The organism is Halomicrococcus pelagicus (genome assembly GCF_051917725.1).
GTDB lineage: Archaea > Halobacteriota > Halobacteria > Halobacteriales > Haladaptataceae > Halomicrococcus.
The window spans coordinates 109,005-221,446 of the sequence record NZ_JBQBLX010000004.1 but is presented as its reverse complement, the minus strand read 5'-3'; the positions used below and the strand labels follow the sequence as shown (position 1 = coordinate 221,446).

Below are 112,442 nucleotides of genomic sequence, written 5' to 3'. Positions count from 1 at the left end.
GGGGTTCTTCCTCGACAGGAACGAACGGATGCTGGTGTCGTGGCCGAGCGGATACGAACTGGCCGAGGTGCGCCCGCCGGCCGACGCCCGCCGGAAGGACGCCGTCGTCTGGCGCGGGCCGGTCGACTTCGGTCCGCGCGAGCCGCGGATGGAGATGGCCAGGTCGACCGGATTCGCCCGCCACAGACTCGGAATCGCCCTCGTGCTCGTCGCGCTCACGACGGTCGTCGGTGGCTTCTGGGGGCTGTATCGGCGTCGCGGAACCACGCCGCTCCAGGCGGTGCGACGACTCGCCTCCGACGACGGACCGACCGACGACCCCGACCCGGAGCTGTTGAGCAACGAGGAACGGGTCGTCGACGTTCTCGAACGCCGCGGGGGGCGGGCGAAACAGCAGGCGGTCGTCGAGGAACTCGGCTGGACCGAGGCGAAGACCAGCCAGGTCGTCACGCGACTCCGGGAGGACGGAACGATAGAGAGTTTCCGGCTCGGACGGGAGAACGTGCTGTCGCTCGCGGACGATGGCGACTAACCCGCGCGAAACGGACGGTACAGCCAGCTTACTCGCCCGGACTATCGTCGGTGTATTTCATCGATGACGGCGTATCGACGGGCGATGCGACGAACACTGGTCCTCTGGTTCGTCGTCGGGGTCCTGCTCGCCGCCACGACGCCGACCACGGTCGCACAGGAGCGGTCCTGCGCGGAGTTACTGCGCGAGGGCACCGTCACGAGCGAACCGGGAGAGCAACTCGCCGACGTGGTCGGGGCACAGGAGTCGGCGGTCGAGACGCAGATAAACGACCGCTGGTTCGACGCCAGACTCGCCAACGCCACGACGGTCGAGGAACGGGCCGACATCGTCTCCGACGAGCGCGAACGCATCGAGGAACGGCTGGAGACGCTCGGGGACTGCCGTCGGCAACTGGGCGAACGACGGCGGAACGACGCCGTCGGCGAGGAGACGGTTCGACGGTGGCTGGACGGACTCGAGACGCGGAGCGCGGTGCTGCATCGGCGCGTCAACGAGACCGCCGTCGAGGCCGGGAGACTCCCCGCGACCGCGCGCGAAGAACACGACCTCACTCCCGAGGCCCTCACCGACCTCGAACGACGAATCGTCGAACTGCGCGAGTCGCTCGAAGAAACCGCCGGAACGACCACGCCCGGGTGACCCGGCCGCGTCGGTCCTCGTCCGGTCGTCGGACCGGCTTACTGGTCGAGTTCGAGCGTGACCGTCAGCGGCCCCTCCGTGGAGTCGAAGACGAGCGACCCGGAGTAGCGGTAGTCGTCGGTGCCGCGTCCGCCGACGGCACCGCTGACCGTCGTACCGTCGACGACGGAGTCGCCGCCGTCCGCGTTTGGTCCTTTCCTGACCCGTCCCGTCACCCGGAACCGGTAGCTGACGTCGTCGCCTTCCGCCTGTATCGTGATTCCGTTCGGCAGGGCCGGCTCCTTCGCTTTCTTCGTTCTCTTCGTCTCGACCCTCTTCCCGTCGACGACGACGTCGACGTCGCCTTTCAGCGTCTCGAAGGAGGTGACCTCCCCCGAGAACGCGAACTCGTCGATTTCCCCCCGGGTGTCTATCCGTCCGAGGACCGTCCGGTGGTTCCGTATCTCGTCCGACGCTCCCGCGCTCGGTCGCCTCGCCACTTCGCCGCTGACCGTGAACCTGTATCTGGCGGGCACGGTCAGTGCTTTCACGGTTATCGTTCGAGGCTTCGGGTGGCCGCTGACCTGACCCGGGAGCAGGCCCCCGGCGACCCCCGCGGCGGTCGTGCCCTTCAGGACGGTGCGTCTGCTGACCGCTCCGTCGGTCGCGTCGCGTTCCTCGTTGCGTTCGTCGGTCATTCCCATCCCCCGCCACGACTCCGACGGGCGAACCCGTCAACCCCGGTCATCGTCACCGTCGATAGCGTCGGGTTCAGCCGAATCAATCCCGCTTTCGAGCGGAAACGACCGATTTACGCGGACGTCCGGCGACCAATCGTCCGTTTTTCGACGCGCCCCGTCGACGGAGCGACGCCGCTCGGACGTCGCGTCGGACGCTACTCGGCGGACTCGCCCGCGGACCCGTCGGCGACCCGGTACTCGTCCAGCCACGGCGGCGCGGCGCGGTCCTTGCGCCACTCGAAGAGGTCGCGCTTCTCGTTGGCGTAGTATCGCCGGTAGGCGTCGACGTAGTCGTCGGCCGTCCACTCGCCGGTCACCTGCGGCGGGTCGCCGGGGGTGCCGGGCCAGTCGAGGGCGGCGACGCGTTCGCAGTCGAGTCCCAGGACGGTCTCCCACGAGCCGTGGCGGTCGTCCGGTTCGTGGTCCCAGCGGTACTGCCACTCCTCGTGGGCGCGGGCCGTGTACTCGTAGAGGTACCGCCAGTTCTCGTGTGCGCGTGCGGCCCACTGGGTGAGAGGATGGTCGGCGTGCGTGAAGTAGAGGTCCTCGCGTTCCGCCTCGTCGCCGTACCCCCGCAACTGGACGGCGGTCGTGAGCACCATCGAACACTCGAAGACGCTGCTGGTGACGTGGCTGTCCACGAGCCACCGGGCGGCCTGCGCGAGGTCGCGGTCCAGCCAGAACGCGTTGACCACGTTCGCCGGTTCGAACCGCGCCGGGTTAGGGTCGTCGGCCACCGGGGACGACGGTCACGCCCATCGGCCGGTCCGGACGAACTCGGGGGGCTCTCCCGCTCCGCTGTCCTCGTAGCCCAGGTTCCGGAGCGCGTACAGCGCGTCGGTACGGGAGTACGTCTCACGGTCCGTGACGGGGCGGCCGTCGGCGGTGTACTCCGCGGTGCGTGCGACCAGTTCGTCCAGCGCGAACCCGGCGTCCGACGTACCGGCGAGGTCGTCCAGCGCCCGCTCGACCGGCGCGTCCGCGCGGTCGTAGCCCGCTCGCTCGCGGGGCGGCAGCAGCCAGTAGACGTGGAGACGCTCGTCGCGACGGAGCCACTGTTCGACCCACGTCACCGCGTCGCTGAGCGTCCCGCTGCTGCTGGCGTCTCCTGGCCGGTATAGCTCCGGTACGACGAGCACGCGCATCGGTTCTCACCGCGTCCCCACCGAGTACGACGGAGAGCCGTTTGTATCTCCGGGCCGTCTTCGGGGTCCCGGTCGGCGAGCGCATCCTTCGTTCACATGTCAACCCGACGCTTCTCGCCGCTGGCGCGCGTCGGGACGACCATGCCAGACGACTCCGACCGCGTGGAACCGCCGGAACTCGACCCCGACGAGGTACTGTACGTCGACGACGACCGCTTCGCCGCGGACAACGTCGCCATCGTCACCGGCGCGGCCTCCGGCATCGGGCGCGCCACGGCGTTCGCGCTCGCCGCGAACGGCCTGACCGTGCTCGGGACCGACGTGGACGAGGCGGGTCTCGACGGGACCGCCGAGCGCGTCGCCGACTGCGACGTCGACGGGCGCGTGGCGACGGTCGCCGCCGACCTGACGGACGCCGACGAGATAGCGGCCGTCGTCGACGCCGCCGCGGACGAGGGGACGGTGAAGTACCTCGCGAACGTCGCCGGACTCCAGCACGTCGACCCCATCGAGGCGTTCCCGGCGGAGCGGTTCGACCGCCTCCAGGACGTGATGGTCCGCGCGCCGTTCCTGCTCGCGAAGGAGTGTCTCCCCCACATGCGGGCCAGCGAGGACGGGACGGGATGCGTCGGCAACATGGCCTCCGTCCACGGCCACTACGTCACCAGCGACAAGGTGGCGTACAACGTCGCGAAGTTCGGCATCCGGGGGCTCACGCAGTCCATCGCCGCCGAGGGCGACGGGAACGTCCGCTCGTTCTCGGTCAGCACGGGCTACGTGAAGACGCCGCTCGTGACGGACCAGATTCCGGACACGGCCGAGCAGCGCGGCATCTCGGTGGACGAGGTGGTCGAGGACGTGATGCTCGGGCAGTCCCGGGCGTCGGAGATGATGACGCCCCTGGAGGTCGGCAACCTCTTCGTCTTCGGCTTCTCGAAACACGCCGGCCACCTGAACGGCGGCGACCTCACCGTCGACGGAGGGATGACACTGACGTACGAGTGACCTACTCCTCCAGTTCGTCCAGCGCCTCGACGACGCGTTCTATCATCTTGCGCTGGCCGCGCCGGAGGTTCTTGGAGACGGCCGGCTTGGAGACGCCGAACTCGTCGGCGAGGGCGCCGAGCGTCGCCGACCGCGGACTCTGGAAGTAGCCGTCCGAGACGGCGGTTTCGAGGGTCTCGCGCTCCACGTCGGAGAGGTCGCGACAGCCCTCGATGAGCGTCATCGCCGCGCCCGCGTTCTGGACGAGCGACTGGAGGTCCGTGACGTCGGTCGACTCGCGGGAGACCACGTCGAACTCGTTGTTCCACTCCAGTTCCGAGAGGGCACCGTCGGCGGTGTCCTCGTGGTCGAAACCGACGTGCCACAGTTCGCTGCCGTCCTCGATGTAGAACGGGCCGGTGATGTAGCCGTCGTGGTCGCGGATGGCCCGCATCGCGTCGGTTTCGCCGATGGTCGTCCTGATGTGGGCGACGTCGTCCTGCTTGGAGAGCAGCGAGCAATCGCGCATGTTGTCGTGGTCCTGGAGCGACTGTAGCCCGGAATCGAGCTCCCCCCGGTCGTCGCCCTCGACCACCAGCCGAGTTTCCAGTTCCCGCGCCCCCCGGTCGAAGTCCCAGTGGATGGCCGAGTAGGTCACGCCGTGGTCGTCGGACGTGTCGATGAACGGGCAGTCGTACTGCTCCATGTCCATCGTGATGTCTATCATGGGTGCCCTGCCTTGCTAACGTGCTCCATACGTCAGCACTGTTAAAATAGTTTCTCTCTATCACGGCGAGCGTGCGAGTTTCGGGGCGTCACGTCATCACCAGCCGGACGATCACGGCGACGACGAACAGGCTGCCGAGCAGCCACAGTCCCGCGAGCACGGCGGTCGCGCTCCCGATTCCCCGGGAGCGGGCGGACTGGTAGGTCCCCCAGAAGACGTAGCCGCCGAACACGGCGGCGGTGACGAGACCGAGGGCAAGCCACACCCCCTGGCGGACCGGGCCCGTTGCGCCCCCGACGAGCACGACGGCGGCCGCCGCTCCTCCGAGCGCGAGCGCCAGGAATCCGACGAGCCACGCGACGGGGCTCCGGGCTGCGTCCGCGACCGCGTCGAAGCCGTCGCGGCGGTCCCGCGCAGCGCGGGCGGGACGCGCCGGACCGGCGACCCGCCAGTCGAACGAGCGAGCGAGCGCGACGACCACGCCGACGAGGACGAGGCCGAACACGACCGCGCTGGCGAGGTGACCGGGAGACGCCATACGTAACGTACTATCGTGAACGTCTTCGAGCATAAGCGTTTCTCTCGACCCGTCGAGAGAGTCCCGCACTGCCGAAATCCGACGAACGGGAGAACCTCAACCTTTACTCCCTCGGGTTCGGTTCGACACGTATGAAACTGCGCTGGGACGAGATAACACACGTCACGAAAGCCGACCCGGCGAAGGACCTCCCACCGGACCTCGGGGTCCTCGACCGGACGGACGCGGTGATGGTCGGAGGGTCCGACGGGGTCACGGCGGAGAACACGCTCGACACGATTCGGGCCATCAAGCGACGGTTCCCGGAGAAACCGGTGTTGCAGGAGCCGTACAGTTCGAGCCACGTCTCCACGGACACGATGGAAGCGGCGGACCACCTCGCCGTCCCCGCGGTCTACAACGGTGACAGGGAGCACTTCGTCGGGAAGCACGTGGACCTCTTCACCGAGGTCGGGAGCAAACCGGAGGAGGTGCTCGGAACCGGGCTACCCGTTCTCGGCGACCTCATCGCGTCGAAAGGCCTCGACGCCGTCTCGCGGATGACGAACGAAATCGTCGGCGAGGGATACGTCGTTCAGAACCCGGCGTCGACGGCAGCGGACGTCACGGGCGCCGACGAACCCTACACGGGCGAAGAGGTGGCGGGTGCTGCGCTGGCGACGGAGGCCTTCTACGGCTTTCCCGTGTTCTATCTCGAGTACTCGGGAACCTACGGCGGCCCCGACGACGTGGAGGCGGCGGCGACGCACCTCGACGACACGGTGCTCCTCTACGGTGGCGGTATCGACGGCGAACGCCGGACGCGGGAAATCTTGGACGCCGGTGCCGACGCTGTCGTCGTCGGAGACTGCTTCCACGACGACCCCGCGAGATTCCTGGAGACGATTCCCTCGTGACCGACGGTCCGGGCGTCCAACGGGCTATCGCGCGTCGACCGTCGCCGAGCGAATGCACGCTCGTTTCGCCCCGGCCTCCCGACGGAACGTGCTCCGGTAGCTGACCCGGGCCTTCAGGCCTGTTTCAGCTTCTGCTGGAACTTCTCGCGCACCTTCTCGACCTTCGGCGCGGCGTGCATCTGGCAGTACGCGTCGTTGGGATTCTTCTCGAAGTAGTCCTGGTGGTTCTCCTCCGCGCGGTAGAACGTCTCCAGCGGCTCGATTTCCGTCACCACGTCGTCGTCGTACTCCTCGTCTAACGCCTCGACGTACGCCTCGACCTGCTCGCGCTGGTCGTCGTCGTGGTAGAGGACGATGGAGCGGTACTGCGTGCCGACGTCCGGACCCTGGCGGTTGAGCTGGGTCGGGTCGTGGGTGGCGAAAAACACCTCCAGTAGCTCGTCGTAGGTGATGACCTCGGGGTCGTACTCGACCTGGACGACCTCCGCGTGGCCGGTGTCGCCCGAGCAGACCTGCCTGTAGGACGGGTTCTCGACGTGACCGCCGGCGTACCCCGAGGTGACGGACGCGACCCCGTCGAGTTCCTTCATCGCCGCTTCGGTACACCAGAAACAGCCGCCGCCGAACGTCGCGCTACGGGATGTCTCGCTCATACCCGTAGTTGGAGTCCGAGTCTCATGTATCTGACGAGCAGTCCGAGCCGTCACCGGAGGGACGCCGGCTATCCGGAGACCACCCGGTCCACGAGCGCGGGGAGGACGTCGGTCACGTCGCGCCGGAGGACGAACGCCGCGCGCTCGTCGAACGGCGTCGGGTCGAGGTTGACGACCGCCGTGGTCGCGCCGGAGCGCGACGCGATGCGGGGGAGCGACGCCGCCGGTTCGACCGTCAGCGACGACCCGACGGCGAGGAAGACGTCGGCGCGTTTCGCCCACAACCGGGCCATCGAGAGGTCCGTCTCGGGGAGGCGCTCGCCGAACAGCACCACGTCGGGCTTCAGCAGACCGTCGCAGTCGTCGGCGTCGCAGCGCGGCGGTCGTTCCTCACCCGCGCGCACCCGTTCGTGAACCGGTCCGGCGTCGAACCGCTCGCCGCAGGTTTCGCAGGCGACGCGGTCGGCGTTACCGTGGAGTTCGACGAGGTCGGCGGGGGTGCCGACGTGCAGACCGTCGGTGTTCTGCGTGACGACGGCGTCGAGGCGGCCGGCGGCGGCGAGGTCGTCGAGCGCCTCGTGAGCCGCGTTCGGCGCGATATCCTCGCCGAACATCGTCTCGTGGAGGTCGACACGGTCCGCCCAGAAGCCGGCGGGGTCGCTCCGGAAGCGGTCGTAGTGGAAGTTCTCGGGGTCGAACCGGTTCCAGACGCCCGACTCGCCGCGGAAATCCGGGACGCCCGAGGCGGTGCTGACGCCCGCGCCCGTGAACGCGACGACGGTGTCGGCGTCGCCGACGGCCGCCGCGAGTTCGGTCACGGTTTCGGTCGCGTCCATCACGTCCGAACGATGGCGGACACACCCCGTATAGCTGTCGTCCGGGACCGCCAACCGCGGCTCACGAGGCGCTCGACGAACCAGCAGTTATATGCAATTAGGGCCACTGGTGGACAGTGGAGTTTAACACAATGGCAACCGGTACGGTCGACTTCTTCAACGACAACGCAGGCTACGGTTTCATCGAGACGGACGAGATCGACGACGACGTGTTCTTCCACATGGAAGACGTCGGCGGCCCCGATCTCGAAGAGGGACAGGAAGTGGAGTTCGACATCGAGGAGTCCGAGAAGGGCCCACGAGCGGCGAACCTCGAACGGCTGTAAGAGGTCCTGAGAGGGCTTCAATCGTCGAACCGAGCCCACGGAGGACGTCTGGAACAGGGCGGCGAAAGCGAGGGCGGAAAGCCGCGCTTTTGGGATACACCCGACCGACACCGGCGGGTGGAGACCCGCCTCGGTGAGCGACGCCTCGGCGGCGTGGCGGCGGCCGCTTTCTCGCAGCCGACGGGGTTTTACCGTCGGCCCTCGACTCGTTACTAGTGAATTCTAACGAAGTTCGCCGAGAGTGGGCAGAACGGTCGGGAGAGTACTCTCCGGACTACTACGCCTACTACGGCCCGGACGAGAAGAGCGAACTCGTTCGCGTCTACTGTGACTCCTCCGTCGAACCCGACGCGGCCGTCCTGGAACTCGGCTGCAGCTCGGGTCGGCATCTCTCGCATCTCCTCGAACACGGCTACGAGAACCTGCACGGCATCGACGTGAACGAGGACGCCTTCGCCGTGATGGAGCGGACCTACCCCGACCTCGCCGAACGGGGAACCTTCTACCTCGACGCCATCGAGGACGTCGTCACGGAGTTCGACGACGGTCAGTTCGACGTCGTCTACTCCGTCGAGACGCTGCAACACATCCACCCGGACGACGAGTGGGTGTTCGGCGAACTGGCTCGCATCACCGACGACCTGCTCCTCACGGCGGAGGTCGAGGGAGACGACGAGTACGGGTCCGCCGACGAGTTCGGCGTGAACTACGTCAACGACGAGTTTCCGCTGTACTACCGGAACTGGCGGCACGTGTTCGAAGAGCAGGGGTTCACGGAGGTCGACAGCAAATCGCTCAAGCGAGACGTCCTCCGTGCGTTCCGACCGACGGCGGACTGACCGTCGGAAGGGTTGCCCAGCGGCAGTTTCGCCAGTGCTGTCACGTCCGCCGTCCCGTTTATCCCCTCGACGGCCGATGACTCACCCATGTCGACCCTACTCGCGGGCACCGACGCCCCGGAGACGAGCGAACGGCTCTGTGACTACCTCGAAACCCGGCTCTCGTCCGACGACGCCGTTCACGTCCTCAACTCGCTACCGGGCGGCAACGACGAGGAACTCGTCGAAGACGGCCGGGAGGCGCTGACGGTGTTCGAAGAGCGACTCGGCGACCGCGTCGCCGTCGAGACGTACCAGAACACCAGCGCGTCGGACCCGGCCCACGACCTGCTGACGCTCGGCGACGAGCACGGCGTCGACGAACTCGTCATCGGCCTGAGCCAGAAGCGAAGCCCGGCCCAGAAGGTCGTGTTCGGTAGCATCACCCAGTCGGTGCTCATGCAGACGAATCGCCCCGTCGTCGGCGTCCCGCTCCCGGACTGAATCGCCCCCGGTGCGGCGACCCCGTTGAACCTCCCGATTGATGATGCAACCCACGTTTTCAGACGCTGGGAACGGCCCCGGCGATTAAGAGGGGGGCACACCTACTCCGGGCCAACGGCCGCCCGCTGGCGACGACGATTACTGCACGTCGACGACCGACCGAACCGCGCTCCGAACGACGCTCTCCACGCATCCATGGACATCCTGCACCAAGCTCTCATCGGAACCGCTCTCGGAGTCCTCCTGCTCGGCGGTGTAGCGCTACTGAAACGCCCGCTCGACGCCCGACCGCGTTCGGACGTCGGGACGCCGTCCGACGGTGGTGAGCGGGTGGACGACTCGCGGACCTCCCCGGACCGTCGCACCGACGGCGGTGAACGAGTCGACGACTCACCATCCTCGTCGGACTCTCGGTCCGGCGAGAGCGAAGGAGCCGACGACTCCCAGTCCTCGTCGGAGTACCAGTCCGACGGCGGTTACGTCACCGACCAGGATGTGAGCTACGGGAAGCCGACGGGTCTCGTTCGCTGGCTGACCACCGTCGACCACCGTGACATCGGAAAGCTGTACCTCCTGCTCGGGACCGTCGCCTTCCTCTGGGGCGGCACCGACGCGATGATGATGCGGACGGAGCTCGTCACGTCGGACGTGAGCGTCTGGAACGCCGAGACGTACAACGCGCTCTTCACGATGCACGGCGTGACGATGCTCTTTTTCTTCGCCACGCCCGTTCTCTTCGGGTTCACCAACTACTTCCTCCCGATGCTGGTCGACGCGGACGACATGGCGTTCCCGCGACTGAACGCCATCGGATTCTGGCTGTTGCCGCCCTCGCTCCTGCTCGTTCGCGGCGGTCTGCTGACCGACGTGGTCGGCCACGTCGTCGAGGCGGTCGCCGGGGCCTCGCTCGCGGAACCGCTGTTCACGCTCGCGCCGCCCGCGACCGGGTGGACGTTCTACACGCCGATGTCGGGGGAGATGTCGAACCCCATGATCAGCATCGTCCTGCTCGGTCTGCATCTCTCCGGCGTCAGCACGACCATCGGCGCGGTGAACATCATCGCGACCATCTTCACGGGACGGGGCGACGACGTCGGCTGGCCCGACCTCGACATCTTCTCGTGGACGCTGCTCACGCAGGCCGGGCTCATCCTGTTCGCGTTCCCGCTGCTGGGCAGCGCGCTCGTCATGCTGCTGCTCGACCGCGTGTTCGGGACGACGTTCTTCGCGACAGAAGGCGGCGGTCCCATCCTCTGGCAGCACCTGTTCTGGTTCTTCGGCCACCCCGAGGTGTACATCCTCGTGCTACCGCCGATGGGACTGGTCAGTCTCATCCTGCCGCGGTTCTCCGGCCGGAAGCTGTTCGGGTTCAAGTTCGTCGTCTACTCCACGCTGGCCATCGGCGTCCTTTCGTTCGGCGTCTGGGCCCACCACATGTTCGCCACCGGCATCGACCCCCGGATTCGGGCGAGTTTCATGGCCGTCTCCATCGCCATCGCCGTGCCGAGCGCGGTCAAGGTGTTCAACTGGATATCGACGATGTGGAACGGACGGGTGCGCCTGGAGCCCCCGATGCTGTTCTGCGTCGGCGCCATCGCCACGTTCATCCCCGGCGGCGTGACCGGTATCTTCCTCGCCTCGATTCCCATCGACCTCATCGTTCACGACACCTACTACGTCGTCGGGCACTTCCACCTCATCATCATGGGACTCATCCCGTTCGGGGTGTTCGCGGGCGTCTACTACTGGTTCCCCATCCTGACGGGGCGGATGTTCGACAAGCGTCTCGCGAAGGTCCACTTCTGGCTCAGCTTCGTCGGCGTCGCGTTCACGTTCATGATACTGCTGGTCATCGGCATGCTCGGGCTGCCCCGGCGAGTCGCCTCGTACCCGGAGCAGTTCGAACTGCTCCAGCAGCTCGCGACCGGCGGCGCGATCGTCATCGCGCTCGGCCAGGCCGTGTTCGTCTGGAACATGCTCCAGTCCGCTCGCAAGGGCCCCCGCGTCACCGACGCCGACGTCTGGAACCTCAAGGAGGACGGCTTCTTCTCCCGCGAGTGGGAGCAGTTCGAGGACCGGCTGCGGTGAGTGCGACCTCGACCGTTTCGTCGAATCGCCGCTAGACGCCCGCGTCGGCGACCTCGTCGCTCGGCGAACGGTTCTCGCGCCCTGAGGAACGGCGAGAGGCCGGCGAACGGACGCGCCGCGGACGGAAGGAGGCCGGCGGGAGCGGGCGTGACGCCCGTCGGTTCGGACCGCGACCGTCCACCGACTCGACCGGAGGAGAGCGGACGCCGACGGGGAGACGGCGGCGTCACCCCACGAACCGTTCGTAGAAGACGCCCAGCGAGTAGCCGTAGGCGATGTGCGCTATCAGCGTGAAGACGATGTAGAGGACGACGAACGCGCCCGAGAGGTGGAGGCCGCTGGCGCCGAGCAGGAGGAAGCTCACCCAGAGGACGAGCGCGAAGAGGACGCCCCGCACCGCGACGTCCTCCACCGGAATCGACGACTGGACGGCGGCGAACAGCAGCGGCCAGAGCACTACCCCGGCCGTGACGAAGACGACCAGTCCCAGGGTGATTTGGTTCGGCATCCCGACGAACTCCGCGATGGCGGCGGGGACGCCGAGATTGAAGCGCGTCTGGGCCGACGCGATGACGAAGACGACCATCATCACGACGGTACTGACGATGCCGGCCTTGAGTACGCCGAGCGCGCGCACCACCTCGGGCGGCAGGCCGGACTCTTCCGTACCCACGCGTTGCTCTGCCATGTCGGCACCGACGCGACAGAGGAGTTTATAAGTACTCCTTGCACGGGCGGCGGGGGCGACTTTTTGTCCCCGGCGTCCATCCGGGCAGACATGACGAGTCCATTCGACGTGACCGTCCGCGTCGCGGAAGTCCTGCGCGCCGAACCGTTTCCGGAAGCGAACAAGCCCGAACTGGTCAAGCTCTGGCTCGACGTGGGCGACGAGGAACTCCAGTCGGCCGCCCAGCTCGGATACCGGCACGACCCCGACGAACTCGTCGGCCGGCAGGTGCTCTGTGTCACCGACCTCGGCACCGTCCCGATAGCGGGGTTCGAGAGCGAAGCGCTCACCGTCGGCGTACCGGACGAAAACGACCATCCCGTGCTCGTCGTCCCCGACGAGGAAGTCCCGCTCGGCGGCGAGCTCTACTGATTCGGCGAGTTCTCCCCTTGGCCTTTCTTCCGCGAGACGTAGCCCGCGATGCGGTTGCGAACGTTCTTCGAGTCGACGTTAGTCAGTTTCTCGACGCTCTCTTTGTTCTGCGTGAAGTCCTCGGTAAACGCTTCCGGGTAGCGTTCCAGCAGCAGGTTGCCGAGTTTCTTGACGTAGTCGGGGCTGACCGGCATGTGCCCCACTACGTCGCGGGAGGACAAAAGCGTGTGACCGCCCCGAGACCGTTCTCGGTAACGGGTGAACTCGACAGCGGAGAGCCGAACGCAGGGCGGTTCCGAGACGCCGAAGACGGTCCCGCGAGGCGAGCAGGACCGTCTTCCAGCGTCGGATAGACCTCGGGTGATGGCGCCAGAGGCGTTTCGGAGTGCCGCCACCTGGTTCGACGGAGGTCGGAGGCTTATACGTAACCGGCGGATGGCGTGTCACCCCGCGAGCGACGTGTCACGCCGTGCAACGTCTCCCGCGACGCGGGTCAGGCTTCGCCGTCGACCGGTTCGGCGTCCGCCCGAACGGACTCGTAGTGGTCTCTCGCCCACTCCCGGAGCGGCCGGTTCTCCCCGTCGAGCAGCGCCCGCAGACCGCCGTCGTCGTACGCGCCGACGAACACTCGCCGGTCGAAGAGGGCGAGGCCGACCGAGACGGCGTCGGCGACGAAGAGGGAGAAGTTCTCCGCGCGCCGCGCGCGGGCGAGGGCGTCCGGACACTCCGAGCGAGCGGTCTCCAGCGTCGCCGCGTCGACGACCAGTTCCATCTCCGTTCCCGACGCCACGAACCGCCGACTCGCCTCGTTGAACACCCCGCTCACGATGGGCGAGATGCCGAGGAACCGCTCGCTGTCGATTTCGGCCAGCGCGTCGGCGTAGTGGCTCAGCGGCGCGTGCGGGTTGCCGGCGGAGGCGGTGACGACGGTCGCATCGTCGACGGCGGCGACGGGAAGGTCCGTGGCCGCCTCGCCGAGATGGGTGAACAGCGGTCGATGTCCGTGGACCACGTCGACGGTGTCCAACAGCGACTCGTACTTGTCGAGCACGCGCCGGCCGACCGTGGTCAGGACGTAGCGCGGGCCGTCCTTGCGAACCCAGTCGCGTCCGACGAACCCGTCGAGGTTCCGGTGAACGGTCGAGCGAGAGAACGGGCCCTCGTCGGTCAGCGACGAGGGCCGTCGGGGGTCGTCGCGGAGAAGCCGCAACAGGGCGACCCGATTCGGTGACCCGGCGAGAAACTCCACGTGTTCGCGTGGCGGCATGTTCGGTCCGTCACGCGCCCGGAACCTAAAGTTCGGGGACTCAGAGCGCACCGCTCGTCTCCGCTTCGGCGACCGTCGGGTCGCCGAGGGGGTCGGCGGAGCAGTCCGCGAACACGCCCACCTCGCACTCGGCGGCGGCCGCGACGACGGGCGCGTCGTGACGGTCGGCCACGCTCCGGCCGCCGCCGACGTCGAGCGCCGTCCAGAAGGTCGCGTCGTCGGCGTTCGAGACGGCGCTCCGGAGCCGACGCCAGTCGCGGTCGTCGAGGTGTCGCTCCGCGAGGGACGGCGGGACGCCGACGCGGCGATACCGGACCCGGCGACGTCCCGGGGCGGCGTAGGCGAACTGGAACTCGTACCGGGCGACGCGTCGGTCGGCGAAGACCGGGTGGATGGCGTCGAGCACGCTGTCGACGGTGCTCCAGACGAGGCGGCGCGCCGGGTCGCCTTCGACGTCGAGCAGGACGGTCACGACGGGGACGAGGCCGTCGTCGGTCCCCCTGACGACCGCGACGGCGGGCGGTTCCGCCAGTTCGAGCGGGAGCGTGTGACCCCCGATTCGCTCGGTGGCGACGGTGGCGTCGTCGCCGGGGACGCGCCACGAGCGGACGGCCCAGCCACCGACGAGGAGGACGGCGGTCGAAAGCGCGAGAACCACGAGCGAGGGCATCTCACTCGGAACCAACACGTCACGTAACTTGAATCTTCGTGTGAAGGGGACGACGACAACGTCCGACCAGGCCGACCTCGTTTCGACCGTTACCGTCCGAGACGGCGGCCGACGGGAGTGCGCCTCGTCGCCAGCACCGGGACGGCACGCTCGGAGTCGCCGAACGGGCAAAATCTGACACGTCCTCCGGGTTTGATCGAGCCCTCCCACTTGAATCCCCTGCTCCTGCAACCGTACCCCTGAGGTACCGCTACGCGGAAGGGGGTGTCGATGGGACGCGTAAAACTCACGCTCGCGGCGGACGTGGACATGCAGATAGACCGACTCGTGGACGACGACCAGTTCGTCGACCGAGGGGAGGCCGTCGAGGAACTGCTGGAGATGGGTATCAAGGAGTACGGGCCGTCGAACGACACCACTCGGGACGATTTGGACTTCGCCGAGGAGATGATGGGCCCCGGCGACTCCGGTACCGGCATGGGCAGCGGTACCGGCATGGACGAGGGACACGGCCAGGACGATGGGCCTCGTCTCTAGGGGCCGGTCGGACGAAGGGCCGGCGTCGGACGCCTGAGCGGACGCCGGCCCCGGGGACGAACGATTGGGGTCGGACGGTCGGTCGAGACGGGGAGCGACGGCCGACGAGGGAGTCGTGAACCGGCGGTCAGGCGTCCCAGTAGATGCCGGAGGGTTCCTCGCGGTCCATCTCGGCGGCGGCCTCGACCTTCGCACGGTTGACGTCCTCGACGAGTTCCTTCGCCTCGCGCGTCCACGCCGCCAGGCCGCGTTCGAGGCGGCGACGGACAACCTCGACGTCTTTCGGCGAGTACACGTTGACGTAACCGCCCTGAGACAGCAGTCGCTGGCGCTTCTCCAGAACGCCTACCTCGACGAGATGGTTGACCTGTCGCGCGACCGTGCTGCGGTCGAGGTCGAGCGCCTCGGCGACGGCCGGAACCGTCGACTCGCCGTCGCGCATGAGACGGACGCAGATGTCCAGGCCGGTCCCGGAGATGCCGAACACGTTCCGCAGGAGCGACTGGAGGTCGGGTTCGCGCACCGGCGTCGCCGCCACCGTCGCCATCGGGCGGTCACAGCAGGTGTCCGGTTCCGGCGCGACGGTGCCGCAGTTCCGGCATTCGTACACCTCGGTCGTCGCGTCGCTCTCGCGCGTCCCGTCGTCGAGTTCGTCGTCCCGTCGGTCGTCGAACGATACCATACCACATCCCTAGTGATTCGCGACCATGAGCGTTTCCGTGGCGGCACGTTCGTCTGGCAATCGGCGGACGAGTCGTCGAACCGCGGTCCGCACACCGAGAGGGCGTCGGCCCGCCGCTATTCGTGGGCGAGCGAGAGAACGACCGCGGAACCGGACAGCACCGGTTCGTCCGTCTCCGCCCGGGTTTCGACCCGGAGGCGGTCGTCGCCGAGGTCCTCGACGACCTGGACGGTGGCCGTGACGGTCTCGCCGGGGAAGACCGGATTCTCGAAGGTGCTCTCCTGTGAGAGATAGACGACGTCGCCGTCGAGGCGGGCCAGCGCGGCGCTGACGACGCCGGCCGTGAGCGCGCCGTGGGCGACGCGACCGCCGAAGACGCCCTCGCTCGCGTACTCCTCGTCGGTGTGCAGCGGGTTCTCGTCGCCCGTCACGGACGCGAACTGGTCGACGGCCGCCGCCGTCACGTCGAGCGTCGCTCGTGCGGTGTCGTCGACGGATGCAACTGGCATACCCGTACTGGGCCGTCCGCGGGGATGAATCGGCGGGTTAACATGTGAATGAAGGGGTTGAATACGCGCTCGCCCGTCGCCACAGTCATGCCATACGCTGACAACGACGGCGTCTCGCTCTACTACGAGACGGACGGGCCGTCCGAGGCCGAGACCGTCGTCCTCGTGGAGGGACTGGGGTACGGCCGCTGGATGTGGCGCTGGCAGCGCGACCGCCTCGCCGAACGGTACCGCGTCGTGGTCTGGGACAACCGCGGGACGGGCGACTCCGACGCACCGCCGAGCGACGCTCGGCGAGCCTCGGAACGCAGTTCCGGGACCCTCGATGGCGCGTACACTATCGCGGAGATGGCCGGCGACCTCGACGCCGTGCTCGGCGCCGCGGGCGTCGACTCGGCCCACGTCGTCGGCGCGAGCATGGGCGGGATGATAGCCCAGCGGTACGCCATCGACTACGACCGCGCCGACTCCCTGGGGCTGTTCTGCACCTCGCCCGGGGGCGACGACGCGGTGCCGACGCCGCCGGAGACGAGAGAGCGGATGTTCGACGCGCCCGAGGAGTACGACGAGCGCGAGACCATCCGGTACAAGATGGCCCCCGCGATGACCGACGAGTTCGCCGAGCGGAACGACGACCTCCTCGCCGACATCGTCGACTGGCGGCTGGCGAGTGACGCCGACGAGGACGCCCGGGAAGCGCAGGCCGCGGGAGTCGCGGCGTTCGACGCCGGCGACCGCCTCGGAGATATCGAGGTGCCCGCCCTCGTCGCGCACGGCACCGCCGACCGCGTCCTGCCGTTCGAGAACGCCGAACTGCTGGACGAGCGCCTGCCGAGGAGCGAACTCGAACCGTTCGAAGGGGGGTCGCACCTCTTCTTCATCGAGCAGGCCGACGCGGTGAACGAGCGACTGCTCGCCTTCCTCGACGATGCCTGAACACAGCCAGCGCCCGTACGACTGGGTGGGCGCCTGGAGCGAGAAGCGGGCGCTGCTGTCGCCGGAGACCGTCGGACTGGTCGACGCGACGACGGGCCGGGAGTTCACCTACCGCGACCTCGACGAGCGCGCGAACCGCGCCGCCCGCCTCCTCCGCGACCGGGGCGTCGCGGACGGCGAGCGCGTCGCCGTCCTCTCGCGCAACCGCCCCGCGCTCGTCGACCTGTTCTTCGCCACCGCGAAGACCGGCGGCGTGCTGGCACCGCTCTCCCACCGCCTCGCTGCCGGCGAACTGGTCGAGATGCTGAACGACGTCGACCCCGAACTGCTGGTCGTCGAGGAGCCGTTCGCCGACCTCGCGCGGGACGTGCTCGACCGCGAGGAGCGCGCGTTCGACGCCGGCGTCCTGGCGCTCACCACCGAGAGCGACGCGGCGACCGACGGCGAGGCGACGTGGGGCGCCTACGCGGACGCGCTGCCCGACGACGACTCGTCGGTCGCGTCGGCGGCCACGTCGATGGACGACCCGCACCTGTTCCTGCACACCGGCGGGTCGACGGGCGTCCCGAAGGAGACGGTCCTCACGCACGGGTCGATCCTCTGGAACTCGTTCAACACCATCACGGCGTGGGGACTGCGCCCCGAGGACGTGACGCCGATGACGTTCCCGATGTTCCACACCGGCGGCTGGAACGTGCTCACGGTCCCCCTCTTCCACCTCGGCGCGACGGTCGTAGTCGCCCGCGAGACCGACCCCGGTCGCCTGCTCCGGACCGTCGAGGCGGAGGGTGCGACCGTGCTCGTCGCGGTGCCAGCCGTCCTGCGGATGCTGTGCCGGCACGACGACTGGGACGACGCCGACCTCTCGACGCTCCGGTTCGCCAAGAGCGGCGGCGGCCCCTGCCGGCAGTCCGTGATGGAGGCGTGGCGGTCGCGCGGCGTCGACCTCTCGCAGGGCTACGGCCTCACCGAGTGCGGTCCGAACAACTTCGCGATGCCCGACGGGTGGCCGGAGGAGAAGGCCGACAGCGTCGGCGTCCCCGCGATGCACGTCGACGCCCGCGTCGTCGACGACGACGGCACTGAACTCCCCGACGGCGAAATCGGCGAACTCGAACTCGCCTCCCCGCACGCCGCCGACCGCTACTGGCGGAATCCCGAGGAGACGCGGGAGACCTTCGGCGGCGAGGGCGACGCGGAGTGGGTGTCGACCGGCGACCTCGCGCGCCGCGACGTGGACGGGTACTACCACGTCGAGGGGCGCAAGAAGAACATGTTCGTCAGCGGCGGCGAGAACGTCTACCCCGCCGAGGTCGAGGACGCCGTCGCCGACCACCCGAAGGTCGAGGAGGTCGTCGTGGTCGGCGTCCCCGACGAGAAGTGGGGCACCGTCGGCAAGGCTGTCGTCCGGGGCGACGAGTCGCTGACGCTGGACGAACTGGCCGCGTTCCTCGACGGCCGACTGGCGCGGTTCAAGCGCCCGCGCCACCTGGCGTTCGTCGACGAACTGCCGACGAGCGGGCCGTCGAAGATAGACCGCGAGGCGGTGAAGGCGGCGTTCGGCGAGGAGTGAACGACCGCCGGGTCACAGTATCGAGTACGACGCCGCCACGGTCAGCGCGAGCGCGGCGAGCAGGCCGCCGAGCACCACGACCGTCACCGAGCGCGGTTCGGACCGGAGATGCTGGTAGTAGCCCGCGACGACGGCGGCCTTCGCAAACGACAGGGCGAGTATCGCCGCGAAGGCCGTCCAGTACGCGATTCCCGCCGACTCCACGAGCACCTGCGCGGTCGCCATCACGAACAGCGCCACGTAAATCGCGGTGTACAGTTTCGTGCTGGTCATGGTTACAGGATGTAGAAGAGGGGGAAGAGGAACAGCCAGACGATGTCGACGAAGTGCCAGTACAACCCGAAGTACTCCACCGGCCGCTCGTCGTCGAGGTACGCGCCGTTCCACGCGCGAACGAGGAGGTACAGCGATATCAGCAGGCCGACGACCACGTGCGCGCCGTGCAGCCCCGTCGTCAGGTAGAACGTCGAGGAGGCGACGTTCGTGCCCAGTTCCCAGCCGTGCGGGAACGCCTCGCTGTGGACGTGGAAGAGGTGCTGCCACTCCAGCGCCTTGTTGACGAGGAAGGCGACGCCGAGGCCGAACGTGGCCGCCAGCGCGGCGACGAGCCCCCGCCGGCTCTTCCGCTCGGCGGCGACCAGCGCCAGCACGACGGTGAAGCTACTCGTCAGCAGGAGGTAGGTGTTTATCAGCCCGGGGAGCGGGACGTGGGCCTCGGGGACGAGGGCGTGCCAGTCCCGCCAGCCGTGCGCGACCCGGATGAAGACGTAGGAGCCGACGAAGGCACCGAACAGCACCACGTCGGACGCGAGGAATATCCACACGCCGAGTTTCCCGTTCTCGATGCCGTCGAACGGCCAGCTCTCGCCGAACGGGCCGGTCGGCCCCTCGAACCGCTCGCGGGCCATCTCGACGAGCGAGTAGCCGCCGAGTGCGACCCCGAGAACGAGCGACGAGAGCGCGAGCAGGCCGCCGACGCCCGGCACCAGTTCCCCCCGTTCGAACCCCGAGAGACCGAGGAAGGTGAAGAACGCGGCGACGGAGATGGCGAACGGCCAGATGCTCGCGTGGTCCTCGCCGTTGTCGGCACCGCCCGCGGTCTCGCCGTGCGCGACGACGCCGCCGTCAGACCTGCGGTCCGACGAAGTTCGCGTCGCTTCGCTCCGCTCACCACCGCCAGACAGTTGGTCTGACGAGGCTCGCAGGCCATCTGCCTGCTCACCACCGCCAGACAGTTGGTCTGACGAGGCTCGCGTCGCTTCGCTCCGCTCACCACCGTCCGCCGCGCCGCGGCCGAACCGCAGCGACCCGCTGGAGAAACTGGGGGCGTCGGGGAAGTTCTCCAGCGGGGGCGGCGACGGCAGCGCCCACTCGGTCGTCGTCGAGTACGCCCAGGGGTTGTCGTCCGCCTGCTCGCCCGCGACGAGGCTCTTCGAGAGGTTGTAGAACATGACGAGGAAGGAGACGCCGAGGATGGCGGCTCCGACGGTGGCGAGGCGGTGTTCGGTGACGAACGCGGGGTCGTAGAAGAAGTCCCGGCGGGGCGTCTCCCACGCGAGGAACATCGGGAAGTACAGCAGGTTGAAGCCGACGAAGTACAGCGCGAAGTGGACCTTCCCGAGCGTGCGGTCGTACATCTTCCCGGTCATCTTCGGGAACCAGTAGTAGAGACCGCCGACGAGCGCGGTGACGCCGCCGACCATCACGTAGTGGAAGTGTGCGACCACCCAGTAGGTTCCCCGGAACTCGTAGTCCAGGACGACGGCCCCGAGGAACACGCCGGTGATGCCGCCGAGGATGAACAGCATCAGCGCGCCGAACGAGAACAGGAACGGCGTCGTGAACCGGACCCGACCCTTGATGAGGGTGTAGATGAGCGCGAACACCATCAGGTCGAAGGGGAGGGAGATGCCGATGGTGGTCACCATGAACAGCGTCTTTATCTGGAGGTTGATGCCGGTGAGGAACATGTGGTGCATCCAGACCGTGAAGCTCTGGAGCGCGACGAGCACCATCGCGGCGATGAACCACTTCCGGCCGACGATGCGCCGTCCGGTGAACGTCTGGAACGTCTCGGCCATCACGCCCAGCGCCGGGAAGAAGACGATGTACACCTCGGGGTGGCCGAAGAACCAGAACAGATGCGCCCACAGGAGCGACCCGCCGGCCTTCGCCGTGAAGTAGGTCGTCCCGAGCAGTCGGTCGGACGAGAGGATGACGAGCGCGGCCAAAAGCGCCGCGAACGCGAAGAGCATCATCCAGACGGTGAGCAGGATGGTCCACGAGAAGAGCGGAAGCCGGCGGAGGGTGAGTCCCTCGGCGCGCATCCGGTGCATCGTCGTCAGGAAGTTCACCGACGACACCGTGACGGAGGCGACGAACAGCACGAGCGCCAGCACCGCCGTCGACGCGCCGATCTGTGGCGTGTAGACGGGGACGTTCAGCGGCGCGTACATCGTCCATCCGCCGGCGAAGGTGCCGCCCTGGAAGAACGAGGCACCGAGCAGCAGTCCGGAGGCGAGGTACAGCCAGTACGACAGCGCGTTCAGTCGCGGGAAGGCGAGGTCTTTCGCACCGATCTGGAGCGGGACGACGTAGTTCGCGAACCCGAAGGCGAACGGCGAGAGGAACCAGAATACCATGATGAGGCCGTGGGCCGAGACGGTCTGGTTGTACGACATCGACGAGAGCAGGCCCGCCCCCGGCGACCAGAGCTGCAGGCGCACGAGCAGCGCGAGCACGCCGCCGAACGCGAGGAAGAACAGCGAGGTGACGACGTAGAGGATGCCGACGTCCTTGTGGTTCGTGGTGACCAGCCACCGCCGGACGGAACTCGTCGGCGGAAGTCCGTGTGCGTCCTCGCTCATGCTGCTCCCCCGCCGATGACGGCCGCCGTCCGCGCCGCCGGCGAACGCGCGTTCGTCGCGGTGTCGTTCGCGGACGCGTTCGCTGCGCCGTCGTTCGACGCGGACGCGTTCGTCTCACCGGCGTCGGTCGTCTCGTTCCCGGTGCTCTCGTACCACTCGCGGTACTCGTCGGGAGACATCACGACCACCTCGGCGGTCATGTAGGAGTGGCCCGCGCCGCAGAGTTCGAAGCAGCGCGCCTCGTAGGTGCCCGTCTCGTTCGCGTGGAACCACGTGTCCGTGTACCGGCCCGGGATGGCGTCGGTCTTCACCCGTAGCTCGGGGACCCCGAACGTGTGGAACACGTCGTCGGAGGTGACGTGCAACCGGACCGACCGGTCCGCCGGAACTCGCAGTTTCGACGCGGTGTGGCCGTTCGGATACTCGAACTGCCAGCCGAACTGGAACCCGGTCACCTCGACTTCGACCGCCGCCTCGTCCTCGCCCGGCGAGTCGGCCTCGACGTACAGCAGCGTGCCGTACGTCCAGGCGACCAGCGAGACGACGATGACGGTGCTCAGGCCGAACGAGAGGAATAGCTTCCGGCCGCCACCGCTGCCGGAGGGGAGTTCGCCGAGCTTCGGCGGGTCGAACTCGTCGCTCCGCTCGCCCTCGCCGTCCCGGTACTTGACGGCGTTGTACAGCATGTAGGAGACGACGACGACGCCAACGAGCGTTCCGAGCACGAGAAACACGTCGAATATCTGTTGAAAGACCGCCGTGCGAGTACCGCGAGGGACGATACCACCGCCCTTCCCGTGGAGGGGCGCGAGTGCGTCGAGGAGTCCCGGCATCGGACCACCTTTAACCTTAATGATTTTCCTAACACTTAGATATTTCGGAGCGTTCGGTCGTCGTTGCGCCCGGTTCGGGCGACGACTCGTCGCGTCCCCCGCGTTATTTGTACCCGCCCCGACAATCGCCGACGGATGTCGGCGGACCCGGAACCGGACGACGCTCGCCCGGACGACGGACGGGAGCGGCGCGGAACAGAATCGCGGGACACCCCCGACACGCGCGACGAGTTGCTGGAGCGGGCCGCCGCCTACGCCCGGACGGTCGACGTCGACGTGGACCTCGCCGCGGTCGACTGGGAGATATCCGACCGGGCGAAGCGCCGCGCGGGGGCCTGCGTCTACGACCCCGACACCGGCCGGGTGACGATACGGCTGACCTGGGACGCCTACCGGGCGTTCGGCTGGGCGGAGTTCGCCGGAACCGTCCGTCACGAACTCGTCCACGCCTGGGAGTTCCAGCGCTTCGGCGACTCGGGGCACGGCGACAGGTTCCGCCGGAAGGCGGCGGCGGTGGACGCGCCGCGTCACTGCCGGACGTTCGCCGAACCGCGTCTCAGACTCGACTGCACGGACTGTGCGTGGACGGCCGACCGCCACCGCGCCTCGAAGGCGGTCAGCCGGCCGTCGGAGCGCCGCTGTGGCGCCTGCGGGAGTCGATACCGCGTCGAACACGTCGCGACCGGACGGACGTGGCGCACGAGAGCGGGATATCTCGTCGCCCGCAGGCGACTCGGCGACGAGTGGTGAGCCCGGGGAGAGCAGACGTTCGGCCGTGACGGGCCGGCGATTCGACGGGCGAACCGGGATGGTCATCAGACTTATCCTGTCTCGGCGTCAATCCTGACCCATGACAGAGAACAGAGACCTCGAATCGGCCTTCGACGACTTCGACGGCGAACTGCCCGACTCGGTCGACGAGGCCGCGGTCGAGCGCATGCGGGCGGTCGCGACGATCCTCGACGAGAGCGTCCGGATTCCGGGCACGGAGTTCAAGGTCGGCGTCGACCCGCTTCTCGGCGCGCTCCCGGTCGCCGGCGACGTGATAAGCGCGGGGCTCTCGCTGTACATCGTCGTCGAGTCGGCGCGGCTCGGCGTCACGTTCACGACGCTACTGCGGATGCTCGCCAACGTCGCCGTCGACGTCGCGGTGGGCTCGGTGCCCTACGTCGGCGACCTCTTCGACGCCGTCTGGAAGGCCAACGTACGCAACTTCGAACTCGCGATGGAGGAACTCACGAAGCCCCCCGAGCGCCGCGGGTCCGACGACTTCGAGTCGCGCGACGTGGTCGAGATAGACGTCGAGTAACGACGTCAGCCGTCCGATTCCGCTCGCCCCGGGTCGTACTCGTCGAGCCACCCTCGCACGACGGTCCGGAGCACCCCGGTCGTGCTGCCGAGGTTCAGTATCTGGTATCCGTTCGCCGCTTTCTCGTTCACGTCGTCCATGCCGAAGCCAAGCCCACCCACCGGTACGCCCCGGTCGACGGCGGTCGCTCGAACCGTCTCGACCGCCTCCTGCACGTCCGGATGGTCCACGTCGCCGGGGTGACCGAGCGAGACGGAGAGGTCGAGCGGTCCGACGAAGACGAACCCCAGGTCCGGCACGTCGAGGATGTCGTCGAGTTCGTCGACCGCCTGCTGGTTCTCGACCGTCACCCCGACGAGCACCGTCTCGTCTTCGCGGTCCACGTAGTCGTCCGCGAGCCCCCACCGGCTCGCCCGGGGGTTGGCGAGGCCGCGGTGTCCGTCCTCACCGTCGTACCGGAAGCGCGTGGCCCGGACCGCCCGCCGGACTTCGTCGGCCGTGCGGACGCGCGAGAGGAAGACGTTCCTCACCCCCGCGTCGAGCGCCTTGCGAACGAGGGCGGGGTCGGACGCCGGCAGCCGAACCAGCAGTTCGACCCCGGCGAGTTCTCCCGCCCTGAGTAGTTCCCCCATCCGCTCGGCGTCCCACGGGCTCGGTCCGCCGTGCTCGAAGTCGAGCCAGACGAAGTCAACGCCCAGTTCGCCGAGCAGTTCGACGACCGTCGGGTCGTACGTGTCGTCGAGAACGCCGAGTACCGTCTCCCCCTCGTCGAGTCGCTTCCCCAGACCGGTCGTTCGCCGTACGTCCTCCATGGGCACCGTGCACCGCGGGCGTCGATAAGCATACTGGGCGTTCGAGTAGCGGGAGGACGCCCCGAGATGCGGCGACGCGACGGTCAGGTGTTCGACCGGAGGTCGTCCCCCGCGCGCTCGGGGTGTGCACCGGCCGTCTCGCGGTCCGATGCCGCGGCGTCGTCGTCCGCTTCGGCCGGAACCACGGCGTCGAGCGCGTCCGGGGCGTCGCATCTGACGGCGACGGAGACGCCGGCGACCAGGCCCGCGGCGGCCGCCAGCGCGGCCACGTTCGTCGAGAGAGCGTTCGACCCGAGAAGCGTCCACGACAGTCCGGCGACGAACAGAACGGCACCGACGCCGGCCAGCCCCTCGTTCAGCGACCGGTCGCGTATCGACCGTCCGACGAGCCAGGCCAGGACCGCGCTCGCGATCGCTTCGAGGGCGAACACCACGAGGAAGGTCCCGGCGAGGCGCGCGACGACGGAGGCCTCCGGCAGGTCCGCCGCGAACGCGACCCGCCCGGCGAGCGGGCCGACCGGGCCGGCGAGCGAGTCGACGGCGCTGACGAACGCGCGGAGCGCTGCCGCGAGCGAGTCGTCGAGGACGGCCAGAGCGCGTCCGAGGAGCGAAACTGCCGCGTCGAGCAGTGCAGACGCGAGTCGCCCCCAGCGCTCGTCGCCGGTCGCCCGGGAGAGGACGGCGAGCGCGACCAGCGGGACGCCGAGGGTCACGACGACGGACCTCGCGACGGAGTACGCGACGCCGCGTCGGCGGAGGCTCCGGAGCAGGACCGCGACGCCGGCGAGCAGGGGAACGAGGGCGAACGGCGCGTCGCTGACGACGGCGCTGGTGGCTTCGAACATCGCTCGGAATCGTTCCTCTAACTGTCCGAGAGGGTGGAGAAGGTTTCGACTCCGGGCGAGTGCGTTACCGAACCTCTGACGGTCACTGGACGACGCCACTCTCGCGCCGACCGAGTTAGAATATCTGTCGCGGGACGAACACGAGGAGAGCGAGAGCGAGGAAACCGATTCCCCAGTAGAACGACGGGTAGGGGAGGACGGTGAGTGCGAGCGTGAGAATTCCCGATGTGATGAGCGACCAGCCCACCGTAGTGCGATAGGTCACGGTGATACCTCTGTCGCCCGTCCGGATGAAGGCGCTGGCCACTCGCCCCGAGAACCGTTCAGTCGGGTTCGTAGACGAGGATGGTGTCGGTGCTTCGGACGACGACGAGGTACTCGTCGACGGTGAACCGGACTTCGACGTGGCTTCGCTTCTCCGGACTCGCCTCGACCATGTCGTCGAGAGCGTCCGTCTCGAGGTGTTCGTAGAGCGTGAGCGTCGTCTGGCCGGACATCGACTCGTCGACGTCAGTCAGAACGTCGACGACGCAGAGACTCGGCTTCTGTGCCGAATCCATCGTGGACGATGCTGCGAGTCGGTACCGGTCTGTCACGCTGGACGAGGACTGACCCGCGTCGCTTCCGAACCAGTCGGCAGTCTCGACGGCCATGGTCGCCATTGGCCACCCAAACCCTTGAGTAACGGTCCTTTACGGGCGTCCAAGCCGACGATGGAGAATCATGACAGCCTATATATAACTGTTAATATATTAATATAGGGTTATGAGAAGGGTGTGATGGTCCACGCCCGGTCGCAGTCGCGACCACCGGGTCGCCGTCGACCGCGCGAGGGCTATTCCGACGACGCGTCCACTTCCTTCCGTCCGGTGAACGTCTCCGGGTCGAGCCTGAAGTTACGGAACGTGAGTTCCTCGGGCGGTCGGTCGAACACGTCGACAAGCGGTATCCGGACGGCCCACATCCCCTGGACGGCGACCGACTCGTACGGTGCGTCCGTCACCTCCTCGAGTTCGCCGGTCGCGACGATGCTCCGCCAGCCGTCGTCCGTCTCGTCGAACGTGACGAACGCTATCGGGCGGTCGACGACGGCCTCCTTGTTGCTGTCGGGCGGGAACGAGAGACGGAAGTAGAAGTCACCGACGCCCTCGTGATAGCCGTACGACACCGGTATCGTGAACGGCGGTTCGCCGGTCTCCGTCGCGAACGAGATGACGCCCGTCCCACCGTTCCCCAGGAACGCGTCCCGTTCTGCCTCGCTCATCTGTACCCAGCGAAGGGACTCCATAGAACGGACACGTCTCGGTCACGGAAAAGTACATGTTCACATCCGTCAGTGGCGTTCGGCCGCTGATGGAGGTTCGCTTCCGCGCTGGTTCAACCGCTTTCGAAGCACAACGAGTCGGCGAAACGCTTCGGCAGGCGACGAGAGCGAGTCGGCGTTCGACCGGACTCGCGTCAGTCGTCCGATATCGCGGCGTCCACGTCGTCCGCACCGGTGGGACCGGGCGTCCCGCGGACGTCGCCGTCGCGCCACGTCCCGCGGCCGAACCAGAGCCACGCGATGACGGCACCGGCGACGTTCGAGACGGCGAACGCTATCCAGATACCGCGCACGCCGAAGAGATACTGCGAGGCGACCCAGGCGACCGGCAGTCGGATGCCGGCGAGCGTGACGATGGAGATGGCCGCCGCGACGAGCGTCTTGCCTGCGCCGCGGAAGCCGCCGGTGAACGCCCGCATGATGCCGATGAAGCCGAACGAGAGCGCGACGTACCGGAGGAAGACGCTCCCCACCTCGAGCACGTCGGCGTCGTCGGTGAACACACCGACGATGGGCGAGGGGAAGAGGAAGATGAAGAGGCCGACGGCCGCGAGGATGACGAACAGCGCCTTCGCGGCGAGGTAGTTCGCCTCGGCGGCGCGGTCGTAGTTGCCCGCGCCGATGTTCTGCCCGGTCATCGTCTCGACGCCGCGGGCGACGGCGATGGCCGGCAGGAAGATGACCGAGAAGACGCGCGTGCCGATGCCGAACGCGGCGACGACGGTCGTCGGGAACAGCCCGACGATTATCATGAGCAGGTTGATAGAGAGCGCTCGCCCGGTCCCCTCGACGCTCGCGGGGACGCCGATGCGGAGTATCTTCCGCAGATAGGCGAGGTCCGGCACCATGTCACGGGGACGAATCTGGATGCCGCGACGACCGGAGAGCATGATGGCGACGCCGACGACCATCGCGAGCGCGCGGGAGATGACCGTCGCGATGGCCGCGCCCTCGATGCCGAGTTCGGGGAAGGCGACGGTGCCGACGGCGGGGGCGTTCCGGACGACGGTCCAGCCGTTGATGAGGAAGGGGTCGAGGACGACGTTGACGACGACCGTCCCGAACATGACGAACATCGGCGTGAGGGTGTCGCCGGCCCCGCGCATGAGGGAGATGAAGACGAAGAAGCCGAACATGAAGGGGAGTCCCAGCGCTATCACCTGCATGTAGGCCGTCGCACCCGGCAGCACGTCGGGAGACGCGCCGAGGAACGCGAGGAAGGGTCGGACGAACGGGTAGCCGAGCGCGCCGAGCAGGACGGAGCCGAGGAACGCGAACGTCACGGTCTGGGAGGCGGCGTACTCCGCCTGCTCCGTCTCGCCCGCGCCGGTGTGCTGGGCGACGAGGACGCTCCCCGCCACCGAGAGCCCCATTCCGAGCGATATGAGGAGGAACACCATCGGGAACCCGAAGGAGATGGCCGCCAGCGCCTCGGTCGAGTACTGGCCCAGCCAGAAGGTGTCCGCGAGGTTGTAGGCCGTCTGCAGCAGATTCGTGATGACGATGGGGAGGGAGAGATAGAACAGGGGCCTGGCGATACCCCCCTCGGTGAGGTCGAGTTCCTCCTGGCCCTTGAAGAGACTCACGCTACCATCTCCGGCGTCGGGTCGAGCGTCCGGTCGAGGTAGTCCTCGACCAACCGCCGCGTCTCGCTGGGGTCCTCGCCGAGCGCGACTTCGCGAGTGTGAGCGCCGTTGATAGCGGTCACGACGAAGCGGGCGACGTCGTCGGGGTCGGCGTCGTCGAAGTCGCTGGCCGCGACGCCGTCCCGGACCGCGTCCGCGACGGTCTCGCGCATGCGCTCGTCCATCGCGGCCAGTCGCTCGCGGTAGGCGTCGTGGTAGGGTGCCTGTGCCTTGATCTCGAGGAGGGCGACGGGGAAGTCGCCACGGTCGTCCTCCGTCGGGCCGAAGACGGCCTCCAGGAACGTCTGGAGGCGGTCGCGGGGGTCCGCCGTCTCGCTCGCCAGTCGGTCCTCGAAGTCGTCGAGGATGTGTTCGAGGAACGCCTGCAGCAACTTCTCTTTCGTGTCGTAGTGGTAGTGGAGAGCGGCCTTCGATCTGGAGGACTCGTCGGCGATGTCCTGCATCGTCAGGTCGGCGAAGCCGTGGTCGCAGAGGGCACGGTACGTCGCCGCCATGATGTCGTCAGACGTCTCTGCGTCCATTCGTTACCATAACTGACTAACTGGTCAGTCAAGAGTCTTCGGGTTCCGGCCACCTCGGCGTTCCACGCTCGCGTCGGGAGCCGCCGGCGGGCGGGGGGTTAGAACAGGAGGAACGCGGCCGCGACGACGGCGGAGACGTAGACCGTGAGTCCGACGGCGTAGCGCAGGAAGGTCCGCCAGTCGAAGCCGCGCACGCCGAGCACGCCCAGGAAGAGGAAGCTCAGCCAGACGTTCGACACGCCGGCGCCGGCCATCACCGCGACCACGAGGCCGTCGACGTTCGCAGCGGTCGCCGCGGCGCTCGGTCCGAGCAGCAGCCAGAGGGAACCGGGGTCGGGGACGAACACGCCGAGGACGAGCGCCACCGCGTAGCTCGCTATCCGCGGGAATCCGGTCGACGCGAGCGCGTCGCCGACGGCTCCGGCGAGTCCGCTCTCGGTGAGGAGCGCGTAGACGCTCCCGTAGAGGAGGAACGGGACGAGGAGGTGTTCGACCCACCGGGTCGAGTCCGACACCTTCTCGACGAACGCGAGCGGCCGACGCTGGACGAGCAGGCCGACCACCAGCAGCGCGAAGAGGACGCCGAGCATGGCGCGGTGGGCGCCGAGCGCCCACTGCCAGGCGATGGACACGACGCCGATAGCGCCGACGACGGCGGTGAGCCACGTCGACTGCTCGAGACGGTCGGCCGGTACCGGCTCACCGTCGATGTCCGGAGCGTAGTGGTCGAGCGTCTCGCGGACGGACGACTCGACGACGAGGTCGGACTCGTCGACGGGAGTGACGTCCTCGTCGGGGGCGAGCGCGGCCAGCGCCGGCGGCAGCGTCACGACGAGCACGCCGACGACGAACAGGTTCGCCGGATGGAAGACGACCGTACCGAGCGGCACGACTCCGGCACCGTCGAGGAGGACGTTAATCGTGCCCGACGGGTCGGCCATCACGAGCGCGCCCGGGCTGGTCACTCCCAGGGTGGCGGTGACCAGCGAGAGGAGCGCGGCGACGAGTACGAGCGGATAGTGGACGTCGACGCCGCGGTCGGCGGCGTGCCGGCAGAGCGACTGGCCGACCAGGACGGCGCCGACGAACCCGAGCGCCCAGTTCACCCAGCCGAAGACGAGTGCGAGTAGCGCGGTACCGGCGACGATGGCGCGCTGGCTCGTCGGTACCCGCGCGGCGAGCCGATCGAAGGCCGCGCCCACCGGCCGGGACTCGACGACAGTCGCGGAGAGCACCCACCAGAGGACGAGCGCCATCTGCACGGAAAGGACCCGGGTGAAGCCGGTCGAGAACAGTTCGAGCTGGACGAGGGCGTCGAGCCGCGGCGTCGTCGCCAGCAAGGCGAGGACGCCGAGCACCACCGCGAGGGCGAGCGACTCGGGGTAGTACGCGCCCAGGTGGGGGACGAACCCCGACGGCTCTCGGTCGGCGTCCGACTGGTGGTCGGTCGCCATCAGAGCATCACCCCCATGAGGAGCGTCCCGACGGAGAGTACGAGACCGCTGAACACGAACAGGACGGCCGTGTACCCCATCATGTCGCGGATGGAGAGGCCGGCGATGCCGAGGACCGGAATCGCCCAGAACGGCTGGATCATGTTCGTCCACTGGTCGCCCATGCCGAACGCGACGACGAGCAGGTTCATCTCGGCACCGGGAATCTGCTGGGTGGCGTTCACCATCACCTGTCCGGTGACGACCCACTGGCCACCCCCGGAGGGGACGAAGAAGTTGACGATGCCGGCGGCGAGGAACGCGAAGAAGTACCAGGTGGTTTCGGTGGCGTACTGGGCGAAGGTCTGGGCGATGAGTTCGGCCAGCCCCGACCACGCCATGATTCCCATGATGCCGCCGTAGAGCTGGAACTGGACCAGTATCTGGCTCGCGCCCTCGACGGCCTCCCTGAGCACGTCGACGTAACTGCGGAGCGTCACGTGGAAGAGCAGTCCCAGCGCGAACAGCGCCGCGATGAACGTGTTCAGGGTGAACACCTGCATGAACGGGTTCGTCGTGAAGAGGTACGCGAGGTAGCCGCCGACGAGCAGTCCCGTTCCCGCGCCGAGAAGCGGCGTTCCGAGGAGACGCTCTTTCACCGCGCTCGTCCGGTCGTGGTTCGTTCGCTCGGCGAACCCGCCGTCGGCCATCGGCGTTCCCGCGTTTTCGAGGCGCGACCGCGGGACGGTGATGATGTCCTCGTGGTCGTCGGGCGACATCATCGGCATCACGAGCACCGTCGTCAGGGCGACGGCGGCGACGATCAGCAGGTTCACCGGATGGAAGATGGTCTGGGACACGGGGACGACGCCCATCTCGGACGCGAGGAAGTGGCCTTCGGTCGCGACGAGCAACGGTGCGGCCGCGGAGAGACCCTGGTGCCACGGGAGCAGACCGGCGTAGCCGGCCGCCACGAGGAGGGGATAGTGGACGTCGACGCCCTTCTTGTCCATCTCGATGCCGAGATCCCGGGCGAAGATGGCACTGCCGATGAGGACGACTCCCCAGTGGAAGAGGCCGAGCAACTGCCCCACGACCGCAGTGGCGAAGATGGCCTGCGACTGCGTCTCGGGGACGTCGGCGATACGGCCGAGCACGCGCTTCACCGGCGGCGAGTCGGCGAGCGCCCATCCCGTTATCAGAGCCAGCGAGGACTGCATCGAGAACTTGAGCACGAACCAGAACCCGTCGGACCAGTGGCGCGCGACGTCGGCCGGTCCCTTCGGGGTCAGCCCGACGGCGAGCAGCATCGTCGCCAGCGTCAACAGCAACGCGAAGATGAACGCGTCGGGGAGATATCGTTTGACGACTCGACTCATCGCGTCGCCCAGTTTCGTGAAGAACCGCGAAACGGCGTTTTCACTCTCGACCGACATTAGTGCAACTCGTTGTATACAGTTTGCGCACGCGAGATGGAAAAGCGCAAGGGTTGCGGGCGACGAGAAGCGTCGACACGGTCTCCCGCTGCCTGCTCGCGAGCGCAGTCCGGGCGAGACGGATCAGTCGAACCGACCGACGCCGAACCGCGACGGGAGTTCGGTGGCGTCGCCCGCGACGGCCTGTGCGACCAGTTTTCCGGAGTAGGGGCCGAGTTGCAGGCCGGTCGCGCCGTGGCCGGTCGCGACGTACGCCCCCTCGACGCCGGGAACCCCGCCGAGGATGGGAAGCCGGTCCTCGGAGACGGGACGCAACCCGACGCGGATCTCCTCGACGGCGGCGTCGGACAGTCCGGGCGCGACGCGGAGACACTCGTCCAGGACCTCGCGGACCCCGCCGGCAGTGGTGTGCGGTGCGAACCCGGTCCCCGTCTCGCGGGTGGCACCGGCGGCGACACGGCCGTCGGGCCACGGCACGAGGTAGTGCTCGTGGAACGCGCTCACGATAGGCCACTCGCCAGCGTCGGACGTGTGGTCCCCGTCCGCGTCGAGGTCGAGGTGTGCGATCTGGCCGCGCTGTGGTTCGACCGGGAGCCGGACGCCGAGCTGGTCGCCGAACGCCCGCGACCAGGCCCCGCCGGCGACGACGACGCTCGCGGTTTCGACCGTGGCCCCGTCCGCGACGACGCCCGTTATCGCTCCGTCGTCGGTCCCGAGTCGTTCGGCGGTGGCGCGTTCCACGGTCAACCCGTGGGCAGTCCCCGCCCGGCGGAGGGCGGCAGCGAGCTTCTTCCCGTCGACGCGGGCGGCGTCCTCGTAGTAGGCCGCGCGTTCGACGTCCGCGAGCGGCGGGAATCGTGCTCGGGCGTCGGCCGGCGATATCTCGGCGTACGACCCCGGTTCCGGTCGGTTCATCGTCGACTGGCGCGTCTCGATTCGCTCCACTGCGTGGTCGAACGCGTCGACCTCGGCGTCGTCGATGGCGACGCTCAACAGGCCACATCGGTCGTAGCCGGGGTCGCCGTCCTGTTCGTCGGCCAGCGCGTCGACGAGCGCCGGGTAGTAGTCGACGGCCTCGGTCGCGAACGCGAACCACTCGTCCGACCCGGTTCGACTGCTCGTCGCCGGGGAGAGGATGCCCGCGCCGGCGTCGGTCGCACGGCCCTCGTCCGCCCGGTCGACCAGCAGCGTCTCGACGCCGTCGCGCGCCAGGTGGTACGCGACCGACGACCCCACGATACCGCCGCCGACGACGACTGTCTCGAACATCTGTCCGGGTCGTCGTAGCCGCGGGAGACCCATAGTTTCACGGTCGGGCGTCCGGGACGTCGGGGCTCCGTCGCGCCCCGAGCGTCGAGCGGCCGGCGGTCGGCGACCCCGAGAGCGGGGAGGGGCGACGGGAGCGCTCCACGCCCCTCGGATTTGCCGAGAACGGCGTTCCAGGCCGGCGTCTCCCCGTTCGCGAGGTTAGGATTCGATACCGACCCGGGCGGTTTCGCCGACACAGGCCGTTCACCGAAGGTGAACGCATCCGGCGTCCAACTCGAACGCACCGTCGAGACAGAGCTGAAAAGACCGCTTTCGGCCGCTGACATCGCCATTTCAGCGGTTGTTCACCGTCGGTGAACGCCGTTATTCGGTCGTGACCTGCTCGACCGTGAGGCTGTTCGCGGCGCTGAGAACGAGCCCCGGCATGTCCTCTTCGAGGCGTTTTCCGCTCATGCCGGGAGACTCCCCGGCGACGGTTACAGCGCCGACGGCGTGGCCGTCGTCGGTCACGATAGGTGCTGCGACGGCCCGCCTGTCGGTGGCGAGTTCCCCTCGGTCGAACGCCAGACCCTGGTCACGGACGGTCTGAAGTTCCCGGGTCAGCGCCGGGCGGTTCGCTATCGTCCGGTCGGTCGGTTCGGCCAGTTCGTCGTCGAGGAGGGCGTCGACCGCTTCCCGCGGACGGTGGGCGAGGATGGCCTTCCCCGCCGCACAGGCGTGGACGGGGACGCGGCTCCCCTCCCGGAGAGCCGAGTCCGCACCGTCGCCTGCCCGGTAGAGGAAGACGGCTTCTCCGCCCTCTTCGACGACGAGGCTCGCGGCCTCGCCGCTAGCGTTCGCGAGACGCTCTATCTCCGGTCGGGCGACGTGATACAGCGTATCGTCGTCTCGGACCCTGGTGCCGAGTTCGAGGAATCGCAGTCCGAGGCGGTACCGTCCGTCCTGCCGGACGACGTACCCGAGCCGTTCGAGCGTCGCGAGGTGGTTGTGGACGCTACCTTTCGAACAGCCGAGACGGTCTGCGAGCTCGGTGACGCCTGCCTGTTCGAGCGTCGCGAGCGCTTCGATGACTTCGAACGTTCTTGCGGTCGCGCCGACGGGATACTCCGCCATACTCCACGGGTGACCGCGCAGATACAAAAAGTTCGTTCACCCACGCTGAACAGACTGTCGTGATAGTTCATTATACTCGCTCGGCACCGTCCAGAACCACGATTCGCCTCGTCCCCCCATAGAACGTCTCTTACTCCCTATTTCCTTTCAGGGTTCGGCGGAGAGCCGATGAGGCGTGAGAGTTTCGTTCACCGATAGTGAACAGGGCTGTATTTCGGGGCCTGTTCGTCGTTTCTTTACTTTCTCTTAGTATCATCGGTTAATTTGGTAATGAGCTACTAACTCTCGCAAAAGCCCCCATTTGACCCAAAGAACTAAGTCTTCTAGCTTGTTGTTCTATGATATCTCGCATCATGACGGGTGACAGACACGGTACGAACCGACGAAACGTGCTGAAGAGCGCCGGTGTGGCGGGCGCAGCGGCCCTGGCGGGTTGCATCGGCGGTGGTGGCGGTAGCGGTGGCAAGCAGAAGAAAGCCGACTCCATCACCGCCTGGAGCTGGGACGTGGCGGCGAAGTCCCTCGAGATTACCGCCAAATCCTACCAGAAGAACCGCGACGGCACCGTCAACGTCAAACAGATCGGTCGCTCCGACATGAAGGACAAGTACAAGTCCAAGCTCCTCGCGGGGGCCGGAGCGCCCGCCGTCGCAACGATGGAGAGCGTCGACGCGGCGGCCTGGGTGGACACGAACGGACTCCGGGACGTCTCCCAGTGGCTGAAAAAGGACGTCAGGAAGAAGTTCGTCTCGGGCAAGTGGGGACCGCTGTCGAAAGACGGGAAGACCTACGCGCTACCGTGGGACATCGGCCCCGTCGGGACGTTCTACCGGAAGGACGTCCTCGACGAACACGACGTGAACCTGGACGGCGTCGAGACCTGGGAGCAGTTCATCGAGGAGGGCAAGAAGCTCCCCGACGACGTGGCGATGGTCAACATCCCCTCGAACGACTACGACGGTCTCTGGCGGATGCAGTACCGCCAGCTTGGCGGACAGCCGTTCGCGAAGGACGGCAAGATAGCGTTCAACAACGACAAGAGCGTGCGCGTGGCGCGCAACCTCAAGCGCCTGCGCGACGCCGGCATCACCGACAACAAGGCGTCGTGGTCGAGCGCGTGGTTCTCCGCGTTCAAGAACGGGTCCATCGCTTCGCTCAGCGCCGGCGCGTGGATGGAGGGCACCCTGAAGTCGGAGTTGCCGGACACGTCCGGCAAGTGGCGCGTCATGAAACCGCCGGCGTTCGAGAAGGGCGGTAGCCGCGCGACCAACTGGGGCGGGTCGAACCTCGTCATCGCCGACCAGGTCAGCGACGCGAAGGCCAACCGCGCCTGGGACTACATGAAGTACTCGCTCGCGAGCAAGAAGCGACAGGTCAAGATGTACAGGGAGTACGGCATCTTCCCCGCGTACAAGCCGGCCTACGAGAGCGACGCCTTCGACGCCGGCCACGAGTTCCTGGGCGGACAGAGCGCCGGTCGCATGTTCGCCAACCTCGCGCCGAACATCAAACCGTACCGCTACACGACCGACACGCCGGAGGTCACGAAAGCTATCAACACTCACTTCAAGAGCATGATGGGCGGGAAGCTCTCGCCGAAGAAAGCCGTCGAGAAGGCGGCGAAACAGGTAGCCGACCGCACCGATCGCGAGATAGCCTGAGACCGCACTTTCGACACTATCTCTATGTCTCAAACGGACGAAACAGCGGGCACGCGGATGACGCCCTACCGGGACGAGTTGGTGGACAGATTCAGGTGGAGACGCCAGCGTCTCACCGAGCGCCTGCCGGAGTTCAGGGGAGTGCCGTACGTCTTTCTCCTGCCCTTCTTCGTGCTGTTCGCGGTGTTCCTCGCGTTCCCCATCATCTACACCGTCTACCTCTCGTTCTTCCAGTTCGAGGGCGTCGGCGGGACGGTGCTCTTCACGATTCCCGGCATCGGCATGCAGATAACGTCGATTTCGAACCTCGAGTTCGTCGGACTGGCGAACTACGCGCGGCTCCTCGGCGACGGCCAGTTCCACCAGGCGATGTACAACACCGTGTTCATCCTGCTCGTGCAGGTGCCGCTGATGATAGCCATCGCCCTCTCGCTCGCCGTGGCGCTCGACGCCTCGTTCGTCAAGCTCCGGGGCGTCTTCCGCACCACGCTCGCCCTTCCGGTCTCGGCGAACCTCGTCGCGTACGCGACCGTCTTCGTCCTGCTCATGCAACAGCACGGGCTGGTGAACTACGCGCTCGGTCTCGTGGGAATCGGCCCGATTCCGTGGTTCCAGAGCGAGTTCTGGTCGCGGATGACCGTCGTCGGTGCCGTCACCTGGCGGTGGACCGGCTACAACATGATAATCCTGCTCGCTGGGCTCCAGAACGTCCCCGAGCAGCTGTACGAGGCCGCCGAAATCGACGGGGCGAACCGGTTCGAGAAGTTCCGGTACGTGACGCTCCCGCAGCTCAAGCCCGTCCTGCTGTTCGTCGCGGTCACCTCGACCATCGGGACGTTCAAGCTGTTCTCCGAGCCGCTCATCGTGAGCGAGGCGGGCGCGTCGGCCGAAGCGACGCGCACCATCGTCCAGTACATCTACGAGATGGCGTTCGTCCAGTTCCAGCTCGGGTACGCGAGCGCGCTGACCTGGGTGCTCATCGCCGTCGTGAGCACCCTCTCGATCTTCCAGATCAAGGCCGTCGGCGACGGAGGTGGTGACGATGCGTGACCACCAGCGCGAGTTCGGATGGAAGCTCGTCACGTACGCGTTCCTGCTCGTGGCGGTGCTCGTCACCATCGTCCCGCTGTACTGGATCGTCGTCGCGGCGACGCTCGAGGAGCAGGCGTTCCTCGCGGCCGCGAGCGACCCCCGGGTCGTCCCCGGGTCCGTCACCCAGTTCATGGAGAACTTCCGGGCGCTCCAGCAGCGCTCCGCCACGGAGTTCCTCGGGTACGAGTTCGGGTTCGTCGCCGCCGTCGGCAACAGCATCCTCGTGGGGGCGGTGTACACGCTCCTGTCGCTGCTCCTGTGCTCGATGGGCGGGTTCGCATTCGCGAAATACGAGTTCGATTACAAAGAGCCCATCTTCTACACCATCCTGGCGACGCTCGTCCTCCCCATCCAGTTGCTGGTCATCCCGCTGTTCCTGCTGATGTCGCGGTTCGACATGACGAACACCTACTGGGCCATCATCCTGCCGTGGGCGGCGAACCCCCTCGGCATCTTCCTCATGCGACAGAACATGCGGTCGATTCCGGATGCCCTGCTCGAGTCCGCGCGCATGGACGGGGCGACGGAGTTCCAGGTGTTCTACCGGGTGGCGCTGCCGACGATGAAGTCGTCGCTGGCGGCGCTCGCCATCGTCCTCTTTCTCTTCCAGTGGAACCTCTTCCTGTTCCCGCTGGTCATCCTGAGCCAGGACAAGTACACGATTCCGGTCGCCATCAGCGACCTCGTCGGCGCACAGCGCGTCTACTACGACCAGATCATGGTCGCCGCGGGGCTCTCTATCGTGCCGATATTCCTGCTCTTCCTCTTCCTCCAGAAGTACTTCGTCAGCGGCATCCTCGCCGGTTCGGTCAAGGAGTGATACTACATGGCAGAAATCAACATCGAAGACCTACGGAAACAGTTCGAACTCGACGACGGTAGCCTTCTCACCGCCGTGAACGACGTCGACCTCACGGTCGAAGACGGGGAGTTTCTCGTCCTCGTCGGCCCGTCGGGCTGCGGGAAGACGACGACCCTTCGCTGCGTCGCCGGCCTCGAAGAGGTCACGAGCGGACACATCCTGTTCGACGACGACGACGTGACCGACCGCAGGGCGCGCGACAGGGACGTCGCGATGGTGTTCCAGAACTACGCGCTCTATCCGCACATGAACGTCCGCAAGAACATCGGCTTCGGCCTGAAGCTGTCCTCGAAGCGCACGTCGGCCGACATCCGCGAGCGCGTCGAGTCGACCGCCGAGATGCTCGGCATCTCGGACCTCCTCGACAAGCGCCCGCGCGACCTCTCCGGCGGCCAGCAACAGCGCGTCGCGCTCGGCCGCGCCATCATCCGGGAGCCCGAGGTGTTCCTGATGGACGAACCGCTGTCGAACCTCGACGCCAAACTCCGGTCGGAGATGCGGACAGAGTTACAGGAGCTCCAGCACGACCTCGACGTAACGACGATGTACGTCACGCACGACCAGACGGAAGCGATGGCGATGGGGGACCGCATCGCGGTGATGAACGACGGCGAACTCCAGCAGGTCGGCACGGCCGAGGAGGTGTACGCCTCTCCGACCAACGAGTTCGTCGCGAACTTCATCGGCTCGCCGAGCATCAACCTCTTCACCGCCGACGTCTCCGGCGGGACGCTCCGCGGCCCCGGAGACTTCGAGTACCGACTCGACGACCCGTCGTGGGTCGACGGGTACGACCGCGTTCGCGTCGGCGTCCGACCGGAGGACATCCGCCTCGTCGAATCCGGCGGCAACGCCGCCGAGGCGTCCGTCGTCGAGCCGATGGGGAACGAGAACTTCCTCTACGCGACGCTCGGCGACCGCGAGTTGACGGCGCGCATCGAGAGCGGACTCCGTCCGACGACCGGCCAGACGGTCCGTTTCACCTTCGACGAGGACTCGCTGTACCTCTTCGACCCGGAGACGGGGGAGGCGCTGAAGACGAAGACGGCCGACGTGAGCGCGACGGTGGGAGACTACGCCCACACGGAGGGTGAGTCGGCGTGACCGACCGTATCGTCGACTACGACCTCTACGAGGTCCCGCCGCGCTGGCTGTTCCTCCGTCTGGAGACGAGCGACGGCCTCGTCGGCTGGGGCGAACCGGTCGTCGAGGGGCGGGCGCACACCGTCCGCGCCGCCGTCGAAGAACTGCTCGACACCTACCTGCTCGGGAAGCCCCCCGGTCGAATCGAGGACCACTGGCAGACGATGTACCGGGGCGGCTTCTACCGCGGCGGCCCCGTCCTCATGTCGGCCATCGCTGGCATCGACCAGGCGCTCTGGGACATCAAGGGCAAGCGGTTCGACGCACCCGTCTACGAACTGCTCGGCGGGCAGGCCCGGAACCGCATCCGCGTCTACCAGTGGGTCGGCGGCGACCGCCCCGAGAACGTCGCCGAGGCCGCCCGCGAGAAGGTCGACGAGGGGTTCACGGCGCTGAAGATGAACGCCACGGCCGAACTGCGGCGCATCGACTCCCCCGCGGCCGTCGACGAGGCCGTGGCCCGGCTGGCGGCGGTCCGCGACGCGGTCGACGACGACGTCGACGTGGGCGTCGACTTCCACGGCCGCGTCTCGAAGCCGATGGCCAAGCGACTCGCGAAGGCGCTGGAACCGCACGAGCCGATGTTCATCGAGGAGCCGGTCCTGCCGGAGCACAACGACGTGCTGCCCGAAATCGCCAGCCACACGACCATCCCCATCGCGACCGGCGAGCGCATGTTCAGTCGGTGGGACTTCAAGGAGGTCTTCGAGGACGGGAGCGTCGACGTCATCCAGCCGGACCTGAGTCACGCCGGCGGCATCACCGAGGTGAAGAAGATAGCCGACATGGCCGAGACGTACGACGTGGCGATGGCGCCGCACTGTCCGCTCGGCCCCATCGCGCTGGCGTCCTGCATCCAGGTCGACGCCGTGGCCCCGAACGCCCTCATCCAGGAGCAGAGCCTCGACATCCACTACAACGAGACGAGCGACGTCCTCGACTACCTCGCGGACGCCTCGGTGTTCGAGTACCGCGACGGCTACGTCGACCTGCCCGACGGGCCCGGCCTCGGCATCGACGTCGACGAGCGACACGTCCGGGCGAAGGCGGGCGACGTCGACTGGCACAATCCCGTCTGGCGACACGAGGACGGCAGCGTCGCGGAGTGGTGACCGTGTCGGAACGCCCGCCCGCGAGCGCCGCCGACGGTGGCGTCCGTCGGTTCGAGGACGACGCACCACCGGACTACCGCGAACGACGGGGGGAGGGCGAGGACCGATGACCGTCCGCGTTACGGGTGGCGACACGGCGGTCGAGTACCGACCGGCCGAGCGTCGCCTCGTCGTCGAGCGGGACGGCGAGACGCTGCTGGACGGACGCCTGGACCTCGACGTCGGGGGCGAGACGCTGCCGGCGACCGGGGAGGCGACCGTCGACGCGTCCGACGGGACCGCCCGCGTGGTCCACGAGAGCGCGTGGGAGACGACGGTCGACCTCGACGCGGGCGACGGTCACGTCGACGTGCGCGTGTCGCTGCGCGCTCCCCGCGACGGCGCGGCCGTCCTGGGCGACCTGCGGCCGCTGGCGGACGCGACGGCGCCGACGCACGGACCCCGCGCCTGCCGCTACCGGCACGGGTACCAGTCCTGGACGCCGACGGCGACGCTCCCCGTCGGCGACCGCTTCCCGCCGGAGGAGAACGAACCGCAGATGCGCGACCTGACCGCCCCCAGGGGTGCCTCCCACAGCGTGACGGCGCTGCTGGGCGAGGGCCGCCCGCTCACGCTGGGGTTCCTCGACCACTCGCGGTTCGTCTCGCGGTTCGACGTCGCCCACGACGAGGACGGCGTCCGCCGGGTCGACGCCGTCTGTCCCGGCGACGCGACGACCGTCGACGCTGGAGAACGCGTCGTCCTGCCGGCGCTGCGAATCGACGCCACGCGAGACCTGGGAGACGCGCTGGACGGCCTCGCGGCGGCGACCGCCGAGCGGATGGACGCCCGGGTGCCCGACGACGCTCCGACGGGCTGGTGCTCGTGGTACCACTACTTCACCGACGTCACGGCGGACGACGTTCGGGAGACCGTCGACGCGCTCGACGACTGGGACGTGCCGCTGGACGTCGTCCAGCTGGACGACGGCTACCAGACCGCCTTCGGCGACTGGCGAACGCTCGCGGACGGGTTCGACGACGTCGCGGCGCTCGTCGAGGACGTTCGAGAAGCGGGCCACACGCCGGGGCTCTGGCTGGCGCCGTTCTACGTCCAGTCGGACGCGGCGCTCGCCGCCGACCACCCCGAGTGGCTGGTGACCGAGGACGGCGACCCGGTCGACGCCGGGCCGCGGCACGGGCCGATGTACGCGCTCGACACGACGCATCCGGAGGCCCGGGCGTGGCTCCGGGAGACGTTCGAGACGGTCGTCGACGAGTGGGGGTTCGACTACCTCAAGCTCGACTTCCTCTACGCGGCCGCCCTCCCGGGCGACCGATACGAGGACGTGACCCGGGCGGAGGCGTATCGCCGCGGACTGCGGACCGTCCGCGACGCCGTCGGACCGGAGACGTTCCTGCTCGGCTGCGGGGCGTTGCAGGGTCAGAGCGTCGGCCTCGTCGACGCCATGCGGGTCGGCCCCGACACCGCGCCGCACTGGCGGGCCGACCCGGCGAGCCAGCCCGCCCACGAGAACGCCGTCCGCAACGTCCTCAACCGCCAGTGGACCCACCGCCGGCTCTGGCTGGCGGACCCGGACTGTCAACTCGTCCGCGAGACGACCGACCTGTCGCTCGCCGAGCGGCGGTCGTTCGCCGCCGTCGTCGCGCTGCTCGGCGGGTCGAACGTCGTCAGCGACCGGATGGCCGACGTCGGCGACGACGGCCGCGAACTAATCGAGCGGTCCCTCCCGCCGGTCGAGAGGGGACACGTCCTCGACGTCGGCGACCGCGAACTGCCGACGCAGGTCGTCACCGAGCGGTCGGCCGACGGCGCGCTCGCGGTCGCCGCGTTCAACTGGGCCGACGACGCCCGGACGCTGCGCGTCGACCCGGCGGAGCACGGACTCGGGAACGCCCACGTCTGGGACGCGTTCGAACGCGCCTACCGCGGCACCGGCCCGGTCGAACGCGAGGTGGCCGCCCACGGTTGTCTGCTGGTACACCTCACTCCGGCCCGCGACCGCCCGCAACTGATCGGTACCGACCACCTCGCCGGCCTGGCCGCGCAGGTGACGACGGTCGACTGGGACGACGGAACCCTCTCGGTGACCCTCGACGCATCTCGCCCGCAGACGGCCGTCGTCACCGCGCCGTCCGGGTTGTCCCGCGAGGACGGGCGCTCGGTGGCCGACGTCGTCCTCGACCCGGGCGAGAACGCACTGACCTTCGACGACTCATGACCCACACAATCGAACCATGACGACAGGAGTCTGCTACTTCCCCGAACACTGGCCCCGCGAACGCTGGGAGCGCGACGTCGAACAGATGGCCGAGGCGGGCGTCGAGTACGTCCGCATGGCAGAGTTCTCGTGGGGGCGGGTCGAACCCGCCCGCGGCGAGTTCGACTTCGAGTGGCTCGACGCGGCCGTCGAACTCGTCGGCGAGTACGGCATGCAGGCGGTCCTCTGCACGCCGACGGCCACCCCGCCGAAGTGGCTCGTCGACGAACGGCCGGAGATACTGCAGGTCGACCGCGACGGCACCACCCGCAACTGGGGGAGCCGCCGCTTCACCTGCTTCAACTCCGACGCGTACCGGCAGGAGACCGAGCGAATCGTCCGGCGGTTCACGGAGCGCTACGCCGACGACCCCCGCGTGGTCGGATGGCAGACCGACAACGAGTTCGGCTGTCACGACACCGTGCGGTGCTACTGCGACGACTGCGCCGACGCCTTCCGCGACTGGCTCCGCGAGAAGTACGGGTCCGTCGCGGACCTGAACGCCGCGTGGGGGACCACGTTCTGGAGCCAGCAGTACGACTCGTTCGCGGCCGTCGAACCCCCCCGGCCCACGCCAGCGGAACAGCACCCCTCCCGGCTGCTCGACTACTACCGCTTCGCCAGCGACAGCGTCGCCGAGTACAACCGCCTCCACGCGGACCTCGTCCGCGAGGCGAACGACGACTGGTTCGTCACCCACAACTTCATGGGCGACTTCGCCGGTCTCGACGCCCACGCGCTGGCCGACGACCTCGACTTCCTCGCGTGGGACTCCTACCCGACCGGGTTCGTGCAGGACCGCCGGCAGGGCGACCCCACCGCGGACGAACTCCGGGCCGGCGACCCCGACGAGGTCGGGATGAACCACGACCTCTACCGCGGGCCGGAGACGCCGTTCTGGGTGATGGAACAGCAGCCGGGCGACGTGAACTGGCCGCCGCACGCTCCCCAGCCCGCCGACGGCGCGATGCGGCTCTGGGCGCACCACGCCGTCGCGCACGGGGCCGACGCCGTCCTCTACTTCCGGTGGCGGCGCTGCCGCCAGGGACAGGAGCAGTACCACGCCGGCCTCCGGAAGGCCGACGGGTCGCCCGACCGGGGCTACCACGAGGCCGCGCGGGCCGCCGACGAACTGTTCGACCTCGACCCCGTCGACGCGCCCGTCGCCGTCCTGCACGACTACGAGAACCTCTGGGCGACGGAGATACAGCCCCACTCGCCCGACTGGAACTACTGGGCGCATCTCCGGGCGTACTACGGGGCCGTCCGGCGACACGGCGTCCAGGCCGACGTCGTCCACCCGGACGCCGACCTCTCCGACTACGCCCTCGTCGTCGCACCTGCCCTCCACCTCGTCGACGAGTCGCGCGCCGCCGCGCTCCGGGAGTACGTCGCGGCCGGCGGTCGCGTCCTCTTCGGGGCCAGGACCGGCCCGAAAGACCCCGCGAACAAGCTGCACGACGCGCCCGCACCCGGTCCGCTGGCCGACCTCGTGGGCGCGACCGTCGACCAGCACGAGAGCCTCCCCGAACCGGTCGAGACGCGCGTCGAGTACGACGGGGTCTCGTACGACTACCGGACCTGGGCGGAGTGGCTCGCCCCCGGCGACGCCCGCGCCGTCGCGACCCACGAGAGTGGCGTCGCCGACGGCCGACCGGCGGTCGTCGAACGCGACGTCGGCGACGGTGCGGTCACCTACTGCGGCGTCTGGCCGGAACCGGAACTGGCGGACGCGCTCGTCTCGGACGCCCTCGACGCGGCGGGCGTCCGGCGGACGGGTCGCCTCCCGGAGTTGGTCAGGGTCGCCGAGCGCGACGGTTTCACCTGGGTCACCAACTTCGGCGGCGACCCCGTCGACGTCTCCGTCCCCGCCGGGACGGAGTTCGTCGTCGGCGGTTCGACGGTCGACGGATTCGACGTCGCCGTCGTCGACGCCGCGCCGTCCGACCTCGACTGCTCCTGACCGCCGGGTAGTTCCCGCGACCGCGGTCACAAATTTTAATTGTCTCGTCAACCGGCTTGGCTAGCGTGGTTCACGAGACTGGAAATCGCACCGTCGACCGCGCCGTCGCTCGCGTCCTGGAGGGAGAGACCCTCGACCGACGCGACGGCCTGGCGCTGATGGCCCAGCCGGTCGCACCGCTCGCGGAGGGAGCGGACCACGTCCGGGCGCGACTGGGCGACGGCACCGTCGACGCCTGCTCCATCGTCAACGCGAAGGCGGGCAACTGCGCGGAGGACTGCGGGTTCTGCGCCCAGTCGGTCCACTTCGACACCGGCATCGACACCTACGACTTTCTCGACCCGGAGGAGATTCTGGACGCGGCGAAGCAGGCCGAACGCGACGGCGCACAGCGGTTCGGCATCGTCGTCGCGGAGAAGGGCGTTTCGAAGGAGAAACGCCCGGAGGAGTGGGCGGAGGTCGTCCGCGCCGTCCGCCTCGTCCGGGACGAGACCGACGTGGCGGTCGACGCTTCGCTCGGCATCCTCACGGAGGAGGAAGCCGACGTCCTCGCGTCCGAGGGGGTCGACCACTACAATCACAACGTCGAGACCTCGCCGCGCTTCTTCCCCGAAATCGTCTCGACGCACTCGTTCGAGGACAGGGTGCGAACGCTCGAGATAGCGAAGGAGGCCGGCATGGACCTCTGTGCCGGCGTCATCCTCGGCATGGGCGAGTCGCCGACCGACCGCGTCGACGCCGCCATCGCGCTCCAGGACGTTGGCGTCTCCTCGCTGCCCGTGAACGTCCTGAACCCCGTCGAGGGGACGGCGCTGGGCGACCGCGACGAGGCGCTCATCTCCACCGAGGAGACCGTCAAGACCATCGCGGTGTACCGGCTGCTCCACCCCCACGCGCGGGTCCGCCTGACCGGCGGTCGGGAGGTCAACTTCGCCGACGGCGAGGAGCACCTGCCCTTCGAGGCGGGAGCCGACGGCGTCCTCACGGGCGACTACCTGACGACGGAGGGCCAGTCGGCCGCCGAGGACATCCGGACGATAGAACGGGCCGGGCTGGAGCCGAACACGGCCGTCAACGACTTCGACCCGGCGGAGCTGAAAGCGCGCGCCGACGGCACGGACGACGCCGACGCGGCGGTCGGCGCGGCCGCGAGCAGTACGGAATCGACGAACGACTGACCAGGATACGACAGCAATGCAAGACATCACGTTCGCCGTTCTCGGCACCGGTGGTATCGGACGTAGAGCGCTCGAAGTCTCCGCGGACAAGGACGACCTGACGCCGGTCGCGGCGTGCGACCGCCACGGGGTCGCCGTCGACCACGACGGCCTCGACGTGGACGAACTGCTCGCTGCCACGGAGGGGAACGTCGCCAGCGACGGCGGGACCGCCACCGCCGACGCCGGCGGAGCGACCAAGGAACACGGCGCGGAGAGCGGCGTCGTCGCCTCGGCGCAGGCGACGCCCACGGAGACGCCCATCGACGACGTCATCGCGGAACGCGAGGCCGTCGACGCGGTGCTCGTCGCGCTCCCGAACCTCGAACACGACTTCATCCCGCGGGTCGCGGAGCGCTTCGCCGACGCCGGCTACGAGGGCGTCCTCGTCGACGTGCTCAAGCGGTCCCGCGTCATCGGCATGCTCGACGACCGCGAGGAGACGCTCCGGGAGTCGGGCATCACCTTCGTCTGCGGCGCGGGCGCGACGCCCGGGTTCCTCACCGGCGCGGCGGCGCTCGCCGCACAGTCGTTCGTCGAGGTCGAGTCGGTCGACATCCGGTGGGGCGTCGGTCTCAAGTCCGGTTACGAGGACAACCGCGGCACCGTCCGGGAGGACATCGCCCACCTCGACGGCTACGACGTCGAAGCGGCGCGCAACCTCACCGACGAGGAGATAGCGGAGATAATCGACGCCAACGACGGCGTCCTGGAGTTCGAGGACATGGAGCACGCCGACGACGTCCTCCTGGAGCGCGCGGGCATCTGCGACGCCGAGGACGTCACCGTCGGCGGGGTCCTCGACCTCCGGAACGACGAGAAACCGACGACGACGACCGTCGCGGTGACCGGCCGGACGTTCGACGGCGAGGTCGGGACGAACACGTTCGAACTCGACGACGACACGAGCATGGAGGCGAACGTCAACGGTCCCGCGCTGGGCTATCTCAAGGCTGCCGTCAGGCGCAACCGGACCGGCGACTACGGCGTCTACGGACCGGCCGAACTCATGCCCGGATTCTGAGCCGTGCCGGACGAACGCACCGAGCGCCGCCGCGGGTTCGACCTCGCGGCGCGCCTCCAGACGCGCGAACGGCGGGGCCTCCGCCGGGACCTCCGGCCCGTCGAGTCGGTCGAACCGCGGACGAGGGCGGCACCCGACCCCGGTGGCGGCGTCCCGGCGTTCGACGCCGAGGGGAGCGACGAACTGCGCGTGTTCGCGGCCAACGACTACCTCGGACTGGCTGGCGACGACCGCCTGGCCGACGCGGCCGCCGACGCCGCCACCGACGTGGGGGTCGGGGCCGGAGCCAGCCGACTGGTCTCCGGCGACACCGTCGCACATCGACGGCTGGAGCGGGCGCTGGCGGACGCCAAGGGAGCGGAGCGAGCGCTCGCGTTCTCCTCGGGCTACGCCGCCAACGTCGGCACCATCGCGGCGCTCGACCCGGACGTCGTCTTCTCCGACGAACTCAACCACGCCTCCATCGTCGACGGCTGTCGCCTCTCCGACGCCGACGTCGAGATCTACGACCACTGCGACGGGGACGCCCTCCGAGCCGCGATGGCGCGGCGAGCGCACGACTCGGCGACCGACGAGTCGTGGCTGGTGGTGACCGACTCGGTGTTCAGCATGGACGGCGACGTCGCACCGCTCGACGACGTCTGCGCGGCGGCCGAACGCCACGGCGCGTGGGTGATGGTCGACGAGGCGCACGCGACGGGCGTCTACCCCGGCGGCGTCGTGGGAGAGCGGGGGCTCGAAGACCGCGTGCAGGTCCAGCTCGGGACGCTCTCGAAGGCGCTCGGGGCGCAGGGCGGGTTCGTCGCCGGCTCCGAGACGCTGGTGGAGCATCTGGTCAACGCCGCCCGGTCGTTCGTCTTCTCGACGGGGCTGGCACCGCCGGCGGCCGCCGCCGCCCGCGAGGGCCTGCGCATCGCACGGGAGACCGACCGCCGCGACCGCCTCCACCGGAACGCGGCGTCCCTCCGCGACGGCCTCACCGAGCGCGGCTTCGAGGTGCTCGGGGAGACGCACGTCCTCCCGGTGCTCGTGGGCGACCGCGCCGACGCGGTCGCGCTCGCCGACGCGCTCCGCTCGCGGGACGTCCTCGCGCCCGCCATCCGACCGCCGACGGTTCCGGCGGACGCGTGCCGGATACGCGTCGCACCGACGGCGACCCACGACGAGGCGGCGCTCGACGCGTGTCTCGACGCCTTCGAGTCCGCCGGGAGGGAGGTCGGACTGCCGTGACCCGGTCCGGACTCGCCGTCCTCGGCACCGGTACCGGCGTCGGCAAGACCGTGGTGACGGCGGGAGTCGTCGGGCGACTCCGGGAACGGGGTCGCGAGGCGGTCGCAATCAAACCGGTCCAGACGGGCTATCCCCCGGACGACGACGCCGGCGTCGTGCGGGACGCCTGCGGCACGGAGTCTGCGGGCGTCTGCCTCCGGCGGCTCGAACCCCCGCTCGCGCCCGCCGTCGCCGCCGAGGAGGAAGGCGTCGCGCTCTCCTACGACGAACTCCTGGGCGACTGCGAGCGCGAACTCGCCGCGGCCGACCCCGGCGTCGTCGAGGGCGTCGGCGGTCTCCGGGTGCCGCTCGCCGACGACCGGGAGGTGGTCGACCTGGTCGCCGACCTCGACCTGCCGGCGCTGGTCGTCGCCCGCTCCGGACTGGGAACGCTGAACCACAGCGCGCTGACGGTCGAGGCGCTGGACCGCCGCGGCGTCGACGTTCTCGCCGTCGTGCTCAACGACTACGCGGGCGCGTCGCTCGCCGAGCGGACCAACCCGAGCGCGCTCGACGCCATGGTCGACCCGCCGGTGTACCGGCTTCCCGAACTCGCGCTCGAACGGCCGGCCGACGCCGTGACGGCGGTCCGGGACCACCTGCCCGTCGGTCTGGGCCGCGACGGGTAGGTCCGCAGTCCGCCCCTGCGCTCGTCGCGCTCCCAGCGAGGCCGCCGCCGGAGTCGTCCGCGCTACCGGTCCAACACCAGCAGCAGTCCGCCCGCAATCCAGAGGACGGCGGCGACCAGCGTCACGAGAACGTGGAGTTCCGAGACCCAGAAGGGGAGCGCCACGACGTGGCGAACGCCGGTGAGAAGCGGCGTCAGTACCGGAACGTTCAGATTGCGGTCGCCGATGACGTCGTGCCCCTGGGTTCCGTAGGGGTCACCGGACGACTCGCCGTACGGAACCCGGTCGGCCTCGTACGGCAGGCTCGGAACGTCGTAGCTGCGGACGACGCTGCCGTTCTGGGTTATCTCGACGACGCGATTGTTCCGGCTGTCGGTGATGAGGGTGTTGCCGTTCGGCAGGCGGTCCGCGTCCCGCGGCCAGTCGAGCGCGATTCCGCCGACCTCGTAGACGGTCCAGGCCACCTCCCAGCGCCCCGTCGACTCGTTGCGGTGTAGTTCGACGACGCGGTCGTTCTCCGAGTCCGCCACGACCACCGCACCGTCCCCGAGCCAGTGGGGGTTGTGTTGGCTGTCGAGAATCGAGGGGTCGCGGTCCTCGTTTATCACCTCGACGACGCCCTCGCCGCGTTCGAGAATCAGGAGCTGGTTCGTGTTCCGGACCGAGACGAGGTACCGACCGTCGCCGATGCGGTCCACGTCGTTGATGTGGAGCCAGTCGGTCTTCGTGGGGTCCGGCGGCGCGTCGTACCGCTGGCTGGCGTTCCAGACCCACGTCTGCTCGTCGGTCGAGAGGTTGTACGTGAAGATGCTCTCGTACTCCATGTCCGCGACGAGGAGTTCGCCGGAGGGAAGCAGTTCGGCGTCGTGGACTTCGCTGTCCTTCCGGGTCCGGACGGGATAGCTCCACTCGCTCGTTATCTCGTCCCCGTCCTCGGCCTCCGGGTCGATGAACCGAACGCCGGTACGCTTGCAGGGCGGCTCGTACGGGCCACAGCGTCTGTACTTGTCGGCGAAGGTCGCCAACACGGTTCCGTTGTCGAGCTGTGACACGTCCTGGTAGCTGATCGCGTCCCCGACGCTCCACTGCACGGTCCCGTTGTTGTCCAGCGAGGTGACGTTGCCGCCCCATCCCGGCCCCTGGACGCCGACGAGCGTGGTGGTGTTCGGGTCCGTTTGGCTCTCTACCCGGTCCACGTCCGGAGCGAGGGCCCAGCTCGCCCCGAACGTCGAGCCGACGATCAGAACGCCGACGAGAACGAGCAAGAGCCCGCGTCGCGAAAGGTCGCTGTTGCCTCTCATTCGACCGTCACCCTCATGCTGAAGCTCGGATAACCTTCGTTTCGAAGGCGGCCACGTAATTATCCTTTCCGGCCGTCGGGCGACGAACGGCCGGTTTGACGCGGCGTTGGCACCGTCCCCGACCGTCGTCCCGTCGACGACCGACCGGAGCGAACGAAGACCGGAGGCTCGCTATCGGAGACGCGTCGACGGTAGCGGCCCCGACACTCACTTACAGGTGGCCGTCGATGGGGCGACATGGACAGACGGGGGTTTCTGGCGGCCTTCGGGGCCGCCGTCACGACCAGCGTCGCCGGATGCCAGGCACCAAGGTCCGGGGGGACGACGAACGGTGGCGGGAACGCGACCGGCGGAACGACCACCGGAGGCGGGAACGCGACCGGTGGCACCCAGACGACCGGGACCGGAGGAGCGGGGGGAGCGCCGAACAGCGTCGACATGGTGACCCAGGGGAGCGACTACTACTTCGACCCCATCGGCCTCTTCGTGGAACCGGGCGAGACCATCTCGTTCGTCATCGATTCGGGTGCTCACTCCTCGGTGGCCTACGCGAGCAGTCTCGACGCGGCGGAAACCACGCGGATTCCCGAGGGGGCCGAACCGTGGGACAGCGGGGTTCTCAGCGAACAGGGCGCGTCGTTCGACCACACCTTCCAGACGCCGGGCACGTACGACTACTTCTGTCTCCCGCACAAGACGCTGGGAATGGTCGGCCGCCTCGTCGTCGGCGAACCCGGCGGGCCCGCGGAGGGAAGCACGCCATCCGACGGCGACGTGCCGGCGAGCGACGCCATCGTCGAACGGGGAGCCATCTCGTACGACGAGTTCACCGGCTGACCCCGTCCGGCAGAGTCATCGCCGCCGTTCCGGGGCGGCGCTTGTCGCCCGCCAGGGTCTCGAACGGCAGTAAGCGATGATTGTGTGGATTCAGCCGGGTCGTAACTAATTGGAAGTGGATCGGGCGGAAAGTTACGATGTCGGAGAGAGACGAATCGACGGGTCGATCGACAAAACTGTTCCGCGAGCGCCACCGAAACGTCCGGGGCGAGCCGGACCGCGACGGCGTCGTCGCTCCGAGGACCGGTCATGCAGGGCGGTAGAACGGACGGCGGACGCGTCGCCCGTCGTCGCTTCCTCCGCTTCGCCGGCGCTGCGGTCGCCGGTTCGGTCGCCGGCTGCGTGAACGACTCGCCGGAGGGAGCCGGCGGAGTGACGACCACGCGGGAGACGGCGACGACCACCGACGAGGAGACGCGTCCGCGGACGACGCCAGCGAGAGAGACGACGCCGACCGACGACGACCCGTCGCTCCGGACGGCGTACAGGAGTCGCCAGCGGTACCGGTCGCCCGGGGAGAGCCTCGACGCGATGGAAGACCCGGACGCGTGGCGCGTGCGCCGGGGGTCGATGCGACCGGACCCCGGGCACGCGTTCGTCGGGACGAAGAGCGCGAAACTGGTCGGCGACGGCGGCGGTCACGCCGTCGTCGAGCGGTCGCTTCCGCAGCGCGACCTCTCGGACGCGGACGTCTCCGTCGCCCTCCGGACGACGACGCCGGCCAGCGTCGCGTTCTTCGTCCAGTTGCTGGACGCGGACGGCAACGCCGCCGAGCAGCAACTCCGGTCCATCACGTGGGACGCTCCCGACGTCGGCTGGTTCCGCACCTGCCCTGGAACCTACGTCGCGGACGACGGGTTCGACCGGAGCGCCGTCACGCGGCTCCGTCTCCGGTTGAACAACGCCTCCGACCGGCGGGTCGTCGCGTGGGTGGACGACGTGCGAGTGCATCCGAAACCCGACACGGGGTACGTGATCTTCAGCTGGGACGACGGCAAGCGGAGCTACTATCGGAACGCCGCGTCCGTGCACGACGAGTACGGCTTCCCGGCGGTGTTGACCCAGCCGCCCCATCCCGACGACGCGGGGTCGAAGCTGTTCATGTCGGTCGACCAACTGCGGGAGCGACGGGACGCGGGCGACGAGATAGTGGCGCACGGGAGCGTCCAGCGTCCGTTCGCGCGGGTCTCCGAATCGACGCTCGACGGCATCCTCCGGCGGAACAAGCGGTGGCTCGTCGACAACGGGTTCGAGGGCGCTGACTTCGTCGTCTACCCGGGGAACAACTACGACGCGACGGCGCTGGACGTCGTCGGCCGCTACCACCACATGGGCGGGATGAACCAGGCGGGTAGCGTCAACACGACGGGCGTCCACGGGTTCGACCCGCTCGTGCTCCCCCGAACTATCGGTCACGACCTGACGATAGCCGAGCGCCTCGTCGACCGGGTCGCCGCCCACCGCAACGCCGGCATCCTCAACTTCCACGACTTCGCGAGCGAGAACACGATGAGCGTCGCCGACTACCGGGCGCTGCTGGAGCACGTCGACCGCACGTCCGGCGTCGAGGTCATCACGTTCTCCGACCTCTGGGGACTGCGGACCGGTGGCCCGTGAACGCGTCGCCGCGACGCGAGGCGCGCGGACCGGGCGGCGATGCCGGTCAGTCGTCTTCCTGCTCGGCGAGTTCGTCGGCCGACGGAACGACGCCGAGTTGGCGGAACACGCCGAGCGCGTCGTAGTTCGTCCACATCTCGGTTATCTTTCCGTCGTCGACGTGGTAGAGTTCCATCCCCGTCACCGTCACCTCCTCGCCCGTCGGTTCGATTCCCATCAGTTCGCCCTCGTGGGTACCCCGGGCCGTGTACCGCATCGCCACGGCGTCTCCTTCGGCGACCAGTTCCTCGACCGCGTAGTCGGCGTCGGGAAAGGCGTCGCGGTACGCCGCGACGTACTCGCGGTACTCCTCGCGGCCGCGCGTTCCGTCGGGCGACGACGGGTCGTGGAGCACGAAGTCCTCGGCGTAAATCTCGTCGACGACGTCGACGTTCCCTTCGGACCAGATCTCTTCGGGGTCGCGGCGAACGAGTTCCTTGTTCTCTTCCGGTGTCATTTGATTTCCCCCAACAGGTGTCGACGCCATCCGCCTTCAAAGAGTGGGCCAAACCCCCGGTTCGGACGGAGAGAGTTTTAAGGACGGGCGTAGTAACAGTACACTCCATGCCCGAAATCGTCCTCGAAGACGGCGACACGCTCACCTGCGACGAAGTCGACCTTCGGACGCCGGGATGGCTCATCGCCAAGTACGCCGGCGAGGGACCGGAACGGCTGAAGGCGATTCCCCGGGAGAACGTCGACGTCGTCGACGGCGTTCCGCCGGAGTTTCTCCTGCCGTCCGACGAGGACTGACCGCCGCGTCGAACGTCGCCGGTCGTCCCGACAGGGTAGTAGACGTTCGTCCGTCGAGAGCGCCCGGGACCGTCAGGGACCGCCCTCCTCGCGACGTCCGCCAGCGTTCCAGGCTATCGAGGGGTCCGTGCTCCGACCCGCCGAACCCCAATGTTAAAATATTATCATTGTGTTCTGTACTGTAGTTGGCGACCGGACGGTGCGACGGTAGAGAGACAGCGAACGACCACATCGAGCGAAACCCCACGACATGCCAACCGAGAAACCTCCTGCATCCGAGATGTCGATAGACACGGTATTCGGCCTCCTCGCCAGCCCGCGACGGCGCGCTGTCCTCCATCGCCTCAGGTCGGCAGACGGAAACGAGCTGTCGATCGACGCCGTCGCCGAGGCGCTCACGGAGAACTGCGAGACGGTACAGTCGAAGCGACGAGCACTGATTTCGCTCCGTCACCACCACCTCCCGAAACTCGACGACACTGGCGTCGTCGAGTTCCGACGGGACGACGAAACCGTGCGATACGCGGGTGGACCCTTCTTCGACGACGTGTTACAGCGGGCCATCAGATTCGAACGGTCGTAGTCGGACGACCCCACCGCAGAGCGCCGCCCCGTCGGTCGACGAACGGGCGCGCGCGAACCGCCCGGTGACCAGACCGGGACCGACCGGACGCGCCGGAGATGGCCCGTTCGACTCGTCGGCCGGGCCACGTCACCGCGTCGAACCGACAGGTGACAGACACGTCGTCGACCGGCACTCGCTGTCCGGCAGGTCCGGGAAAGTACAACCCCCGAGTGCAGTGGTATCTTCCCCCACGCTTATGTCGTCAGTTCTGGAAGTCCATTCGGGAAAATGGTGAACGATGGTACCAGCCACGACGGCCAGCGGTCGCCCGAAACGGTCGGCGAAGCGAACGACACCGCGGAACGGAAGACGAACCTCGACAGGCGGCGATTCCTGCGGACCGCCGGCGTCGGGGTCGCGGGAGCGGGACTCGCGGGGCGCGTCGGAGCCGCCGCGAACCAGGGGTCGATAACCATCGGCGTGCTCGCGCCGGAACCTGGGCAGAATCCCATCGGCGCGTCGATGGCGAACTCCGCGAGACTCGCCGCCGAGGAAATCAACGAGAACGGCGGCATCGGCGGCGCGACTGTCGACGTGAGCGTCAAAGACACGCAAGAGGACCCCTCGGTCGGGAATCGAAAGTACCAGGAGTTGACGGTCGGCGAGCAGGTGGACCTGACCACGGGCGTGTTCACGAGCGAAGTCCTGCTGAACATCATGTCGAGCATCGCCCAGCAACGGACCCTCCATCTCAGCACGGGGGCGGCGACGCCGGAGGCGAGCCGGCAGGTCGCGGAGAACTACGAGCAGTTCAAGTACTTCTTCCGGACCGGACCGGTCAACTCCCAGTTCCTCGGCCGGAACATGGTCGATTTCGCGGAGGCGAACTTCGACTCGATGGGCTGGGACTCCGTCGCCGTCCTCGCCGAGGACTTCAAGTGGACGGAGCCGATATCGCAGGAGCTAGAGGGCGCGCTGGGCGAGACGGGCGTCGACGTCCCCATCAACACCCGGTACGCGAGCGACACGGAGAACTTCTCGCCCATCTACGACAGGATTCAGAGCGCGGGCGTCGACGCGGCGTACGTGGTGATGGCGCACACCGGAACGGCGGCGCTCGTGCAGTGGGCGAAACAACAGCGGCCGTTCGGGTTCGGCGGCATCCACGTTCCGATGCAGTTGCCGTCCTACTACCAATCCGTCAACGGTGCCGCCCGGTTCGCGGTGACCCAGAACTCCGCGACGCCGACGAGCGAGATAACGCAGAAGACGGTGCCGTACGCGAACGCGTACCAGGAGGCGTACGGCCAGTTCCCCGTCTACACCGGCTACATCACGTACGACGCCGTCAAGCAGTACGCCGCCGCGGTCCAGTCGGCCGGGAGCCGCGACCCGGACGACGTCATCCCCGCCCTGGAGGAGTCGTCGTACACGGGAACGACGGGGACGCTGGAGTACTACGGCCGGGACCAGCAGTTCCCGCACGACGTGAAGTACGGGCCGGAGTTCGCCTGGCCCGTCTGGCTCCAGTGGCAGGAGACCGACGGCGGGGGCAGACAGGAGGTCATCTGGCCAGAGGACGTGAAGACGACCGACTACGAGTCGCCGCCCTGGGTGTAGCCCGGCAACGATGGTCGACGCACTCAACGTGACGATAAACGCCGTCATGATAAGCGCGCTGTACGCGCTCGTCGCCATCGGCTTCACGCTGATTTTCGGCGTCGGCGGGGTCCTCAACCTCGCTCACGGGGCGAACATCACCATCGGCGCGTTCACGGCGTTCTACGTCACGACGGCAGTGGGACTCGGCATCTGGGCCGGGGCGGTAGCCGCGTTGCTGGTCGCGGGGCTGTTCAGCGCCGCGCTGTACGCCGGGATGATTCGCTGGGTGCAGGACGAGCCGATAACCGTGATGATTCTGACGCTCGTGGCGTCCATCGCCGTCGAGCAGTTCTTCCTCGTGCTGGAGGGAACCCAGCCGAAGGCGCTCCCGTCGCTGCTGTCGGGCCAGCTATCGCTCGCCGGGAACACCGTCCAGGCGAACCAGGCCCTGGCGTTCCTCCTGTCGTGGGTGCTCATCGGCCTGCTCGTCGCCGGCGTCCACTACACCCGGACGGGCAAGGCGGTCCTCGCGACGAGCATGAGCACGAAGGGCGCGGCGCTCGTCGGCATCGAGAGCGACCGCATGTACCTCTACACGTGGCTGCTGGCCGGGATGCTCGCCGGCATCGCCGGCGTCTTCCTCGGGTCGTTCAGGACGGCGACCTACACGATGGGGCGGGGGCCGCTCATCCTCTCGTTCTCCATCGTCGTACTCGGGGGCATCGGCTCGATTCGCGGCAGCGTCGTCGGCGCCTACCTCATCGGGTTCCTCGAAGTGTTCACGGTGTCGTACGTCGATTCGAGCCTGAGCGGCCTCGCGTCGCTCGTCGTCCTCGTCGGCGTGCTGCTGTTCAAGCCCGAGGGGCTGTTCGGCCGCGAACTCGCGGAGGCCTGACCATGACGGACGACGTCACCACCGAACGGACGACGTACCGCGATTTGCTCGACCCGTCGTCGCTCGCGCTCCGCCACCGCCTCGGCGTCGTCGGACTGCTGGGGCTCGGCGTGCTCCCGTTCGGCGTCGAACCGCTGACGGTCCTGAAGCTCACGGGCGCGCTGTACTTCGCCATCTTCGCCATGAGCTGGGACGTCGTCTCGGGGTACACCGGCCAGATAAGCTTCGGTCACGGTCTCTTCTTCGGCGTCGGGGGGTACGCCTCGGCGCTCCTCAACCTGGAGTGGGGGGTCGACCCCGTCCTCGCGGTGCTCTGTGGGACGGTCGCCGCCGCGGTCGCCGGCGTCGTCGTCGGCGTGCCGGCGCTCCGGCTCGAAGGCCCGTACCTGTCGCTCGTGACGCTCATCGCCCCGCTCATCCTGCTACGGGTGTTCATCGTGTTCAGCGGGACGTTCGGCGGCGAACTCGGGCTGTCGAGCCCGGAGAACCTGCTCGCGTTCGAGAGCTTCCAGACGGCGATAACGGCCAACTACTACCTGGCGTTCGGACTGTTCGCGTTCGTCCTCCTCCTGTTGCTCGCGGTCACGCGGTCGGACGCGGGGTCCGTGTTCACCGCCATCCGCGAGGACGAGGACGCGGTCGCGTCGGTGGGGCTCAACCCGGCCCGGTTCAAGATATTCGCGTTCGTCCTGAGCGCCGCCGTCGGCGGACTCGCCGGGGCGGCGTTCGTCCACACGCCGGTCGGCAACCCCCAGCCCAGCCAGTTGCTCGTGCTCACCGTCAGCATCGAGGTCATCGTCGCCAGCGTGCTCGGCGGGATGGGGACCATCGTCGGAGCGGCGGTCGGCGGGCTGTTCTACTTCCTGCTGCGGGACTACCTCGGCCAGATCACCTGGACCGTGCCGGTGCTCGACGCGCCGCTGTCGGAACTCGACCTCTTCCTGTTCGCGCTCGTCACGCTCGCGCTCCTGTTCTTCCTGCCGCGCGGCATCGTCCCCTGGGCCGTCCGGAGCGGTCGGCGGCTGGTGTCCGGTGGGGACCGGACGGTGCCGGACGGCGGTACCGCTCCGCTCGAACGGACGCCGGTCGCCCGGCGCGAGACGGAAGACGACGGCGTCCCGACGCGAGAGGGAGACGGCGACGGACGGAGAGACGGCGACGACCGCGACGCGGGAGGGAGCGGATGAGCCGCGAGCAGGCGGCGACGGACGCCGGGGAGTACGGCCCGGACGACGGCGTCCTCGTCCTCGACGGACTGACGAAGCAGTTCGGCGGACTGACGGCCGTCGACGACCTCTCCTTCGCCGTCGCCGACGGCGAGATACTGGGGCTCATCGGGCCGAACGGCGCGGGCAAGTCGACGACGTTCGACTGCGTGATGGGGACGTACCCGCCGACCGCCGGGACGGTGTGGTACGGCGGCGAGGACGTGACCGGCGAGCCGGTCCACGAGATGGTCAAGCGCGGGATGGCCCGGACGTTCCAGTCGTTCCGGCCGTTCCGGGACCGGTCGGTCGTGCGGAACGTCGCGCTCGCGCTCGTCCCGGACAGGATCGCGTCCCTCTCGGGGCTCCGCGGCGAGACCCGAACGCGAGCGGCCGCCATCTGCGAGCGCGTCGGTCTCGGCGACCGACTGACCCAGCGACCGGACGAGTTGCCCCACGCGGGCCTGCTGCGGCTCGAACTCGGCCGCGCCCTCGCGACCGACCCCGACCTGCTGCTGGTCGACGAGCCGTTCGCCGGCCTCTCCAGCCGGGAGGTCGAGGACGTCTCGGCGCTTCTGTCGTCGTTCCGCGACGACGGCGTGACGCTCGTGGTCGTCGACCACAACATGCGCGGCCTCCTCTCGCTCATCGACCGCGCGGTCGTCATCCAGTTCGGCTCGAAGATAGCGACGGGTCCCCCCGACGAGATCAGGCGGGACGCTCGCGTTCGCGAGGCCTACCTCGGAGGCGGGTCGGCGTGAGCGTCGACTCGGCGGCGACGACCGACGACGGGAGCGACCCGGTCCTGCGCGTCGAGGACCTCCGCGTCTCCTACGGCGAGGTCGCCGCGCTCCGCGGCGTCGACCTCCATGTGCAGGCCGGCGAGATAGTCGGCGTCATCGGGCCGAACGGCGCGGGCAAGTCGACGCTCGCCGACGCGGTCAGCGGCCACCTCCCCTACGAGGGGAGCGTCACGTACCGCGGCCGAGAGGTCGCCGACGCGCGAGCGAGCAAACTGGTCGCCGACGGGCTGATACACTGCACCGAGACCCGGGACCTGTTCGGTCACATGAGCGTGGCCGACAACCTCGACCTCGGGACGTACCGCCACCGGAACGACGTCGACGCTCGACGCGAGTTCGTCTACGAGCTGTTCCCGACGCTGGCGGACCGGACGGGCCAGAACGCCCGCACGCTGAGCGGCGGCGAACAGCAGATGCTCGCCGTCGGCCGCGCGCTGATGAGCGACCCGGACCTCCTGTTGCTCGACGAACCGACGCTCGGCCTCGCTCCGGTCGTGGTCGAGGACATCAGCGACGGCATCGAGCAGATTCGGGACGCCGGGGTGACCGTGCTGCTGTGCGAGCAGAACGTGACGTTCGCGATAGACCACGCCGACCGCATCTACCTGCTGGAGAACGGCCGCATCGAGCGCGAGGGGACGCCGGCGACGCTGCGCGGCGACGAGTACATCCGCGACGCCTACCTCGGCGGCTGACCGTCGCCCGGGCCCTGTCACCGGCCGGTCGTCCCGCGCCGTCGATGCCCGGGCAGGTACGCGTTCCGAACGATTCCGGCAGGCGCGCGAAGTCGATGGATTCCGGAGTAACGCTTTAGAAGGAAGGCGAGTGATATCTAACCACATGACAAATCTTGTCACGAATATCCGGTCGGTCGCGGCCGACCACCCCGACGAAGTGGCAGTCTCCTACGACGGCCAGGACGTCACCTACGAGCAGTTCTGGGCGCGGGCCGGCCAGTTCGCGGCCGGACTCGACGACCACGGTGTCGAGGAGGGCGACCGGGTGGCGGTGTACCTGCCGAACCTGCCGCAGTTCGTCACCGCGTTCCACGGCACGCTCCGCGCCGGCGGCGTCGTCGTCCCGATGAACCCCCAGTACAAGTCCCGCGAGATACGGCACCTGCTCGCCGACAGCGAGGCGAAGGTCGTCGTCACGCTGGCCGACCTCGTCCCCTTCGTCGAGGAGGTCGAGGACGACACCGCCGTCGAACACGTCGTCGCCGTCGGCGAGGGCGAGTTCGAGGCGTTCCTCGGCGACGACGATCCCGCGGTCGTTGACCGCGCAGACGACGACGTCGCAGTTCAACCGTACACCAGCGGCACGACCGGCCAGCCGAAGGGCGTACAGCTGACACACCGCAACCTCGCCTCGAACGCCAGCGTCGCGGCCGACCTCGTCCCCGAGGGAATCAGACCCGACGACAAACAGCTCGGCGTCCTGCCGCTGTTCCACATCTACGGCATGACCGTCGTCATGAACGCGACGCTGTTCAACGGCGGCGCGTACTATCCGCTTCCGCAGTGGGACGCCCAGCAGGCCGTCTCGCTCATCCAGGACGAGGAACTGACGCTGATGCACGGCGTCCCCGCGATGTACAACGACGTCATCAACCAGCCGGACGCCGAGACGTTCGACCTCTCGTCGCTCCGTCTGGCGGGCGTCGGCGGCTCCGGCATCCCCATCGAAGTCCTGCGACGGTTCGAAGAGCTGTACGACGTGACCATCTACGAGGGGTACGGGCTGACCGAGACCAGTCCCGTCACGCACTTCAACAGCCCCGACGCGGGCCGCCGGGTCGGCAGCATCGGGAAACCGCTCCCCGACGTGAAGGCGAAGATCGTCGACGACGACTTCGAGGAGCAGCCCCGGGTGGAGGAGGGCCCGGTCGACGAGGACGAGGTCGACCTCGACGAAATCACGGGCGAACTGGTCGTCGCCGGCCCGAACGTGATGAAGGGCTACGCCGGCCTGCCGGACGCCAACGAGGACGTGTTCACCGATGCCGAGGGCGACCGCTGGTTCCACACCGGCGACCTCGGCTACTGGGACGAGGACGACTTCTTCTACGTCGTCGACCGCAAGACGCACATGATCAACACCGCGGGGTACAACGTCTACCCACGCGAGGTCGAGGAACTCCTCTTCGAACACGAGGGGGTCGCGGACGCCGCCGTCGTCGGCATCCCGGACGACCGCCGGGGCGAGACGGTGAAGGCGTTCGTCGTGCGAGCACCGGACGCCGACGTCACGGCGGAGGAACTCAAGCAGTTCTGCCTCGACAACCTCGCGGAGTACAAGCATCCGCGCGAGGTGGCGTTCGTCGACGAGCTTCCGCGCACGACGACGGGCAAGGTCCAGAAGTTCGAACTCCGACAGCAGGAGGTTGAAGAGCCGGCGGAGTGAACCGACGACCGTGATCGGACGTGACTGAGGACCGCGACGACCTGCTCTCGGGAATCGACGCAGGGTTCGAACACGAGTCGACGTGGGAGGTCGGAGCGTTCGAACCCCAGACCATCGCCGACGGCGTCGCGGTGAGTTCGACGCCCGAGCTCATCGGCTGCATGGAGGGGACGGTGCGCGACGGCGTCACGCCGCTGTTGCCGGACGGCCATCGCATCGTCGGCGTTCGAATCGAGTGCGACCACCGCGCACCGACGCCCGCCGGCGAGGAGGTCACCGTCGCCATCGAGGTCGAGGAGACCGACGCGACGGACGACAGGCTCGTCTCGACGGCGACCGTCGCGGACGAGCGCGGGACGGTCGCGACCGGTCGGATGCACCACGCGGTCGTGGACCGGGCGTCGTTCGCGGACCGCGTCGAGCGGCGGTTCGACCGCGGATAGGCGGTCGAACGGCCCCACACCGTTCTCCGGGTGGTCTCGGCGTCGACGCGGTCCACGACCGCGGAATCCTCGGCGGCGAGCGCACGGCCGAGAGAACCGTAACTTACAGCGGTTCGTCGCCGTCGACGATACGTTTCGCACGGTCGGCGAGCGCGGGTACCCGGTCCTCCATCCGCGGGTACAGCGGGTCGTCGCTGTTGCCCTCCAGGTACCGGCGATAGAACATCTCGCCGAGCGCGGCGAGCTTGTACACCGCCAGCGCGCGGTAGAACCGGTCGTGGTCGTACTCGATGCCGGTCGCGTCCTCGTACCGCTCGACGAGGTCGTTCCGGGTCGGGTACGCGTCCGCCTCCATGAAGGTGGCCGTCAGTTCGGGGGTGGCGGGCGCGGGGTCGCCGGGGTCGCGCCAGTACGACAGCATCCAGCCGAGGTCCGCCAGCGGGTCGCCGAGCGTCGCCATCTCCCAGTCGAAGACCGCCACCAGTTCGGGCGGCGTCCCGGGCGCGAACATCACGTTGTCGAGCTTGTAGTCGCCGTGGACCAGCGCGTGCTCGTGGTCGGGCGGTCGGTTCTCCGCAAGCCAGTCGCCGACCTCCTCCAGCACCGGGACAGTGCGTTCCTCGGCGGTTCGCTCGAACGCCCACTCCAGTTGCTTCGTCCAGCGGTCGACCTGGCGGTCGGTGTACCCGGCGGGCCGACCGAACTCCCCGAGACCGACCGCCTCGTAGTCGAGCGAGTGGATGGCCGCGAGCGTGTCGACCAGTTGCTCGCCGACGCGGCGGCGGGCGTCGGGCGTGGCGAACCGGTCGGGTTCGGCGTCCCGCAGCACGTCGCCCTCGACGCGGTCCATCACGTAGAAGTCGCTCCCGACGACCGAGTGATCCTCGCAGGCGAGCACGGTCGGCGGGACGGGGACGGCGGTGTCCTGGAGGGCGTCCATCACCCGGTACTCCCGGAGCACGTCGTGGGCCGTCTCGGCGGTCTCGCCCGGCGGCGGGCGGCGAACGACGAGGTCGCGGTCGCCCCAGGTCACGAACAGCGTCTCGTTGGAGTGGCCCTCCGCGTGATGGCGGACGGCGAACTCCCCGGGATCGCCCAGCCGGTCCGCGAGGTAGTCGCGGAGCGTCGCCTCGTCGACGAGTCGGTCGAAGTAGTCGCGTTCGTCCTCGGTCATGAGTGTCGTGTCGGCGTTCTGCGGGGCGACCGTACGGGCCCGGGACCGGCACCGTGGAACCGGTCGTCCGTTCGCATCGGCCCGTCGTCGTCGCACCCGATTCGAGTTCGAGGTACGTGGAAGGTCGGCATAGTACTTGGGTCGCCGGAACCGGAGAAACCCTTTTGCGGAACTGCGGAGAGTGTGACGTATGAAGTACGACGACCCGACGCGAGCGCAGGCGGTCGCCGAGCGCGTCAGGACCTTCGTCGACGAGGAGGTCGTCCCCGTCGAGCGGGAGACCCTCGGCGAGGGACCCGTCTCGGACGATACCGTCTCGAGGCTCCGGGAGGAGGCGCGCGACCGCGAGTTGTACGCACCACAGGTTCCGGAGGAGTACGGCGGCATGGGGATGGGGTATCGCGAGATGCTCCCGGTGTTCGAGGCGGCCGGACGGAGCCTGCTCGGTCCCGCGGCCATTCGCGTCGACGCGCCCGACGAGGGCAATATGCACACGCTGGAGCTGGTCGGCACCGACGACCAGAAGGAGCGCTGGCTCGAGCCGCTGGCCGAGGGCGAGGCCAAATCGGGGTTCGCGATGACCGAACCGGCCCCGGGAGCGGGCTCGGACCCCAAGATGATACGGACGACCGCCGAGAAGGACGGCGACGAGTGGGTGATCGACGGCCACAAGTGGTGGACGACGCAGGGCAGCGACGCCGACGTCCTGCTGGTGATGGCCCGAACCGACCAGGACGCCCACCCCTACGAGGGCTGCTCCATTATCCTCGTGCCCGCGGACACGCCCGGCGTGCACGTCGAGCGGGACATCCCCCACGTCGGCGGTGGCGTGACGGGGTTGAGCCACGCCGAAATCCGGTTCGACGACGTTCGCGTGCCGGAGGAGAACCTGCTCGGTGACGAGAACGCTGGCTTCGCCATCGCCCAGCAGCGACTCGGGCCCGCACGGTTGACCCACTGCATGCGCTACTCCGGGATGGCCGAGCGCGCGCTCGACGTGGCGAAAGCCTACGCCAGCGAGCGGACGGCGTTCGACGGAGCGCTCGCCGAGAAGCAGGCGCTCAGGTTCGAGGTCGCGGACGCCGAAATCCGGTTGCACGCCGCCCGCACCACGGTTCGTCACGCCGCCGACCGCATCGCGGCCGGCGAGGAGGCCCGCGTCGAGGTGGCGACGAGCAAGGTCTTCACCGCGAACGTCGTCCAGGACGTCATCGACACCGCGGTCCAGATGTGCGGCGGCAACGGCATCGGCAAGGACCTCCCGCTCGCCGACTTCTACGAGAACGTCCGCCAGTTCCGCATCGTCGACGGTGCCGACGAGGTCCACAAACGCGTCGTCGCCAGGGACGCCTTCGACGACGTCGATCCGGGCGAGGTCGACCACCTGACCCGGTACGACGAGTAACCGTCGAGGAGGCCAACTCGCCGCGTCCGGCGGGCGCTGCAGCGGTTGCACCGACCATCCCCGTCCGTTCGACCACGTTCCGTCGCATCCGGCCGACGCTCCGGCCGGTCCGTCACAATACCACGTTACCGGGGAGTACAGTCCGTTACTGCATCGAAACGTGGGATACAGAACCAGTTGTACGGTCTTATACGCGGCCGGCGACTTTCACTATATACCACATTTATAGATGGAATCGTCGTAGGTTCAGCGCACCAGATGGGGTGTTGACCATGGAGAAAGAACGACCGACCAGCGAACAGACGACCGACGAACCGGCGGACGGATCGAGACGCGAGTTCCTCAAGAAGGGGGCGCTGGCGACCGGCGCGGTCGCGCTCGGCGTCTCGGGATTGAACACGGCCGGCGCACAGCAGCAACAGGACGCGCTGACGTACTTCGACGACTATCAGCCGGGCCAGTCGTTCCGGGTAATCGCCCAGCTGCCACAGGACATCACGGTGACCCTGCTCGCGCTCCCAAACGGCAATACGGTGCCGGAGATCAGCCAGCCCGACGACTACAACGCCTACGTCATCCGGCCTACGACTGGCCAGAACGACAGGGCGGCGGGAGCCACGTACCTGTTCACCCGCGCGTCGCTCACCACCGACAACCAGTTCCAGTTCGGGACGAACGCGAACGTGTTCAGCAGCCAACTCAGCCTCGTCAGCACGTCGATCAGCCGTCAGGGCGGCGGAGGCGGCGGGGGCGGCGGCGGTGGCGGCGGTGGCGGCGGTACGACCACCACGACGCCCGGTGAGACGACCACCACCACGACCAACGAGGGCGGTGGCGGCGGTAGCTAACCCCGCCCGTCGACGTACTCGTCTTTTGTTGGACGTGGAACGGCTAGCGGCTGCGACGCGAACCCAGGCTCGTTCTCTCTCCGTTCGCCCGCGACGCGGGCCTAGCCGACCGACTCCGCGTCGGCGACCCACCGGAGTCGTCCGTGTGGTCGGCCGGAGACGAGCGGCGGCCGGCTACTGTCCGCTGTCCGTCCGCCGAACGTGCGCGATACCGGGCGCACCGTCGACGAGCCAGAGCGCGAACGCCAGCAGGTACGGCACCGAGTAGAGGGCGAGAAAGAGCAGATGCTTCGTGGTCAGTACGGACTGGAAGAACTCGCCGAAGATGCGGTCGATTCGACCGAACAGCGTCGTCTCGTGGCCGTACGGTGGAAGCGTGACGACGGGCCAGAGGAGTCGGTCGAGCGGCGAGATACCGCGCTTGGGCACCGCCAGAATCGCGTCGCCGAGGAGGTGCGACCAGTAACCGGCGGTGAACGCGACGCCCACGTCGAATCTGCTCCGAGAAGCCGTCAGGGCGAGGACGCCCAGACCGACCGGGACGGCGACGAGTATCGAGTGCGCCACCGAGTACCCCTGCGGAAAGAGGCCGAGCCCCCACGAGAGCGGCTTGTCGACGAGGTCCGGCAACTGCGTTCCGAACAGCAACGCGACGACGACCGCAGGACCCGCGGGCGGGTCGCCTGTCACGAGCCGATGGCCGAGCGAGTACAGGACGTAGCCGAAGGCGGCGTGGCCCCACGGCATCACGGCGACATCACCGACCGGCGCGTATCCTCGATACACGGCGAACCGGCGGTGTCGGGACCGACCGCGCGACCGGGGTCTTCGTCCGGGAATCTCATCGCCGGTGAGTAACGACCCGAGACGGAAAAGTACACACCATCGCCGGTTTTCGGTCGGTGGAAGTTGACGATTCACAGGTGCCGGCGGCCCGGCGAGAGGGGAAAATCGCCGATCGGAAGCTACTGCGTCGCTGGAGCGGCGAAATCCGCTCCCGGTGGGCAGGGGCCCAGTGGGTTCGCTACGACCGTAACTGAACGTGACGTCACCGCCCAGCGCTCGTTAGTCCAGTGGTCAGGTAGCCCCGCTGGATGGGCCTCGAAGTACTCGACGACGTGGTCGGGCGACAGCGAAACGGAGAGCCTACTCCGCCAGAAGGAACGGGCCGGTTGCGACCGTACGCTCGGCCACGACAGCCAGGGGGAGGACGTACACGCCGAGAAGAACGCTCGGGGTCATGATTATCGGGATGGTCAACGCCGCTACCGGCCGAATGTACGGTTCCGGAACTTTGACTCCCCCACCCGAAGTGTAGAAAAGGAGCAGCAGTATCGCTATGAGAATCGACGGGATGCCAGTGTAAACGATGTACCGCGAGAGGCTGGCGAGTTGCTGCTGGATAGTCAGGGTCTTGAAATACTGCCGGGCGACGGGCACTGCCTCGAGTATCGTCGAAACGTCCTCCAGTATCGCCGAAATACGTTCGGGAAGAGCGCTCAGCTCGGTCCGAAGCTGTTCCACAGCTACTGTATTTTGCACGTACGTTTCTTGTGAAAGCTCTGATACGATGTAGAGGGTTTCCGTCCGCTCGTCCTTTACGAGGTCCTCTATAGCCTTCGAGTAGTTCTGAAGCGATGCCGCGCACTCTTCGATCGCCTCGTGGTGTTTTGGATCGACCGTGTCGGCACTTTCGACGATGTTCCTCCGCGCGCGCGTGAAGTGCGCGCGCGATCACCGCCAGGAACTCCCGTGGATTCACCGGCGGCCTCGGGTCGTCCGTGACGTCTCGTACCTGCTGGCGGAAATCGATCGTTCCCCGTAGCCGTCTGTTGATTTCGGTTGGAGAAGCGAACATTCGCGAGAGGATGAGTTGATTGATGGAAAGCGTCACCGTAAAAAGCGTCAGCTGGCCGGCGATGATGCCACCAAGTAGTGTGGGCATCGAACTCGACGGACCGACTTCGAGAACGTTAAACTGGATCAGAAAGATGCTCAACGCCCATATCAGCCCGAGCACTAAACCTGCAATCAGAAGCCGGTGCCCGCGAAACAGCAGCCACTCGGTAAAAGCGAACTCACCCTCCTGTAACGATGGCTCGTTGTCGGGCAACGTTTCCCGCATAGAAACTGATAGCGAGGGACACGTATGAATGCTACTGACGTGGTTGAAGGGGAGAAGAAATTCTTACCGAACGTATCGTTAGAGTAGCTTCGTAGAGATATTGGTTCGACGGCAAATCTATCCGAACGTCGGAATCGAGCGCGCTAACGGTCGACGCGCGAACGACAGTGGGAAATTGGCGACAGAGCGTCTACCTATCTCCGGAAAGTTCAGTCGGTGGACGAAATTCCCCACGCGATGTGGTCCCAGAGCCTCTCGTAGGCGTAGTAGGTCACTGTTTTTACGACGTTGGTGACGACACCGATATCGAGCGCATCGCCGACGTTCCCGACGACGAGCCATGCAACGGTGACTGTAATCAACAGCATGAAAAGCCGATAACACAGCGTCTTGGTAATCGCTCGTAACCGGGCCTGGCGAGGAGAGCGAGAAGCGAGCCATCGGAGCATAGAGAAGGTGTCTATTTCGACACTAATAAGTAACCGCCAATAGTTTCATGTTGTCCGTTTCGTAACTGAAACCAGTTACAGAAGTGCGAAAGCCGATGGTCTGATGACAGTTCGATAGAGAGGTTCCACGGCAAAGGTATCGGACGACGAGCCACCGTCCGAAGCGACCGTGATCTTCGACGAACCCGGCGAAACGAGACGCCTGTACCGACGGATGCAGGAACACCGTGAGAAGCAGGGGAAAGAGCGAACACGGATCCGACCCGTCTCGAGTCTCCTGCCCACGCCTAGTCCATCCACATGCAAACGACGGACTACGTCGGTGACTACAACTAAGAAACCGGGGGGCTGCTACTGGAACACCGCTCGCTTCTTCGGACGATGGACTGCTCGAAAATGGTCATAGAGGTTTACCGATTGTATGCGGTAATCCGAGAACGGACCCAAACCCGTGGCCGCTACAGTCGAGTTGATCACGGTCGTCGTTACGATCTTGGGACTGGGAGTCGCTGCTCAAGTCATCTCGGACCGGTTCCGTGTTCCGAGCGTGATGCTCCTCATCCTCGCAGGCGTCGCTGTGGGACCGGAGGGACTCGGCATCATCACACCGAATATCTTCGGTGAGGCACTTCCGGCGATTGTTGGGCTCAGCGTCGCAATCATCGTCTTCGAAGGAGCCTTCCATCTCCATTTGGAGCATCTGCGCGAATCTCCGAGGGAGACGCTCCGCCTCGTCACCCTCGGCGCAGTCATCTCTCTCGCTGGAACGGCCATCGCCGTGCGATATGCACTCGACGCTCCATGGGACGTGGCGCTCTTGGTCGGGTCGCTCCTGGTAGCGACCGGACCGACGGTCATCACGCCCATCACGAACGTCGTCCCCGTGCGTAACCGCGTCGCCACCACGCTCGAAACCGAAGGCGTCGTCAACGACGTCACGGCTGCGATTCTTTCCATCGTGATGTTCGAATACGTTCTGCTGGAGACTCGCGGACTCCCGACGCTCGTCCGCGAATTCGGGGTGCGGTTCGGAGTCGGTGTTCTTGTCGGGAGCATCGTCGCGGGCATCGTCTGGTATCTCCTACACCACGTGAGGCTCTCTGTCGAGAACGCACCACAGAACGCACGGTTGATCGTCCTCATCGCATCCCTCGTCATGTACGGTGGGGCCGAACAGATCGCCTCGGAAGCAGGCATCGCCGCCGTCGCGGCAGGTGGATTCATCCTCGGAAACACCGACTTGCCGTATCGAGATGCAGTCGAACGATTCAAGGGAGATATCACACTCCTCGTGATCGCATTCATCTTCATTACCCTCGCCTCACTTCTCTCTCTCGGGGACTTACTCGCGCTCGGAATCGGGGGAGTAATCGTGGTCATCGCAGTCGCCGGCGTGATTCGTCCCGCCCTCGTTATGCTCTGCACCCGTGGAGGTAGCCTGACACTGAACGAACGGCTCTACGTCAGCGCAATCGGCCCGCGAGGAATCATCCCGGCCAGCGTCGCAACCCTGTTCGCGCTGGAAATACAGCCCCAGAACCCGCAAGTTGCGACGACGCTCGTCGGGACGGTCTTCCTCGTGATATTCGTGACCGTGGTCTTTGAAGGGGGCCTGGCACGTCACCTCGCACAGGCACTGGACGTGATTCCGATGCGGACGATCATCATCGGCGGCGGACGCGTCGGGCGAGCGCTTGCCGAACGGCTCGAGGAACGCGATGAGGACGTTGTGATCATCGACAACGACGAGCAGGCCGTCGAAGGGCTCAGGGCGGACGGGTTTTCCGTTCGACACGATGACGGCGCCAGTCAGGACGTTTTGGAGGCCGTGGGGGCCGGGAACGCGAAGGTAGTAGCGGCGGCGACAGGCGAAGACGATGTCAACCTTCTGATTGCCCAACTCGCCAAGAACACGTTCGACGTCGAGACCGTGGTGGCCCGCGTGAATCAGCCAGGCAACGTCGACGCGTTCGAAGATCTCGACGTCGAAGCAATCTCGGCCGGCATGTCCGTCGCGTGGTCGATGGACAACGTGATCGAGCGACCCGCGATCTCCCGCTGGATGACCGAGTTAGGCCGAACGGGCGACGTACAGGAAGTCGAAGTCACGACAGATACGATTGCCGGCAAGACGGTGTCAGAGCTCATGATCGACATCCCGGAAGACTGTCACCTCGCACTTCTCAGTCGAGACGAAGTCAATCAACTCCCTCATCCAGAGGATACGATCGAGCACGGTGACCATCTGACGTTCATCGGGCGAACAGAAGCAGTCCGTCAAGCCATCGAGCACTGCACCGGTTGAGACCCGTCACTCGAAGTACGACCGGTCGCGTCTTCCTCATCGTCACGTGAGCCAGTGAGACCGGGCAAGGCGGTCAACGGGGCTCGTTGGGTTAACTATGCAGACATCGAGGTTATCCGTCTATTTTCGTTTTATCCGTTCCTACTTTAATCAGTATCGTTGATTGTAACTTGGACCGATTTTTCATTGGAGGGCCGCTGTAGGAGCAGCGGTCCAACTGTCGAAGTCCGCCGAGTTACGGTTGCAGTCCGCAGGATGAACACAGCGAGCAGTACGAGGGGAACGAGAACGATAGTCACGAGCAACGACGTCACGTACGGAAGGAATCTGGTGCTAATCGTCGCACCCCCGATGTCGCCGTACAAGAGTGCAATGGAGATCGATGACAATACTGCCGGAATTCCACAGTAGATAGTCAACTGCGAGAATTTTGCGAGTTCGCGCTGAAGATAGACCGTTTTGAGATGCTCTTGTGCCGTGCTAAACAAGCGTATCGTGTCGATCAACTCGTCGAACGTCGCTGCCGTCTCGTCCGTGAGTTCCGAGGCGTCGTTACGGAGTCGTCTGGCCACGTGAATCTGCCAACCATCGGCATATTCGACCGCTACCGAGAGAGCATCGAACGCCTCTACATCGGACTGATCGAACGCTTCATCGATCCATTTGGTGCTGTCCTCGACGCTTTTCGCGTACTGCGTAACCTGCTGTCTGAACTCCTCGTCGGTACTGTTTGCAACTGAGTCAGACAGCTCACTCGCTCGATCACCGATAGCCTCTGCGAGCACCTCGACTACTCGTGTCGGCTCTACCGGAGCCGTTGATACGCCCGTCTGTTCTTCGAGATCTCGTCGAAACTCCATCACGCCGCTGAACCGGTTGCGGTGTTCACTCGCCGGAGAGAACTCCTGAGACAAAATCAGCTGGTTGACAGAGACGACGAGCGTGACGAGCGAGAACGTGCCTGCAATCATCCCACTCGCCATCCGGGTCACTGAATTATCGTTTGTGAACGCAACTGCTCCGATGGAGTTGAGGACGAGAATAAGTACGAAGACACCTACCGAAATGCCGATGGTGAGGAACAGCCGGTCTCCATCTACCTTCACCCATTCGAGGAGCCGATTTCGTAACGCCGACCGACGTTCCATGTTCGTGTCGGGCGGTTCCCCTGCCGGTTCAGATTGCGTAGAATCCATAGGGAACGTACGAGTTGATAACCCAAAGTAGATTTCCCAGAAGGCTTATTTTACTCTTCGAAATCATAGTCCAAAGTACTACCACGTGCCTCCGGAGATCGGAGACCAGATTCAAATGATTTCCGTCCGTCTCTTCTCCCGTGTCGTTTCCCAGTAATAGTGAGAGGGTCGAGCGAGGATGATGGTCCGCTCAGATCACAAGACCCGTCGTCGTTTCTTGACCTTGTGTGGCGGAGGTGCAACAGCCGTTCTGAGTGGCTGTACCGGAATACGGGACGAACCGACGTACCAAGAGGGACGAGTAAACCAAACCGGCGGTGATCAGCGGACAGGAGAGCAGATGGTCGCTGCGGAAGCGCTTGCTATTACGGAGGCGAACGAAAATGCCAGCCCACTCGATTCACTCACGTTGGAAGACCACGAGTTCGTCGTCGAGGACGGCTACAAGGGGCCGACGGTCCAAGGTGTCGTTTCGAATACTGGGACTGAGTCGGTAGAGTTAGCTGAAGTCCGTGTCCGTGTGTACGATGCGAACGGAGCCCAGCTCGGTCGCTATTTGGATAGAACTGGCGAAATCGATGCGGGGACACAATGGCGATTTGAAGCGATTCTCCTGGACTCGACGAGTGATATTGCAGAGTACGACGTCGCAGTTCTGGGAATTTCTCGCTAAAACCGCATCCGCGCTCGTTGCGTCGAGAATAGTCGTCTGAGACTGCCTTCACTCGCTAGCGGTGGAACAGTAGCCGAACTAAATCTGCCAGCAGAAGGGTGTTGATACTCGGTATTCGGCGAGAGGACTCGTACATCGGCACCCCAGCCAGAAACGGAGACGAAACCGGGCGACACCCTCGTCCTCTATGGCCAACAAGATAGCCTCGGGGAGCTTTCTGACCGCCGAGCAGGAGATGCCGTCCACGATGAAGAGACGCTCGAACAGCACTACGGACTCCGCATAGATCGAGAACGGGGTACCGGGGGTGGGTCACTTCCGGTTATAGGTCTAAGCGGAAGTGGGCTTGTTACGCGCTGAGTGGCGAAAACCGCAAGAAGGCGTCGGGGATACCCGGTGATAAATCTCATAATGCTATAGGAAATCGGCGGGTTTTGGAAGTCGAGACTACAGCCCGCATTGCGGGGCTGTGATGCGCGACTTCGACTGAATTGACGACCGAAGCCGTTCTCGACGAAGCCGTGAGGGTCCGGTTCGTGCTAATACAACAATCTGTTCTCCACTCACTCGACGGTCTGGTCATAGAGCCCCTCCTCGAACCAAGTAAGAGATAGGATGTGCACTGGCCTACTCGGAGCTATTCGCCGGCGATGGAGCCGTCTCGCGGCGGACAAACTTCTCTTCTTTAATATTGTCAACTGCTGGTAGGCGGCGTAAGCGAGGTCGGAGGCTGAAGTAGAGACTGACGAACGCAAAGCTGAACGCAGCGACTGCCATCGTCGGAACGACCCCGAAGGTGCTCCCTGCAATTCCACCGAGGAGCGACCCGAACGGCACCGTGAGAGTTGCTACGCTCGCGTCAACAGATGTGACCCTGCCAAGGAGATCATCGGGGGTGACCGTCTGTATGAGCGTCTGGCCCATCACGTTCGTGACACCCATCGGAACTCCTGTCAGAGCAAACAAAACGACCGTCAGTGCCGGCCACGGTGAGTAGACCGCGACGATCCACATGACGAATCCGATTCCGAGTCCGACGATTCGGATCGAGCCATACCTGATGTGGGTCAGTCGGGAGGCGACCAGCGCGCCGGTGAGCCCCCCGGCCCCGATTGCCCCGAGTAAGGCACCATAGAGTATCGAGCCACCACGAGCAGCTGCGAACCCTGGGAGAACAGCGAGCATCACACCGGTGCCGAAGTTGGTGACCGCTGTGGTGAGCATCATTTCGGTAAACACTGTCCCTCGAAGCCACTGCACTCCATCTCGGAGGTCAGATAGATATCCGGAGACGTCGATTGCAGCCGTTTCGTCGGTCGCATCGGACCGCTCGGGAACGGTAACACCGGTGAACGAGAGAACTGCGACGACGAACGTGATCGAATCGAGAACGAACAGCGAGACCGCTCCGATCAGAGCAATGAGGACACCACCGAGTGCATCGAACACCATGTTCGTTCCCTGATTGGCGAACGAGAACGCGGAGTTGGCACGAGTCAACTGGCTCTTATCGACGATTCGAGGAAGCGCCGCGTTCTGAGCTGGATACACGAACTGATTCAGAAACGAGAGGAGAGGGATCGTCAGCAGAACTAGCTCGACAGTGAGACGATTGAAGTAGGCCGCAACAGGTATCGATAGAATGAGAACGGCCTGGATTAGCTGTGTCCAGACGAGGGTCCGGATAAGCGGCCATCGGTCGACGAGGGGTCCAGAGACGAACTGAAGTGCTGGCGGCAAGAGAAGCAACGCTCCGGCGAGACCCGTATAGAAACTCGACCCCGTGAGGTCGTATACGAGCCATGTGCCAGCAATCGTGTAGAGGCTATCGCCAGCGTTCGTGACGAACCGCCCGAACAACAGACGGAGAAAATCCCGGTTGTTCCAGGGAGACGATTTATTTGTGTCCGCAGTGGCCACTGCGTCCTGTTGCTGGCTCATGGCCACCTCCCCAACGAGAAATACGTCAGTAGGTTGTCAGCGAACGCGAGCGAATTTCCATCGCTGCAGAGATTACAGCTGTGGGTCCGGGCGGCAAGAGAGAGGACTACTGATAGTCTATCGACTGGTGCTGGCTCGTGGGGCGAATCGATTCGGCGTCCAGAGAGTGTCTGATCGTTGGCGACCAGAGACCCGATGGCGGTCTGCATTTGTGTTGGTGTTCATGGTGAGTAAGTGCGACTACGGAACCCGTAGTGAAGTGAGGCGACCCGGGTGCTGCTGCTATCCGGCCGTCGCTATGCAGTTGCGACGACTGCAACGAGAGGAATGAACGGACGTGCAGCCAAGTGGGTCATAAGAGGGAACTGAGTGAGTCAACACTGGTCAATTTCTTATATGTGTCGGTTAAGCACAGTCGTGCGTCATTAGATAACATATATCATATAATAAAATCGGGAGTGGCCTGTCACAGTGACGTACGTTTCGCTCTGCATTGAGTGAACCAGTCGCAACTTCTGGGTGGGTATCGGGAGTCGAGACTACGACGGCTACAGAGAATCTATGATGCGGGATTTCGGACGGACTGGTGAGCGGAAACTGCTGCAAATCGAGTCTCGAGCGCTCAGCCTTGTCATATTAATCACTTTCTGTCGAGGTTCTCGAGACCGCAGGCAGCGATGCCACTCGGAAACACGGCGTTCGGCCGAATTGGGCGGCTTTCTCCCCGATTCCCGACGCCTTCTTCAGTAAAGCGAGTGTTATCGGCGCGTGTTCGTACCCATCAGCCAACTCCACCCGGACGAGCAAATCGGCCGTCCGAAGCTGCTACGAGACGCTGGATACGACACGCGCAAGAACGCGTCTGACTGCTCAGTACGGTCTGTTCAGAGATCGACAGACGCCACTACTTCGTACTCGCTTCTATCTGCCGGTGGCCGAGTGATCGTAATATTATCTACGGTGAAATCCCATTCGAAATCGTATTCCAGGAGGAACGAAACGATGTCACGAGTTCGCTCATCATCGACGTCGAGTGCGAAGCCCACGTGTGGAAACCATCTCTGCGGTTCGTAGTATGGCTCTGGTGCCGTTCCCAGATTCTCGACCGCCCGTACGACGTCAGAGTGGAGCGCTGTGAGTTGAGGGGATTTAGCGACCGGGAGCCAGACGACGTTACCGGGGAAGATGCCGATACCATCTGTATGGACAGAAAACGGAGAGTGCTCTTCCGTAGCTTCCTCGACGGCTGCTTCAACGGTTGCAGTATCGACGTCATCGTCCAGCGCGTACAGGGTAAAGTGCGGAAAGGGGTTGACGTACTCGTCGACGCCGAATTTATCTACTAACTCGTCCCGGATGGATTCGACGGTGCTGTAATACGGGTCAGGAAGCGTAGGTCCGATGATGGTAGCCATACTTCGATATCCTCAAATATTTGCAATAAATATTCTGCTGTTAGTCTGAGAAGCAGTACGCACGAAGCGTCCCAGTTTTGGAACCGATAATTGTCGAAAGGCCGGCATCAGCTGAGTCAGCACCATCGGTTATCTGTCCCGTTAAAACGCCACCTCGCGGTCAACGATTTTCCAGGTCCGTGTGTCGATTTGGAACGAGGGCGTCGACCGAGGCCAACCGCTGACGGGGCGATAGAGATCGCAGCCACTCTGACGATGCCCTGTCTGCATCGAGAGCAGGGCCAGTCACTTCGAGTGACGGGTCGACGATGCGGAGCCCACGCCGGGTTCGTCGCAGTCGACAGTCGGAACCACGTCCGTGACGAGGTCGGCGTCTCCGAGGTACTGCCGACCGAACAGAAGCACCACTGCGACGGCAACCAGGACGGTCAGGGCGTCCTGTGCCAGCGGGACGCTCGTCGTCGTCTCCCAGGGATAGGCGAGATTCGTCAGCCAGTGAAACAGGACCATCAGCGGCACGCTTCCACCGGACCCGTTGTACACGGCGGTCATGACCACCGAGGTTGCCATCAGTCCGACGAACAGGCGCACCAGCGTAACCGGCATGGAGCCGCCACCACGAGCGAATTCGGCAGCCGCAATCACCGTGGCCGGCGCGTGCCAGACCGACCAGACGAATCCGAGGATAAGCGCCGCGCCGAGGCCACTGTACCGCCGTTGCAAGACCGGGAGTGCGAGACCGCGCCACCCGAGCTCCTCGATGGGGCCCTGCAGGAGGCGCAAGCCTGCCGTCGTCAGGAACGCCGCGAGCCAGCCGTCGGCCAGACGGAGGTCTGGCCCACCGAGTACCGCAGTGAACGCGGCGGCCACGAAGTAGACGGCCGGGATACCGACGACGACGGCTGCATACCACGGCCACCGACCGCGGACCTGCGAGATACGACGCCCGTAATCGCGGACGCCCTCCCGTCCGTAAGCGATGCCGACGACGACGAACGCGGCGGTCGCGGGCGCCCAGACGACGAGGAACGCCAGCGGAGAGTATCCGGCGAACGTCACCTCGAACGGGAGAACCGGGGCGAGAACCAGCAAGATTCCGGGGATGCCCCACGATATCGCGAACGTAAGGGCGAGGAAGGCCGCGAACACGTGTCGGCTCGTCCACGTAGTGAGGCGCGTTCCGAAAGCGCGTTTCACGGCAGCGGCTCACCCCGCGGAGGAGCGACGCTCCACGCGACTGACCGTCGCGTCCGGATCGATCTCCGCGACGACCGTCTCGCCGGCGTGCTCGAATCGCATTTCGAGTCGGAGCGGGTCCTCCGAGAGGACGGTCGCATCGAACGCGTCCATCTCCCCCCAGACCTGCGAGCCGTGGCGGGTCGAGACGTCGAACCCGTGTTCGGCGAAGAACCCCTTGACGACGGGGTGGAACGTCGCGAGCGTCGCACCGGATACCTCGGCGACGCCGCCGCAGCGGCGACACTCGAACTCGGCGTGCGACGGCTGCGGGTCGTCCTCGGTGCCTCCGGGAGGGCTGGCGAGTTCTCCGTCCAGTCGTCCCGCACAGATGGAACAGAACCCGTCGGTGATCCGTGTCATGAGCTGGTGCCACCAGCGGGCGAACGCCTGTGGCAACTCCTCATGTTCGAACTGGTCGAGGCTGCCGGCCGGGAAGGAGAACCTGGCTCCCTTCTCGCAGTCGGTACAGCGGAAGTCCGCTTTCTCGTCGTCGTAGCTGACGACCATCTCGCCGCCACAGAGCAGACAGTCCCACCCGACCGAGATGGGGTCGACGGTCGCCTTCGTCGTGTAGGTGCCCGCGTACATCGCTCCGACGACCTGCTTGCCGGCGTGAGTCAGCTCGTAACCGTCGGATTCGCGAACGAACGACCCCATCAGCTTGCCGAGGTGGTAGTTGAAGTTCCCGCTGTCCGCGACGTCGACGCGCTCGTACAACGAGGAGAACGCGAGCGCCTCGTTCGGGGTTTCGCCGAGCGCTCTGAGAATCTCGACGCGCACCCCGCTGGAGAGCAACTCGAAGACCTCGACCGGCGACCGTTTTTCGACGACCACGGACGGGTCGTCGTCGGGAGCCCCGTCGGACATGTGTTCGTCGTCGCCGTCGAACGCCATTTCGCTTGTGATGCGCTCCGACCCGAGCAGGCGAGCGTTGCCGCACCCACCCGATGTCATTTCCCCAACAGTAATCGGCTGCGGATTACACTTATGCAACGTCGCTCCCGCAATCGAATACGATGACAGACACGTACGCCGTTCGAACCGGTTCGAGCGGCGACCGACGACGGGACGTACCGCGACGGGTGTAGGACGAAGTCGCTACCCCGACGAGAATTTCCGACGCGAATCCGACACAGTTCACTCCATGCAAACGCCACAGAAGTCGATCGGCTATCTCCTGCATCGGTTCGCCAGACGACACTGGGCGAGGTTCACGGAGGGGATCTGCTTTCTCCTCCTCGCGCTGTTCCTCCAGCGCATTCCCGCCCTCTTCATCGGGGTCGCCCTCGACGCGCTCCTCCTGGAGAGCCGGGCGTTCACGCTGCCACTGCTCCCCGCCGGCTGGATTCCGACGACGACGAACGGACAGGCCCTCCTGACGGTCGGCGTCCTCGGAGCCGCGATAATCGTCGAGAGCGCGTCGAAGTGGTACGGGCAGCTCGTCTACGAGGAGGCGACCCTCCGGACGCTTCACGAGATACGGACCACCACCTACGACACCGCCACGTCGCTCTCGATGCGCTTCCACGACACCAGCGAGGGTGGCGACATGCTGAGCATCCTGAACGACGACGTCGACAACCTCGGCGACCTCTTCGACGGCGCACGTGACGGCGTCCTCTACGGCGGTGACATCCTCAGCGCGTTCGCCTTCATGCTCCTGCTGAACTGGAACCTCGCGCTCGTCGTCGCCGCGTTACCGCTGTTAATCGTGGCGACGGGTCGCGTGTACGCCGCACTGCTGGAACCCAGGTTCGACGCCATCCGGGAGAGCGTCGGGGCCATGAACGTCCGCCTCCGCGACGCTATCGAGGGGCTGGACACCGTCAAGGCCTTCACGCAAGAAGCGCGAGAGCGCGCCCGCGTTGCGGACGCGTCCACCGAGTACAAGCGTTCGAAGTGGTCGGCGATCCGCCTTCGTGCCGTCTACAATCGGGTCTCGTGGCTCATCGCCGCCGTCGGCATCTGGGGACTGTTCCTGCTGGGCGGGTACTGGATCATCGCGGGACCGCCACTGTGGTTCACCCAGACGCTGTCCGCCGGCACGCTACTGACGTTCATCATGTACACGTTCTCCTTCCTTGACCCGACGCGGCGCCTCGCGGTCGACGTTATCAACAAGTTCGAGAGCGCGCAGGCGTCGAGCAAGCGGGTCGTCTCCCTCCTCCAGAGCGGCGACCGAATCGAGGAACGCGACGACGCTCCCGACCTGAGCGTGACCGAGGGCCGCGTCGAGTACGACGGCGTCTCCTTCTCGTATCCGACGGCCGAAGAGCAGACGCTCCGCGACGTTTCCTTCGCCACCGACTCCGGCGAGTTCGTCGGCGTCGTCGGTTCGACTGGGGCGGGCAAGTCCACGCTGATGAAGCTCCTCTTCCGGTTCTACGACCCCGACTCGGGCACCGTCAGGATCGACGGGCAGGACGTCACCACCGTCGACGTCGAGAGTCTCAGGGACCAGATCGGGTACGTCAGCCAGGAGCCGTTCCTCTTCCACGGCACGGTCCGGGAGAACGTCGCGTACGCGACCCCGGAGGCGACGCGGGAGGACGCCGTGACCGCCGCAAAGCAGGCAGGTGCACACGAGTTCGTCCGCGAACTGGACGACGGCTACGAAACCACCATCGGCGAGCGAGGAGCGACGCTTTCGGGGGGCCAGCGCCAGCGCATCGCCATCGCGCGCGCCATCCTCCCCGACCCCCCGATTCTCGTCTTCGACGAGGCGACCAGCCACGTCGACAACGAGACCGAGGTCGACATCCAGCGGAGCCTGCACGAGATGTCGGGTGACAAGACGGTGTTCGCGATCGCTCATCGGCTCTCGACGGTTCGAAGTGCCGACCGCATCCTGGTGATGGACGACGGACGACTCGCGGAGGAGGGCACGCACGAGGAACTCCTCGAAGAGGACGGAACGTACGCCACGCTCTGGCGCATCCAGACCGGCGAGATCGCCGTCACGGACGAGACGGCCGGTCGCGCAGAGAGCGGGGTGGTCGAATGACGGACGCGACGATCGGCGAGCGGTCGGAGCGGGAGTATCCGCTGCTCGCACTGATACGGGAGCACGGTCGGTCGGACGTTCACTATCTGGCGGTCGCGGTGGTGGCACGGGTGATGGCGACGTTCCTGAGCTTCGCGGACGTGTTCCTCATCGGCCTCGGCATCGACGCGCTGTTCAACGACGAGCCGTTCGCTCTGCCCTTCCTCCCGCAGGCGTGGGTCCCGGCCGAACCGCTTTCCCTCCTGCTGTTCATCACCGGACTGCTGGTCGCCTCGAACCTCCTCACGAACCTCGGCGGGTTCGTCACGGAGTACGGGTTCGGCGTGTTCGCCCAGCGAGTCATCCACGACGTCCGCGTGAGCACGTTCGACGCCGCCCAGCGGATTCAGCTCGGCTTCTACGACGAGAGCCGGACTGGAAACGTCATCAGCGTCCTGAACGACGACGTGAATCAGCTCAACACCTTCCTGAACACTATCCTCAGTGCTGCTATCTGGATCGTCGTCACGCTCGTCAGCGCGTTCGTCTACATGTCGGTGTTGAACTGGCAGCTCGCGCTGTTCGTCCTGCTCTCGGGGCCGCTCATCGGCGGGGTCAACGTCTGGTTCTCGCGACGGCTCGAACCGCTCCAGGACCCGGTCCGAACCGAACGGGGGGCGCTGAACGCTCGGCTCGAGACGAACCTCAGCGGCATCGACGTCGTCAAGTCGTTCACGGCCGAGGAGCACGAGCGCGAGCGCGTCGAAGCCTCCTCGTTCGACTACTTCCGGACGCGCTTCGCGAGTCGCCGGGCGGCGGTCCAGCAGAGTCCCGTGAACCGGCTCATCGTCGGTACCTGGCTGCTGCTGACGCTCGCCATCGGCATCTACTGGATCGTCGACGAGCCGCCGCTGTTCTTCACGGGGGCGCTGACCGCTGGCCAACTCGTACCCTTCCTCTTCTACATGGAACGGCTCACGCTCCCGCTCAAGAACTTGAGCGGCGTGATCGACCACTACACGTCCGCGAAAGCGTCCGCCAAGCGAATCGACGGTCTCGCGACCGTCGACGGAGGGTTCGAGAACGATGCGGAGACAGCGCTGGAGGTCACCGAGGGTCGCGTCACGTTCGACGACGTGACGTTCGGTTACCCGGGGAGCGACCAGCGCGTCTTCGACGGTATCGATCTCACCGCGGAACCCGGGACGACGGTCGGTCTCGTCGGCGCGACGGGAGCGGGGAAGTCGACGCTCGTGAAGCTCCTCCTGCGATTCTACGACGTCGACGGGACGGACGACCCGTCGGCCAGTCGGACGGAGTCCGACGACGGCGACGGCGGTGCCATCTCCATCGACGGTCGGGACGTCCGCGACGTCTCCCTGGAGAGTCTCAGGGAGGCCATCGGGTACGTGGACCAGGAGTCGTTCCTGTTCGACGGGACGGTTCGCGACAACATCGCGTACGGAGTCTCGGACGTCTCGCAGGGTCGCATCGAGGAGGCCGCCAGGACGGCGGGTGCCCATCGGTTCATCACGGAGCTTCCGGACGGGTACGAGACGCGGGTCGGGGACCAGGGCACGACCCTCTCCGGCGGCCAGCGCCAGCGCATCGCCATCGCGCGCGCCATCCTCCCCGACCCCCCGATTCTCGTCTTCGACGAGGCCACCAGCCACGTCGACAACGAGACGGAACTGGTGCTCCAGGAGAAGCTCGACGAACTCACCGCGGACCGTACCACCTTCATCGTCGCACATCGCCTCTCGACGGTCCGGGACGCGGACCGGATTCTGGTGCTGGAGGACGGGGACGTCGTCGAACGGGGGACCCACGACGAACTCGTCGAACACGGCGGCGCGTACGCCACGCTCTGGCGCATCCAGATCGGGGACGTCGCCGAGGTGCCATCCTGAGGCCGGGACCGGACGAGCGGTGCCGTACCGACCCCAGGTCGGCGTGCTCGTCGATGGCGTCGTCGGTCGGAACCTCGCAACCGAACGTCCGCGACCGCCACCTGCGAACGAAACCCCGGGCACGACGAGCACCGCACAATCTGACTATCGGAACTGCATGCCGCCGTACCGATTCGTACTACCAGCTAATACCCGTGGCGAACGACGAGGGAGCCGGTCGAGGGACGAAACGGAACCGGTCTCAGGAAGAACTCGGTCGGTCGGACGGGTAGCGCAGGCCGAACTCCCGTTCCAGCACGTCGTACCACTCGCTCGGCTCGACCGGTCGTTCGCGTTCGTCGCCCTCGGTCGCGCGGGTGAGCGCGTCGGGCGTGAGCTTCACGTACCCCCGCTCGGTGGCGACGAGGACGACGGGGTCGCCGGTGAACGCCGAGTCGGGAGCGGTCTGGAAGTACTCGCAGGTCGCCTCGAAGTAGTGCATCTCCCGTGGCACGGTCCGGAAGATGTACCTGTCCTGCCAGTCGTCGGCGTCGGACCGCCGGTACCGGGTCACGTGGTCGGCGTCCGGCCGCTCGCTCTCGACGACGCGCCACTCGACGCCGGCGGCGTCCGAGTGAGTCGTCCCGTCCATCGGGACCGGGCGTCGCAGCTTCGGGAGGCCGAGGCCGACGTCGACCAGGTACGGCCGGTCGAGGGAGACGCGGAGGACGAGGTGGTCCGCTGGCGGTCCGAACGTGCCGTCGTCGCTCGCGATTCGGGCGGAGAGGCGGTCAACGTCGAACCCGAGTTCGTCGAGGAGCCATCCGAACAGCCCGTTGAGTTCGTAACAGAAGCCGCCCCGCTCGCGGTCGACGATCTTCTCGTAGAGGTCGGAAAGCGCGAGCGACACGCCCTCGCCCCCGCGGTCCCCGTGCGGGTCGCCGGTGATGGACAGCGTCTCGAACGGGACCGCGGTGACGTGCGCTCGCTGGAGACGTTCGAGCGTCTCGCGGTCGCGGGCCAGCGCGCGCGACGGCTCGACGCCGATGCGGGACAGGTAGCGTTCGTGGTTCATGTCGTCCGTCACGGTTCCTGTCGAACGTCGCGTCGACAGTCACTAAAGCACTCGCTGAACTCGATTATCGTTCCTCTCGTGACATTTCTGACCGCCGACGGGTCGGACCGAAAGTGATTATCCACCTCCCGTACACGTCTCCCGCATGGCGGGTGAGGACCACGAACCGGCCACCGAGGCGGCCCCGACAGCCGAGGAGACGTTCGCACTGGTCGGCAACGAGGTCCGGGCGGGAATCCTCCGGACGCTCAGCGACGCCCGCGGCGGCGAGGGGAGTCCACCGTCCCTGTCGTTCTCGGAGCTTCGTTCGCGCGTCGACGCCGACGTCCGGAGCAGCCAGTTCAACTACCACCTCCAGCAGCTCGTCGGGCAGTTCGTCGAGAAGCGTGCGGACGGGAACGCCCAGCTCGTCGAAGACGTCGTCGACCGGGAGGACGGCGGCTACGCGTTGCGCCCCGAGGGGACGATGCTCACCCGGACCATCCGCGCCAGGACGACCGGCGACGAGTCGGTCGACCGCCTGGCCGTCGACCTCGACTGCTACCACTGCGGGACGCCCGTCGAAGCGACGTACCGCAACTCGATATTCAAGATGCAGTGTCCCGACTGCGAGTATCTCTACGAGTACGACCTGGTGCCGCCCGGCGTCCTCGACGACGACGAGCGGACGCTGCTCTCGCAGGTCGGCGAGCACCAGCGCCACGTTCGTCTCTCGTTCGCCCGCGGCGCCTGTCCGCTCTGCGGAAACGCCGTCGGCGTGCGGTTCGTCCCCCCGTCCGACACGGGGTACCCGCGTCCGGACCTGCGCGAGGCGTGTATCAACCGGGCGTGCGACCACTGCGGTCACCGGAACTACCTGCGGGTCGGCGAGGCGCTCCTGCGCGACCCCGCGCTGATATCGTTCTGTCACGAGCGGGGGCTCGACGTGACGACGACGCCCATCTGGGAGCTGGAGTTCGCGGCGACCGACCGCTTCACGACGGTTCGCTCGACCGACCCCTGGGAAGTGGCGCTGTGCGTCTCGCTCGACGGCGTCTCCGCGAGTGGCGCGGAACGAAGCTCCGCGGACCGTTCGAGCGGGCGAGGCCCGCGGGAGGGCGACGCGCTCGAACTGGTCGTGGACGAGGACCTCTCGGTCGTCGAACGCGACGACCCGTAGCGGTCGCCGGCGAGACGGGAGTGGGCCGGGTCAGTCGTCCGTCCTCGGGTGAACCCGACTGTCGTCCGCCACCTCGTGGAGGGCGTTCGTGACCGTGCCGTGTTCCGCGGCGTGCGGACGACCGGGAGCGTCGTCGTACCCGTAGTTGAATAGGCGGTTGCGGTTGAGCGTCAGCTTCGTGAACTCCGGCTGGAGCAGGTCGAACAGTTCGAAGCGGTCCTCGAGTTCCGGGAACTGCGACTGGTAGTCGAGGACGGTCTCGCGGGCGTGCGTCCAGAACTCTTCCTCGTCGTAGTCCTCGTGGACCTCCAGCACGTCCGCGACGTAGCGGAGGACGCAGACGAACAGGCCGCAGAAGACGAACTGGGTGAGACCCTCGGGCGGTTCCTTCCGGAGCACGTCGTCTACCGCCTCGGGGAGGGTCTGGAGTTCGGGCAGGGGCCGGTCGCTCACGTTCACGTCGTCGGCGAAGTCCTTGACCGCGAGACGGCTCGGAGTGCCGTCCTCGACGACGAGGATGGTGTTCTGGCCGTGCGGCGAGAACGCCGTCCCGTAGCGGTAGAGGAAGTGGAGGAGCGGCGGCAACACGGTGTCGAAGAACTCCTCGACCCACTCGTCGAGGGTGAGTCCGGAGCGCTCGACGAGCCGCGAGAGGTACGGGACGCCGTCGCCGTCGACGTGCATCAGCGCGGAGAGCGTGACGGCCCGCTCGTCGTCCTCCAGGAACGTGTAGATGGACTCGCGCCAGACTGCGCCGAGCAGTTCGTGGTACTGGTAAGGCGACCCCTCGATGCCGACGAAATCGTCGTGGTCGTAGTTGACGCCCGCTATCTCGCCCGGGAGGACGACGCCCTGCTCCTGCAGGAACTCGTCCCGCTCGTAGATGTCCTTGACGTACCGGGTGACGGTCGGCGCTATCTCGGTGCGTTCGCCCGGGAGGCCGCGCCAGACGAGCGTGTTGAGGATGCGCATCGGCACCTTCACGTGGTGTTTCTCCTCGCTGTCGAGGTTGACGAAGGTGCGCACCGACTGCTGGGGGAGGTACTCGTCCGGTCCCTCGCCGAGGGGAACGATGTCGTCGCTGGCGATGTCGCCGGGGAACAGCGGGACGATGCTGTTCTCCCACTGCCAGTCGTGGACCGGGACGAAGTAGTAGGCGTCCGGGTCGCAGCCCCGGTCCGCGAGGCGGTCGCGGAACAGGTCGTAGTGGTCGCCAAGTTCGCCCCGCACCAGCGAGTCGTGGTCGCGGTCGGGCGTCGCGGTGAACGTCGCCTCGCTCCGCCGGACGGCCACCCACGACAGCGTGACCGGTTCCTTCCGTTCGGGGGCGTACTGCCGGTAGTCGTCGTACCCCCACCCGAGCCGACCCTTGTTGTAGGTTATCCACGGGTGGCCCTCCATCTCACCTTCGAGGTGCGCGTAGTCGAGGTCCGCGGGGTCGAACCCGTCGCGTTCGCGCTTGCGAGCCTCGACGTGGGCGTCGGCGAGGAGCGTCCGCTCGTACTCGCGGACGAGGTTGCCGGCCGTCAGCGCGTCGAGGTCGACGGTCGCTTCGAGGTCCCGGAGGAGGCGCACGGGGTCGGTCGCGGTCGTCCACGCGTCCCCGTCGGCGGTGCGTCGTTCGACGGTGTCGCCGTGGACGCTGTAGCTGTCCATCAGCCGCTCGGTCGCCTCGAAGCGGTAGCTCGCGGGGTCGAGGTCGACGCGGTAGACGTGTCGGTCGCAGCCCGCGACCACCTTCTTCGGGTGGAGTATCTCCTCGTAGGCGAACTCTTCGAGCATCTTCGCGAGGAGACGCCGCTCGACGGTCTCCCAGACGTCCTGGCTCAGCGCTGCGTCGCGGATCGTGTCGTTCGGGTTCATGGTCTGTGGTCGTTCGTACGCGGGGTCGTTTCGCTCCCGTCGCGGGAGGCACCGGGCGCGCGCTCGACGAACCGGTCGACCGAGAAGTCCTGGAAGACCGTGTCCTCGTCGTCGGGCAGGACCTCGCGGCCGGCGAGTCGGTTGACGAACTTCGAGTTGCGGTAGGCGCCGAGGCCGAGGTCCGGTACGCCGACGCCGTGCGTGTGGAGTTCGGCGTTCTGGAGGAAGACGTCGCCCGCGTGGTCGACGTCGAGGCGGTGGTCCTCGGTCACCGCGAAGCGACCGCGGTCGTCCCAGCGGATAGCGTCGGCCAGCGGGTCGAGGAACGACGGCGTGGGCCGCTCGTAGCCCGTTCCGAGGACAACGACCTCGGCCTCGTGGACGAACGACTCCTCGGCCTGCCACTGGCGGCAGTCGAGGGCGTAGGCGTCGCCCACGTCCGCGATGTCGCACACCTCGGTCATGGCGAACAGTCCGACGTCGGGGTCGCGGTCGCCGATGGAGCGCCGGTAGAGCAGGTCGTAGATGGCGGCGCTCGTGTCTGGGTCGACGCCCTTGTAGAGGCGGTCCTGACTCGGGACGAGGTCGTCTTTGACCGCCTGGGGGAGGTCGTAGACGTAGCGCTCGTACTCGGGCGTGAAGTGCTGGAGGCCGAGCTTCGAGTACTCCATCGGGAAGAACCCGTCCGATCGAGTGAGCCAGTCCAGGCGGTAGTCGTGGGTAGCCTGCCGTTCCAGCAGGTCCTCGAACACTTCGCTCGCGCTCTGGCCCGACCCGACGACGGTGACGGAGTCCGCGTCCAGCACGCGCTCGCGGCGGTGGCGGTACTGCGAGGTGTGGAAGACGTCGTCCTCCGGATGGCCCTGCAGGTGGTCCGGAATCTGCGGCCGGGAGCCGACGCCGAGCGCGAGGTTCTCGCCGCGGTACTCGAAGCGCTCGTCGGTTCCGGGACGGCGCGCGGCGACGACGTACTCGGCCGCGTCGTCGTCCCACCGGATTTCGGTGACCTCGCGGGCGAACCGGGTCGCGTCGAGGCGCTCCGACACCCACTGGAGGTAGTCGTTGTACTCGCGGCGGGGCGTCTGGAACGTCTCGTAGAAGTAGAACTCGTAGATGCGACCCGTCTCCCGCAGGTAGTTGAGGTAGCTGTGGGGGTTCGTCGGGTCCGCGAGGGTGACGAGGTCCGCGAGGAACGGCACCTCGAGGGTCGTCCCCTCCAGCAACATCCCCTCGTGCCACTGGAACTCCTCGTCCCGTTCGAGGAAGACGGCGTCGACGTCGACCGCGTCGGTCCCGTCGAGGAGCGCGGCGAGACCGAGGTTGAACGGTCCGAGGCCGACGCCCACGACGTCGTGGGTCGTCGCTGACCCCGCGTCCTCAGTCATCATCGTCCACCCCCTGTGCGGGCGCCGCCGGCGGGTCCGTCAGCACCTCGGACTCGAAGCGGTCGCGGTCGCAGACGAGGAGCGTCGCGTCCTTCTCGCGCTCGTCGAAGCGGAACTCCCCCTCGTCGCGGAAGCCGCAGCGTTCGAAGACGCGGCGGGCGCGCTCGTTGCGCGCGTCCGGTTCGGCCACCACCCGCCGGGTTTCGGGGTGACGGAACTGCATGGCGACCACGGCGCGCAGCAGGGGGAGCGCGTACCCGTGTCCGAGGTACTCCTCGGGGCCGACGAGGAGGTGGACGCCCTGGTCGTTCGGGTCGGCGTCGTAGTGGTTCGCGAGCGCGTCGTCGGCCGCCCAGTAGCACTCCCAGTAGCTCATGGGGACGTGGTCGAGACAGCCGACGTAGGGCGTGAGGTGGTCGGCCTCGAGCTTCTCGCGGAGTTCCTCGCGGAACGCGGGCAGCGGCAGGTCGAGTTGCCAGTAGGGCTTGACGTGCTCGCTCCCGAGCCACCGGTGGAGGCGGCCGAGGTCCCGGTCGAGGTCGACCGGCCGGAGCGACACCGTCTTGCCGACCTCGTGCGCGTGCGTCTGGTAGTCGTACCGGGCCGCGACGACGGCGTCCGGTCCCGTCACGCGCGACCCACCTCCAGTTCGGCGACCAGCGGATTCTTCACGTCCGCGTACACCGACTGGTTCTCCAGGTCGTTCCGGAGTTCGTCGAGGCCGCGGAAGCGCGTGAGGAGGTTGGCCTTGCACGGGACCGTCTCGTCGTCCAGGAGCGGGCCCAGGAACGACGAGGACGGGCGGTCGTAGCGCCGCCGCGCCCGTTCGAGTTCCTCTCGGAGGAGCCACAGGAGCCGTCGCTCGTCGACGAGGTCCGCGGCGCCGAAGGCGTTGACCACGCCGAGAGCGTTGTTGAGTATCACGTAGTAGCGCAGGCGCTCGTCCGCGACGGCGTCCGCGCAGACGGTGTCCGCGCGCTCGCCGACACCCGGGAGGTACTCCTCGACCTGGGGGTACACGGACTCGGGGAAGTAGAACCCCTGGTTGTCCCGGTATCGGAACTCGGCGGGGTAGCCGTCCCCGTCGAGGGTCACCACCGAGTTCTGCTGGTGCGCCTCGACGCCGACGCCCTGCACGAGGTAGAGCCACAGCACGGGCCGAATCCCGACTTCGAGGTACCGCCGGAACCACTCCTCGCTGACGGCGGCGGTGTCGCGACCCTCGCGCTCCGCGACGTCCGCGACGAGGCGGCCGAGGCGCGACGGACCCGCGATGCCGTCCTGACAGAGCGCGACGACGGGCGTCGAACGCTCGGCGCGGTCGCCGGTGAACGGGTTGGCCCGGAGGGCCGTCTCCAGCCCCGACTCGGCCCCGTCGCCGGCGTCCAGCGCGAGGTACGCCGGGTCGCGGACGACGTCGAAGTCGGGGAACTCGGCGCGGAGTTCGTCGCCGAACGCGGTGTCGAGGAGTTCGGCGACGGCGACGCCTCGCTCCAGTTCCGACCGCTTGTTCGTCCGGACGGAGTTGGTTATCTTCACGCGGAGCGACGACTTCACCATGAGCGACGCGTCGGGGCTGTAGAGCGTCCGGACCGACGTCGTGGGTGCGAACTCCCGGCCGACAGCGCCGAGGTGCTCGAGGCCGTCGCCGAGGTGGGTCCGCACGTGGGGGCGGTCGAGCAGGTAGTCGGCCTGCCACGGGTGGACCGGCAGCAGGACGTCGTCGGACTCCACGTGGTCGGCGACGAACGACGACGGCACCTCGGGGTCGTCGCGGAGGGCGTCGTCCACCCACTCGGCGGCCGACCGGTCGAGCGCGGAGGCCTGCGAGACGAGGCCGGGGTCGGCCCGGAAGTAGTGGAGCGGGAACGACGCCCGGAGTTCCGGCGCGTACGTCTCGCGGTCGCGCTCGGCGATTCCCTGCCTGCTCTTCGGCGTCGGGTGGCGGTGGTGGCCGAAGACGAGCGACTGTTCGGCGTCGCGAAACGAGACGTTCGGGCCGACGAGTCGGTCCTCGTCGCCGGCGCGCGCCGCGACGAACCGCGCCGTGTTCTGCTCGCTCCGGAGGACGCGTTCGAGGAGTTCGTCGCGGACGTCGCCCGCGTCGCCGCCGTCGGCGAGCAGAAGGTCCTTCGTCACCAGCGTCGCGAGCGTCGCGGCGTCGGCCCGGTGGACCGACCCGTCGGGGAGACGGTACCGGACGGGGAAGTCGAACAGGTGGCGCTCGGTCGGCGAGCGGTGTGCGAGCGGCGCGACGACCGCGACGCCCTGCGCCGAGAGCGTCGCCCGCAGAAGCCCGTCGGGACCGGGTTCGACGCCCGCAACGGCGTCCTCGTGGACCGAGTACTCGCCGGTCTCGCGGAGGTAGCAGTTCAGGAACGCCTGCACCGTCGCCCGGTCCGCGCGGGCGTCCGGGTCGACGTCGCTCATGCCGTCACCTCCCGCCGGACCGCGGTGACGGTCCGGGCGCAGTCGCGGATTGCGTCGAGGACGGCCGCGACGTCGTCGAGCGTCGTCCGGGGGTTCATCAGCGTGAGCTTCAGCGCCGCCACGCCGTCGACCTCGGTGCGGGCGACGACCGCCCGCCCCGCGTTGAACAGCGCCTCGCGGACGGCGCGGGTGAAGCGGTCGAGTTCGCCCGCCGTCAGGTCCTCGTCGGGTCGATAGCGGAAGACGACCGTGTTCAGCGACGGGTCGGCGAGGAGGTCGAAGTCGTCGGCGTCGGCGAGGAGCGCGGCGGCGTCGTCCGCGGTGTCGAGCGTCGTCTCGACGAGGGCGGCCAGGCGCTCCCGGCCGAGCGCCCGGAACGCGACGTAGGGTTTCAGCGCGTCGAAGCGGCGAGTCGTGCGCGTCGACTTCTGGACGAGGTTCGGAGCCGCCGCGTCCGCGGGGTTGAGGTACTCGGCGTTGCGCGCGGCGTGGGCGAACGCGGCGCCGTCGCGAACGAGGAAGGCTCCGCAGCTTATCGGCTGGTAGAACAGCTTGTGGAAGTCGACGGCCAGCGAGTCGGCGCGCTCCACGCCCGCGAGGCGGTCGCGCTCGTCGCCGAGCGCGAGCGCCCCGCCGAACGCGGCGTCGACGTGGAACCAGAGGTCGTGGTCGGCCGCGCGGTCCGCGAGGTCGTCGAGCGGGTCGATGGCCCCGAAGTCGGTCGTGCCGGCAGTGCCGACGAGCGCGAACGGTTCGTGGTCGCGGTCCCGGAGGTCGGCTATCGTCGCGTCCAGCGCCGACGGGTCCATGCGCCGGTCGTCGTCGGTCGGGACGGTGACGACGGCGTTCTCCCCGAGGCCGAGGTGGGCGGCCGCCTGCTCCGCGGTGAAGTGCGCCTCCTCCGAGCAGAGGACGCGGAGCCGCTTCGCCGCGAGCGGCAGTCCGGAGGACTGGACGTCGCGGCCGAAACGGTCGGCGCAGTACCGGTTCCGGGCGAGCAACAGCCCCTGGAAGTTCGACTCCGTCCCGCCGCCCGTGACGACGCCGTCCGCGCCGTCCGGGAGGTCGAAGAGGTCGGCGAGCGCGTCGACGACGCGCCGCTCGACGAGCGTGGCGGCCCCGCTCTGGTCGAACGAGTCGAGCGACTGGTTGGTCGCCGAGAGCAGCACCTCGGCGGCGAGTCCGGGCACCATCGGCGGGCAGTGCAGGTGGGCGGCGGTCCGCTCGTCGGCCACGTTCACCGTGTGCGGGAGGACGCGCTCTGCCACCTCGTCGAGCGCCGCGTCGAGGCCGACGCCCTCCTCGGGCAGCACGGGACCGTCGTCGAGCAGTGCGTCGAGAGCGTCGGGGGAGCGGCCCGAGAACGGCCGCTCGCGGTCGGCGGCGTCGACGACCGCCTCGACGGCGCGGTCCAGCGCCTCGCGATAGGTCGCCTCGCCCGCCGTCGTGCCGAGGAAGAGCCGTTCGGCGTCGTCCGCCTCAGTCATCCGTCGACACCTCTCCGGGGGCGTTCGCGACGGCTTCGACCGCCTCGTCGAAGATGCCGGCGATGTCGTCGACCTGTTCCGACGAGACGACCAGCGGCGGGAGAAAGCGCGCGGTAGCGCCGTCCCGGCCGCCGAGTTCGACGACGAGGCCGCGGTCGAAACACGCCGCTCGAACCGCCTCGGCGAAGTCGCCGTCGGGTGCGTGCGGACCGGCACCCCGCCACGGCGCGTCCGGGTCGACGAACTCGACGCCGAGCATCAGCCCGCGACCGCGAACGTCGCCGACGCGGTCGAAGCGCGCCGCCGTCTCCGCCAACCGGGTGCGCAGGCGCGACCCCATCTCGGCGGCGTGGTCGTCGAGGTCGTTTTCCAGCACGTACTCGACGGTCGCTTCGCCGGCGGCCATCGCGAGCTGGTTGCCGCGGAAGGTTCCCGCGTGTGCACCGGGGTCCCACGCGTCGAGCGCCTCGTCGTACACGACCACGGCGAGCGGGAGGCCGCCGCCGACGGCCTTCGAGAGCGTCACCACGTCGGGCGTGACGTCGGCGTGCTCGAAGGCGTACAGTTCGCCGGTGCGGCCGAGGCCGGTCTGGACCTCGTCGACGACGAGCGGAACGTCGTGTTCGCGGGTGACCCGACGCATCTCCCGGAGCCACTCGTCCGGCGCGGGGACGGACCCGCCCTCGCCCTGAACCGGTTCGAGGATCATCCCCGCGGGGTCGGTGACGCCGCTCTCCGGGTCGGCGAGCAGGTTCTCGACGTACGTGCTCGCGGTTCGATGGCCCGCCTCGCCCCCGATGCCGAAGGGACAGCGGTAGTCGTGGGGGTACGGCAGGTGATGGACGTCGTCGACCAGTCCGGGGACCGCCTCCTTGGCGTCGGTGTCGCCCATCAGCGAGAGCGCGCCGCTGGTCATGCCGTGGTACGCGCCCTGGAACCCCAGGACGCTCCGGTTCCCGGTGGCAGTCTTCACGAGTTTGAGCGCCGCTTCCACGGCGTCGGTACCGGCGGGACTGCAGAACTGCACCTTCGCGGAGTCGGCGAACTCGTCGGGGAGGCTCTCGAAGAGCGAGTCGACGAAGCGCTCCTTCGCGGGCGTCGAGATGTCGAGCGTGTGGAGCGGACGGTCGGCGTCCATGGCTCGCTCCATCGCCTCGGTGACGACGGGATGGTTGTGCCCGAGCGCGAGCGTTCCCGCGCCGGCGAGACAGTCGTAGTACTCGTCGCCGTCCATGTCGGTGACGGTGACGCCCTGCGCTTCGCGGATGGCGAACGGGAGGTGGCGCGGGTAGGTCCGCGCGTTCGACTCCCGTTCGGCCTGCTGGGCGAGAATCGCGTCGTTTCCGCCGTCGAGGTAGCTCACGGGGAGAACCCTCCGAATTCGGACGGTTCGGCGTCGCACCGCAGTTGCGTTCGTGGTGTCGCTCGCTGCATACATCGATTTAGGCTAACCTAAACCAACGTAAAGGCATCGAATTTTAGGCCAGCCTAAACGCAGTGACCTGTCGTCGGCCGACACCGTAACTTCTGGCGAGAAGAACGCGACGGGCGGCCCGAGCGCACGTGCGCGGTCGAAGTCCTCCGGCGCGTGCGTCGACCGCGACGCCAGGAGTTCCGCACGGGATTTGTACGGGCGCGACGAACCGGCGACCGTGACCCGCGACCTCTCACATCCCCTCGGTCCGTCGACGCAGGTGTATCCGGGCGACCCCGACGTGACGCTGTCGCCGCACGCGACCCACGAGACGGACGGCTACCGGGTGACCCGGTTGGCGCTCGGCACGCACAGCGGGACGCACGTGGACGCGCCCAGCCACACCGAACCGGACGGACGGACGATAGAATCGTTTCCGGTCGAGACGTTCGCGTTCGACGCGCGCCTCGTCGACTGCACGGACTGCGGCCCGCGCGACCCCATCGAACGGTCGGCGCTCCCCGAGACGGACGCCGACCTGCTCGTCCTCCGGACGGGGTGGGCCGACCGCTGGGGCACCGACGCCTACCGCGACCACCCGTACCTGGCGCGGGAGGCCGCGGCGTGGTGTGCCGACCGCGGTCACCACGTCGCGGTGGACACGCTCAGCGTCGACCCGACGCCGACCGGAAGCGAGAGCGGGGGCGACGACCGACCGCCGACCGGCGAGGAACCGGCGGGCGTGCCCGCCCACCACGAACTGCTCGGCGCGGAGCGACTGATACTGGAGAACCTGACGAACCTCGCGGGGCTCCCGCAACGGTTCCGGCTCCGGGCGTACCCCCTGCCGGTCTCGGACGGGGACGGCGCGCCGGTTCGGGCCGTCGCCGAGACGGACGGCTAGGGTCGGAACCAGCAGTAGCCGTAGGGGGCCAGCGAGACGTGCAGGTCGTCGCCGTCCGCGTCCCGGAACGTCTTCAGGTCCACGGAGTAGACGGTGGCGTCCTGGTACCACGAATTCTCCGTCTCTCGCACGACCGCAACCAAGGAAGGAGGGTTAGAAAATCATGTGGCTGGGATACTACACGAAGAGGCGTGACGGCGAGCCGTCCGTCTTCCGACAGTTCCGCCGGACGACCGTACTGCCTTTAACCCGGACGCGACTACTGCACGACGTGCAGAACGTCACGGACCGGACCTCCAACCCATTCGGCATGTCCCCGCCCTGCGAGTACGACTGTGCGGCCGACGGCGGCCGGTCGGCCGTGTTCGGCTACGGCGACGCCAACGCCGACTTCCACCTCGTCGGCGACCATCCGAACGCTCACGGCGGCGGTGCCACCGGCGTCCCGTTCACCGACGGCGTCGCGGGCGAGCGACTCCAGCCGGTGCTGAACGAGGTCGGACTGCTCGGCGACGCCTACAGCGACGAGCCGACCGTCTCGAACCTCTTTTCGAGCTATCTCCACATGTGCTGTCTGCCCGACGAACGGGAACCGACCGACCGGGAGTACGCCGCCCTCGAACCGTTCTTCGACGCGGAACTGCGAGCGATCGCGGCCCACGTGTTGCTCCCCGTCGGCGAGCGAGCGACGGCGCACGTCCTCGAGGAGTACACCGCGCGAGCGTCGGAGCTGTCCCGGGGGATGGCGTCCCTGCACGCCGCCCAGTTGAAAGGCCGGGGCTTCCTCGTCGTGCCGATACGCGACCCGCGCGAGTGGGAGGCGGGCGACGACGACGCGCTCCGCGACGAACTCGCAGGGATTCTCGCGGGGGACTACCGCCAGACGGTCGACCTCGGACGGTTCACCGCGACCGACGAGCCGTACGAGGTTCGGTGACGACGCGAACTACCTCCTCGACGATGGCTCCGACCATCGACAGCGCCAGCAGCGCGACCGGGAGCAGTACGAGGTCGACGACGACGAGTCCGACGACGGCCCCGATTCCGATGGCGACCAGCTTGGGCGTTCCGAGCGACTCGATGTCCATGGGGGACAGTCGGCGTCGAGGCACTTGGTGACTCCGGGCGACCGCGGCCCGTCGCGCGGTCGAGCGACCGACGGCTACCGGCGGTTGAACTGAACATCTATGGGGAACGGGTCCGTAACTGGCGACGTGACCCGCCCCGACTCCGCGCGCCGGGCGGTCGAGCGCCTCGCCGACCCCGTCGTCGCGCTCGACGAAGACCGGCGCGTCACCTACCGGAACGACGCGGCGAGCGATCGGTTCGACGTTCGCGTCGGCGACGCTCTCTCGGAGACCTTCCCCGCGGCCGCCGTCGACCGACTCCGCGAGCACTGCGAGCGGGCCAGCCGCCGCGGCGAACCGGTCTCCGTCCGCGTCGCGCTGGAGGACGACCACGCCGTCAGAATCCATCCGGACGGCGACGAACTGACGCTGGCGTTCCAGCCCGTCGACCCACCGTCGGACGCCTCCGATGCGTCGAACGACGCTCCGTCCGACCCGACGGCGGAACCGGCGGCCGGAACGCCGTCGGGCGCGCGGACGGACGGTTCGACCACCACGCTCTCCGAGCTGTCGGCCGGCGACCTCGTCGCGTCGACCGACGTGGCGGCGGAGTTCGAACTGAAGGAGCGCGCCATCAACGAAGCACCCGTCGGCATCACCATCGCGAGCGCGGAGTCGGACGACGAACCGCTCGTGTACATCAACGAGGCGTTCGAGGAACTGACGGGCTATCCGGCCGAGGAGGTGCTCGGGCGCAACTGCCGGTTCCTCCAGGGCGAGGAGACCGACCCGGAGGCCGTCGAGCGGATGTCGGCGGCCATCGACGCCGAGGAACCCGTCTCCGTCGAACTCCGGAACTACCGACGGGACGGCGAGGCGTTCTGGAACAAGGTCGACATCGCGCCCGTGCGCGGAGACGACGGCGAAGTCACCCACTTCGTCGGCTTCCAGACGGACGTGACGGAGCGCAAGCGCGCCGAGCGCGCCGCCCGCCGGCGCGCAGAGGAGCTCGAATTCCTGCTGGAGCGCATCGAGGGACTGCTCGGTGACGTGACCAGCGCGGTGGTCGAGGCGGACACGCGCGCGGAGATAGAGGCGGCGGTCTGCCGACGACTGGCCGACAGCGACCCCTACGAACTGGCCTGGGTCGGCGAGCGTGACGTCGGACGCGGCGCGGTGCAGCCCCGGGAGTCAGCGACCGCGGCGACCGACGCTACCGACGCCGCCGACGCGCCGACGCCCGACCCCGACGCCGAGGTGGTCGACGCGGCGCTCCGGACGGGCGAACTCCGGGTGAGCGCCGACGGCCACGCGGCGGCGATACCGCTCGACGCCGAGGACGCCGAGTACGGCGTGCTCGTGGTGCAGGCGACCCGCCCGGACGCGTTCGACGAGCGCGAGCGCGTCGTCCTGCGGTCGCTCGGCAGGGCCATCGCCAGCGCCATCAACGCCCGGGAGACGCGGCGCATCCTCGTCGCCGACAGCGTCGTCGAGACGGAGTTGTCCTTCCGCGACCCGGACCTCTCCTTCGTCGCGGTCTCCCGGGAGACCGGTGCCGAACTCACCTACAGGGGGTCGGTCCACCGCGAGGACGGGTCGCTCGTCTCGCTGTTCGCGGTCAGCGGCGCGGACGGAGAGCGCGTCGTCAAGGCCGCCGAGGACTGCGAGGACGTCGCGGGCGCGACCCTGGTCGCCGAACAGGACGGCGCGTCGCTGGTGGAGTTCGACCTCCCCGCGGACGCGGTCGTCTCGACCGTGTCCGGCCACGGCGGCAAGACCCAGTCCATCAGCGCCGCGGACGGCGAAGGGCGGATGGTCGTCGAGTTCCCCGAGTCGGCGGACGTGCGCTCGCTGGTCGACGACCTCCAGTCCAGGTACGACGGGACGGAACTGCTGGCGCTGCGCCACCGCGAGCGCCCGGCGAAGACGAAACAGGAGTTCATCGCCTCGCTGTCCGACGAACTCACGGACCGCCAGTTGACGGCGCTCCAGAAGGCGTACGTCGGCGGCTTCTTCGAGTGGCCCCGACCGGTGACGGGCGAGGACCTCGCCAGCTCGATGGGGATATCCCGGTCGACGTTCCACGAGCATCTCCGGGCCGCCCAGCGCAAGCTCTGCGCCGAGTTCTTCGACGGGAGATAGGTCGGTCGCGGGCGTCGTCCGCGTCGCCGGCTGCCCGCTGGCCGCACCGACCACCCCCGCGATTTCCGCTGTCCCGGCGCGCCGCGAGGCCCATCGCCGGAAGCGTGCGAACGTGCCCGCAGACGCCGGAGAGCGTGGGGGTCGGTGGTACCGCGGTGGGGTCCGCGTCGTCGGCGGCGGCCCCGGGAGTTCCGTCCGGCAGCGGGAGCCGATGCGGTCGCCGACGGGTGACGCGACTCCGGCGGTCGGAGCCGGGGCTCCCGGGAGACGGACGCATTTATCATCCCGGGGTGGCTGGAAGCGGACATGCGCCTCATCCAGGTCCGCGTCCCGGAGGACGACCGCGACGCGGTCCTCGGGGTCCTCGACGACGAGGACATCGACTACGTGCTCACGCCCGAGGCGAGCGACGGCGACGAGGCGACCCTGCTCGAGTTCCCGCTACCGACCCAGGCGGTCGACGCCGCGCTCTCCGACCTTCGGGACGCGGGCCTCGACGACGACGAGTACACCGTCGTCGGGAACGTCGAGACCGCACGGACGCCGAACATCGACGAACTCGAAAATCGGTTCATCACGGGCAACGACGAGGACGACAGCGTCGCCAGCGAGGAGATACGGACGAAGGCGCTCGGGATGAACCCGAATCCGCTTCCGTACTACGCGATGACGCTGCTCTCGGCGGTCGTCGCCACGGCGGGTCTGCTGCTGGACTCGCCCGCGCTGGTCGTCGGGTCGATGGTCATCGCACCGCAGGTCGGTTCCGCGATGACGGTCAGCGTCGGCTTCGTGCTGAACGACCGCGACATGATAACCGACGGACTGCGCTCGCAGGTGCTCGGTCTCGGACTGGCCATCGTCGGCGCGGCGGCGTTCGGGTGGGCGCTGAAGTCGGCGGCGTTCGTCCCGCCGGCGCTCGACGTGGCGACGATAAAGCAGATCAGCCAGCGCATCTCGCCCGGATTGCTCTCGTTCGTCGTCGGCATCTGTGCCGGCGCGGCGGGTGCGTTCGGCCTCGCGACCGCGCTGCCGGTGTCGCTCGTCGGCGTCATGATCGCGGCGGCACTCATCCCGGCGGCCGCGGCGGTCGGGGTGGGCCTCGCGTGGGGGCCACCGGGCGTCGCGTTCGGGGCGTTCGTCCTGCTCGTCGTCAACGCCGTCGGCATCAACGTCGCCGGGAGCGCCGTCCTCTGGTATCTCGGCTACCGGCCCGAAGACGGCCCGACCGGAGCGGAGCGACTCCGCGACGCGACGCCCGTCGTCGCCGCCGCGCTCCTCCTGCTCGCCGCCTTCGCCGGAGCCGGCCTCCTCACCGTCCAGCAGGTCCAGACGGAGAACGCCGTCAACGAGGCGGTACAGGGCGTCGTCGAACAGGACCGGTACAGCGAACTCGAACTCGTCGACGTGCAGGCGGAGTTCGACGACATGGGCCTGGTCGACGAGTCGCAAAACGTCACGGTGGTGGTCAGCAGGCCCGCCGACAGGTCCTATCCCGGGCTGGCGAAGACCATCGGGAGCCGCGTCGCCCAGCGCGTCGACGGGAAGACCGTCGTCGAAGTGGAGTTCACCGAGCGCCAGCGCTACGTGGCGCGAACGTGAACCCGTGACGCGCCGTGACGTGGTGGGCCGCCGTCCCCCAGACGTAGTCCTCGGCGGGCCACCACGTCCGGGCGTTGTTGAACCCGCCGACCATGACGCCCGCGTCCGGCCGCTCCGGGTCGGGGTGGTAGTTGACGCTCCCGCTGTCGCCGTCGTCGAACGCCGACTGCGACCCCCACTTCAGTTGACCGCGCTTGCACACCTGGCCGTACGCGCAGGTCATCCCGTCGATCGCCTGAATCTTCCCCCGGGTACGGCCGGTCGTCACGCCCACCTTCGCCAGCTTCTCGTCCTGCGCTTTCAACGCCGCCAGTCCCTCGCGGGAGAACTGACCGACGACCGTCCGGGGCTCGGCACCTTTGATAACGCTCGCCGGCCAGTAGCCGTCGGTCGGGGCGACGCGCACGAAGTCCTCCAGCGCGTACCCCCGTTCGACGGTGCCGATGCGGGGCGACGCCGCCTTCTCGACGAGACGGAGCGACGTGCCCCGCCGTTCCGTCTCGTCGCCGCCGACGACGTGGTTCGCGGTGGCGAAGAACGGCCGTCGACCGTCGTACATCGCCGGAGCGAGCGTCCCGGTCGAATCCGGCGTCCCGCAGGCCACGCCGCCCGGGACCGACGTTCCGGAGCGGTTCTCGACCGGGTCGACGCTCGACGGCGGAGAGCGGCCCGGGTCGACCCGCGTCACCTCGACCGACACGTCGCCGACTCGCTCGGGCAGGTCGGCGTCCGCCCGGGCGGCGACCTCGACGGCGGCGTTCCGGCCGCCGAACTCTCCCGGCACGACCCCGGCCGCCACGACGCCCTCGCGCGAGACGAACGCCGCCTCCCGATGGGCGTCGAGCGCCGCCCTGAGGTCGGCGAACCAGTCCGCCGGCACGGTGGTCTTCCGCGGCCCGAAGCGACCCTCCTCGCCGCCGTTCTCCGCGTCGCGGGCGAACCCGTAGACGATGGGCACCTCGTCGCTGCCGGCGGCGCGCACGTCGTCCGCCGTCAGCAGCGCCGCCATCCCCCCGAACCCCGCCGCGGCCAGCGTCTCGACGAAGCGACGCCGCCCCATCGTTCTCAGTCGGCTGGCACGAACCGACCGCGGTCTCGGCCGGCGACCGGTGTCGTCGTCCGTTTCTCGCATCTCGCAGACCTGTACGACGGACGAGCACTTGAATCTCCGCCGTCCGGTTCAGCCGCGACCGTCCGGAAAGAATGAATCGGTCGCACGTACCGCAGTCCCGACTGTTTTTGGTCGACCAAAATCGGAACTTTTACCAGCGTTTAGGGGAGCCTAAATCGTATGGTAGACGACGACTCGACGGAACTCTCGCGCAGGAAGCTAATCGCCGGAACCGGAGCCGCGGCCGGGACGCTGCTCGCGGGCTGTACCAGTGGTGGTTCGGGTACGAACGACAACGACGGCGGAACGACGACGGGCGACGGAACGACGAAGTCGGGCGGACCCTACTCGGTGTCGATAGAGCCGATGGGGAGCGTCGAGTTCGAGTCGGTACCGAAGACGTGGGTCGCGAACAACGGCAGTTGGGCCGACATGGGCGTCGCACTCGGACTCGAACCGCCGAAGGGGATGTGGATGACCAGCCGATACTACACGCAGTACTACGACGAGATACCGGGCGTCTCCGTCGACAAGAGCGGCATGGTCAGTCTCTATCAGGACGGCGTCAGCAAGGAGCGGTTCTACTCGCTCGACGGCGACGTCCACGTCATCGACCCGAACTTCCTCCAGAACCGGTTCAAGGGCTGGAAGCAGTCCGACGTCGACGAGATTCGGAATAACATCGGTCCCTTCTTCGGGAACAGCATCTTCTCGCGCGGCTACGAGTGGCACAAGGACTACCGCTACTACACGCTGTACCAGGCGTTCGGGAAGCTCGCGAAGGTCTTCCAGCGAACCGACCGCTACGACGCCTTCTCGTCCCTGCACGATACGTTCCAGTCGAAACTCGATTCGGTCGTCCCGCCGAAGGAAAAGCGGCCGTCGGTGGCGGTCCTGTGGGCGTCGAGTAACGAGCCGGAGACGTTCCTGCCGTACCTGATCGGCGAGGGGACGAGCTTCAAGCAGTGGCGCGACCTGAAGGTCAAGGACGCGCTCGCCAACACGTCCGTCAAGGACTTCCACAGCGGGCGCGGGAAGGTAGACTACGAGACGCTGCTCCAGGTGGACCCGGACGTGCTCCTGCTGCGCGGACACGAGCAAAAGACCGAAGAGAAGTTCCAGAACACCGTCGTCTCGTCCATGAAGAACCACAACGTCGGGAGCAAGCTGACCGCGGTCAAGAACGGCGACGTCTATCGCGGCGGTCCGCTCTACCAGGGCCCCATCACGAACCTCGTCCTCACCGAGCGGGCGGCGAAACAGCTGTACGACGCGTCGGGCAAGCTCTTCGACCGAAAGCGGGTCGCGAACATCGTGAACGGCGAGTTCTGAGGCCGGAAACGACCGCCGGCCTATCGGTCGAATCACAGCCCTTATCAGGAGTTAGGGAGACCTAAACCACATGGTCGCAGCGGGAAGCACGAACGGTGGCACCGTACTGGCGTCGAGTGCCGAGGGGGAGACGGGATGAGCAGACGGACCGAGGCGGAGTCGAGCGGTCGACTGTTCGGCCGCTTCGACGGCTCGCTCGGTGCGCTCATGCTCGCCAGCACGGCCATCGTGATCGTCGCGGGACTGCTGCAGGTCAGCTTCGGTGCGTACTCGATACCGATGCAGGACGTGTGGTCGGCCGTCACCGACCCGGACGTCCTGTTCGACCCGACCGTCCTCGGGACGCTGCTGCTCGGCGGCGAACTGCCCGACCACCTGAGCAACGAGACCGTCGTCGTCTGGAGTCTCCGCCTCCCGCGGGTGTTCGTCGGCGTCCTGGTCGGGGCGAACCTCGCCGTCTCCGGCGCGATATTCCAGGCGGTGACGCGGAACGAACTCGCCAGCCCGTTCGTGCTGGGCGTGAGCCACGGCGCGGGGTTCGCCGTGCTGTTGACGCTCGTCGTCTTCAGCGGGATGGCCGTGTTCCTCCCGCTGTTCGCCGCTCTCGGCGGCATCTCCGCGTTTCTGCTGGTCTACGCCGTCGCCTGGAAGGGCGGGACGAGCCCCGTCAGACTGGTGCTCGCCGGCGTCGTCGTCGGAACGGTCTTCCACTCGTTCCAGACGGCGCTGTTCTTCATGGCGGACAACCTCGCCGTCGTCCAGAACGCCATCTCGTGGACGACGGGGTCGCTCACGGGAACCGACTGGGAGCAGGTGCGAATCGCGCTGGTTCCGACCCTGTTCGTGGTGCCCGCCGCGCTGGTCTCGTCGCGACAGTTGAACGTCCTCCTGCTCGGCGAGCGGACGGCCCAGTCGCTCGGGATGTCGGTCGAACGCATCCGGTTCGCACTGTCGACGCTCGCCATCGTCGCCGCGAGCACCGCCATCTCCGTCGCCGGCATCGTCGGATTCGTCGGACTCGTCGTCCCGCACCTCGTCCGCACCATCGTCGGCAGCGACTACCGGAAGCTCATGCTCGGCTGCGCGTTCGCCGGACCCGCGCTCGTTGTCGGCGCCGACGTGGGAGCGCGCCTCGCGCTCCCCGTTCAGGTTCCGGTCGGCATCGTCACCGGCCTCCTCGGCGGGCCGTACTTCCTCTATCTGATGCGGAAACAGCACGACGTAGGTGAGATCTGATGACGGACGAACCCGAAACGACGGACGGCGGTGAGAGGAGCGAAGCCTCGCGAACCTCGTCGGACCGCAGGTCCGACGGTGGCATCGCGGTCGAACGGGAGCGAGTGGCGGACGACGCCGACGCCGATGGCGTCGACGACACGACCGACGCCAGCGAACTGCACGGCGAAGGGCTGGCCATCGGCTACCCGGACACCGGAATCGTCGTCGAGTGCGAGTCCATCGTCCTCCCCGCCGGGGAGGTGACGGCGCTCGTCGGTCCCAACGGTTCCGGCAAGAGCACGCTCCTGAAGGCGTTCGCCGAACAGCTCACGCCGGACGACGGGTCGGTCCTCCTCGACGGGGAGGACGTGCACGCGATGGGGACGAAGGCGCTCGCCCGGCGTCTCGGGATGCTCTCCCAGGAGAACGAGTCGCCCGACAGCATCACCGTCGAGGAGCTTGCCTACCACGGGCGCTACCCCCATCGGGGGTTCTTCGAGTCGGCGAGCGAGGAGGACCATCAGGCGGTCGAGCGGGCGCTCGACCTCGCCGGCGTGACCCACCTGCGGGACGAGGAGATGGGCAGTCTCTCCGGCGGACAGCGCCAACTGGCGTGGATAGCGATGGTCCTCGCCCAGGAGACCGACGTGCTCCTGCTCGACGAACCGACGACGTATCTCGACCTGCGCCACCAGCTCCACGTGCTCGACGTCGTCCGCACGCTCGCCGACGAAGCGGACCTGACCATCGGCGTGGTCCTCCACGACGTGGCGCAAGCGGCCCGCTACGCCGACAACCTCGTCGCTCTGAAAGACGGCGAACCGTACGACTGGGGCCCGCCCGCCGACGTGGTGACCGAGGAGCTACTCGCGGCGGTGTTCGGCGTCGAGGCGACCGTCGAATCGAGCGACGACGGACCCGTCGTCCATCCGCATCGACCCCTGTAGCGCCGGCAGGGAGCGGCGAATCCGCCCGCGGCCGGACCGCACCCTCGGCGTCCGGCGACCGTCGCCGCCGTCTCTCCGTTTTCCTGCCGTCGGGAGGCCGACTCTGAACCCAGGCCATCCCGCGAGGCGGACCGACCGCGCTCGGGGAGAGCGAAGAACCGCAACCTTTACCAGTTTTTAGGCCGCCCTAAAACACGAGGCGGGAGCCACGTCGTGGGGGTCGAACGGCTCCGCGACGGTGCGTCTCCGGCCTGCGAGCCGCGTTTCCGAAAGCGCCCGTGCGGGTCCGGCTTCCGGGACTCGGCGCCGGGAGTCTCGCCGACGGGCGAACGCTGCAGAGGTATCGTCCGCGAACGAGCGCGAACGGTGGGCATCCGTCCGCGTCTGTCCCTTCTACGCCGACGGTCGACGACGCGAGAGAACGTCGCCCGGCGCGAACCGACCCACGCCGGAGAGTCGTCCGACCGCGAATCGAGGACGCGACGTCGGTACATGCGTCGGGCGACTCCCGGCGTCGGGAAAACCGTTCGATACGGTGAAACGACCGCGTACGCACCCGGCGATTCCAGCGGACCGCCGAGTCGTCCCTCCGAAAACTGTTTCTCGCCGTGGCGTCGAGCGTATTACATGACGGCCATCGAGGTTCGGGGTCTCTCCAAGCGATACGGGGACGTCCTGGCGAACGACGACCTCTCCTTCTCGGTCGCGGAAGGCGAGGTGTTCGGCTACCTCGGCCCGAACGGCGCGGGCAAGACGACGACCATCCGGACCCTGATGGGGTTCCAGTCGCCGACGTCGGGGTCAGCGACGGTGCTCGGCAGCGACGTTCGCGACGAGCGCGAACTCATCGAGGCCAAGCGACGGGTGGGCTACCTGCCGGCCGACCCCGCCTTCGACGAGACCGCCACCGGCCGCGAGATTCTCGACCTCCACGCGGCCGTCAAGGGCGACGAACGCCGCGAGGAACTGCTCGACATCTTCGACCCGCCGCTGGACCGGGAGGTGCGGGAGTACTCCTCGGGCAACAACCAGATGCTCGGACTCGTCCAGGCGTTCATGCACGACCCGGACCTCGTCGTGCTGGACGAGCCGACCGGCGGACTCGACCCGCTGAAACAGCAGGAGTTCAACGAGTTCGTCCGCCGGGAGCGGGCCACCGGCACGACGGTGTTCATGTCCTCGCACATCCTGAGCGAGGTGCGCCGCGTCTGCGACCGCGTCGGCGTCATCCGCGACGGCCGACTCGTGACGACGGAGAGCGTCGAGCGCCTACTGCGGCGCAGCGGCAAGGTCGTCCACCTGACCGTCACCGACGACGTCGGGGCGGGGGAGTTCGACCTCGACGGCGTCCACGACCTCGCCGTCCGGCAGGTCGACGGCGAGACGGTCGAGGGCGAAGCGAACGGGGGAAGCGTCGACGGTGCCGGAAAGCGGGAGACGTCCGAGCGCACCGCGGTCGCTCCGACCGTGACCGAACTCTCTTTCACCTTCACGGGGAACATGAACGCGCTCGTCGACCGCATCCACGACTACGACGTGCTCGAACTCGACGTGCAGGAAGCGCCGCTGGAGGAAGTGTTCATGCGATTCTACGGCGACGAGAGCGCCGAAGCGGCCGAGGTGCCGCCGGAGCGACGCCCCGGCGACGGAGGTGAAGCGTGACGTTCGAGTTCGCGCGCTACGAGACCCGCCGCCGCATCCGGGGCGCGGTCGCACTCGCGGTCGGCCTGTCGCTGCTCGCGGCGATGGTCATCTGGGTCTACCCCTCGTTCGCCGACAGCATCGACCTCGACCGGCTGCTCCAGTCGTACCCCGAGCCCATCGTCAAGGCGATGGGGATACGGACCATGAGCACGCTCGCGGGCTTTCTCGCGGTCGAACTGTACAACTTCGCGTGGGTCATCCTGCTCGGTCTGTACTTCGCGTACAGCGCCGCGTCGCTGGTCGCCGACGACGTCGAGCGCGAGCGCATGGACATGCTGCTGTCGCTACCCGTCTCGCGGTCGCGCATCGTCGCCGAGAAGTTCCTCTCGCTGCTCGCGCCCATCCTCGTCCTCAACGTCGTCACCGCGGTCGTCGTCTACGTCGGCAGTCTGCTCGTCGACGACGCCATCCCGGTCGCCGACCTCGTCGCCGTCCACGCGCTCTCGATACCGTACCTGCTCGCCTGCGCCGGCATCGGCCTGGTCGCCTCCGTCGCGTTCGACCGGGAGGCAATCGCCCAGCGGGTCGCGCTCGCGGTCGTGTTCGCCCTCTTCCTCGTCGAGTCCGTGCTGACCGACACCGACTACGAGGTGCTGGGCGCGGTCGCGCCGATGCGCTACTACGACCCGACCGCCGTGCTCGTCGACGGCCAGTACGACCTCCTCGGTGCCGCGGTTCTCCTCGCCGCCACGGTCGCGCTCGTCGTCGTCAGCCAGCAGTGGTTCCGCCGGAAGGACCTGAACTGAGCCCCGACGCGTTCGGTGGCGGGAGAAGCGAGCGTCGCGGTCGCCGCTCACGGCGCGTCGAACGGAGCGCGGAAAGCGACGCCGCTCGGACGCACGTGACGCGTGGTGAGAAAACCTTTATCACGGGCGGGAAGAAGGATAGGGAAACGACCCCCCGAGAGCATGACACGTTTCGAAGCGAGCGACCGCGACCGGCTGGCCCGCCGGCACCGCGAGGAGGTCGAGATACCGGAGAGTCGGGAGGTGTCGGACCTCGTCATGTCGCTGTCCGCCGACGACTCCGGTCGGCGAGCGAGCGCGGCGTGGGCGCTCGCGGAGGAGGCCGCGAGCAGGCCGGAGCAGGTGCCCGTCTCGGACCTCGCCCGGGCGACCGACGACGACGACGTCTGGGTGCGCCGCGGCGCGACGTGGGCGCTCGCCGAGGTCGCCCGGTCCGACCCGGAGGCGGCCCGCTCGACCGTCGAACGGGCGACCCGCCTCGTGGGAGACGACGACCCACTCGTGCGCGAGAACGCCGTCGTCACCGTCGCAAGCGTCGCCACCGAGTACCCCCGGGCGGCCGAACCGGCCATCGAGGAACTGGCCGCGCTCAGGGACGACGACGACGGCATCGTGCGCAGGTACGCGAGCGAAGCGCTCCGGCACGTCGTCGACGCGCTGTCCGAGTCGACGCTCACGGGCGAACCGACCGTCGTCAGCGTCAGCGACGAGCGACTCGCCGACCTTCTCGACGGCGCGAACGTCGTCCAGACGGGCGGTGGCGGCCAGTCCACGTCCGTCCGCGTCGCGCCGGCGTCCGAGGTCGAGAGTGCCGAATCCGGGACCGCCGACCGCCGCGACGCCGGTGACGAGGTCCGCGGTCGCCCGCCCGACCCGGCCGACGTGGTCTCCCCCGACCCGGTCGACGCCGAGTACGACGAGTTCGAGCGACTGCGCCGGGTCGGCACCGACCCGCTCACCGTCGGACACAAGGCGCGCGTCCTCGCGCCCGGCCCCCGGGCACACGTCGTAGTGACGCTCCGGACGCTGCAGGAGAGCGACCACGCCGGGGCGTTCGCCCGGGCGACGCGCCGGTGGGAACGCGTCGACGACCACGACCACGTCGCGGGCGTCCTGGCACGCGGCGACGGCCCGCGCCCGTGGGTCGCCACGGAGTTCTTCGACGCCGGGACGCTCGCGGACCACCTCGGAGACGGCGTCGCGGCGTCGCTGTGGTACGGGCACCGAATCGTCGCCGCCGTGGCCCACGCCCACGCGCTCGGCGTCGTCCACGGCGGCCTGCGCCCCGGCGTCGTCGGGTTCGTCGAGACGCTCGGGCGGACCTGGCCCGTGCCGAAGGTGACCGACTGGGAGTTCGGTCGCGTCCTCGCCGAGGCCGGCACGAAGCCCGTCTCGCCCGCCTTCGCCGCGCCGGAACACGTCGCGCCCGAGACGTTCGGCCGGCCCGACCAGGCGACGGACGTGTACGGCCTCGGTGCGCTGCTGTACGCCCTGTTCGCCGGTCGACCGCCGTTCACCGGCGACCCGCACGTCGTCGTCCAGCAGGTCGAGTCGGCGGACCCGCCGGCGCCGACCGAGAGCGACGCCGACCTGCCCGGGGCAGTCGACGACGTGGTCGCTCGCGCGCTCGCAAAGCGCAAGCCGGAGCGCTACGAGACCGTCGCGGACCTCCGGGTCGGCCTCGAACGCGTCCTCGAGGACCGCGCCCCCGAACTGCTGAACGCCTGACCGGACGGCCCACCGACCGCCGTACTGTCATGACGGTGAGGTGTTCGGACCCGGCGTTCTCGAACGCCTCCGTTTCCCGCGTGTTCCCCTCGAATTCAGGGGTGAACGGCAGCTGACGAATCACAAAATACTCAAACAGGAGACGCGCGACTAGGTGTGTATGGACCTGAAGGAGAAACTCCCGTCACAGCCGTGGCTTGTGCGCGGGACCGTCCTGTTACTCGTCGTCGCTCTGCTCGCGCCCTCCGCCGTCTCCGCACTCACCTACGACCAGGAGGAGTCGAACCTGGAGCCGGGCACCATGGAGAAATCGGCGAACGGCACGACGGTTATCAGCGTGCAGGGATACCACTTCGAGGGACAAGGGAACAACAAGAAGCCAGCCCGACTCGTCGCCGTCGGCCCCCGCGGCGACGTCAAGTGGGTCCACAACGGCTCGAAGGAGGGAGCCACGTGGTTCTACGACGTGGACCCGATGGAGAACGGCAACCTGCTCGTCACCTCGACGCAGCGAGGGAAGACGCTGGTGTACGAGTTCGACCCGGAGACGAAGGAGAAGGTGTGGACGCAGGAGCTGGACATCGAAGACACCCACGACGTCGACCTCATCAACGGTAACCAGCTGCTCGTCGCGAACATGAAGAACTACGACGAGGACAGTGGAAAGAACGACGACAGCATCTTCGTCTACGACCTGGAGAAAGACGAAATCGTCTGGCGCTGGTACTTCCGGAGTCACTACGACCGGGACGCCGGCAAGGGCCAGGGCAAGTACACGGACGACTGGACCCACGTCAACGACGTGGAGAAGATCGGGCCGGGCAAGTACATGGCCGACCCGCGTAACATGGACGAGGTCATCGTCGTCGACCGCGAGAGCAAGGAGGTCACGATGAAACTCGGCGAGGACGGGAACTACGACGTCCTCCGCAAGCAGCACAACCCGGACTACCTCGAGAGCGAGGACGGTAACCCGACCGTGCTGGTCGCCGACTCGCACAACCAGCGCGTCGTCGAGTACGAGCGCGAGAACGGCAAGTGGAACCAGACCTGGAGCGTGGGGTCCCACGAGACGTTCAACTGGCCGCGGGACGCCGACCGCCTGCCAAACGGCAACACCCTCGTCGTCGACTCGCAGAACCACCGCGTCGTCGAGGTGACGCCGAAAGGCGAGGTCGTCTGGGAGTTCTACTCGCCGTGGCTGCCGTACGACGTCGAGCGCGTGAAGTACGGCGACGAATCGAACGGCTCGACGATGTCGGACGTCGGCGTGACCGGCGAGTACGACGTGACCGGAAGCGCCAACCTCGAACCCGGCGGCGACCGCATCAAGATGTCCGTCTTCCTCTCGAACACGTTCGCGGGAACGCCGTTCCAGGAGGAGATGCAGCGACTCGGCGAGACGTGGGACCAGGCGACGCCGTTCATCCGTCCCATCTGGATGGACGAGTACGCGTTCATCGCCGCGATACTCGCCGGTCTCCTGCTCGTGGGCTGGGTCTTCGGCGAGGGCGTCTACCACCGCCGGCGCATCTACCACGGCATCAGAAAGCGCCTGGCCTGAGCCGGTCACGCTCGTTTTCCGCCGTCGACCGTCGCCGGGACCCCTGCAGACGTCCGGACGAGTGGAACGACCGCCCGGTTCGTCTAGAATTCGGGCGACAGCGCGGCGGCCACACGTTTCACAAGCGTCCTGGTCCACACGCGAGTATGGACGAACTACCGCGAATCGGACTCGGCACCTACGACAACACCGACCCGGAGCAGTGCGCCGACGTCGTCGCCGCCGCGCTGGAGATGGGGTACCGACACGTCGACACGGCCCAGGAGTACGACAACGAGGCGTACGTCGGCGAGGGCATCGCCCAGGCGAACGTCGACCGCGAGGACGTCTTCCTCGCGACGAAGGTCTGGGACGACAACCTCGCGCACGACGACGTGCTCGCCAGCACGAACGAGAGCCTCGACAGACTCGGCGTCGATAGCCTGGACCTGCTGTACGTCCACTGGCCGCGGGACACCTACGACGCCGAGGACACCCTGCCGGCGTTCGACGAACTGTACGACGAGGGCACGATAGACCACGTCGGCGTGAGCAACTTCACGCCAGACCAGCTCGACACGGCGCGCGAGACGCTCGACGCGCCCATCTTCGCCCACCAGGTCGAGATGCATCCCCTGCTCCAGCAGGAGGAGCTACAGGAGTACGCCCGCGAACACGACCACTGGCTCGTCGCCTACTCGCCGGTCGCGCGCGGGAAGGTGACCGAGGTGGACGAGATTCGAGAGGTGGCGGAGAAACACGACGCCACGCCCTACCAGGTGTCGCTGGCGTGGCTCGCCGCGAAGGAGAACGTCGCCGCCATCCCGAAGACGTCGAGCGAGGAGCACCTGCAGGACAACTTCGAAGCGCGGAAGATAGACTTAGACGACGAGGACGTGGCGGCGATAGACGGCATCGAGCGCGAGGAGCGCATCGTCGACCCCGACGACGCGCCGTGGAACCAGTAGCCGGTTAGCCGTCCGCGGACGGTCCGGGGTCCCCGGTCGTCTCCCGAATCTCGAACCGTGCACCGCCGTCGACGCCCTCGGTCACCGACGCGGTCCAGCCGTGGGCGTCTGCGATCTGGTCGACGATGGCGAGGCCGAACCCCGTTCCGTCGTCGCGAGTCGAGTAGTCGGAGTCGAACACCACCGTCCGCTCGGACTCGGGAACGCCGGGCCCGTCGTCCTCGACGTAGACGCCGTCGACGAACCCGTCGGCGGGACCGTCCCGTAGCGCCCCGACGCGGACGGTGACGTCCCTGCCCGCGTGCTCGACGGCGTTGCGGAACAGGTTCTCGAACAGCTGCTGGAGCCGTCCGCCGTCGGCCTCGATGCGACCGTCGGGGACGCTCGCCAGCGTCGCGTCGGCGGTGTCGACGTTCGCCCACGCGCCGCGGACGACGGTCGCGAGGGCGACCGGTTCGGGGTCGTCTACCAGTTCGCCCTCCCGCGCGAGCGTCAGCACGTCGTCGATGATGGCCTCCATCCGGTCGAGCGCGTTGAGAGTCTTCGTCAACCGTCCGTCGTCGTACGTCTCCGCGAGCAGGTCGACGTACCCGTGTGCGACGTTCAGCGGGTTCCGGAGGTCGTGGGAGACGATGCCGGCGAAGTCCTCCAGCTGGTCTTTCTGGCGGCGCAGCCGTTCTTCGCGCTCCCGGAGCAGGCGCTCGCGCTCGACGCGGTTGAGCGCCTCGGCCGCGTGGGTGACCAGCAGTTCGGCGAGTTCGAGGTCCGTCTCGTCGAAGAAGCCGACCTCTTCGGCGACCGCCTGGAACACTCCCCAGTCGCCGACGGGCACGCTGATGCCGGACCGGTAGTCGCCCTGGGGGTCCGCCGCGTCGACGTCCCGCAGGTCGTCCGCGAGGTTGGCCTCGCCGGTCCGGTACGTCCGCCCGACGACTCCCTCGTCGACCGACATCGTCGGCGTCTCGTCCGGGACGATACCCGTCGACATGCTCTTCGTCTTCAGCAGTCCGTCCTCCTCGGCGTCGACGACGCAGATGTCGAACTCGAGGATTCGCTCGGCCGCGTCGACCGTGAGGTCGTAGACGGCCTGCTCGGTCTCGCAGGCCTCCATCTGGGTCGCTATCTCGTGCAGTTCCTCTATCTTGCGCTTGTTCTCGTGGAGTTCCGCGCCGAGTCGGCGGTACTCCGCCTCGCGTTCGGCGCGGTCGAGCGCCGTCTCCGTGTTCGTCCCGAGCAACTCCAGGAACTCGACGTCGGCGTCGTCGAAGTCCCGAATCTCCGTCGTTCCCGTGGTCAGCACGCCCTGGTCGCCAAGCGGCACGATGACCTCGCTGCGTACCGGCGTTTCGGGGTCGTGGACGTCCGCCTCGGTCCGCACGTCCTCGTAGACGGCCGTCTCGCCGCGCTGGAACGTGCGCCACGCGAGGCTGTCGCCGGGTTCGAACGTGGGTTGCCCGTCGAACGTCTCGTGCGACATCGCCGTCTGGGCCGCCGGTCGAAGCGTCTCGTCCTCGTCGGCCAGCCAGCAACCGGTCAGCGGAAACCCGAGTTCGGATCGCGCGGTCTCGACCGCTATCTCGCAGACCCGTTCTTTCGTCTCGGCGTGCATCATCTCGCGAGTCGCGGTGTGCAGCGCCTCGAACGTCCGTTCGTTCTGCCGCCGGTCGGTGACGTCCCGGACGAACCCCAGCGTCGCGTATCTCCCCTCGTACGTTATCGGCCTGACGCTCAACTCGCACTGGCGAACGACGCCCGACTTCGTCCGGAGTCGCACCTCGTACGTCTCGGGGGCGTCTCCGTGCCGCTCGCGTCGAGCGGCGATTCTCTCGACCCGTTCGTGGTCGTCCGGATGGACCACGTCACGGAAGTCCATTCCTTCCAGTTCGTCCCTGTCGTACCCGGTGAGCCGACAGGCCCGACCGTTGACGAACTCGAGCACCCCGTCCTGAAAGATGTATATCGCGTCGCGGCTCTGCTCGACGACGGTCCTGTAGCGGTGTTCGCTCTCGCGCCGCGCCCATTCGGTTCCGCTGCTCTCGACGGCCTCGCGGACGCGGTTGGCCAGCACCGCGAACCGGTCCGGCGCGGCCCCCTTTCGGAGGTAGTCCGTGACGCCCGCTGAGATGGCTGCGCTGGCGACGTCCTCGCTCCCTCGCCCCGTGAAGAGGACGAACGGCAGGTTCGGGTAGTCCTCCCGGACCGCTTCGAGAAACGACAGTCCGTCGGTATCCGCCAGGTCGTAGTCGCTGACGACGCAGTCGAACGTCTCCGCTGCGAGGCGGTCCAGCCCGTCGGCTGCGCTCGTCTCGGTGACCACCGACAGCCGGTCGTCCCGGCGTTCGAGGGAGTCTGCCGTCAGGTCGCCGAAGTCGGGGTCGCCGTCGACGTGGAGGACTCGCAGGTGGTCCCGCACTGCGTCGGCCATACTGGCGAATTGGGAACTCACCACATAAAACCTTCACTTCAATGATACGTGAACTGGCGAAAACGCCGGACCGGCGGTGGCGGAACCGGGGAACGCGTCCGCGGGCGTCCGGCCGAGTTCCGACGGACCTACCGGTCGACCGAACCCAGCACGATGTCGAGGCTACCGAGCGCGGCGATGAGGTCCGGCACGTACTCGCCGTTGGCCATCTCCGGCAGCGTCGAGAGATTGTGGAAGCACGGACTCCGGATCTTGAATCGCGCCGGCTTGCTGGTGTTGTCCGAGCGGATGTAAACGCCGAGTTCGCCCTTCGCGGCCTCGACCGCCCGGTAGGTTTCGGCGTCGGCGGGCGGTTTGAGCGTGCGCGGCACGTTCGACTGGAGGGTGCGCTCCTCCTCGGGCCAGTCTTCGAGCAGGTCGACGCACTGCCCGACGATCTTCGCGGACTCCTCGACCTCGCGCAGGCGCACCAGGACGCGCGAGTAGTTGTCGCAGCCGTCCTCGGTGACGACGTTCCAGTCGAGTTCGTCGTAGTAGCCGTAGGGGTCGTCCCGGCGCACGTCGTAGTCGACGCCCGACCCCCGGGCGACGGGACCCGTCGCGCCGTACTGCTTGGCGACGTCGGGTTCCAGAACGCCGGTGTCGATGCACCTGAGCTGAAATATCTCGTTGCCGGTGATGAGGTCGTGGTACTCCTCGAGCGTTCCCGGCAGGTCGTCGAGGAAGTCCCGGACCTTCCCGAAGAACTCGTCGCGCGGTTCGGGGACGTCCCAGATTACGCCGCCCAGTCGGAAGTAGTTGAACATCATCCGCTGGCCGGTGAGGTCTTCGAGGATGTTCTGGGCCTTCTCGCGGTCCCGCATCGCGTACATGAAGATGGCCGTGAAGTCGCCGTACACGTCGAGTGCGAAGGTTCCGACGGCGAGGAAGTGACCGGTCATCCGCGAGAGTTCGACGCCGAGCGTCCGCAGCACCTTGGCGTACTCCGGCACGTCGATGTCCGCGAGGTCCTCCGCGGCGCGGGCGTAGGCCCACTCGTTGGTCATGTTCGCGCTGTAGTCCCAGCGGTCCGGGTACGGCATGATTTCGTGGCGGTAGTTGCCCGTCTGGGCCATCTGCTCCTCGCAACGGTGGAGGTAGCCGACGTCCGGTTCCACGTCGGCGACCTGCTCGCCGTCGAGGACCGTCTTGAGGTGGAGCACCCCGTGGGTCGCGGGGTGGTGCGGACCGATGTTGAGCAGCATCGTCTCCGAACCCTCGTCGCGGTGGTCGGCCTGGAGCGGGTTGCGATGTCGTTCCATCGACACGATCTGTGGCCGGTCCTGGTCGTAGTCGAGGCCCAGCGGGTGGCCCTGCCACGTCTCGGGCAGGAGGATGCGCCGCAGGTCCGGGTGGCCCTCGTACTCGACGCCGACGAGGTCGTACGCCTCGCGCTCCTGCCAGTCGGCGGTGCGGTAGACCGGTTCCGCCGTCTCGCTGACCGGGTCCTCCCTCGACGTCGGGACGACGACGCTCACTTCCTGCGTGCGGTCGTCGTACTTCGTGAGGTGGTAGATGCTCTCGTAGCGGTCCTCGTACTGCTGGGCGGTGAGACAGGAGAGGTGGTCGAACCCTGCCTCGTCGCGCAGCGTGAACAGCGCGTCCTGCACCTCGTCGGGGCGGACGACGAACGCCTCAGCGTTGCCGTGCGTCTCCCGACCGATGACGCGGTCGCCGAGCAACTCGGCGAGACCGTCGTAGTCGACCTCCGGACGCTGGATTTCCTGCTT

104 protein-coding genes and 1 pseudogene (2 of these 105 cut by a window edge) are annotated in these 112,442 nt (G+C 67.6%); 55 read left to right on the top strand and 50 right to left on the bottom strand.

Going from position 1 to position 112,442, the window contains the following annotated elements; genetic code table 11:
• On the top strand, nt 1–532 hold the 3' portion of the coding sequence (locus ACTF4R_RS12725; protein WP_440008263.1) for a helix-turn-helix transcriptional regulator. 494 nt of this gene lie to the left of the window's left edge; only the last 532 of its 1,026 coding nucleotides appear in the window; its start codon lies off the left edge, out of view; the stop codon is at nt 530–532.
• A gap of 84 nt (nt 533–616) precedes the next feature.
• On the top strand, nt 617–1,174 hold the full coding sequence (locus ACTF4R_RS12720; RefSeq protein WP_440008262.1) for a hypothetical protein: 558 nt from the start codon (nt 617–619) through the stop codon (nt 1,172–1,174).
• 38 nt (nt 1,175–1,212) lie between these two features.
• On the opposite strand, the gene ACTF4R_RS12715 is transcribed toward ACTF4R_RS12720, so the two are convergent.
• The 3 genes from ACTF4R_RS12715 to ACTF4R_RS12705 all read right to left on the bottom strand — a co-directional run bounded on the left by ACTF4R_RS12715 (nt 1,213) and on the right by ACTF4R_RS12705 (nt 3,038).
• A complete protein-coding gene (locus ACTF4R_RS12715; RefSeq protein WP_440008261.1) occupies nt 1,213–1,851 on the bottom strand; it encodes a twin-arginine translocation signal domain-containing protein in 639 nt (212 codons plus the stop codon).
• 197 nt (nt 1,852–2,048) lie between these two features.
• A complete protein-coding gene (locus ACTF4R_RS12710; RefSeq protein ID WP_440008260.1) occupies nt 2,049–2,630 on the bottom strand; it encodes a hypothetical protein in 582 nt (193 codons plus the stop codon).
• 12 nt (nt 2,631–2,642) lie between these two features.
• Entirely contained in the window at nt 2,643–3,038 is a 396-nt protein-coding gene (locus tag ACTF4R_RS12705; RefSeq protein WP_440008259.1) for a hypothetical protein, read from the bottom strand.
• A 141-nt stretch (nt 3,039–3,179) separates the two neighbouring features.
• Here ACTF4R_RS12705 and ACTF4R_RS12700 point away from each other — a divergent pair, with 141 nt between their 5' ends.
• On the top strand, nt 3,180–4,043 hold the full coding sequence (locus tag ACTF4R_RS12700) for an SDR family oxidoreductase (protein ID WP_440008258.1): 864 nt from the start codon (nt 3,180–3,182) through the stop codon (nt 4,041–4,043).
• A 1-nt stretch (nt 4,044) separates the two neighbouring features.
• On the opposite strand, the gene ACTF4R_RS12695 is transcribed toward ACTF4R_RS12700, so the two are convergent.
• Both ACTF4R_RS12695 and ACTF4R_RS12690 read right to left on the bottom strand, forming a co-directional pair.
• Nucleotides 4,045–4,749, bottom strand: a complete 705-nt coding sequence (locus tag ACTF4R_RS12695; RefSeq protein WP_433632397.1) for a helix-turn-helix domain-containing protein — start codon at nt 4,747–4,749, stop codon at nt 4,045–4,047.
• Between the two features lie 88 nt (nt 4,750–4,837).
• The gene (locus tag ACTF4R_RS12690) at nt 4,838–5,287 is read right to left on the bottom strand and encodes a hypothetical protein (RefSeq protein ID WP_440008257.1); all 450 of its coding nucleotides are present in this window, start codon (nt 5,285–5,287) and stop codon (nt 4,838–4,840) included.
• A 131-nt stretch (nt 5,288–5,418) separates the two neighbouring features.
• On the opposite strand from ACTF4R_RS12690, the gene ACTF4R_RS12685 reads away from it, so the two are divergent.
• Entirely contained in the window at nt 5,419–6,183 is a 765-nt protein-coding gene (locus ACTF4R_RS12685) for a geranylgeranylglyceryl/heptaprenylglyceryl phosphate synthase (RefSeq protein ID WP_440008256.1), read from the top strand.
• A 113-nt stretch (nt 6,184–6,296) separates the two neighbouring features.
• Here the strand turns inward: ACTF4R_RS12685 and msrA are convergent, their stop codons facing one another.
• Complete coding sequence (msrA, locus tag ACTF4R_RS12680; protein WP_440008255.1) at nt 6,297–6,836, bottom strand: peptide-methionine (S)-S-oxide reductase MsrA; 540 nt, start codon at nt 6,834–6,836, stop codon at nt 6,297–6,299.
• 68 nt (nt 6,837–6,904) lie between these two features.
• On the bottom strand, nt 6,905–7,672 hold the full coding sequence (locus tag ACTF4R_RS12675) for an SIR2 family NAD-dependent protein deacylase (RefSeq protein ID WP_440008254.1): 768 nt from the start codon (nt 7,670–7,672) through the stop codon (nt 6,905–6,907).
• 131 nt (nt 7,673–7,803) lie between these two features.
• Here ACTF4R_RS12675 and ACTF4R_RS12670 point away from each other — a divergent pair, with 131 nt between their 5' ends.
• From ACTF4R_RS12670 to ACTF4R_RS12655, 4 genes are all read left to right on the top strand, one after another.
• The gene (locus ACTF4R_RS12670) at nt 7,804–7,998 is read left to right on the top strand and encodes a cold-shock protein (RefSeq protein ID WP_113276377.1); all 195 of its coding nucleotides are present in this window, start codon (nt 7,804–7,806) and stop codon (nt 7,996–7,998) included.
• A 215-nt stretch (nt 7,999–8,213) separates the two neighbouring features.
• Complete coding sequence (locus ACTF4R_RS12665; protein ID WP_440008253.1) at nt 8,214–8,837, top strand: class I SAM-dependent methyltransferase; 624 nt, start codon at nt 8,214–8,216, stop codon at nt 8,835–8,837.
• A gap of 87 nt (nt 8,838–8,924) precedes the next feature.
• On the top strand, nt 8,925–9,320 hold the full coding sequence (locus ACTF4R_RS12660; protein WP_113276379.1) for a universal stress protein: 396 nt from the start codon (nt 8,925–8,927) through the stop codon (nt 9,318–9,320).
• Nucleotides 9,321–9,515: 195 nt separating this feature from the next.
• Complete coding sequence (locus ACTF4R_RS12655; protein WP_440008252.1) at nt 9,516–11,408, top strand: cbb3-type cytochrome c oxidase subunit I; 1,893 nt, start codon at nt 9,516–9,518, stop codon at nt 11,406–11,408.
• Between the two features lie 226 nt (nt 11,409–11,634).
• On the opposite strand, the gene ACTF4R_RS12650 is transcribed toward ACTF4R_RS12655, so the two are convergent.
• Nucleotides 11,635–12,096 carry a DUF6789 family protein gene (locus ACTF4R_RS12650; protein WP_440008251.1) on the bottom strand — a complete coding sequence of 154 codons (462 nt, stop codon included), beginning with the start codon at nt 12,094–12,096 and terminating at the stop codon, nt 11,635–11,637.
• Nucleotides 12,097–12,186: 90 nt separating this feature from the next.
• Between ACTF4R_RS12650 and ACTF4R_RS12645 the strand changes: the two genes are divergently transcribed.
• Nucleotides 12,187–12,507 (top strand): tRNA-binding protein, encoded by a 321-nt coding sequence (locus ACTF4R_RS12645; protein ID WP_440008250.1) that lies wholly within the window; start codon nt 12,187–12,189, stop codon nt 12,505–12,507.
• Here the strand turns inward: ACTF4R_RS12645 and ACTF4R_RS12640 are convergent.
• The 3 genes from ACTF4R_RS12640 to ACTF4R_RS12630 all read right to left on the bottom strand — a co-directional run bounded on the left by ACTF4R_RS12640 (nt 12,501) and on the right by ACTF4R_RS12630 (nt 14,444).
• Nucleotides 12,501–12,701, bottom strand: coding sequence for a 30S ribosomal protein S17e (locus ACTF4R_RS12640; RefSeq protein WP_440008249.1), 201 nt, complete (start codon nt 12,699–12,701; stop codon nt 12,501–12,503). The two genes, ACTF4R_RS12645 and ACTF4R_RS12640, sit on opposite strands and share 7 nt — an antisense overlap.
• A gap of 299 nt (nt 12,702–13,000) precedes the next feature.
• Nucleotides 13,001–13,774 carry a helix-turn-helix transcriptional regulator gene (locus ACTF4R_RS12635; protein ID WP_440008248.1) on the bottom strand — a complete coding sequence of 258 codons (774 nt, stop codon included), beginning with the start codon at nt 13,772–13,774 and terminating at the stop codon, nt 13,001–13,003.
• A gap of 40 nt (nt 13,775–13,814) precedes the next feature.
• A complete protein-coding gene (locus tag ACTF4R_RS12630) occupies nt 13,815–14,444 on the bottom strand; it encodes a hypothetical protein (protein WP_440008247.1) in 630 nt (209 codons plus the stop codon).
• Nucleotides 14,445–14,714: 270 nt separating this feature from the next.
• Here ACTF4R_RS12630 and ACTF4R_RS12625 point away from each other — a divergent pair, with 270 nt between their 5' ends.
• On the top strand, nt 14,715–14,981 hold the full coding sequence (locus ACTF4R_RS12625) for a DUF7120 family protein (protein WP_440008246.1): 267 nt from the start codon (nt 14,715–14,717) through the stop codon (nt 14,979–14,981).
• A 127-nt stretch (nt 14,982–15,108) separates the two neighbouring features.
• Here ACTF4R_RS12625 and ACTF4R_RS12620 read toward each other — a convergent pair whose 3' ends face one another.
• Both ACTF4R_RS12620 and ACTF4R_RS12615 read right to left on the bottom strand, forming a co-directional pair.
• On the bottom strand, nt 15,109–15,663 hold the full coding sequence (locus tag ACTF4R_RS12620) for a helix-turn-helix domain-containing protein (RefSeq protein WP_440008245.1): 555 nt from the start codon (nt 15,661–15,663) through the stop codon (nt 15,109–15,111).
• A gap of 116 nt (nt 15,664–15,779) precedes the next feature.
• Nucleotides 15,780–16,172 carry a MaoC family dehydratase gene (locus ACTF4R_RS12615; protein WP_440008244.1) on the bottom strand — a complete coding sequence of 131 codons (393 nt, stop codon included), beginning with the start codon at nt 16,170–16,172 and terminating at the stop codon, nt 15,780–15,782.
• A gap of 87 nt (nt 16,173–16,259) precedes the next feature.
• Here ACTF4R_RS12615 and ACTF4R_RS12610 point away from each other — a divergent pair, with 87 nt between their 5' ends.
• Complete coding sequence (locus ACTF4R_RS12610; RefSeq protein ID WP_440008243.1) at nt 16,260–17,108, top strand: alpha/beta fold hydrolase; 849 nt, start codon at nt 16,260–16,262, stop codon at nt 17,106–17,108.
• Nucleotides 17,101–18,681 (top strand): AMP-binding protein, encoded by a 1,581-nt coding sequence (locus ACTF4R_RS12605; RefSeq protein ID WP_440008242.1) that lies wholly within the window; start codon nt 17,101–17,103, stop codon nt 18,679–18,681. Before ACTF4R_RS12610 ends, ACTF4R_RS12605 begins: the two co-directional genes overlap by 8 nt.
• Nucleotides 18,682–18,693: 12 nt before the next feature.
• Here the strand turns inward: ACTF4R_RS12605 and ACTF4R_RS12600 are convergent, their stop codons facing one another.
• Genes ACTF4R_RS12600 through coxB form a run of 3 tightly spaced genes read right to left on the bottom strand, consistent with a single transcriptional unit; the run spans nt 18,694 to nt 22,381 of the window.
• A complete protein-coding gene (locus ACTF4R_RS12600) occupies nt 18,694–18,954 on the bottom strand; it encodes a cytochrome C oxidase subunit IV family protein (protein ID WP_113276390.1) in 261 nt (86 codons plus the stop codon).
• Nucleotides 18,955–18,956: 2 nt separating this feature from the next.
• Nucleotides 18,957–21,548, bottom strand: a complete 2,592-nt coding sequence (locus tag ACTF4R_RS12595) for a cbb3-type cytochrome c oxidase subunit I (protein ID WP_440008241.1) — start codon at nt 21,546–21,548, stop codon at nt 18,957–18,959.
• A complete protein-coding gene (coxB, locus tag ACTF4R_RS12590) occupies nt 21,545–22,381 on the bottom strand; it encodes a cytochrome c oxidase subunit II (protein ID WP_440008240.1) in 837 nt (278 codons plus the stop codon). The genes ACTF4R_RS12595 and coxB overlap by 4 nt, the downstream gene beginning before the upstream one ends.
• Nucleotides 22,382–22,516: 135 nt before the next feature.
• Here coxB and ACTF4R_RS12585 point away from each other — a divergent pair, with 135 nt between their 5' ends.
• Both ACTF4R_RS12585 and ACTF4R_RS12580 read left to right on the top strand, forming a co-directional pair.
• Complete coding sequence (locus tag ACTF4R_RS12585; protein WP_440008239.1) at nt 22,517–23,131, top strand: SprT-like domain-containing protein; 615 nt, start codon at nt 22,517–22,519, stop codon at nt 23,129–23,131.
• 100 nt (nt 23,132–23,231) lie between these two features.
• On the top strand, nt 23,232–23,690 hold the full coding sequence (locus ACTF4R_RS12580; protein ID WP_440008238.1) for a DUF4112 domain-containing protein: 459 nt from the start codon (nt 23,232–23,234) through the stop codon (nt 23,688–23,690).
• Nucleotides 23,691–23,695: 5 nt separating this feature from the next.
• Here the strand turns inward: ACTF4R_RS12580 and ACTF4R_RS12575 are convergent, their stop codons facing one another.
• The 11 genes from ACTF4R_RS12575 to ACTF4R_RS12525 form a co-directional block, all read right to left on the bottom strand.
• Entirely contained in the window at nt 23,696–24,502 is an 807-nt protein-coding gene (locus ACTF4R_RS12575; protein WP_440008237.1) for an HpcH/HpaI aldolase family protein, read from the bottom strand.
• Between the two features lie 83 nt (nt 24,503–24,585).
• Nucleotides 24,586–25,347, bottom strand: coding sequence for a hypothetical protein (locus tag ACTF4R_RS12570; protein WP_440008236.1), 762 nt, complete (start codon nt 25,345–25,347; stop codon nt 24,586–24,588).
• A gap of 115 nt (nt 25,348–25,462) precedes the next feature.
• Nucleotides 25,463–25,612: a hypothetical protein gene (locus ACTF4R_RS12565; RefSeq protein WP_440008235.1), complete on the bottom strand. Its 150-nt coding sequence runs from the start codon at nt 25,610–25,612 to the stop codon at nt 25,463–25,465.
• Nucleotides 25,613–25,670: 58 nt separating this feature from the next.
• A complete protein-coding gene (locus ACTF4R_RS12560; protein ID WP_440008234.1) occupies nt 25,671–26,000 on the bottom strand; it encodes a HalOD1 output domain-containing protein in 330 nt (109 codons plus the stop codon).
• Nucleotides 26,001–26,182: 182 nt separating this feature from the next.
• The gene (locus ACTF4R_RS12555; RefSeq protein WP_440008233.1) at nt 26,183–26,635 is read right to left on the bottom strand and encodes a pyridoxamine 5'-phosphate oxidase family protein; all 453 of its coding nucleotides are present in this window, start codon (nt 26,633–26,635) and stop codon (nt 26,183–26,185) included.
• A gap of 170 nt (nt 26,636–26,805) precedes the next feature.
• A complete protein-coding gene (locus ACTF4R_RS12550) occupies nt 26,806–28,257 on the bottom strand; it encodes an MATE family efflux transporter (RefSeq protein WP_440008232.1) in 1,452 nt (483 codons plus the stop codon).
• Nucleotides 28,254–28,838, bottom strand: a complete 585-nt coding sequence (locus ACTF4R_RS12545; protein ID WP_440008231.1) for a TetR/AcrR family transcriptional regulator — start codon at nt 28,836–28,838, stop codon at nt 28,254–28,256. The genes ACTF4R_RS12550 and ACTF4R_RS12545 overlap by 4 nt, the downstream gene beginning before the upstream one ends.
• Before the next feature lie 98 nt (nt 28,839–28,936).
• Complete coding sequence (locus tag ACTF4R_RS12540; protein ID WP_440008230.1) at nt 28,937–30,292, bottom strand: TIGR00366 family protein; 1,356 nt, start codon at nt 30,290–30,292, stop codon at nt 28,937–28,939.
• Entirely contained in the window at nt 30,292–31,707 is a 1,416-nt protein-coding gene (locus ACTF4R_RS12535) for a short-chain fatty acid transporter (protein WP_440008229.1), read from the bottom strand. Before ACTF4R_RS12535 ends, ACTF4R_RS12540 begins: the two co-directional genes overlap by 1 nt.
• A gap of 123 nt (nt 31,708–31,830) precedes the next feature.
• Nucleotides 31,831–32,976: an NAD(P)/FAD-dependent oxidoreductase gene (locus ACTF4R_RS12530; protein WP_440008228.1), complete on the bottom strand. Its 1,146-nt coding sequence runs from the start codon at nt 32,974–32,976 to the stop codon at nt 31,831–31,833.
• A gap of 363 nt (nt 32,977–33,339) precedes the next feature.
• Entirely contained in the window at nt 33,340–34,089 is a 750-nt protein-coding gene (locus ACTF4R_RS12525) for an IclR family transcriptional regulator (protein ID WP_440008227.1), read from the bottom strand.
• A 353-nt stretch (nt 34,090–34,442) separates the two neighbouring features.
• On the opposite strand from ACTF4R_RS12525, the gene ACTF4R_RS12520 reads away from it, so the two are divergent.
• From ACTF4R_RS12520 to bioD, 11 genes are all read left to right on the top strand, one after another.
• Nucleotides 34,443–35,750 (top strand): ABC transporter substrate-binding protein, encoded by a 1,308-nt coding sequence (locus ACTF4R_RS12520; RefSeq protein WP_440008226.1) that lies wholly within the window; start codon nt 34,443–34,445, stop codon nt 35,748–35,750.
• Between the two features lie 57 nt (nt 35,751–35,807).
• On the top strand, nt 35,808–36,800 hold the full coding sequence (locus ACTF4R_RS12515; RefSeq protein ID WP_440008493.1) for a carbohydrate ABC transporter permease: 993 nt from the start codon (nt 35,808–35,810) through the stop codon (nt 36,798–36,800).
• Complete coding sequence (locus ACTF4R_RS12510; protein ID WP_440008225.1) at nt 36,793–37,662, top strand: carbohydrate ABC transporter permease; 870 nt, start codon at nt 36,793–36,795, stop codon at nt 37,660–37,662. The genes ACTF4R_RS12515 and ACTF4R_RS12510 overlap by 8 nt, the downstream gene beginning before the upstream one ends.
• 6 nt (nt 37,663–37,668) lie before the next feature.
• A complete protein-coding gene (locus ACTF4R_RS12505) occupies nt 37,669–38,808 on the top strand; it encodes an ABC transporter ATP-binding protein (RefSeq protein ID WP_440008224.1) in 1,140 nt (379 codons plus the stop codon).
• Nucleotides 38,805–39,959 (top strand): galactonate dehydratase, encoded by a 1,155-nt coding sequence (gene dgoD, locus ACTF4R_RS12500; RefSeq protein WP_440008223.1) that lies wholly within the window; start codon nt 38,805–38,807, stop codon nt 39,957–39,959. Before ACTF4R_RS12505 ends, dgoD begins: the two co-directional genes overlap by 4 nt.
• A 106-nt stretch (nt 39,960–40,065) precedes the next feature.
• A complete protein-coding gene (locus ACTF4R_RS12495; RefSeq protein WP_440008222.1) occupies nt 40,066–42,180 on the top strand; it encodes an alpha-galactosidase in 2,115 nt (704 codons plus the stop codon).
• A 16-nt stretch (nt 42,181–42,196) separates the two neighbouring features.
• Nucleotides 42,197–44,182 (top strand): beta-galactosidase, encoded by a 1,986-nt coding sequence (locus tag ACTF4R_RS12490; RefSeq protein ID WP_440008221.1) that lies wholly within the window; start codon nt 42,197–42,199, stop codon nt 44,180–44,182.
• 65 nt (nt 44,183–44,247) lie between these two features.
• Complete coding sequence (gene bioB / locus ACTF4R_RS12485; protein ID WP_440008220.1) at nt 44,248–45,360, top strand: biotin synthase BioB; 1,113 nt, start codon at nt 44,248–44,250, stop codon at nt 45,358–45,360.
• 16 nt (nt 45,361–45,376) lie between these two features.
• Nucleotides 45,377–46,423: a (S)-8-amino-7-oxononanoate synthase BioU gene (gene bioU / locus ACTF4R_RS12480; protein ID WP_440008219.1), complete on the top strand. Its 1,047-nt coding sequence runs from the start codon at nt 45,377–45,379 to the stop codon at nt 46,421–46,423.
• A gap of 3 nt (nt 46,424–46,426) precedes the next feature.
• On the top strand, nt 46,427–47,653 hold the full coding sequence (locus ACTF4R_RS12475) for an aminotransferase class I/II-fold pyridoxal phosphate-dependent enzyme (protein WP_440008217.1): 1,227 nt from the start codon (nt 46,427–46,429) through the stop codon (nt 47,651–47,653).
• Nucleotides 47,650–48,321 carry a dethiobiotin synthase gene (gene bioD / locus ACTF4R_RS12470; RefSeq protein WP_440008216.1) on the top strand — a complete coding sequence of 224 codons (672 nt, stop codon included), beginning with the start codon at nt 47,650–47,652 and terminating at the stop codon, nt 48,319–48,321. The genes ACTF4R_RS12475 and bioD overlap by 4 nt, the downstream gene beginning before the upstream one ends.
• A 62-nt stretch (nt 48,322–48,383) precedes the next feature.
• On the opposite strand, the gene ACTF4R_RS12465 is transcribed toward bioD, so the two are convergent.
• Nucleotides 48,384–49,622, bottom strand: coding sequence for a hypothetical protein (locus ACTF4R_RS12465; protein WP_440008214.1), 1,239 nt, complete (start codon nt 49,620–49,622; stop codon nt 48,384–48,386).
• A gap of 237 nt (nt 49,623–49,859) precedes the next feature.
• On the opposite strand from ACTF4R_RS12465, the gene ACTF4R_RS12460 reads away from it, so the two are divergent.
• Together ACTF4R_RS12460 and ACTF4R_RS12455 are read left to right on the top strand one after the other, a co-directional pair.
• A complete protein-coding gene (locus tag ACTF4R_RS12460) occupies nt 49,860–50,459 on the top strand; it encodes a plastocyanin/azurin family copper-binding protein (protein WP_440008212.1) in 600 nt (199 codons plus the stop codon).
• A gap of 249 nt (nt 50,460–50,708) precedes the next feature.
• Nucleotides 50,709–52,076, top strand: a complete 1,368-nt coding sequence (locus ACTF4R_RS12455) for a polysaccharide deacetylase family protein (RefSeq protein ID WP_440008210.1) — start codon at nt 50,709–50,711, stop codon at nt 52,074–52,076.
• A 46-nt stretch (nt 52,077–52,122) separates the two neighbouring features.
• On the opposite strand, the gene ACTF4R_RS12450 is transcribed toward ACTF4R_RS12455, so the two are convergent.
• On the bottom strand, nt 52,123–52,572 hold the full coding sequence (locus tag ACTF4R_RS12450; RefSeq protein ID WP_440008208.1) for an ester cyclase: 450 nt from the start codon (nt 52,570–52,572) through the stop codon (nt 52,123–52,125).
• Nucleotides 52,573–52,679: 107 nt separating this feature from the next.
• Here ACTF4R_RS12450 and ACTF4R_RS12445 point away from each other — a divergent pair, with 107 nt between their 5' ends.
• The 9 genes from ACTF4R_RS12445 (at nt 52,680) to ACTF4R_RS12405 (ending at nt 60,784) form a co-directional block, all read left to right on the top strand.
• Nucleotides 52,680–52,868 (top strand): SH3 domain-containing protein, encoded by a 189-nt coding sequence (locus ACTF4R_RS12445; protein ID WP_113276420.1) that lies wholly within the window; start codon nt 52,680–52,682, stop codon nt 52,866–52,868.
• 250 nt (nt 52,869–53,118) lie between these two features.
• Nucleotides 53,119–53,451 (top strand): DUF7344 domain-containing protein, encoded by a 333-nt coding sequence (locus ACTF4R_RS12440; protein WP_440008206.1) that lies wholly within the window; start codon nt 53,119–53,121, stop codon nt 53,449–53,451.
• A gap of 270 nt (nt 53,452–53,721) precedes the next feature.
• Nucleotides 53,722–55,053, top strand: coding sequence for an ABC transporter substrate-binding protein (locus ACTF4R_RS12435; RefSeq protein ID WP_440008204.1), 1,332 nt, complete (start codon nt 53,722–53,724; stop codon nt 55,051–55,053).
• A 10-nt stretch (nt 55,054–55,063) separates the two neighbouring features.
• On the top strand, nt 55,064–55,930 hold the full coding sequence (locus tag ACTF4R_RS12430) for a branched-chain amino acid ABC transporter permease (RefSeq protein ID WP_440008202.1): 867 nt from the start codon (nt 55,064–55,066) through the stop codon (nt 55,928–55,930).
• 2 nt (nt 55,931–55,932) lie between these two features.
• Nucleotides 55,933–57,117: a branched-chain amino acid ABC transporter permease gene (locus tag ACTF4R_RS12425; RefSeq protein WP_440008201.1), complete on the top strand. Its 1,185-nt coding sequence runs from the start codon at nt 55,933–55,935 to the stop codon at nt 57,115–57,117.
• Nucleotides 57,114–57,896, top strand: a complete 783-nt coding sequence (locus ACTF4R_RS12420) for an ABC transporter ATP-binding protein (RefSeq protein WP_440008199.1) — start codon at nt 57,114–57,116, stop codon at nt 57,894–57,896. Before ACTF4R_RS12425 ends, ACTF4R_RS12420 begins: the two co-directional genes overlap by 4 nt.
• Nucleotides 57,893–58,633, top strand: coding sequence for an ABC transporter ATP-binding protein (locus tag ACTF4R_RS12415; protein WP_440008197.1), 741 nt, complete (start codon nt 57,893–57,895; stop codon nt 58,631–58,633). Before ACTF4R_RS12420 ends, ACTF4R_RS12415 begins: the two co-directional genes overlap by 4 nt.
• A gap of 145 nt (nt 58,634–58,778) precedes the next feature.
• Complete coding sequence (locus ACTF4R_RS12410) at nt 58,779–60,341, top strand: long-chain-fatty-acid--CoA ligase (RefSeq protein WP_440008195.1); 1,563 nt, start codon at nt 58,779–58,781, stop codon at nt 60,339–60,341.
• Nucleotides 60,342–60,361: 20 nt separating this feature from the next.
• Entirely contained in the window at nt 60,362–60,784 is a 423-nt protein-coding gene (locus ACTF4R_RS12405; RefSeq protein WP_440008194.1) for a thioesterase family protein, read from the top strand.
• Between the two features lie 103 nt (nt 60,785–60,887).
• Here the strand turns inward: ACTF4R_RS12405 and ACTF4R_RS12400 are convergent, their stop codons facing one another.
• Entirely contained in the window at nt 60,888–61,958 is a 1,071-nt protein-coding gene (locus ACTF4R_RS12400; RefSeq protein WP_440008193.1) for a phosphotransferase family protein, read from the bottom strand.
• Nucleotides 61,959–62,148: 190 nt separating this feature from the next.
• Between ACTF4R_RS12400 and ACTF4R_RS12395 the strand changes: the two genes are divergently transcribed.
• Complete coding sequence (locus ACTF4R_RS12395) at nt 62,149–63,363, top strand: acyl-CoA dehydrogenase family protein (RefSeq protein WP_440008192.1); 1,215 nt, start codon at nt 62,149–62,151, stop codon at nt 63,361–63,363.
• Nucleotides 63,364–63,635: 272 nt separating this feature from the next.
• Nucleotides 63,636–64,211, top strand: coding sequence for a twin-arginine translocation signal domain-containing protein (locus tag ACTF4R_RS12390; protein WP_440008191.1), 576 nt, complete (start codon nt 63,636–63,638; stop codon nt 64,209–64,211).
• A gap of 174 nt (nt 64,212–64,385) precedes the next feature.
• Here ACTF4R_RS12390 and ACTF4R_RS12385 read toward each other — a convergent pair whose 3' ends face one another.
• From ACTF4R_RS12385 to ACTF4R_RS12375, 3 genes and pseudogenes are all read right to left on the bottom strand, one after another.
• A complete protein-coding gene (locus ACTF4R_RS12385) occupies nt 64,386–64,958 on the bottom strand; it encodes a metal-dependent hydrolase (RefSeq protein ID WP_440008190.1) in 573 nt (190 codons plus the stop codon).
• A gap of 399 nt (nt 64,959–65,357) precedes the next feature.
• Nucleotides 65,358–66,336 (bottom strand): annotated as a pseudogene (locus ACTF4R_RS21180) (DUF7972 family membrane protein).
• A gap of 209 nt (nt 66,337–66,545) precedes the next feature.
• A complete protein-coding gene (locus ACTF4R_RS12375; RefSeq protein ID WP_440008187.1) occupies nt 66,546–66,785 on the bottom strand; it encodes a DUF2061 domain-containing protein in 240 nt (79 codons plus the stop codon).
• A 451-nt stretch (nt 66,786–67,236) separates the two neighbouring features.
• Between ACTF4R_RS12375 and ACTF4R_RS12370 the strand changes: the two genes are divergently transcribed.
• The gene (locus ACTF4R_RS12370; protein WP_440008185.1) at nt 67,237–69,090 is read left to right on the top strand and encodes a cation:proton antiporter domain-containing protein; all 1,854 of its coding nucleotides are present in this window, start codon (nt 67,237–67,239) and stop codon (nt 69,088–69,090) included.
• A 146-nt stretch (nt 69,091–69,236) separates the two neighbouring features.
• On the opposite strand, the gene ACTF4R_RS12365 is transcribed toward ACTF4R_RS12370, so the two are convergent.
• The gene (locus ACTF4R_RS12365) at nt 69,237–70,286 is read right to left on the bottom strand and encodes a DUF7972 family membrane protein (protein WP_440008184.1); all 1,050 of its coding nucleotides are present in this window, start codon (nt 70,284–70,286) and stop codon (nt 69,237–69,239) included.
• 340 nt (nt 70,287–70,626) lie between these two features.
• Here ACTF4R_RS12365 and ACTF4R_RS12360 point away from each other — a divergent pair, with 340 nt between their 5' ends.
• The gene (locus ACTF4R_RS12360; RefSeq protein ID WP_440008183.1) at nt 70,627–70,959 is read left to right on the top strand and encodes an FxLYD domain-containing protein; all 333 of its coding nucleotides are present in this window, start codon (nt 70,627–70,629) and stop codon (nt 70,957–70,959) included.
• Nucleotides 70,960–71,586: 627 nt separating this feature from the next.
• Here ACTF4R_RS12360 and ACTF4R_RS12355 read toward each other — a convergent pair.
• The 4 genes from ACTF4R_RS12355 to ACTF4R_RS12340 all read right to left on the bottom strand — a co-directional run bounded on the left by ACTF4R_RS12355 (nt 71,587) and on the right by ACTF4R_RS12340 (nt 76,508).
• Complete coding sequence (locus ACTF4R_RS12355) at nt 71,587–72,900, bottom strand: MFS transporter (protein ID WP_440008181.1); 1,314 nt, start codon at nt 72,898–72,900, stop codon at nt 71,587–71,589.
• A gap of 884 nt (nt 72,901–73,784) precedes the next feature.
• Nucleotides 73,785–74,315 carry a 2'-5' RNA ligase family protein gene (locus ACTF4R_RS12350; protein ID WP_440008180.1) on the bottom strand — a complete coding sequence of 177 codons (531 nt, stop codon included), beginning with the start codon at nt 74,313–74,315 and terminating at the stop codon, nt 73,785–73,787.
• A 285-nt stretch (nt 74,316–74,600) separates the two neighbouring features.
• The gene (locus ACTF4R_RS12345) at nt 74,601–75,464 is read right to left on the bottom strand and encodes a CPBP family intramembrane glutamic endopeptidase (RefSeq protein WP_440008178.1); all 864 of its coding nucleotides are present in this window, start codon (nt 75,462–75,464) and stop codon (nt 74,601–74,603) included.
• A 57-nt stretch (nt 75,465–75,521) separates the two neighbouring features.
• Nucleotides 75,522–76,508 carry a winged helix-turn-helix domain-containing protein gene (locus tag ACTF4R_RS12340; protein WP_440008177.1) on the bottom strand — a complete coding sequence of 329 codons (987 nt, stop codon included), beginning with the start codon at nt 76,506–76,508 and terminating at the stop codon, nt 75,522–75,524.
• 190 nt (nt 76,509–76,698) lie between these two features.
• Between ACTF4R_RS12340 and ACTF4R_RS12335 the strand changes: the two genes are divergently transcribed.
• Nucleotides 76,699–78,558, top strand: coding sequence for an ABC transporter ATP-binding protein (locus ACTF4R_RS12335; protein WP_440008175.1), 1,860 nt, complete (start codon nt 76,699–76,701; stop codon nt 78,556–78,558).
• Complete coding sequence (locus ACTF4R_RS12330) at nt 78,555–80,447, top strand: ABC transporter ATP-binding protein (protein ID WP_440008174.1); 1,893 nt, start codon at nt 78,555–78,557, stop codon at nt 80,445–80,447. The genes ACTF4R_RS12335 and ACTF4R_RS12330 overlap by 4 nt, the downstream gene beginning before the upstream one ends.
• Nucleotides 80,448–80,688: 241 nt before the next feature.
• Here ACTF4R_RS12330 and ACTF4R_RS12325 read toward each other — a convergent pair whose 3' ends face one another.
• The gene (locus ACTF4R_RS12325; RefSeq protein WP_440008172.1) at nt 80,689–81,513 is read right to left on the bottom strand and encodes an arylamine N-acetyltransferase family protein; all 825 of its coding nucleotides are present in this window, start codon (nt 81,511–81,513) and stop codon (nt 80,689–80,691) included.
• Nucleotides 81,514–81,646: 133 nt separating this feature from the next.
• Between ACTF4R_RS12325 and ACTF4R_RS12320 the strand changes: the two genes are divergently transcribed.
• On the top strand, nt 81,647–82,660 hold the full coding sequence (locus ACTF4R_RS12320) for a DUF7351 domain-containing protein (protein WP_440008170.1): 1,014 nt from the start codon (nt 81,647–81,649) through the stop codon (nt 82,658–82,660).
• Between the two features lie 30 nt (nt 82,661–82,690).
• Here ACTF4R_RS12320 and ACTF4R_RS12315 read toward each other — a convergent pair whose 3' ends face one another.
• Genes ACTF4R_RS12315 through ACTF4R_RS12290 form a run of 6 tightly spaced genes read right to left on the bottom strand, consistent with a single transcriptional unit; the run spans nt 82,691 to nt 91,188 of the window.
• The gene (locus ACTF4R_RS12315; RefSeq protein WP_440008169.1) at nt 82,691–84,523 is read right to left on the bottom strand and encodes an IucA/IucC family protein; all 1,833 of its coding nucleotides are present in this window, start codon (nt 84,521–84,523) and stop codon (nt 82,691–82,693) included.
• Nucleotides 84,520–85,908 carry a lysine N(6)-hydroxylase/L-ornithine N(5)-oxygenase family protein gene (locus ACTF4R_RS12310; RefSeq protein WP_440008168.1) on the bottom strand — a complete coding sequence of 463 codons (1,389 nt, stop codon included), beginning with the start codon at nt 85,906–85,908 and terminating at the stop codon, nt 84,520–84,522. The genes ACTF4R_RS12315 and ACTF4R_RS12310 overlap by 4 nt, the downstream gene beginning before the upstream one ends.
• On the bottom strand, nt 85,901–86,539 hold the full coding sequence (locus ACTF4R_RS12305; protein ID WP_440008166.1) for a GNAT family N-acetyltransferase: 639 nt from the start codon (nt 86,537–86,539) through the stop codon (nt 85,901–85,903). Before ACTF4R_RS12305 ends, ACTF4R_RS12310 begins: the two co-directional genes overlap by 8 nt.
• Entirely contained in the window at nt 86,536–88,338 is a 1,803-nt protein-coding gene (locus ACTF4R_RS12300; protein ID WP_440008165.1) for an IucA/IucC family protein, read from the bottom strand. The genes ACTF4R_RS12305 and ACTF4R_RS12300 overlap by 4 nt, the downstream gene beginning before the upstream one ends.
• Nucleotides 88,335–89,825: a pyridoxal phosphate-dependent decarboxylase family protein gene (locus ACTF4R_RS12295; protein WP_440008163.1), complete on the bottom strand. Its 1,491-nt coding sequence runs from the start codon at nt 89,823–89,825 to the stop codon at nt 88,335–88,337. Before ACTF4R_RS12295 ends, ACTF4R_RS12300 begins: the two co-directional genes overlap by 4 nt.
• Nucleotides 89,818–91,188, bottom strand: coding sequence for a diaminobutyrate--2-oxoglutarate transaminase (locus tag ACTF4R_RS12290; protein WP_440008162.1), 1,371 nt, complete (start codon nt 91,186–91,188; stop codon nt 89,818–89,820). Before ACTF4R_RS12290 ends, ACTF4R_RS12295 begins: the two co-directional genes overlap by 8 nt.
• 289 nt (nt 91,189–91,477) lie before the next feature.
• Between ACTF4R_RS12290 and ACTF4R_RS12285 the strand changes: the two genes are divergently transcribed.
• Complete coding sequence (locus ACTF4R_RS12285; RefSeq protein ID WP_440008160.1) at nt 91,478–92,143, top strand: cyclase family protein; 666 nt, start codon at nt 91,478–91,480, stop codon at nt 92,141–92,143.
• On the opposite strand, the gene ACTF4R_RS12280 is transcribed toward ACTF4R_RS12285, so the two are convergent.
• Nucleotides 92,140–92,274: a hypothetical protein gene (locus ACTF4R_RS12280; protein ID WP_440008158.1), complete on the bottom strand. Its 135-nt coding sequence runs from the start codon at nt 92,272–92,274 to the stop codon at nt 92,140–92,142. The genes ACTF4R_RS12285 and ACTF4R_RS12280 overlap by 4 nt on opposite strands.
• A 179-nt stretch (nt 92,275–92,453) precedes the next feature.
• Between ACTF4R_RS12280 and ACTF4R_RS12275 the strand changes: the two genes are divergently transcribed.
• Nucleotides 92,454–93,080: a uracil-DNA glycosylase family protein gene (locus ACTF4R_RS12275; protein ID WP_440008157.1), complete on the top strand. Its 627-nt coding sequence runs from the start codon at nt 92,454–92,456 to the stop codon at nt 93,078–93,080.
• On the opposite strand, the gene ACTF4R_RS12270 is transcribed toward ACTF4R_RS12275, so the two are convergent.
• Nucleotides 93,046–93,231: a hypothetical protein gene (locus tag ACTF4R_RS12270; protein ID WP_440008155.1), complete on the bottom strand. Its 186-nt coding sequence runs from the start codon at nt 93,229–93,231 to the stop codon at nt 93,046–93,048. The two genes, ACTF4R_RS12275 and ACTF4R_RS12270, sit on opposite strands and share 35 nt — an antisense overlap.
• A gap of 126 nt (nt 93,232–93,357) precedes the next feature.
• On the opposite strand from ACTF4R_RS12270, the gene ACTF4R_RS12265 reads away from it, so the two are divergent.
• Entirely contained in the window at nt 93,358–95,352 is a 1,995-nt protein-coding gene (locus tag ACTF4R_RS12265; RefSeq protein ID WP_440008154.1) for a bacterio-opsin activator domain-containing protein, read from the top strand.
• 306 nt (nt 95,353–95,658) lie between these two features.
• A complete protein-coding gene (locus ACTF4R_RS12260) occupies nt 95,659–96,951 on the top strand; it encodes a TIGR00341 family protein (protein WP_440008153.1) in 1,293 nt (430 codons plus the stop codon).
• Here ACTF4R_RS12260 and ACTF4R_RS12255 read toward each other — a convergent pair.
• Complete coding sequence (locus ACTF4R_RS12255) at nt 96,917–98,011, bottom strand: hypothetical protein (RefSeq protein ID WP_440008152.1); 1,095 nt, start codon at nt 98,009–98,011, stop codon at nt 96,917–96,919. The two genes, ACTF4R_RS12260 and ACTF4R_RS12255, sit on opposite strands and share 35 nt — an antisense overlap.
• 231 nt (nt 98,012–98,242) lie before the next feature.
• Between ACTF4R_RS12255 and ACTF4R_RS12250 the strand changes: the two genes are divergently transcribed.
• The 8 genes from ACTF4R_RS12250 (at nt 98,243) to ACTF4R_RS12215 (ending at nt 108,248) form a co-directional block, all read left to right on the top strand.
• Nucleotides 98,243–99,394: an ABC transporter substrate-binding protein gene (locus ACTF4R_RS12250; protein WP_440008151.1), complete on the top strand. Its 1,152-nt coding sequence runs from the start codon at nt 98,243–98,245 to the stop codon at nt 99,392–99,394.
• Nucleotides 99,395–99,529: 135 nt separating this feature from the next.
• On the top strand, nt 99,530–100,630 hold the full coding sequence (locus tag ACTF4R_RS12245) for a FecCD family ABC transporter permease (protein ID WP_440008150.1): 1,101 nt from the start codon (nt 99,530–99,532) through the stop codon (nt 100,628–100,630).
• Entirely contained in the window at nt 100,630–101,559 is a 930-nt protein-coding gene (locus ACTF4R_RS12240; RefSeq protein ID WP_440008149.1) for an ABC transporter ATP-binding protein, read from the top strand. The genes ACTF4R_RS12245 and ACTF4R_RS12240 overlap by 1 nt, the downstream gene beginning before the upstream one ends.
• Nucleotides 101,560–102,186: 627 nt before the next feature.
• A complete protein-coding gene (locus ACTF4R_RS12235) occupies nt 102,187–103,221 on the top strand; it encodes an ABC transporter ATP-binding protein (RefSeq protein ID WP_440008148.1) in 1,035 nt (344 codons plus the stop codon).
• A complete protein-coding gene (locus ACTF4R_RS12230) occupies nt 103,218–104,009 on the top strand; it encodes an ABC transporter permease (protein WP_440008147.1) in 792 nt (263 codons plus the stop codon). The genes ACTF4R_RS12235 and ACTF4R_RS12230 overlap by 4 nt, the downstream gene beginning before the upstream one ends.
• Nucleotides 104,010–104,171: 162 nt before the next feature.
• Nucleotides 104,172–105,737: a protein kinase domain-containing protein gene (locus ACTF4R_RS12225; protein WP_440008145.1), complete on the top strand. Its 1,566-nt coding sequence runs from the start codon at nt 104,172–104,174 to the stop codon at nt 105,735–105,737.
• 160 nt (nt 105,738–105,897) lie between these two features.
• Nucleotides 105,898–107,301, top strand: coding sequence for an arylsulfotransferase family protein (locus ACTF4R_RS12220; RefSeq protein WP_440008143.1), 1,404 nt, complete (start codon nt 105,898–105,900; stop codon nt 107,299–107,301).
• A gap of 146 nt (nt 107,302–107,447) precedes the next feature.
• Nucleotides 107,448–108,248, top strand: a complete 801-nt coding sequence (locus ACTF4R_RS12215; protein WP_440008142.1) for an aldo/keto reductase — start codon at nt 107,448–107,450, stop codon at nt 108,246–108,248.
• Nucleotides 108,249–108,252: 4 nt separating this feature from the next.
• On the opposite strand, the gene ACTF4R_RS12210 is transcribed toward ACTF4R_RS12215, so the two are convergent.
• Nucleotides 108,253–110,673: a PAS domain-containing sensor histidine kinase gene (locus tag ACTF4R_RS12210; RefSeq protein WP_440008140.1), complete on the bottom strand. Its 2,421-nt coding sequence runs from the start codon at nt 110,671–110,673 to the stop codon at nt 108,253–108,255.
• A gap of 128 nt (nt 110,674–110,801) precedes the next feature.
• Nucleotides 110,802–112,442, bottom strand: partial view of an NADH-quinone oxidoreductase subunit D gene (locus tag ACTF4R_RS12205; protein WP_440008138.1) — the 3' portion only. The gene runs 6 nt beyond the window's last position; 1,641 of the gene's 1,647 nt are visible here — the last part of the coding sequence; its start codon lies off the right edge, out of view; the stop codon is at nt 110,802–110,804.

What these genes read in the sequence shown, in the direction of transcription:
- ACTF4R_RS12610 (WP_440008243.1), top strand. Translation starts at nt 16,260, where the DNA reads ATGCCATACGCTGACAACGACGGCGTCTCGCTCTACTACGAGACGGAC.
- ACTF4R_RS12640 (WP_440008249.1), bottom strand. Translation starts at nt 12,701, where the DNA reads ATGCCGGTCAGCCCCGACTACGTCAAGAAACTCGGCAACCTGCTGCTG.
- ACTF4R_RS12600 (WP_113276390.1), bottom strand. Translation starts at nt 18,954, where the DNA reads ATGACCAGCACGAAACTGTACACCGCGATTTACGTGGCGCTGTTCGTG.
- ACTF4R_RS12625 (WP_440008246.1), top strand. Translation starts at nt 14,715, where the DNA reads ATGGGACGCGTAAAACTCACGCTCGCGGCGGACGTGGACATGCAGATA.
- ACTF4R_RS12460 (WP_440008212.1), top strand. Translation starts at nt 49,860, where the DNA reads ATGGACAGACGGGGGTTTCTGGCGGCCTTCGGGGCCGCCGTCACGACC.
- ACTF4R_RS12580 (WP_440008238.1), top strand. Translation starts at nt 23,232, where the DNA reads ATGACAGAGAACAGAGACCTCGAATCGGCCTTCGACGACTTCGACGGC.
- ACTF4R_RS12585 (WP_440008239.1), top strand. Translation starts at nt 22,517, where the DNA reads ATGTCGGCGGACCCGGAACCGGACGACGCTCGCCCGGACGACGGACGG.
- ACTF4R_RS12645 (WP_440008250.1), top strand. Translation starts at nt 12,187, where the DNA reads ATGACGAGTCCATTCGACGTGACCGTCCGCGTCGCGGAAGTCCTGCGC.
- ACTF4R_RS12490 (WP_440008221.1), top strand. Translation starts at nt 42,197, where the DNA reads ATGACGACAGGAGTCTGCTACTTCCCCGAACACTGGCCCCGCGAACGC.
- ACTF4R_RS12635 (WP_440008248.1), bottom strand. Translation starts at nt 13,774, where the DNA reads ATGCCGCCACGCGAACACGTGGAGTTTCTCGCCGGGTCACCGAATCGG.
- ACTF4R_RS12220 (WP_440008143.1), top strand. Translation starts at nt 105,898, where the DNA reads ATGGACCTGAAGGAGAAACTCCCGTCACAGCCGTGGCTTGTGCGCGGG.
- ACTF4R_RS12360 (WP_440008183.1), top strand. Translation starts at nt 70,627, where the DNA reads ATGGTCGCTGCGGAAGCGCTTGCTATTACGGAGGCGAACGAAAATGCC.
- ACTF4R_RS12335 (WP_440008175.1), top strand. Translation starts at nt 76,699, where the DNA reads ATGCAAACGCCACAGAAGTCGATCGGCTATCTCCTGCATCGGTTCGCC.
- ACTF4R_RS12705 (WP_440008259.1), bottom strand. Translation starts at nt 3,038, where the DNA reads ATGCGCGTGCTCGTCGTACCGGAGCTATACCGGCCAGGAGACGCCAGC.
- ACTF4R_RS12555 (WP_440008233.1), bottom strand. Translation starts at nt 26,635, where the DNA reads ATGGAGTCCCTTCGCTGGGTACAGATGAGCGAGGCAGAACGGGACGCG.
- ACTF4R_RS12520 (WP_440008226.1), top strand. Translation starts at nt 34,443, where the DNA reads ATGACGGGTGACAGACACGGTACGAACCGACGAAACGTGCTGAAGAGC.
- ACTF4R_RS12685 (WP_440008256.1), top strand. Translation starts at nt 5,419, where the DNA reads ATGAAACTGCGCTGGGACGAGATAACACACGTCACGAAAGCCGACCCG.
- ACTF4R_RS12595 (WP_440008241.1), bottom strand. Translation starts at nt 21,548, where the DNA reads ATGAGCGAGGACGCACACGGACTTCCGCCGACGAGTTCCGTCCGGCGG.
- ACTF4R_RS12365 (WP_440008184.1), bottom strand. Translation starts at nt 70,286, where the DNA reads ATGGATTCTACGCAATCTGAACCGGCAGGGGAACCGCCCGACACGAAC.
- ACTF4R_RS12240 (WP_440008149.1), top strand. Translation starts at nt 100,630, where the DNA reads ATGACGGACGAACCCGAAACGACGGACGGCGGTGAGAGGAGCGAAGCC.
- ACTF4R_RS12715 (WP_440008261.1), bottom strand. Translation starts at nt 1,851, where the DNA reads ATGACCGACGAACGCAACGAGGAACGCGACGCGACCGACGGAGCGGTC.
- ACTF4R_RS12615 (WP_440008244.1), bottom strand. Translation starts at nt 16,172, where the DNA reads ATGCCAGTTGCATCCGTCGACGACACCGCACGAGCGACGCTCGACGTG.
- ACTF4R_RS12620 (WP_440008245.1), bottom strand. Translation starts at nt 15,663, where the DNA reads ATGGTATCGTTCGACGACCGACGGGACGACGAACTCGACGACGGGACG.
- ACTF4R_RS12215 (WP_440008142.1), top strand. Translation starts at nt 107,448, where the DNA reads ATGGACGAACTACCGCGAATCGGACTCGGCACCTACGACAACACCGAC.
- ACTF4R_RS12660 (WP_113276379.1), top strand. Translation starts at nt 8,925, where the DNA reads ATGTCGACCCTACTCGCGGGCACCGACGCCCCGGAGACGAGCGAACGG.
- ACTF4R_RS12465 (WP_440008214.1), bottom strand. Translation starts at nt 49,622, where the DNA reads ATGAGAGGCAACAGCGACCTTTCGCGACGCGGGCTCTTGCTCGTTCTC.
- ACTF4R_RS12670 (WP_113276377.1), top strand. Translation starts at nt 7,804, where the DNA reads ATGGCAACCGGTACGGTCGACTTCTTCAACGACAACGCAGGCTACGGT.
- ACTF4R_RS12455 (WP_440008210.1), top strand. Translation starts at nt 50,709, where the DNA reads ATGCAGGGCGGTAGAACGGACGGCGGACGCGTCGCCCGTCGTCGCTTC.
- ACTF4R_RS12435 (WP_440008204.1), top strand. Translation starts at nt 53,722, where the DNA reads ATGGTGAACGATGGTACCAGCCACGACGGCCAGCGGTCGCCCGAAACG.
- ACTF4R_RS12675 (WP_440008254.1), bottom strand. Translation starts at nt 7,672, where the DNA reads ATGGACGCGACCGAAACCGTGACCGAACTCGCGGCGGCCGTCGGCGAC.
- ACTF4R_RS12720 (WP_440008262.1), top strand. Translation starts at nt 617, where the DNA reads ATGCGACGAACACTGGTCCTCTGGTTCGTCGTCGGGGTCCTGCTCGCC.
- ACTF4R_RS12445 (WP_113276420.1), top strand. Translation starts at nt 52,680, where the DNA reads ATGCCCGAAATCGTCCTCGAAGACGGCGACACGCTCACCTGCGACGAA.
- ACTF4R_RS12330 (WP_440008174.1), top strand. Translation starts at nt 78,555, where the DNA reads ATGACGGACGCGACGATCGGCGAGCGGTCGGAGCGGGAGTATCCGCTG.
- ACTF4R_RS12440 (WP_440008206.1), top strand. Translation starts at nt 53,119, where the DNA reads ATGCCAACCGAGAAACCTCCTGCATCCGAGATGTCGATAGACACGGTA.
- ACTF4R_RS12570 (WP_440008236.1), bottom strand. Translation starts at nt 25,347, where the DNA reads ATGTTCGAAGCCACCAGCGCCGTCGTCAGCGACGCGCCGTTCGCCCTC.
- ACTF4R_RS12250 (WP_440008151.1), top strand. Translation starts at nt 98,243, where the DNA reads ATGGTAGACGACGACTCGACGGAACTCTCGCGCAGGAAGCTAATCGCC.
- ACTF4R_RS12515 (WP_440008493.1), top strand. Translation starts at nt 35,808, where the DNA reads ATGACGCCCTACCGGGACGAGTTGGTGGACAGATTCAGGTGGAGACGC.
- ACTF4R_RS12450 (WP_440008208.1), bottom strand. Translation starts at nt 52,572, where the DNA reads ATGACACCGGAAGAGAACAAGGAACTCGTTCGCCGCGACCCCGAAGAG.
- ACTF4R_RS12235 (WP_440008148.1), top strand. Translation starts at nt 102,187, where the DNA reads ATGACGGCCATCGAGGTTCGGGGTCTCTCCAAGCGATACGGGGACGTC.
- ACTF4R_RS12605 (WP_440008242.1), top strand. Translation starts at nt 17,101, where the DNA reads ATGCCTGAACACAGCCAGCGCCCGTACGACTGGGTGGGCGCCTGGAGC.
- ACTF4R_RS12575 (WP_440008237.1), bottom strand. Translation starts at nt 24,502, where the DNA reads ATGGAGGACGTACGGCGAACGACCGGTCTGGGGAAGCGACTCGACGAG.
- ACTF4R_RS12505 (WP_440008224.1), top strand. Translation starts at nt 37,669, where the DNA reads ATGGCAGAAATCAACATCGAAGACCTACGGAAACAGTTCGAACTCGAC.
- coxB (WP_440008240.1), bottom strand. Translation starts at nt 22,381, where the DNA reads ATGCCGGGACTCCTCGACGCACTCGCGCCCCTCCACGGGAAGGGCGGT.
- ACTF4R_RS12540 (WP_440008230.1), bottom strand. Translation starts at nt 30,292, where the DNA reads ATGGCGACCGACCACCAGTCGGACGCCGACCGAGAGCCGTCGGGGTTC.
- ACTF4R_RS12355 (WP_440008181.1), bottom strand. Translation starts at nt 72,900, where the DNA reads ATGAGCCAGCAACAGGACGCAGTGGCCACTGCGGACACAAATAAATCG.
- ACTF4R_RS12430 (WP_440008202.1), top strand. Translation starts at nt 55,064, where the DNA reads ATGGTCGACGCACTCAACGTGACGATAAACGCCGTCATGATAAGCGCG.
- ACTF4R_RS12690 (WP_440008257.1), bottom strand. Translation starts at nt 5,287, where the DNA reads ATGGCGTCTCCCGGTCACCTCGCCAGCGCGGTCGTGTTCGGCCTCGTC.
- ACTF4R_RS12300 (WP_440008165.1), bottom strand. Translation starts at nt 88,338, where the DNA reads ATGAGCGACGTCGACCCGGACGCCCGCGCGGACCGGGCGACGGTGCAG.
- ACTF4R_RS12320 (WP_440008170.1), top strand. Translation starts at nt 81,647, where the DNA reads ATGGCGGGTGAGGACCACGAACCGGCCACCGAGGCGGCCCCGACAGCC.
- ACTF4R_RS12375 (WP_440008187.1), bottom strand. Translation starts at nt 66,785, where the DNA reads ATGCTCCGATGGCTCGCTTCTCGCTCTCCTCGCCAGGCCCGGTTACGA.
- ACTF4R_RS12210 (WP_440008140.1), bottom strand. Translation starts at nt 110,673, where the DNA reads ATGGCCGACGCAGTGCGGGACCACCTGCGAGTCCTCCACGTCGACGGC.
- ACTF4R_RS12425 (WP_440008201.1), top strand. Translation starts at nt 55,933, where the DNA reads ATGACGGACGACGTCACCACCGAACGGACGACGTACCGCGATTTGCTC.
- ACTF4R_RS12295 (WP_440008163.1), bottom strand. Translation starts at nt 89,825, where the DNA reads ATGACTGAGGCGGACGACGCCGAACGGCTCTTCCTCGGCACGACGGCG.
- ACTF4R_RS12410 (WP_440008195.1), top strand. Translation starts at nt 58,779, where the DNA reads ATGACAAATCTTGTCACGAATATCCGGTCGGTCGCGGCCGACCACCCC.
- ACTF4R_RS12310 (WP_440008168.1), bottom strand. Translation starts at nt 85,908, where the DNA reads ATGACTGAGGACGCGGGGTCAGCGACGACCCACGACGTCGTGGGCGTC.
- ACTF4R_RS12350 (WP_440008180.1), bottom strand. Translation starts at nt 74,315, where the DNA reads ATGGCTACCATCATCGGACCTACGCTTCCTGACCCGTATTACAGCACC.
- ACTF4R_RS12395 (WP_440008192.1), top strand. Translation starts at nt 62,149, where the DNA reads ATGAAGTACGACGACCCGACGCGAGCGCAGGCGGTCGCCGAGCGCGTC.
- ACTF4R_RS12255 (WP_440008152.1), bottom strand. Translation starts at nt 98,011, where the DNA reads ATGGGGCGGCGTCGCTTCGTCGAGACGCTGGCCGCGGCGGGGTTCGGG.
- ACTF4R_RS12225 (WP_440008145.1), top strand. Translation starts at nt 104,172, where the DNA reads ATGACACGTTTCGAAGCGAGCGACCGCGACCGGCTGGCCCGCCGGCAC.
- ACTF4R_RS12560 (WP_440008234.1), bottom strand. Translation starts at nt 26,000, where the DNA reads ATGGCCGTCGAGACTGCCGACTGGTTCGGAAGCGACGCGGGTCAGTCC.
- ACTF4R_RS12315 (WP_440008169.1), bottom strand. Translation starts at nt 84,523, where the DNA reads ATGAACCCGAACGACACGATCCGCGACGCAGCGCTGAGCCAGGACGTC.
- ACTF4R_RS12535 (WP_440008229.1), bottom strand. Translation starts at nt 31,707, where the DNA reads ATGTCGGTCGAGAGTGAAAACGCCGTTTCGCGGTTCTTCACGAAACTG.
- ACTF4R_RS12420 (WP_440008199.1), top strand. Translation starts at nt 57,114, where the DNA reads ATGAGCCGCGAGCAGGCGGCGACGGACGCCGGGGAGTACGGCCCGGAC.
- ACTF4R_RS12630 (WP_440008247.1), bottom strand. Translation starts at nt 14,444, where the DNA reads ATGCCCTCGCTCGTGGTTCTCGCGCTTTCGACCGCCGTCCTCCTCGTC.
- ACTF4R_RS12525 (WP_440008227.1), bottom strand. Translation starts at nt 34,089, where the DNA reads ATGGCGGAGTATCCCGTCGGCGCGACCGCAAGAACGTTCGAAGTCATC.
- ACTF4R_RS12270 (WP_440008155.1), bottom strand. Translation starts at nt 93,231, where the DNA reads ATGGACATCGAGTCGCTCGGAACGCCCAAGCTGGTCGCCATCGGAATC.
- ACTF4R_RS12340 (WP_440008177.1), bottom strand. Translation starts at nt 76,508, where the DNA reads ATGACATCGGGTGGGTGCGGCAACGCTCGCCTGCTCGGGTCGGAGCGC.
- ACTF4R_RS12655 (WP_440008252.1), top strand. Translation starts at nt 9,516, where the DNA reads ATGGACATCCTGCACCAAGCTCTCATCGGAACCGCTCTCGGAGTCCTC.
- ACTF4R_RS12400 (WP_440008193.1), bottom strand. Translation starts at nt 61,958, where the DNA reads ATGACCGAGGACGAACGCGACTACTTCGACCGACTCGTCGACGAGGCG.
- ACTF4R_RS12385 (WP_440008190.1), bottom strand. Translation starts at nt 64,958, where the DNA reads ATGCCGTGGGGCCACGCCGCCTTCGGCTACGTCCTGTACTCGCTCGGC.
- ACTF4R_RS12495 (WP_440008222.1), top strand. Translation starts at nt 40,066, where the DNA reads ATGACCGTCCGCGTTACGGGTGGCGACACGGCGGTCGAGTACCGACCG.
- ACTF4R_RS12390 (WP_440008191.1), top strand. Translation starts at nt 63,636, where the DNA reads ATGGAGAAAGAACGACCGACCAGCGAACAGACGACCGACGAACCGGCG.
- ACTF4R_RS12275 (WP_440008157.1), top strand. Translation starts at nt 92,454, where the DNA reads ATGTCCCCGCCCTGCGAGTACGACTGTGCGGCCGACGGCGGCCGGTCG.
- ACTF4R_RS12260 (WP_440008153.1), top strand. Translation starts at nt 95,659, where the DNA reads ATGCGCCTCATCCAGGTCCGCGTCCCGGAGGACGACCGCGACGCGGTC.
- ACTF4R_RS12700 (WP_440008258.1), top strand. Translation starts at nt 3,180, where the DNA reads ATGCCAGACGACTCCGACCGCGTGGAACCGCCGGAACTCGACCCCGAC.
- bioU (WP_440008219.1), top strand. Translation starts at nt 45,377, where the DNA reads ATGCAAGACATCACGTTCGCCGTTCTCGGCACCGGTGGTATCGGACGT.
- ACTF4R_RS12245 (WP_440008150.1), top strand. Translation starts at nt 99,530, where the DNA reads ATGAGCAGACGGACCGAGGCGGAGTCGAGCGGTCGACTGTTCGGCCGC.
- ACTF4R_RS12530 (WP_440008228.1), bottom strand. Translation starts at nt 32,976, where the DNA reads ATGTTCGAGACAGTCGTCGTCGGCGGCGGTATCGTGGGGTCGTCGGTC.
- ACTF4R_RS12545 (WP_440008231.1), bottom strand. Translation starts at nt 28,838, where the DNA reads ATGGACGCAGAGACGTCTGACGACATCATGGCGGCGACGTACCGTGCC.
- ACTF4R_RS12650 (WP_440008251.1), bottom strand. Translation starts at nt 12,096, where the DNA reads ATGGCAGAGCAACGCGTGGGTACGGAAGAGTCCGGCCTGCCGCCCGAG.
- ACTF4R_RS12510 (WP_440008225.1), top strand. Translation starts at nt 36,793, where the DNA reads ATGCGTGACCACCAGCGCGAGTTCGGATGGAAGCTCGTCACGTACGCG.
- msrA (WP_440008255.1), bottom strand. Translation starts at nt 6,836, where the DNA reads ATGAGCGAGACATCCCGTAGCGCGACGTTCGGCGGCGGCTGTTTCTGG.
- ACTF4R_RS12695 (WP_433632397.1), bottom strand. Translation starts at nt 4,749, where the DNA reads ATGATAGACATCACGATGGACATGGAGCAGTACGACTGCCCGTTCATC.